91 protein-coding genes, 3 tRNA genes, 1 other RNA gene and 4 pseudogenes (2 of these 99 running past the window's edge) are annotated in these 115,343 nt (G+C 64.0%); 39 read left to right on the top strand and 60 right to left on the bottom strand.

The window, feature by feature from the left end; translation table 11 throughout:
• Positions 1-1,620 carry the 3' portion of an NAD(P)H-hydrate dehydratase gene (locus QYH69_RS09795; protein ID WP_308831673.1) on the top strand. The gene continues 30 nt to the left of window position 1, outside the view, so 1,620 of the gene's 1,650 nt are visible here — the last part of the coding sequence; its start codon lies beyond the left edge, outside the window; it ends in the stop codon at positions 1,618-1,620.
• Positions 1,621-1,649: 29 nt separating this feature from the next.
• Here QYH69_RS09795 and QYH69_RS09790 read toward each other — a convergent pair whose 3' ends face one another.
• Complete coding sequence (locus tag QYH69_RS09790; RefSeq protein WP_308831659.1) at positions 1,650-2,510, bottom strand: CPBP family intramembrane glutamic endopeptidase; 861 nt, start codon at positions 2,508-2,510, stop codon at positions 1,650-1,652.
• Positions 2,511-2,927: 417 nt separating this feature from the next.
• Between QYH69_RS09790 and pgi the strand changes: the two genes are divergently transcribed.
• The gene (gene pgi / locus QYH69_RS09785) at positions 2,928-4,550 is read left to right on the top strand and encodes a glucose-6-phosphate isomerase (RefSeq protein WP_308831658.1); all 1,623 of its coding nucleotides are present in this window, start codon (positions 2,928-2,930) and stop codon (positions 4,548-4,550) included.
• 82 nt (positions 4,551-4,632) lie between these two features.
• Here pgi and QYH69_RS09780 read toward each other — a convergent pair whose 3' ends face one another.
• Complete coding sequence (locus QYH69_RS09780; RefSeq protein WP_308831657.1) at positions 4,633-5,319, bottom strand: ABC transporter ATP-binding protein; 687 nt, start codon at positions 5,317-5,319, stop codon at positions 4,633-4,635.
• Between QYH69_RS09780 and QYH69_RS09775 the strand changes: the two genes are divergently transcribed.
• The gene (locus QYH69_RS09775) at positions 5,318-6,079 is read left to right on the top strand and encodes an arylesterase (protein ID WP_308831656.1); all 762 of its coding nucleotides are present in this window, start codon (positions 5,318-5,320) and stop codon (positions 6,077-6,079) included. The genes QYH69_RS09780 and QYH69_RS09775 overlap by 2 nt on opposite strands.
• Positions 6,080-6,196: 117 nt before the next feature.
• Positions 6,197-6,538, top strand: coding sequence for a hypothetical protein (locus QYH69_RS09770; RefSeq protein ID WP_308831655.1), 342 nt, complete (start codon positions 6,197-6,199; stop codon positions 6,536-6,538).
• Between the two features lie 138 nt (positions 6,539-6,676).
• Here QYH69_RS09770 and QYH69_RS09765 read toward each other — a convergent pair whose 3' ends face one another.
• The 8 genes and pseudogenes from QYH69_RS09765 to tig form a co-directional block, all read right to left on the bottom strand.
• The gene (locus tag QYH69_RS09765) at positions 6,677-8,614 is read right to left on the bottom strand and encodes a SurA N-terminal domain-containing protein (RefSeq protein ID WP_308831654.1); all 1,938 of its coding nucleotides are present in this window, start codon (positions 8,612-8,614) and stop codon (positions 6,677-6,679) included.
• A 149-nt stretch (positions 8,615-8,763) separates the two neighbouring features.
• Positions 8,764-8,840 (bottom strand) — tRNA-Asp (locus QYH69_RS09760).
• 54 nt (positions 8,841-8,894) lie between these two features.
• Positions 8,895-8,970: transfer RNA gene (locus tag QYH69_RS09755), tRNA-Val, on the bottom strand.
• Between the two features lie 186 nt (positions 8,971-9,156).
• The gene (locus tag QYH69_RS09750) at positions 9,157-9,429 is read right to left on the bottom strand and encodes an HU family DNA-binding protein (protein ID WP_075157262.1); all 273 of its coding nucleotides are present in this window, start codon (positions 9,427-9,429) and stop codon (positions 9,157-9,159) included.
• Positions 9,430-9,794: 365 nt separating this feature from the next.
• The gene (gene lon, locus QYH69_RS09745) at positions 9,795-12,218 is read right to left on the bottom strand and encodes an endopeptidase La (RefSeq protein WP_308831653.1); all 2,424 of its coding nucleotides are present in this window, start codon (positions 12,216-12,218) and stop codon (positions 9,795-9,797) included.
• 188 nt (positions 12,219-12,406) lie between these two features.
• A complete protein-coding gene (clpX, locus tag QYH69_RS09740; protein WP_219799963.1) occupies positions 12,407-13,678 on the bottom strand; it encodes an ATP-dependent Clp protease ATP-binding subunit ClpX in 1,272 nt (423 codons plus the stop codon).
• Positions 13,679-13,979: 301 nt separating this feature from the next.
• Positions 13,980-14,582, bottom strand: a pseudogene (gene clpP / locus QYH69_RS09735) (ATP-dependent Clp endopeptidase proteolytic subunit ClpP); the annotation flags it as partial.
• 146 nt (positions 14,583-14,728) lie between these two features.
• Positions 14,729-16,078, bottom strand: a complete 1,350-nt coding sequence (tig, locus tag QYH69_RS09730; RefSeq protein WP_308831652.1) for a trigger factor — start codon at positions 16,076-16,078, stop codon at positions 14,729-14,731.
• A gap of 649 nt (positions 16,079-16,727) precedes the next feature.
• Here tig and QYH69_RS09725 point away from each other — a divergent pair.
• Together QYH69_RS09725 and QYH69_RS09720 are read left to right on the top strand one after the other, a co-directional pair.
• On the top strand, positions 16,728-17,894 hold the full coding sequence (locus tag QYH69_RS09725; protein ID WP_308831651.1) for a glycerate kinase: 1,167 nt from the start codon (positions 16,728-16,730) through the stop codon (positions 17,892-17,894).
• Positions 17,895-17,958: 64 nt separating this feature from the next.
• Positions 17,959-18,414 carry a MarR family transcriptional regulator gene (locus tag QYH69_RS09720; protein WP_308831650.1) on the top strand — a complete coding sequence of 152 codons (456 nt, stop codon included), beginning with the start codon at positions 17,959-17,961 and terminating at the stop codon, positions 18,412-18,414.
• A 70-nt stretch (positions 18,415-18,484) separates the two neighbouring features.
• Here the strand turns inward: QYH69_RS09720 and QYH69_RS09715 are convergent, their stop codons facing one another.
• On the bottom strand, positions 18,485-19,525 hold the full coding sequence (locus tag QYH69_RS09715; RefSeq protein ID WP_308831649.1) for a 2-dehydropantoate 2-reductase: 1,041 nt from the start codon (positions 19,523-19,525) through the stop codon (positions 18,485-18,487).
• Positions 19,526-20,061: 536 nt separating this feature from the next.
• Between QYH69_RS09715 and QYH69_RS09710 the strand changes: the two genes are divergently transcribed.
• The gene (locus tag QYH69_RS09710) at positions 20,062-20,202 is read left to right on the top strand and encodes a hypothetical protein (protein WP_198039138.1); all 141 of its coding nucleotides are present in this window, start codon (positions 20,062-20,064) and stop codon (positions 20,200-20,202) included.
• 57 nt (positions 20,203-20,259) lie between these two features.
• Here the strand turns inward: QYH69_RS09710 and QYH69_RS09705 are convergent, their stop codons facing one another.
• Together QYH69_RS09705 and hpnD are read right to left on the bottom strand one after the other, a co-directional pair.
• A complete protein-coding gene (locus QYH69_RS09705) occupies positions 20,260-20,901 on the bottom strand; it encodes a hypothetical protein (protein WP_308831648.1) in 642 nt (213 codons plus the stop codon).
• Between the two features lie 163 nt (positions 20,902-21,064).
• Positions 21,065-21,898: a presqualene diphosphate synthase HpnD gene (hpnD, locus tag QYH69_RS09700; RefSeq protein WP_308831647.1), complete on the bottom strand. Its 834-nt coding sequence runs from the start codon at positions 21,896-21,898 to the stop codon at positions 21,065-21,067.
• A gap of 341 nt (positions 21,899-22,239) precedes the next feature.
• Here hpnD and QYH69_RS09695 point away from each other — a divergent pair.
• Positions 22,240-22,326, top strand: a tRNA-Leu gene (locus QYH69_RS09695).
• Between the two features lie 75 nt (positions 22,327-22,401).
• Here QYH69_RS09695 and QYH69_RS09690 read toward each other — a convergent pair.
• Entirely contained in the window at positions 22,402-23,457 is a 1,056-nt protein-coding gene (locus tag QYH69_RS09690; RefSeq protein ID WP_308831646.1) for a DUF1501 domain-containing protein, read from the bottom strand.
• A gap of 91 nt (positions 23,458-23,548) precedes the next feature.
• Positions 23,549-23,905, bottom strand: a complete 357-nt coding sequence (locus QYH69_RS09685) for a hypothetical protein (protein WP_308831672.1) — start codon at positions 23,903-23,905, stop codon at positions 23,549-23,551.
• Between the two features lie 228 nt (positions 23,906-24,133).
• Between QYH69_RS09685 and ompR the strand changes: the two genes are divergently transcribed.
• From ompR to QYH69_RS09665, 5 genes and pseudogenes are all read left to right on the top strand, one after another.
• Complete coding sequence (gene ompR, locus QYH69_RS09680; RefSeq protein WP_007585880.1) at positions 24,134-24,868, top strand: two-component system response regulator OmpR; 735 nt, start codon at positions 24,134-24,136, stop codon at positions 24,866-24,868.
• Positions 24,869-24,911: 43 nt separating this feature from the next.
• Complete coding sequence (locus QYH69_RS09675; RefSeq protein ID WP_308831645.1) at positions 24,912-26,261, top strand: ATP-binding protein; 1,350 nt, start codon at positions 24,912-24,914, stop codon at positions 26,259-26,261.
• A 390-nt stretch (positions 26,262-26,651) separates the two neighbouring features.
• Positions 26,652-26,795, top strand: a pseudogene (locus tag QYH69_RS36050) (peroxiredoxin); the annotation flags it as partial.
• Between the two features lie 84 nt (positions 26,796-26,879).
• Positions 26,880-27,209 (top strand): annotated as a pseudogene (locus QYH69_RS36045) (redoxin domain-containing protein); the annotation flags it as partial.
• Between the two features lie 76 nt (positions 27,210-27,285).
• On the top strand, positions 27,286-27,810 hold the full coding sequence (locus QYH69_RS09665) for a carboxymuconolactone decarboxylase family protein (protein ID WP_308831644.1): 525 nt from the start codon (positions 27,286-27,288) through the stop codon (positions 27,808-27,810).
• Positions 27,811-28,035: 225 nt separating this feature from the next.
• Here the strand turns inward: QYH69_RS09665 and ispF are convergent, their stop codons facing one another.
• The gene (gene ispF / locus QYH69_RS09660; protein WP_308831643.1) at positions 28,036-28,512 is read right to left on the bottom strand and encodes a 2-C-methyl-D-erythritol 2,4-cyclodiphosphate synthase; all 477 of its coding nucleotides are present in this window, start codon (positions 28,510-28,512) and stop codon (positions 28,036-28,038) included.
• A gap of 30 nt (positions 28,513-28,542) precedes the next feature.
• On the bottom strand, positions 28,543-29,271 hold the full coding sequence (gene ispD / locus QYH69_RS09655; RefSeq protein WP_308831642.1) for a 2-C-methyl-D-erythritol 4-phosphate cytidylyltransferase: 729 nt from the start codon (positions 29,269-29,271) through the stop codon (positions 28,543-28,545).
• A 198-nt stretch (positions 29,272-29,469) separates the two neighbouring features.
• Between ispD and mfd the strand changes: the two genes are divergently transcribed.
• From mfd to mscL, 5 genes are all read left to right on the top strand, one after another.
• Positions 29,470-33,012: a transcription-repair coupling factor gene (mfd, locus tag QYH69_RS09650; protein WP_308831640.1), complete on the top strand. Its 3,543-nt coding sequence runs from the start codon at positions 29,470-29,472 to the stop codon at positions 33,010-33,012.
• Positions 33,013-33,019: 7 nt separating this feature from the next.
• The gene (locus QYH69_RS09645) at positions 33,020-34,432 is read left to right on the top strand and encodes a M20/M25/M40 family metallo-hydrolase (protein WP_308831639.1); all 1,413 of its coding nucleotides are present in this window, start codon (positions 33,020-33,022) and stop codon (positions 34,430-34,432) included.
• A gap of 231 nt (positions 34,433-34,663) precedes the next feature.
• Positions 34,664-35,911, top strand: a complete 1,248-nt coding sequence (gene argE / locus QYH69_RS09640) for an acetylornithine deacetylase (protein WP_308831638.1) — start codon at positions 34,664-34,666, stop codon at positions 35,909-35,911.
• Positions 35,912-35,967: 56 nt separating this feature from the next.
• Positions 35,968-36,990: a threonine/serine dehydratase gene (locus QYH69_RS09635; protein ID WP_075157279.1), complete on the top strand. Its 1,023-nt coding sequence runs from the start codon at positions 35,968-35,970 to the stop codon at positions 36,988-36,990.
• A gap of 137 nt (positions 36,991-37,127) precedes the next feature.
• Entirely contained in the window at positions 37,128-37,568 is a 441-nt protein-coding gene (mscL, locus tag QYH69_RS09630; RefSeq protein ID WP_075157280.1) for a large conductance mechanosensitive channel protein MscL, read from the top strand.
• A gap of 59 nt (positions 37,569-37,627) precedes the next feature.
• On the opposite strand, the gene QYH69_RS09625 is transcribed toward mscL, so the two are convergent.
• From QYH69_RS09625 to QYH69_RS09615, 3 genes are all read right to left on the bottom strand, one after another.
• On the bottom strand, positions 37,628-39,622 hold the full coding sequence (locus tag QYH69_RS09625; protein WP_308831637.1) for a response regulator: 1,995 nt from the start codon (positions 39,620-39,622) through the stop codon (positions 37,628-37,630).
• 91 nt (positions 39,623-39,713) lie between these two features.
• Entirely contained in the window at positions 39,714-40,205 is a 492-nt protein-coding gene (locus tag QYH69_RS09620; RefSeq protein WP_308831636.1) for a response regulator, read from the bottom strand.
• A gap of 165 nt (positions 40,206-40,370) precedes the next feature.
• Positions 40,371-41,984, bottom strand: a complete 1,614-nt coding sequence (locus QYH69_RS09615) for an ATP-binding protein (protein ID WP_308831635.1) — start codon at positions 41,982-41,984, stop codon at positions 40,371-40,373.
• A 627-nt stretch (positions 41,985-42,611) separates the two neighbouring features.
• Between QYH69_RS09615 and QYH69_RS09610 the strand changes: the two genes are divergently transcribed.
• The gene (locus QYH69_RS09610; protein WP_075157283.1) at positions 42,612-43,103 is read left to right on the top strand and encodes a hypothetical protein; all 492 of its coding nucleotides are present in this window, start codon (positions 42,612-42,614) and stop codon (positions 43,101-43,103) included.
• A gap of 280 nt (positions 43,104-43,383) precedes the next feature.
• Here the strand turns inward: QYH69_RS09610 and QYH69_RS09605 are convergent, their stop codons facing one another.
• Positions 43,384-45,903 carry an AsmA family protein gene (locus tag QYH69_RS09605; RefSeq protein ID WP_308831634.1) on the bottom strand — a complete coding sequence of 840 codons (2,520 nt, stop codon included), beginning with the start codon at positions 45,901-45,903 and terminating at the stop codon, positions 43,384-43,386.
• A 200-nt stretch (positions 45,904-46,103) separates the two neighbouring features.
• Here QYH69_RS09605 and QYH69_RS09600 point away from each other — a divergent pair, with 200 nt between their 5' ends.
• Positions 46,104-46,946, top strand: a complete 843-nt coding sequence (locus tag QYH69_RS09600) for an ATP-binding cassette domain-containing protein (protein ID WP_308831633.1) — start codon at positions 46,104-46,106, stop codon at positions 46,944-46,946.
• The gene (fetB, locus tag QYH69_RS09595) at positions 46,943-47,740 is read left to right on the top strand and encodes an ABC transporter permease (protein WP_308831632.1); all 798 of its coding nucleotides are present in this window, start codon (positions 46,943-46,945) and stop codon (positions 47,738-47,740) included. Before QYH69_RS09600 ends, fetB begins: the two co-directional genes overlap by 4 nt.
• Before the next feature lie 11 nt (positions 47,741-47,751).
• On the opposite strand, the gene QYH69_RS09590 is transcribed toward fetB, so the two are convergent.
• On the bottom strand, positions 47,752-48,321 hold the full coding sequence (locus tag QYH69_RS09590) for a DUF6013 family protein (protein WP_308831631.1): 570 nt from the start codon (positions 48,319-48,321) through the stop codon (positions 47,752-47,754).
• A gap of 142 nt (positions 48,322-48,463) precedes the next feature.
• Positions 48,464-49,480 carry a zinc-binding alcohol dehydrogenase family protein gene (locus QYH69_RS09585; RefSeq protein WP_308831630.1) on the bottom strand — a complete coding sequence of 339 codons (1,017 nt, stop codon included), beginning with the start codon at positions 49,478-49,480 and terminating at the stop codon, positions 48,464-48,466.
• A gap of 123 nt (positions 49,481-49,603) precedes the next feature.
• On the opposite strand from QYH69_RS09585, the gene QYH69_RS09580 reads away from it, so the two are divergent.
• Positions 49,604-50,542, top strand: a complete 939-nt coding sequence (locus QYH69_RS09580; protein ID WP_308831629.1) for a LysR family transcriptional regulator — start codon at positions 49,604-49,606, stop codon at positions 50,540-50,542.
• A gap of 35 nt (positions 50,543-50,577) precedes the next feature.
• On the opposite strand, the gene QYH69_RS09575 is transcribed toward QYH69_RS09580, so the two are convergent.
• The 3 genes from QYH69_RS09575 to QYH69_RS09565 all read right to left on the bottom strand — a co-directional run bounded on the left by QYH69_RS09575 (position 50,578) and on the right by QYH69_RS09565 (position 54,882).
• Complete coding sequence (locus QYH69_RS09575) at positions 50,578-50,880, bottom strand: hypothetical protein (RefSeq protein WP_308831628.1); 303 nt, start codon at positions 50,878-50,880, stop codon at positions 50,578-50,580.
• A gap of 66 nt (positions 50,881-50,946) precedes the next feature.
• Positions 50,947-53,835 (bottom strand): DNA ligase D, encoded by a 2,889-nt coding sequence (ligD, locus tag QYH69_RS09570; protein ID WP_308831627.1) that lies wholly within the window; start codon positions 53,833-53,835, stop codon positions 50,947-50,949.
• Positions 53,836-53,871: 36 nt separating this feature from the next.
• Positions 53,872-54,882, bottom strand: coding sequence for a Ku protein (locus QYH69_RS09565; RefSeq protein ID WP_308831626.1), 1,011 nt, complete (start codon positions 54,880-54,882; stop codon positions 53,872-53,874).
• A gap of 297 nt (positions 54,883-55,179) precedes the next feature.
• On the opposite strand from QYH69_RS09565, the gene serB reads away from it, so the two are divergent.
• On the top strand, positions 55,180-56,025 hold the full coding sequence (serB, locus tag QYH69_RS09560; RefSeq protein WP_308831625.1) for a phosphoserine phosphatase SerB: 846 nt from the start codon (positions 55,180-55,182) through the stop codon (positions 56,023-56,025).
• Positions 56,026-56,031: 6 nt separating this feature from the next.
• Here the strand turns inward: serB and QYH69_RS09555 are convergent, their stop codons facing one another.
• From QYH69_RS09555 to rimO, 5 genes are all read right to left on the bottom strand, one after another.
• Positions 56,032-57,228, bottom strand: coding sequence for a cystathionine beta-lyase (locus tag QYH69_RS09555; protein ID WP_308831624.1), 1,197 nt, complete (start codon positions 57,226-57,228; stop codon positions 56,032-56,034).
• A gap of 80 nt (positions 57,229-57,308) precedes the next feature.
• Positions 57,309-57,953, bottom strand: a complete 645-nt coding sequence (locus QYH69_RS09550; RefSeq protein WP_374992375.1) for a hypothetical protein — start codon at positions 57,951-57,953, stop codon at positions 57,309-57,311.
• Positions 57,954-58,102: 149 nt separating this feature from the next.
• Positions 58,103-59,287 carry a beta-ketothiolase BktB gene (gene bktB, locus QYH69_RS09545; protein WP_308831623.1) on the bottom strand — a complete coding sequence of 395 codons (1,185 nt, stop codon included), beginning with the start codon at positions 59,285-59,287 and terminating at the stop codon, positions 58,103-58,105.
• A gap of 200 nt (positions 59,288-59,487) precedes the next feature.
• Positions 59,488-60,426: a sugar kinase gene (locus tag QYH69_RS09540; RefSeq protein WP_308831622.1), complete on the bottom strand. Its 939-nt coding sequence runs from the start codon at positions 60,424-60,426 to the stop codon at positions 59,488-59,490.
• 3 nt (positions 60,427-60,429) lie between these two features.
• On the bottom strand, positions 60,430-61,818 hold the full coding sequence (rimO, locus tag QYH69_RS09535; RefSeq protein ID WP_308831621.1) for a 30S ribosomal protein S12 methylthiotransferase RimO: 1,389 nt from the start codon (positions 61,816-61,818) through the stop codon (positions 60,430-60,432).
• Between the two features lie 211 nt (positions 61,819-62,029).
• Between rimO and QYH69_RS09530 the strand changes: the two genes are divergently transcribed.
• Positions 62,030-62,377: a type II toxin-antitoxin system RelE/ParE family toxin gene (locus QYH69_RS09530; protein ID WP_308831620.1), complete on the top strand. Its 348-nt coding sequence runs from the start codon at positions 62,030-62,032 to the stop codon at positions 62,375-62,377.
• Positions 62,370-62,705, top strand: coding sequence for a helix-turn-helix transcriptional regulator (locus QYH69_RS09525; RefSeq protein WP_075157298.1), 336 nt, complete (start codon positions 62,370-62,372; stop codon positions 62,703-62,705). The genes QYH69_RS09530 and QYH69_RS09525 overlap by 8 nt, the downstream gene beginning before the upstream one ends.
• 101 nt (positions 62,706-62,806) lie before the next feature.
• On the opposite strand, the gene phaR is transcribed toward QYH69_RS09525, so the two are convergent.
• The 6 genes from phaR to QYH69_RS09495 form a co-directional block, all read right to left on the bottom strand.
• Positions 62,807-63,379, bottom strand: coding sequence for a polyhydroxyalkanoate synthesis repressor PhaR (gene phaR, locus QYH69_RS09520; protein WP_308831619.1), 573 nt, complete (start codon positions 63,377-63,379; stop codon positions 62,807-62,809).
• Between the two features lie 140 nt (positions 63,380-63,519).
• Complete coding sequence (locus QYH69_RS09515; RefSeq protein ID WP_075157300.1) at positions 63,520-64,260, bottom strand: 3-ketoacyl-ACP reductase; 741 nt, start codon at positions 64,258-64,260, stop codon at positions 63,520-63,522.
• Positions 64,261-64,462: 202 nt separating this feature from the next.
• Entirely contained in the window at positions 64,463-65,644 is a 1,182-nt protein-coding gene (locus QYH69_RS09510) for an acetyl-CoA C-acetyltransferase (protein ID WP_075158825.1), read from the bottom strand.
• A gap of 170 nt (positions 65,645-65,814) precedes the next feature.
• Positions 65,815-67,890 carry a class I poly(R)-hydroxyalkanoic acid synthase gene (gene phaC, locus QYH69_RS09505; protein WP_308831618.1) on the bottom strand — a complete coding sequence of 692 codons (2,076 nt, stop codon included), beginning with the start codon at positions 67,888-67,890 and terminating at the stop codon, positions 65,815-65,817.
• Between the two features lie 543 nt (positions 67,891-68,433).
• On the bottom strand, positions 68,434-69,270 hold the full coding sequence (gene pgeF, locus QYH69_RS09500; RefSeq protein WP_308831617.1) for a peptidoglycan editing factor PgeF: 837 nt from the start codon (positions 69,268-69,270) through the stop codon (positions 68,434-68,436).
• Positions 69,267-70,673: an RluA family pseudouridine synthase gene (locus tag QYH69_RS09495; protein WP_308831616.1), complete on the bottom strand. Its 1,407-nt coding sequence runs from the start codon at positions 70,671-70,673 to the stop codon at positions 69,267-69,269. Before QYH69_RS09495 ends, pgeF begins: the two co-directional genes overlap by 4 nt.
• Before the next feature lie 76 nt (positions 70,674-70,749).
• On the opposite strand from QYH69_RS09495, the gene QYH69_RS09490 reads away from it, so the two are divergent.
• Positions 70,750-71,565: an outer membrane protein assembly factor BamD gene (locus QYH69_RS09490; RefSeq protein WP_308831670.1), complete on the top strand. Its 816-nt coding sequence runs from the start codon at positions 70,750-70,752 to the stop codon at positions 71,563-71,565.
• 111 nt (positions 71,566-71,676) lie between these two features.
• Here the strand turns inward: QYH69_RS09490 and rlmD are convergent, their stop codons facing one another.
• On the bottom strand, positions 71,677-73,011 hold the full coding sequence (gene rlmD / locus QYH69_RS09485) for a 23S rRNA (uracil(1939)-C(5))-methyltransferase RlmD (RefSeq protein ID WP_308831669.1): 1,335 nt from the start codon (positions 73,009-73,011) through the stop codon (positions 71,677-71,679).
• Between the two features lie 272 nt (positions 73,012-73,283).
• On the opposite strand from rlmD, the gene QYH69_RS09480 reads away from it, so the two are divergent.
• Positions 73,284-74,147, top strand: a complete 864-nt coding sequence (locus QYH69_RS09480) for an endonuclease/exonuclease/phosphatase family protein (RefSeq protein WP_308831615.1) — start codon at positions 73,284-73,286, stop codon at positions 74,145-74,147.
• A gap of 82 nt (positions 74,148-74,229) precedes the next feature.
• On the opposite strand, the gene QYH69_RS09475 is transcribed toward QYH69_RS09480, so the two are convergent.
• Genes QYH69_RS09475 through surE form a run of 5 tightly spaced genes read right to left on the bottom strand, consistent with a single transcriptional unit; the run spans position 74,230 to position 78,845 of the window.
• Positions 74,230-75,006 (bottom strand): 3'-5' exonuclease, encoded by a 777-nt coding sequence (locus QYH69_RS09475; RefSeq protein WP_308831614.1) that lies wholly within the window; start codon positions 75,004-75,006, stop codon positions 74,230-74,232.
• Positions 75,007-75,010: 4 nt separating this feature from the next.
• Positions 75,011-76,111 carry an RNA polymerase sigma factor RpoS gene (rpoS, locus tag QYH69_RS09470; protein WP_308831613.1) on the bottom strand — a complete coding sequence of 367 codons (1,101 nt, stop codon included), beginning with the start codon at positions 76,109-76,111 and terminating at the stop codon, positions 75,011-75,013.
• A 12-nt stretch (positions 76,112-76,123) separates the two neighbouring features.
• Positions 76,124-77,071, bottom strand: a complete 948-nt coding sequence (locus QYH69_RS09465) for a peptidoglycan DD-metalloendopeptidase family protein (protein WP_308831668.1) — start codon at positions 77,069-77,071, stop codon at positions 76,124-76,126.
• An 11-nt stretch (positions 77,072-77,082) separates the two neighbouring features.
• Complete coding sequence (locus QYH69_RS09460) at positions 77,083-78,090, bottom strand: protein-L-isoaspartate(D-aspartate) O-methyltransferase (protein ID WP_308831612.1); 1,008 nt, start codon at positions 78,088-78,090, stop codon at positions 77,083-77,085.
• The gene (gene surE / locus QYH69_RS09455; protein WP_308831611.1) at positions 78,087-78,845 is read right to left on the bottom strand and encodes a 5'/3'-nucleotidase SurE; all 759 of its coding nucleotides are present in this window, start codon (positions 78,843-78,845) and stop codon (positions 78,087-78,089) included. Before surE ends, QYH69_RS09460 begins: the two co-directional genes overlap by 4 nt.
• A gap of 275 nt (positions 78,846-79,120) precedes the next feature.
• Here surE and QYH69_RS09450 point away from each other — a divergent pair, with 275 nt between their 5' ends.
• Positions 79,121-80,095 carry an NADPH:quinone oxidoreductase family protein gene (locus QYH69_RS09450; protein WP_308831610.1) on the top strand — a complete coding sequence of 325 codons (975 nt, stop codon included), beginning with the start codon at positions 79,121-79,123 and terminating at the stop codon, positions 80,093-80,095.
• Positions 80,096-80,236: 141 nt separating this feature from the next.
• Here the strand turns inward: QYH69_RS09450 and QYH69_RS09445 are convergent, their stop codons facing one another.
• The 8 genes from QYH69_RS09445 to ffs all read right to left on the bottom strand — a co-directional run bounded on the left by QYH69_RS09445 (position 80,237) and on the right by ffs (position 88,565).
• Positions 80,237-81,061 carry an ABC transporter permease gene (locus tag QYH69_RS09445; RefSeq protein WP_308831609.1) on the bottom strand — a complete coding sequence of 275 codons (825 nt, stop codon included), beginning with the start codon at positions 81,059-81,061 and terminating at the stop codon, positions 80,237-80,239.
• A gap of 38 nt (positions 81,062-81,099) precedes the next feature.
• A complete protein-coding gene (locus tag QYH69_RS09440) occupies positions 81,100-81,912 on the bottom strand; it encodes an ABC transporter ATP-binding protein (protein ID WP_308831608.1) in 813 nt (270 codons plus the stop codon).
• 10 nt (positions 81,913-81,922) lie between these two features.
• Positions 81,923-82,963 (bottom strand): ABC transporter substrate-binding protein, encoded by a 1,041-nt coding sequence (locus QYH69_RS09435; RefSeq protein WP_308831607.1) that lies wholly within the window; start codon positions 82,961-82,963, stop codon positions 81,923-81,925.
• A 59-nt stretch (positions 82,964-83,022) separates the two neighbouring features.
• The gene (locus tag QYH69_RS09430; protein WP_308831606.1) at positions 83,023-84,252 is read right to left on the bottom strand and encodes a CaiB/BaiF CoA-transferase family protein; all 1,230 of its coding nucleotides are present in this window, start codon (positions 84,250-84,252) and stop codon (positions 83,023-83,025) included.
• Between the two features lie 57 nt (positions 84,253-84,309).
• Positions 84,310-84,906, bottom strand: a complete 597-nt coding sequence (gene recR, locus QYH69_RS09425; protein WP_075157313.1) for a recombination mediator RecR — start codon at positions 84,904-84,906, stop codon at positions 84,310-84,312.
• 45 nt (positions 84,907-84,951) lie between these two features.
• Entirely contained in the window at positions 84,952-85,278 is a 327-nt protein-coding gene (locus QYH69_RS09420; protein WP_308831605.1) for a YbaB/EbfC family nucleoid-associated protein, read from the bottom strand.
• Positions 85,279-85,483: 205 nt separating this feature from the next.
• Positions 85,484-88,141: a DNA polymerase III subunit gamma/tau gene (locus tag QYH69_RS09415; RefSeq protein WP_308831604.1), complete on the bottom strand. Its 2,658-nt coding sequence runs from the start codon at positions 88,139-88,141 to the stop codon at positions 85,484-85,486.
• Positions 88,142-88,466: 325 nt separating this feature from the next.
• Positions 88,467-88,565: signal recognition particle sRNA small type (gene ffs, locus QYH69_RS09410), an RNA gene on the bottom strand.
• 369 nt (positions 88,566-88,934) lie between these two features.
• Between ffs and trxA the strand changes: the two genes are divergently transcribed.
• From trxA to QYH69_RS09380, 6 genes are all read left to right on the top strand, one after another.
• A complete protein-coding gene (gene trxA / locus QYH69_RS09405; RefSeq protein WP_006048864.1) occupies positions 88,935-89,261 on the top strand; it encodes a thioredoxin TrxA in 327 nt (108 codons plus the stop codon).
• Between the two features lie 426 nt (positions 89,262-89,687).
• Positions 89,688-90,950, top strand: a complete 1,263-nt coding sequence (gene rho, locus QYH69_RS09400) for a transcription termination factor Rho (RefSeq protein WP_075157316.1) — start codon at positions 89,688-89,690, stop codon at positions 90,948-90,950.
• Between the two features lie 258 nt (positions 90,951-91,208).
• The gene (locus tag QYH69_RS09395) at positions 91,209-92,048 is read left to right on the top strand and encodes a zinc-dependent peptidase (RefSeq protein ID WP_308831603.1); all 840 of its coding nucleotides are present in this window, start codon (positions 91,209-91,211) and stop codon (positions 92,046-92,048) included.
• A gap of 213 nt (positions 92,049-92,261) precedes the next feature.
• A complete protein-coding gene (locus tag QYH69_RS09390) occupies positions 92,262-92,525 on the top strand; it encodes a type B 50S ribosomal protein L31 (protein WP_075158829.1) in 264 nt (87 codons plus the stop codon).
• Positions 92,526-93,096: 571 nt separating this feature from the next.
• Complete coding sequence (locus QYH69_RS09385; RefSeq protein WP_308831602.1) at positions 93,097-94,857, top strand: glycosyltransferase family 39 protein; 1,761 nt, start codon at positions 93,097-93,099, stop codon at positions 94,855-94,857.
• Complete coding sequence (locus QYH69_RS09380) at positions 94,854-96,263, top strand: MATE family efflux transporter (RefSeq protein ID WP_308831601.1); 1,410 nt, start codon at positions 94,854-94,856, stop codon at positions 96,261-96,263. Before QYH69_RS09385 ends, QYH69_RS09380 begins: the two co-directional genes overlap by 4 nt.
• Positions 96,264-96,300: 37 nt before the next feature.
• On the opposite strand, the gene QYH69_RS09375 is transcribed toward QYH69_RS09380, so the two are convergent.
• Together QYH69_RS09375 and QYH69_RS09370 are read right to left on the bottom strand one after the other, a co-directional pair.
• Positions 96,301-96,723, bottom strand: a complete 423-nt coding sequence (locus QYH69_RS09375; protein WP_308831600.1) for a carboxymuconolactone decarboxylase family protein — start codon at positions 96,721-96,723, stop codon at positions 96,301-96,303.
• A gap of 43 nt (positions 96,724-96,766) precedes the next feature.
• The gene (locus QYH69_RS09370) at positions 96,767-97,168 is read right to left on the bottom strand and encodes a MerR family transcriptional regulator (protein WP_308831599.1); all 402 of its coding nucleotides are present in this window, start codon (positions 97,166-97,168) and stop codon (positions 96,767-96,769) included.
• 254 nt (positions 97,169-97,422) lie between these two features.
• Here QYH69_RS09370 and QYH69_RS09365 point away from each other — a divergent pair, with 254 nt between their 5' ends.
• The 4 genes and pseudogenes from QYH69_RS09365 (at position 97,423) to QYH69_RS09350 (ending at position 107,525) form a co-directional block, all read left to right on the top strand.
• Entirely contained in the window at positions 97,423-103,707 is a 6,285-nt protein-coding gene (locus QYH69_RS09365) for an MG2 domain-containing protein (protein WP_308831667.1), read from the top strand.
• Positions 103,708-103,729: 22 nt separating this feature from the next.
• On the top strand, positions 103,730-106,186 hold the full coding sequence (gene pbpC / locus QYH69_RS09360) for a penicillin-binding protein 1C (RefSeq protein WP_308831598.1): 2,457 nt from the start codon (positions 103,730-103,732) through the stop codon (positions 106,184-106,186).
• Positions 106,187-106,385: 199 nt separating this feature from the next.
• Positions 106,386-106,844 (top strand): annotated as a pseudogene (locus tag QYH69_RS09355) (ComEA family DNA-binding protein); the annotation flags it as partial.
• Positions 106,845-107,084: 240 nt separating this feature from the next.
• On the top strand, positions 107,085-107,525 hold the full coding sequence (locus tag QYH69_RS09350) for a YidB family protein (protein ID WP_308831597.1): 441 nt from the start codon (positions 107,085-107,087) through the stop codon (positions 107,523-107,525).
• A gap of 70 nt (positions 107,526-107,595) precedes the next feature.
• Here QYH69_RS09350 and QYH69_RS09345 read toward each other — a convergent pair whose 3' ends face one another.
• The 3 genes from QYH69_RS09345 to QYH69_RS09335 all read right to left on the bottom strand — a co-directional run bounded on the left by QYH69_RS09345 (position 107,596) and on the right by QYH69_RS09335 (position 112,154).
• Positions 107,596-108,300, bottom strand: coding sequence for a hypothetical protein (locus QYH69_RS09345; protein ID WP_308831596.1), 705 nt, complete (start codon positions 108,298-108,300; stop codon positions 107,596-107,598).
• A 549-nt stretch (positions 108,301-108,849) separates the two neighbouring features.
• On the bottom strand, positions 108,850-111,447 hold the full coding sequence (clpB, locus tag QYH69_RS09340) for an ATP-dependent chaperone ClpB (protein ID WP_308831595.1): 2,598 nt from the start codon (positions 111,445-111,447) through the stop codon (positions 108,850-108,852).
• Between the two features lie 215 nt (positions 111,448-111,662).
• Positions 111,663-112,154: an Rrf2 family transcriptional regulator gene (locus QYH69_RS09335; RefSeq protein ID WP_308831594.1), complete on the bottom strand. Its 492-nt coding sequence runs from the start codon at positions 112,152-112,154 to the stop codon at positions 111,663-111,665.
• Between the two features lie 276 nt (positions 112,155-112,430).
• Between QYH69_RS09335 and QYH69_RS09330 the strand changes: the two genes are divergently transcribed.
• Positions 112,431-112,997 carry a group III truncated hemoglobin gene (locus QYH69_RS09330; RefSeq protein ID WP_308831593.1) on the top strand — a complete coding sequence of 189 codons (567 nt, stop codon included), beginning with the start codon at positions 112,431-112,433 and terminating at the stop codon, positions 112,995-112,997.
• Positions 112,998-113,105: 108 nt separating this feature from the next.
• Here the strand turns inward: QYH69_RS09330 and moaE are convergent, their stop codons facing one another.
• The 4 genes in view from moaE to thrC are tightly spaced (at most 50 nt apart) and all read right to left on the bottom strand, a layout consistent with a single transcriptional unit that may run on beyond the window.
• Positions 113,106-113,582 carry a molybdopterin synthase catalytic subunit MoaE gene (moaE, locus tag QYH69_RS09325; protein ID WP_308831592.1) on the bottom strand — a complete coding sequence of 159 codons (477 nt, stop codon included), beginning with the start codon at positions 113,580-113,582 and terminating at the stop codon, positions 113,106-113,108.
• Between the two features lie 10 nt (positions 113,583-113,592).
• Complete coding sequence (gene moaD / locus QYH69_RS09320; protein ID WP_075157330.1) at positions 113,593-113,850, bottom strand: molybdopterin converting factor subunit 1; 258 nt, start codon at positions 113,848-113,850, stop codon at positions 113,593-113,595.
• 37 nt (positions 113,851-113,887) lie between these two features.
• On the bottom strand, positions 113,888-115,201 hold the full coding sequence (gene glp / locus QYH69_RS09315; protein WP_308831591.1) for a gephyrin-like molybdotransferase Glp: 1,314 nt from the start codon (positions 115,199-115,201) through the stop codon (positions 113,888-113,890).
• Positions 115,202-115,251: 50 nt separating this feature from the next.
• On the bottom strand, positions 115,252-115,343 hold the 3' portion of the coding sequence (gene thrC, locus QYH69_RS09310) for a threonine synthase (RefSeq protein ID WP_308831590.1). The gene runs 1,372 nt beyond the window's last position; 92 of the gene's 1,464 nt are visible here — the last part of the coding sequence; the start codon falls outside the window, past its right edge — the gene reads right to left on this strand; the stop codon is at positions 115,252-115,254.

Below are 115,343 nucleotides of genomic sequence, written 5' to 3'. Positions count from 1 at the left end.
CCGCTTTACACCGTCGCCGAACTGCGCGCACTCGAAACGCAGGCCGCCGCGGCGTTGCCGCCGCATACGCTGATGGCGCGTGCCGGCGCCGCGGCCGCGCGCTTTCTGATGGAACAGATCGCGCACGACGGCTCCGTCGATGGTGCGCATCCGGTGTTGCTGATCGCGGGGCCCGGCAACAACGGCGGCGATGCGCTCGTCGTCGCGGCCGAATTGCAGCGCGCGGGCGTCGCCGTCGAGGTCTGCATGCCGGCGGAAGTGAAACCCGACGACGCGCGCTGGGCGCTTGGCGAAGCGCGTGCCGCAGGCGTGACGATCACCGCGACGCCGCCCGCGTCGCTCGACGGCTTCGGCTGGATCGTCGACGGCATGTTCGGCATCGGCCTTGCGCGGCCGCTCGAAGGCGTATTCGCCGAACTGGCGCAGCGGCTCGCGGCGCGCGCGTCGAGTACGCCGGCCGATGCGGCGCAGCGGCCGCATGGCGCCTCGCCCGCCTCGCCCGCCTCGCCTGTCATGCCGGCGTCGGCGTCGGCATCGCCAGCGGCGCATGGACGCGTGCTCGCGCTCGATGTGCCAAGCGGTCTCGATAGCGATACCGGCAATGTCGTCGAGGGCGGCGTCGCGGTCCGCGCGACATGCACGGTCACGTTCATCGGCGCGAAGCCGGGCCTCTTCATGGGCGCGGGGCGCGATCTCGCGGGCTCGGTCAGCGTCGCGCCGCTCGAACTCGACTCAAACCGCGCGCATCACCGGGCCGGCGCGCAACTGAACGCGCCGCCACTGTTCGCCGCGCATTTTCCGCCGCGCGATTTTGCAACCCACAAAGGCACGTTCGGCAGCCTCGCGGTGGTCGGCGGCGATACGGGCATGTGCGGTGCGCCGATTCTCGCGGCGCGCGCCGCGCTTTATACGGGTGCCGGCAAGGTCCATGTCGCGTTGCTCGGCAGCGGCGGTCCGGCCTACGATCCGCCTCATCCCGAACTGATGCTGCATGCGATCGACGACCTGCCGCTCGACAGCATGGATGCGCTATCGATCGGCTGCGGCATGGGCCATCGCGAGCGGGCGACGCGCGTGCTACACGACGTCTTGCCGCTCGATCTGCCGAAGCTCTTCGATGCCGATGCGCTGAATCTGCTCGCCCGCGATGCGTCGCTCGCGGCGGCGCTCGAGGCGCGTGGCTCGCGCGACAACGACCCGGCCATTCTGACGCCGCATCCGCTCGAAGCCGCGCGCCTGCTCGGCATCGACGCGCCGGCCGTACAGCGCGACCGGCTCGCCGCGGCGCGCGCGCTGACGCGCCGCTTTGCGAGCGTCGTGGTGCTGAAAGGGAATGGCACGGTCGTCGCGGCGCCGGACGGCCGCCTCGCGATCAATCCGACCGGCAATGCGGCGCTCGCGACGGGCGGCACCGGCGATGTGCTCGGCGGGATCATCGGCGCGCTGCTCGCGCAGGGCTTGCCGCGATACGAAGCGGCGCTCGCGGGCGTCTATCTGCATGGGCTCGCCGCGGATGCGCTCACAGCGCGCGGCGACGGTCCCGCCGGATGCACCGCCGGCGAACTCGCCCCGATGGTGCGCAAACTGCTGAACCGCCTGTTTTATCCCGCGCACGGCTAGACGGCCCTTGCCCACCCATGCATGCGGCATCACACAGCATGCATGCGCGGCTGCAGCATCGGATAGGTGAACAGCAGAAAGTGCGTCGCATTGAGCGCGAAGTGCGCGAGCACCGCCGCGCGCAGTCCGCCGAAGCGGTACGCAAGCCCATAGCCTAGCCCCGCGACCGCGCTGAACACGACCCACAGCCATCCGCCTCCCGGCAAATGCATGAGGCCGAACAGCACGGATGCGACGACGAGCGCGATCGTCCTGCCCAGCGGGCGGCCGTCGAAGAGCCGCATCATGCCGCCTTGCAGATAGCCGCGGAAGAACGCTTCCTCGACGACCGAAACGAGCAGCAGGTTATTGACGAGGAAAAGCAACGCATCGGCCGGCCACTTCGGCTCCCAGACGATGAGCCGCATCGCGAACGCGGTGCCGATGCAGACGAGCGCCGTCAACAGCCACCCGCCGAAGCCCGCGGCGAGCGCAAGCGTCGCATTCTGCGGCCCGCGTATCCAGCGAAACGTCAGCAGCAGCCAGAACGCCACGAGCGGCTTGTCGAGATTCAGATACATCGTGAACGGCACTGCGTCGGCCGTAAAGCGCTCGGCATGAATCACGCGCGGATTATGAAAGCCCGGCACCCAATGCACGATCAGCGCGACACCGATCACGATGAAGATTGCATGCGCAACGCGGCGCACGGCCGGCGGACGCGGCGGCAGCACCGCATAGGCAAGCGCGAGCAGCACGACGATGGCGGCGAGCGCCGCGGCGCCGAGCATGCCTGATGCGAACGCCGCACCGTAACCAATCACGAGCAGCGCCAAGCCGATCGCGCGCCGCTCGATCAGCCACGTCGCGGGCACCGCAAGGAAAATCGCGACCCAGCACAAGACGAACATCGAATCCCCGCAAAAAGAATGCGCTCGCGCGCGCGGCCGGCAAGCGCCTCGCATCGTTCCGGCGGATGGCCGGCGCATGGCGGACCGGATCGCTGCCAGCTCGTGGCACTGAGCGAATGGTATGAATAAAACGGTCAAGCGCGACGATACCGTATCGTTGCGTAACGCGCGCTGAACCCGGCATCCGGGCATCGGGGCGGCCAGGCCGGGCATTGGGCATTGGCCATTGGGTGTCGCGCTCCGGGTCGGGTGCGTCGGTGTCCCGTTATCTGGGGCTCCAGCGCCCACGCTGAACACCGCGATCGTGCACCGCTATACTGAGTGACTGCATGCGTCGACGGCGCGCTGCCGCGATCCCCGGAACGCACATGCCGGGCGCGCCGTCTCCCTTCGTGCCCCTTCGTATGACGGACGGTTATGACCAAGATCACTTTCCCCGCCTGGACCTCACTGCAAGCGCATTACGAACAGATTCGCGATGCACGGATGCGTGACTGGTTCAAACCCGAGAACGACCCTGCCCCGACCCGCGCTGAACGCTTCACGTACTCGGGCGGCGGCATCGCAGCCGATTTTTCGAAGAACCGCATCACGGACGACACGCTGAAGCTGCTGGTCCAGCTCGCACGCGAAGCAGGCGTCGAGAAGCGCCGCGACGCGATGTTCGCGGGCGAGATCGTCAATCCGACCGAGCACCGCGCGGTGCTGCACACGGCCTTGCGCGCAAGCGACCCGAACGCGCCGTTCAACGCGCAGGTCAAGGCGGAGCGCGCGAAGATGGCCGGGTTCGCGGCACAGGTGCGCGACGGCAAATGGACCGGTTACACCGGCAAGCGCATTCGCCATATCGTCAATATCGGCATCGGCGGCTCCGACCTCGGGCCGAAGATGGTCGTGCATGCGCTGAAGCACATCGCGTCGCCCGATATCTCCGCGCATTTCGTGTCGAACGTCGACGGTGCGGATCTGTACCGCGTAATCGAGAACATCGATCCCGAAGAAACGCTCGCGATCGTCGTATCGAAAACGTTTACGACGCTCGAAACGATGACGAATGCGCGCTCGATGCGCGACTGGTTCCTGCAAAATGGCTGTCCGGAAAACCAGCTCGCGAAGCATTTTGTCGGCGTGTCGGCGAACCCCGCCGAAGTCGTCAAGTTCGGCATCGCGAAAGAGAACGTGTTCGAGATGTGGGACTGGGTCGGCGGCCGCTACTCGCTGTGGTCCGCGGTGGGCCTGTCGATCATGATCGCGATCGGACCGAAGCATTTCGACGAACTGCTCGCCGGCGCGAATGAAATGGACCAGCATTTCCGCACCGCGCCGCTCGATCGCAACCTGCCCGTGCTGCTCGGCATGATCGGCATCTGGTATCGGAACTTCTTCGGTTCGCAGAGCTATCTCGTCGCGCCGTATTCGGAAGCGCTGCACTTCCTGCCGTCCTATCTGCAGCAGCTCGAGATGGAGAGCAACGGCAAACAGGCGCGGCTCGACGGCACGTTCGTCGACTATGCGACGTCGGCGGTGACATGGGGCGAGCCCGGTACGAACGGCCAGCATGCGTTCTTCCAGATGCTGCACCAGGGCCCGACGATCGTGCCGATCGATTTCATCGCGATTCTGACGCCCGAGCATCCGCTTGCCGACCATCATCCGAAGCTGCTCGCGAACTGCTTTGCGCAAAGCGAGGCCATGATGCTCGGCCGCACCGAGGAAGAAGCGAAAAAGGTCGCGGGCCCGGACAAATCGCAGCTCGTGCCGCACATCATGTTCCCCGGCAACCGGCCGACCACGACGATCCTCGTCGACGCGCTGACCGCGCATTCGCTCGGCTCGCTGATCGCACTCTACGAGCACAAGGTGCTTACGCAAGGGACGGTGTGGAACATCAACTCGTTCGATCAGTGGGGCGTCGAGCTCGGCAAGATTCTCGGCAAGGTCGTCGAAGCCGATCTGACGGCGGCGAGCACCGATGCAGGCAAGCATGATTCGTCGACGTCCGCATTGATTGCACGGGCGCGGGCGGCCATGAAGAAGTAATTTGCTGGTTTCGATGGAAGAAGCGGGCCTTCGATTCGAACGGCCCGCTTTTTGTTTTGCGCCTGCTTTCTCTGGCGTCTCGCTAGACGAGCCGCCCCGCTTCGATCGTCACCGTCGTATCGCAGCGGCGCGCCAGCTCGATGTCATGCGTGACGAGCACGAGCGTCGCGCCGTTCGCGCGGTTCATCTCGAACATCAGATCGATGACCGCGTGGCCGGTCGCCGCATCGAGGCTGCCGGTCGGTTCGTCGGCGAAGAGAATGGCCGGATGCGTGACGAATGCGCGCGCGAGCGCGACGCGCTGCTGTTCGCCGCCCGACAGCAGCTTCGGATAGTGGCGCATGCGCTCGCCGAGCCCGACCTGCGCGAGCAGCGCACGCGCCCTCGCGACGATGTCGCGCGCGGCCATGCCGCCTTGCAGTTCGAGCGGCAATGTGACGTTTTCGAGGGCTGTCAGATGCGGCATCAGCTGGAACGACTGAAACACGAAACCAACGGAGCCGCTGCGCAAGGCAGCACGCCCGTCTTCGTCGAGTTGGGATAACTCACGGCCAAGCAAACGAACCGACCCCGAGGTCGCGCTGTCCAATCCCGCGAGCAAGCCGAGCAACGTTGACTTGCCCGACCCCGATGCGCCCACAATCGCGACACGGCTGCTGGCTTCGATCGACAGATCGATGTTGTCGAGTATCGTCAGCTCGCCTGTTGCGTCCTTAACCTTCTTCGTCAAACCCCGCACTTCGATGACTGGATCGGATTTGTTTTGCATGTTGAAGCGTAGGTTGAAAGTGCATGCGCTTTGTCAGGCCGCGCTGATCGCCGCTCGTGTGACGCCTGCCGTGCTGGTCGCGAGCTTCGCGGCTCATGCCGATGCCGCTTCTGCTGCAACTCCCGCTGCATCGGCCACCGCATCTGCCAGATTTACGCAGACCAATGCGCCCGCGAACAAGCCGACGGTTGCGGCCAAGCCGGTCATCGTCGTGCTCGGCGACAGTCTCTCGGCCGAGTACGGCCTGCCGCGCGACACGGGCTGGGTGCAACTGATGCGGCAGCGTCTCGCCGATCAGCGGCTCGATTATAGCGTTGCGAACGCAAGCATCAGCGGCGATACCACGAGCGGCGGGCGGGCGCGGTTGCCGGTGCTGCTAGAGCGCTTGAAGCCTGCTATCGTGATTGTCGAACTGGGCGCCAACGACGCACTGCGCGGTGTGCCGCTTTCAACGACCAAAGACAATCTGCGTACGATCATCGAACAGTCGCAGCAGGCGCATGCGAAGGTCGTGCTGATCGGTATGTACGTTCCGCCTAATTACGGTCCCGACTACACACAAAAGTTCCACGGCATGTATGTCGCGTTGTCGAGCGAGTTTCATGTGCCGCTCGTGCCGTTTCTGCTCGCCGGCATCGAGAGCAAACCCGATATGTTTCAGGCCGATCAGATCCATCCGACTCAGCAGGCACAGCCCCTGCTACTCGACAACGTGTGGCCGGCCGTGAAACCGCTTCTTCGCACGATTTCGACGCGGTGATCAGCACGCTGACATCTTGTTTCCTAATATTGGGGAACGTGCCCGGATGATGTTTATCCGACACTATCGCCGGCTCCGCAAACCGGTTCTTTTTTAAGCGACTATGAAGGAGATGACGTGAAACACTTACCTCTTATCGCTTTGACAGTGGCGATCTCCGCTTGTGCAGCCCAGCCGCCTGCAGGTGTGCAGTCGGTCGGCACGAGCCAGCAACCTCCCGCAGCCGTCGGCAAGTGCATTGCGCAGAAATGGGCCGACAAGTCGCAACAACAGGTCGTGACGCAGAACACGCTCGCATGGGATCGGGCCATGGACGTCTATGCGCCTGGTCAGCAACCGCCGAGCGGCTCGGCCGCACTTGTGCGTCCGTCGTACCAGGGCTCGGGAACGTGGGTAGGTTTCCGCCCCGGTGCAAGCGGCGGCACGGCAGATACCGGCGATATCAGCGGCTGCCTGTAACGCGCGTCGCGCGTATCTCTCGACGATTCGTAGAAGTACCCGAGGAAAAGAAAAAGCCCCGCAAATGCGGGGCTTTTTCTTGGGCGATGCATGGACTCAGGAGACGCATGTGCGCATGTCTGTGTCCGACGTCGAGCGCTATTCGTCGCTCGACGACGTTGGCGCGCTATCGAGCGTACCGTACAACTTGATCTTCGAACGCGCACGCAGTGCATCGAAATACGCCTGCATTTGCGCTTGCGCATCGACCTGCGCAATCTGCTGCTGCGCGGCCGCCAGATGCTGCGGATCCACCGCCGCCGGCGGCACGATCGAGTTCACGCGATAGATCGCATAACCATCGCTGCCGAGATCGACCCCTACGTAGGCCGGCAATTTCTGCGCATCGACTTTGTAAATTGCGCTCAATGCGACCGGCGGCACGCCTTGCGGATCATTGCGCGATACCTTCAATGCGGACGAGAAACCCGCCGTCGATTTCGACTTCTGCAGATCGGCGAGCTTCGCTTCGCCGTCCTTCTGTGCGAGCTCAGCCGATTGTTGCGCAATCACCTTTTGTCGAACCGCGTCCTTGATCCTGTCGAGCGACGGCACTTCGGCCGGTTTGAAGTCGGTCACATGCGCGGAGATCAGCGTGCTGTTGCCCACGTCGATCGCCTGCGTGTTGTTGCGGTCCTTGACCGAGTCGCTCGCGAACACAGCGGCGAGGAACTTCGGATTGTTGAGCGGGCTGTCGGGCGGCAGCGCCGGATTCGGATGATCCGTGACGGTGGCCGTCTGAACCTGCAGCTTGTATTTATCGGCTGCGGGCTTCAGGCTCTTCGCCTGTTCATAGACGATCGACGTGAAACCCTCCGAATCGTCGCTGAACATCTTCGCGGCCTGCTGCGCCTGCACGTCCTTCTGAATGGCCTGTTTGACGTCGTCGAATGGCTTCGTGACGGCCGGCTTCTCGTCGGTCACCTTGATGATGTGATAGCCGAAGTCGGTTTGCACGATGCCGCTGATCTCGTCCTTCTTCAGGCTGAACACCGCATCGTCGAAGGCCTTGCCGCCCGCGATCATGCCGCGCGTGAAGTAGCCGAGGTCGCCGCCCTTCGATGCCGAGCCCGGGTCCTGCGATTCCTTCTGCGCGAACGCGGCGAACTGGTCGGGATGCGCCTTCACTTCGGCAAGAATCTGTTCGGCCTTCTGCTTCGCCTTGTCCTTGTCGGCTGCGCTCGCGTCCTTCGGCGCCGTGATCAGGATGTGGCTCGCGCGCACTTCGCCTTCGGTGCGGTAGTGCGCGATATTGTCTTCGTAGTACTTCCTGAGGTCCGCGTCGGTCGGCTGCGTAGCGGCCGCGAGCGCAGCCGGCGACATCACGACGTATTCGATCGTTGCTGTTGCAGGCGTCTGGAACTCGCTCTTATGCGCGTCGTAAAACGACTGCAATTGTGCGTCGGTCGGCTGTACTTTCGACGCGTAGTCCTGCGCGCGGAACGCGAGACCCTGTACTTCACGCTGCTGCTCGGCGAGTTCGGTGAGACGCTGCGCGAGCGCCTTCGGCACGAAGGCCGTGCTCTGGATCGCCGCCGGCAACTGCTGCATGGCCATGCCGTAGCGGACCTGCTCCTGATACTGATCTGGCGTCAAGCCCTGCATCGCGAGCAACTGCTTGTAGCGATCGAGATCGATCGTGCCGTCAGGTTTTTTCAGCGATGCGATGACAGGGTCGTTCATCAGCGCACGGCGCAGCGCATCGTCGGAAACCGTCAGATGCAAGCGCTGCGTCTCATCGGCGAGCACGCGCTGCTGGATCATGCCGTCGAGCATCTCCTTGCGGCGCTCCGGCGTGTCGAACGCCTTCGAGTCGAACTGGTTGCCGAGCATCTGACGCGCGCGATCCAGTTGCATGCGCATCGAGTTGTCGTATTCGGCGCGGGTGATCTTGTGTCCGTTGACGCTTGCGACGTTCGCGCTTTCGTCAAAGAACCCGCGGAAGCCCTGGATGCCGACGAAGCCCAAGCCCGGCAGGATGACCAGCACGAGCATGAACATCATCAGACGTTGGTGATTGCGGAAAAAATCGAGCATGCTTTCAAGCGCGGAAACAGTCCAAAGGAAATCCCGTGGACAGGGTTGCAAGAACGGGGTGGCCGAAAAACGGAACGCCCGATAGTACAACAGCGGACAACAAAAAAGGCGAACCGGAGTTCGCCTCGCAGTTCGCCTTGCTAGGATGCTGGCGGAGTGGACGGGACTCGAACCCGCGACCCCCGGCGTGACAGGCCGGTATTCTAACCGACTGAACTACCACTCCTTGTTACCGACTGATTGCTCAGTGGGACTGCTCAATGCCCGCGACGACTGGAACTGGTGGGTGCTGAGAGGCTCGAACTCCCGACCTACGCCTTGTAAGGGCGCCGCTCTACCAACTGAGCTAAGCACCCGTTCCGTGATACGTGCGACTCATGTGCCATGACTTATTTGCCATGTATGTGCCACGCGCCGCCGTATCGCCGTTCGCTGCTGGTTGCTTGCTGGTTGTGCTATTGGTTTTCACCAACCGGTGTTAGCACGGCACACTTGAAGGATTGCATCCTTCAGCAGCCTTTCATCCTCAACCAGAGAGCCAACTAGTTTAACGCATCCTTCAGAGCTTTACCAGGCCTAAATTTCGGCACCTTGGCCGCCTTGATCTTGATGGCAGCGCCCGTACGCGGATTGCGACCCGTGCGCGCGGTGCGCTTGCCGACCGCGAAAGTGCCGAAGCCGACCAGCGTGACCGAGCCACCCTTCTTCAACGTGCCCTTGACGCCACCGATCATGGCATCGAGCGCGCGTCCTGCCGCCGCTTTCGAAATATCTGCTTGTTCGGCGATGTGGTCGATCAATTCCGTTTTATTCATTCCAACCCCCGAGAATGTTGTTGGCAATCGTTAATGCGCCTGTAATGCGCTCGCTTTATAAAACGGCCCGGCAAAAACACCGGGCCGTTTATTAGAATGAGCCGAAACCGCCGTGTCAACCGGGATTGCGCCCAATTCCTGGCGGTTTTTTACAGGGTTTTCGTGACAGAATTTTGCGACCCGGTCAATACGATCACAACTGATCGCATCGGGCCTCGCGGTAGTGCAAACGTTTGACACCGATGACTATGAAAACCGCCGCGGCTGTAAGCAGAAAATAAAAAACCCGCGGCATGAGCCGCGGGTTTTGGCTTGAGGCTTTCGCTTACGTCAGCTTGCGTCAGCTTCCATCTGCTTTAGCCAGCTTAGTGCTTGACGACCTCACTCGCCGTGCCGGATTCCGTTGCCGCTTCACCCACAGGCGTAGCCGGCTTCGGTTCTTCCTCGGGCAGCGGCGCCGGCGTACGCTCGAGCGCGAGTTCGAGCACCTTGTCGATCCAGCGGACCGGCACGATTTCGATCGCGTTCTTCACGTTGTCCGGGATCTCGGTCAGATCCTTGACGTTCTCTTCCGGAATCAGCACGAGCTTGATGCCACCGCGATGCGCCGCGAGCAGCTTTTCCTTCAGCCCGCCGATCGGCAGCACTTCGCCACGCAGCGTGATTTCACCCGTCATCGCGACATCGGCGCGCACCGGAATACCGGTCAGCACCGACACGAGCGCCGTCGTCATTGCAATACCGGCGGACGGACCGTCCTTCGGCGTCGCGCCTTCGGGCACGTGGATGTGGATGTCCTGCTTGTCGAACGCCTCATCCTTGATGCCAAGGCGACGCGAACGCGAGCGCACCACCGAACGTGCCGCTTCGACCGACTCCTTCATCACGTCGCCGAGCGAACCCGTGCGGATCACGTTGCCCTTGCCCGGCATGACCGCCGCTTCGATCGTCAGCAGGTCGCCGCCCACTTCAGTCCATGCAAGACCCGTGACCTGGCCGATCTGGTTTTCCTTCGCGGCCAGACCGAAGTCGTACTTGCGCACGCCGAGGAACGTGTCGAGGTTGCCGCTATCGACGACGACCGCCCCGTCCGCTTTCTTCAGCAGCAACATCTTGACGACCTTGCGGCAGATCTTCGACACTTCGCGCTCGAGCGAACGCACGCCCGCTTCACGCGTGTAGTAGCGAATAATGTCGCGGATCGCGCCTTCGGTCACTTCGATCTCGCCAGTGCGCAAACCGTTGTTCTTCTTCTGCTTCGGCAGCAGGTAACGTTGCGCAATGCTGACCTTCTCGTCTTCCGTGTAACCCGACAGACGGATCACTTCCATCCGGTCGAGCAACGGCGGCGGGATGTTCAGCGAATTCGACGTCGCGACGAACATCACGTCCGACAGATCGAAGTCGACTTCGACGTAGTGATCGGCGAACGTGTGGTTCTGCTCGGGATCGAGCACTTCGAGCAGCGCCGACGACGGATCGCCGCGGAAATCCATGCCCATCTTGTCGACTTCGTCGAGCAGGAAGAGCGGATTGCGCACGCCGACCTTCGTCAGGCTCTGCAGGATCTTGCCCGGCATCGAGCCGATATACGTACGACGGTGACCGCGAATCTCGGCTTCATCGCGCACGCCACCAAGCGCCATACGCACGAACTTGCGATTCGTTGCGCGCGCAATCGACTGCCCGAGCGACGTCTTGCCGACGCCCGGCGGACCAACGAGGCACAGGATCGGCGCCTTCACCTTGTCCACGCGTTGCTGGACCGCGAGGTACTCGAGAATCCGTTCCTTCACCTTCTCGAGGCCAAAGTGGTCTTCGTCGAGCACGCGCTCCGCATTCGACAGGTCATTGTTGACCTTGCTCTTCTTGCGCCACGGCAAGCCGATCAGCGTGTCGATATAGTTGCGCACCACGGTCGCTTCAGCCGACATCGGCGACATCAGCTTGAGCTTCTTGAGCTCGGCGTCAGCCTTCTTCTTGGCTTCCTTCGGCATGCGCGCGGCGGTGATGCGTTTCTCGAGTTCTTCGAGATCCGCGCCCTCTTCGCCTTCGCCCAGCTCCTTCTGGATCGCCTTGACCTGCTCGTTCAGGTAGTACTCACGCTGGCTCTTTTCCATCTGACGCTTGACGCGCCCACGGATGCGCTTTTCGACCTGCAAGATGTCGATTTCAGCTTCGAGCTGTGCGAGCAGATGCTCAAGGCGTTCGATGACCGGGAACATCTCGAGGATGTGCTGCTTCTGGTCGAGCTTGAGCGGCAGGTGCGCGGCAATCGTATCGGCGAGACGGCCGGCTTCGTCGATGCCCGACAGCGATGTCAAGATTTCCGGCGGGATCTTCTTGTTCAGCTTCACGTACTGGTCGAACTGCGAGACGATCGCACGGCGCAGCGCTTCGGTCTCGGCGCTGTCCGCATGATCGGGCTCGAGCGGCATGACTTCGCACGAGAACTGCGTTTCCTGTTCTTCGATCGACAGCGTCTTGGCGCGCTGCAGACCTTCGACGAGCACCTTCACCGTGCCGTCGGGCAGCTTCAACATTTGCAGGATGTTCGCGACGCATCCTACTTCGTACATGTCCTTTTCGGTGGGTTCGTCCTTGGCCGCCGTTTTCTGGGCAACAAGCATGATGTGCTTGCCGCCTTCCATCGCCGCTTCGAGCGCTTTGATCGACTTAGGCCGCCCGACGAAGAGCGGAATCACCATGTGCGGAAAGACGACTACGTCTCGCAGCGGGAGCAGCGGGAGCGTGACGCGTTCCGGCGGGAGGAGTTGGGTTCCTGACATTTCATTTCCCCATGAGTGGAATCAGTTTCGTTCGGTAATTAAGGCCGCGAGAAAGGATTGCAAGCCTACGCGTGTGGAGAAAAGTTCAGTGACACCAAAAAAAACAGTCCAACCTGACCACAAGATAAACGAAAAAAGCCGTTCACGTCGCCATGAACGGCTTTTTCTCAAAAATCGGGAAGTGCCGATCAATTCGAACCTGCAACCTTCGGTGCGTCTTCATAGATCAACAGCGGCTTGCCGTCGCCGTCGATCACGTTGTCGTCGATGATGACCTTGCTGACGCCTTTCATGGCCGGCAATTCGTACATCACGTCGAGCAACGCCTGTTCCAGAATCGAACGCAGGCCGCGAGCGCCCGTCTTGCGGCGAATCGCCTTGCGGGCCACCGCCTGTAGCGCAGCCGGCCGGATTTCCAGTTCGACGCGTTCCATGTTGAAGAGCTTATGGTATTGCTTGACGAGAGCATTCTTCGGTTCAACGAGAATTTTCATCAATGCCGCTTCGTCGAGCTTGCCGAGCGTCGCCACCACCGGCAACCGGCCGATCAATTCGGGAATCAACCCGAATTTGATCAGATCCTCGGGCTCGACGTCGCGCAGCACTTCGCCCGCGTCGCGGTCCTGCTTGCTCTTCACGCTCGCGCCAAAGCCAATGCCAGTCTTTTCGGTGCGGTCGACGATCACCTTTTCGAGGCCGTCGAACGCGCCACCGCAAATAAACAGGATATTGGTCGTATCGACCTGGATGAAATCCTGGTTCGGATGCTTGCGACCGCCTTGCGGCGGCACCGACGCCATCGTGCCTTCGACAAGCTTCAGCAGCGCCTGCTGCACGCCCTCGCCCGACACGTCGCGCGTGATGGACGGGTTGTCCGACTTGCGGCTGATCTTGTCGATTTCGTCGATATAGACGATGCCGCGCTGCGCCTTGTCGACTTCGTAGTTGCAGTTTTGCAGCAGCTTCTGGATGATGTTTTCGACGTCTTCACCGACATAGCCCGCTTCGGTCAACGTCGTTGCGTCCGCAATCACGAACGGAACGTTGAGCAGGCGAGCAAGCGTCTGGGCAAGCAGCGTCTTGCCGGAACCGGTCGGGCCGATCAGCAGGATGTTGCTCTTCGACAGCTCGATTTCGTCCTTCTTGTCGAGATGCTTCAGACGCTTGTAGTGGTTGTAGACGGCGACCGCGAGAATTTTTTTCGCGCGTTCCTGGCCGATGACGTACTGATCGAGAATTTCGCGGATTTCTTGCGGACTCGGTAAATCTGACTTCGACATACCGGTTTCGAGTCCCGCGCCCGCTGCTTCGTCACGGATGATTTCGTTGCACAGGTCGATACATTCATCGCAGATGAATACCGACGGGCCAGCGATCAGCTTCTTGACCTCATGCTGACTCTTGCCGCAAAACGAGCAATACAACAGCTTCTCGCTGTTCGAACCTTTTTTGTCCGCCATAGATATGTAAGCCTCCGGACACTCCGAATAACATGATACGCCGTTTGCCCCACCCTCACTCCGAGGCGGACCAAGTGCAAATGCTGACGGCGTTTGCCGCAGGCGATCAGACGGGTCTTATTATTTCACAACGCTTTTACCCGGCGCTCTTTCCCCTATTTGCGGAAAAACGCGCCGGATCAGCGACGCCGATACCTGCTGACTCAAGGGCGCCGAAGTCGGATCGTAGCCATGTCGTTCTGTGAGCCAAGGAGTTGGTAGAATGTTTTGTCTTCCTAAGACCGCTTGGCCTCCGACTTTTGTCGCGGTCCGTATCGCGCTGAATGCGTTCGACCGGTTGACCCGTGTGATGGGACAGTAGTTGATTCAGCCGTTCCTTCAAATACAGGATTTCACGGGCCTGGATCTCGATGTCCGATGCCTGGCCACGCGCGCCGCCGAGCGGCTGGTGAATCATCACGCGCGCATTGGGCAGGGCAAAACGCTTGCCCTTGGCGCCGGCCGCGAGCAGAAACGCACCCATGCTGGCCGCAAGACCCATGCACAACGTCGACACATCGGGCTTGATGAACTGCATCGTGTCGTAGATGGCCATGCCGGCCGACACCGAACCACCGGGACTGTTGATGTAGAAGCTGATGTCCTTGTCCGGGTTTTCACTTTCGAGGAACAACAGCTGCGCGATCACGAGGTTCGCGGTTTGATCGTTCACTTCGCCCACGAGGAACACCACGCGCTCTTTCAGGAGACGCGAGTAGATGTCGTACGAGCGCTCGCCACGGCCGCTCGTTTCAACGACGATCGGCACGAGACCGAGCGCCTGCGCTTCGAGATCCCGATCCCTCGACTGCGAGGTCAGCGACTGGGAAGTCAACGTGTCCAGCATTTGAGCGCGGAAGGTCATGCAATGGATCCTTGTCTGGTAATAAGTACTGGACAGGTGAGCGCTGCGTAAGCGCTATTCAAGTATCAGGCGGACAACAAAAAACCAGAAAGCAAAAACGGCGTGCAGCTATCGCTCGGACAGCCGGCACGCCGTAGCAGCAACGCTCAAGCCTGTTGCGCCGTTGCGCTTGCCAGCTCTTCGAAGCTCACTTCCTTATCCGTCACCTTCGCCTTGCTGAGCACGAAATCGACGACGTTCGATTCGACGACGAACGCTTCCATCTCGGCGAGACGTTGCTGGTTCGAATAATACCAGCGGACGACTTCCTTCGGGTCTTCGTAGCTCTTCGCGAACTCGTCCACTTCGGCGCGAATCTGTTCGGGCTTCGCCTGCAGGTCGTTCGCCTTCACGAGCTCGGCGAGCACGAGGCCGAGCTTCACGCGACGCTCCGCCTGCTCCTTGAACATTTCACCCGGAATCGGTGCGTTCTGCGCGTTCGGCACGCCACGTTGCACGAGATCCTGGCGCGCCATTTCGACGAGACGCTGCTGATCCTGTTCGATGAGCGCGTTCGGCACGTCGAGTTCGGAAATCTTGAGCAGCGCGTCCATGACCTGATTCTTCACGACAGCCTGCGTACGGCGCTTCGCTTCGCGCTCGAGATTATCCTTGATCTCGCCGCGCATCTTCGTGAGATCGCCGTCTTCGATGCCGAGCGACTTTGCGAACTCGGCGTCGATCTCGGGCAGATGCGGCCACTCGATCTTCTTCATCGTGATCGTGAATTGCGCGGTCTTGCCGGCTACTTCCTTGCCGTGATAGTCGTCGGGGAACTTGAGATCGAATTCGCGCGATTCGCCGACTTTCAGACCGAGCGCGGCCTTTTCGAATTCCGGCAGCATCCGGCCTTCGCCGAGCACGAACGCGAAGTCTTCCGCGCTGCCGCCTTCGAATGCAGCGCCATCGAGCTTGCCGACGAAGTCGACCGTCACGCGGTCGCCGTCTTTCGCCGCCGTGTCCGCGCCGCCGTCGCCATGCGCGCCTGCTTCGCCGCGCGCGTGATAGTGCACGCGCTGCTTGCGCAGGATGTCGAGCGTACGGTCGATTTCAGCATCGCTGATCGTGGTCGTGGTGCGCTCGATTTCGGCGGTCGCCACGTCGCCGAGCCGCACTTCCGGATAAACCTCGAAGGTCGCGTCGAACGCGTACGCGCTCTCGTCTGCATCGGTCTTCGGGGCGAAGCTCGGCTGACCGGCCACGCGCAGATTCTCCGCACGGCTGATGTCGAAGAATTCCTTGCCGACCTTGTCGCTCAGCACTTCGGCTTCGACCTGGCCGGCATACTGCTGAGTGACCATCTTGAGCGGCACCTTGCCCGGACGGAAGCCGGGCATGCGCACGTTCTTCGCCAGTTGACGGATGCGCGAATCCACTTCTTTCTGCACGGCATCCTTCGGCAGGGAAATCGTCACGCGGCGTTCGAGCTTGCCGAGGTTCTCAACAACGTTAGCCATGGCTTCAATCGTCCTAAAATTATTCGAGCGAATCAGTTATCTTTTCTGCGCCTTCTGCCGACGTCCGAATTGCCGACACTCTTAAACATCGAGTACCGCCTCGGCGTCGCTCCTCGTTCTCGCCGCTTGCACACAGCCGCTGCCAGCCTGGTTCCAGCCCGGTGCCAGCCATCATGCCGGCCTGCCGACTGCATGCGGGCGGGACACCCGGGTGGCGAATCGGTTGCACGCCGCGGACTGCACGCCTCGCGCGGACGCAGTTTGGGTCAGAGAGCCAAATATTTTACCAAACTATTTGCGCGGTCCACCGCGAATCGACGTCGAGCGGGCAACGGCGGCGTTTGCCGGTCATTTTGCGGCCGGCTCGCAGACCGTTTGCGCAACCGGACTGCGACCGCCCGTGCTCGATGTTCTTCACGTGTTCCTGTCTGGGGCAGAAGAACTTCGCGAACCGATCGCGCGCTCCTGTGCAGCGTCTTTTATCGCTTCGCGCAACCTGCGTTCGCGCGACGATGCGCGCTATGCCGTCCGGCCTATTCAGTCGCAGGCGCCATGCTGCTAAGCTAGCGCACGCGGTCGGGCAAGCCGGCCTGTCAATCATCGTCCGTGCTGCACACTCCGGCCACAACTCAAATCACGAAGAGACATCATGCCTAATCCGTCGTCCGCGCCTCACGCCGCGCCCGTTGTTGTCGTCGCTCCCGATTCGTTCAAAGGCTCGCTGAACGCCGAAGCAGTCGCACAGGCGATCGCCGACGGCATCCGCCGCGCGCGCGCGGACGCGAACATCCGCATTTGCCCGATGGCCGACGGCGGCGAAGGCACGCTCGACGCGATGCTGTCGCGCGGCGGCGAGCGCCGCACGCTGACCGTGCGCGGCGCGGCGGGCGCCGCGCGAGATGCGGCGACGGGTCTCGTCGGCGACGGCAGCGCGATCATCGAAACGGCAGAAGTGGTGGGCATTACCGATCCGGTCGGCATGGGCGTGCCGGTCGAAGACCGCAGCACGCGCGGCATGGGCGAAGCGATACGCGCACTGCTCGACGAAGGTGTGCGCCGCTTCTATGTCGCACTCGGCGGAAGCAGCACGAACGACGGCGGCGCGGGTCTGCTAGTCGGCCTTGGCCTCAAGATTTTCGATGCACAGGGCAACGAACTCGAACCGACGCCGGAGCAGCTCGCGCGCGCCACGCACGTCGATGCATCGCAACTCGACGCGCGGCTTGCCGAAGCGACCTTCATCGGCATGTCCGACGTCGACAACCCGCTCACCGGCGACCATGGCGCAACCGCGGTGTTCGGTCCGCAGAAAGGCGTGAAGCCCGATCAGGTCATCGCGATCGACGCCGCCCTCGCCCGCTTCGCCGATCTGCTCGAGCCGGCGCTTGCGCGCAACGCGCGCAACCTGCCAGGCGCAGGCGCGGCCGGCGGCCTCGGCTTCGCGCTGCATATGCTCGGCGCGCAGTTCGAACCGGGCGCCGAAGTGGTCGCGCGGCAAATCGGTCTCGACGAAGCCTTGCAGGGCGCGGACTGGCTCATTACCGGCGAAGGCCGCTCGGATGTGCAAACGCTGCACGGCAAGGCGCCTTTCATCGCGTGCCGCCATGCGCGCGCGGCCGGCGTGCCCGCTACGCTGCTTTCGGGCGCGGTCGATCCGGCGGCGTTGCCGCGACTCACGGAACACTTCAGTGGATGCTTTTCGCCCGCGCCTGGACCGATCACACTCGAGACTGCGATACGCGACGCGGCGCGTTTGCTCGCGAACGAAGCCGAGCAATTGACGCGTCTGCGATACGACATGCGCGGCATGCGTTGACCCGCGCAGCGGATGCGGCAACAATCACAGCGCTACGACCGCATTCACTCCCAACAGGAAGACCATGAAGGCCTCCGATAAAGCCGGACTCGAGCAGTTTCTGACGTATCGTCTGCACATACTCAACAAACTCTCCGAGCGCGGCATCAGTGATCGTTATCTGGAGAAGCTGGGCGTGACGTTGCCTGAAGCGCGCGTGATTGCATCGGTTGGCTCGTTTGGCCCGTTTTCGATCATGGACCTCGCGCGCCATGCAAATCTCGACAAAAGTCAGGCGAGCCGGGCGGCTGAAGCGCTGATCAAGCAGGGGCTCGTGCAACGCGAAGCCAGCGACGACGACGGACGGGTCGTGCTCGTTTCGCTGACCAGCGAAGGACGCGCGCTCTATCGCAAGGTGATGCCGATCGCGCGCAAGTGGAACAGCGATCTGTTCGACTGCCTCGACGAACGCGAAAAGGCCGTGCTCGGCGCGACACTCGATAAGGTCATCGATGCAGCGCTCGAGCGCAACGAACAGTAGAAACGCGGCGAGGATCTTCGCTTCAGGTCCCGTCGTTCAGAGCCCGCTGTCGTTCAAAGCCCACTGTCGTTCAAAGCCCACTATTCGCCGCTCGTTGCCGCAGCAACCCGAGCACCGCATCGCAAAACGGCGTCGGCACATCGAGCTTGCGGCCTAGTTCCGGAAACACCCGGAGAATGGGCTCGACTTCGAGCGGCCGGCCTGCTTCGAAGTCCTGCAGCATCGACGTTCTGAACGCGCCGAGCTTGCGCGTGATCGCGAGACGTTCGGGCGGACTCATACCCGCCGACAGCCCGAGCCGCGCGCCGATCGCCGCGGCCTCTTCCATCATCCGCAGCACGAGCGCGTGCGTCAGCGGATCGTCGAGCAGACGGTCCGCGGTCGAGCCGGTCAGCGCGCTAAGCGGATTCATGTTCATGTTGCCCCACAGCTTGGTCCATATCTCGGTGCGAATCGCTTCGGACAGCACGACATCGAAACCGCCGATGCGCATCGCATCCGCGAACACGGCTGCCTGCTCGCTCATGGGGCCATTCGGGTTGCCATCCGGCGCACCGACGATCAACTGATTGCCACGTCCGCGGCGCACGACGCCCGGCCCGTCGGTCGATGAAGACAGATGCACGACGCAGCCGATCGAGCGTGTCGGCGGCAAAGCCGCCGACACGCTGCCGCCCGGATCGACGGCCTCGATGATCTGATTATCGAGCGGCCCGGCAAAGCCGTGAGTGAACCACCAGGGCAGTCCGTTCATCGCGGCAACGATCGCGGTGCGCGGCCCGATCATTGGCTGCAAACTCGCGGCAATGGCAGGCAGCGTCTGCGCCTTGAGCGCAATCACGACGTAGTCCTGCACATCGAACGCATCCGGCGCATCGCCGGCATTCACGCGCACGACGGACTCGCAGGAGCCGGCGATCACCCTGAGCCCGTCCGTGCGCAACGCATCGAGCGTCTTGCCGCGCGCGAGCACGCTGACCGAATGGCCGGCGCGCACCGCCGCCGCCGCGATCAGACCACCGATCGCGCCAGCGCCGACAACGGCCGTGCGAACGGGCTGTCGGACTGCTCGCTGCCCTGCCGGGTGGATGGATTGCGACTCGGAACTCATCGCGTTTCACTCCTCGTATGACGGATCGATACGATCGATCTGCCGCCGCAGCGCATGCGGCAGATCAGCGCACGCCATTGGCGCGAATCGGATTGCAGTGCATCGCACGTGTTGCGCGCGGCGATAAAGTCCAAGATCGCACGCGCCGTGCCCAGCCTTGCAACACCGGGCTGCACTTCGCAGTGCGCGATCGAGGGACTATGGCTGCACGCGATTCTGGACGCGATACTCACGAGATTTCACGCATTCGTTCGGTCTTCGATGTTCGGTGAAATGCAAGCCGACAGATCGATCAGAATATGTCCACCCAGGCCGAAGGACGCGCACTCCTCAAGGGACCATGCCCATCGCGAGCAGCAGACGGCTCGCGCGCGGCGAGCGTTGCGGTCGGCGCAGCATAGGCCAAACTGGTTGCACGCGCAACGAAAATGCGAACCGCACGCGACGTGTTCTTCAGCGTACTTTCAGCAAATCGTAATACGCGCTTGTTAGCATGTTCACCCCCTTCCCGTTAATTGATTTTCAGAGGACTCAGGATGAAGAAGGTTTTACTGGCGCTGGTTGCCGTCGCGGCCGGAATGGGCAGCATCTCGTCCGCATTCGCTTACGACCACCATCACGAAGTGTGTCATAAAGTGCGCGTCCATCATCATTGGGAGCGTCGCTGCCATCGCTGATCGTCGACGCGACTCATGCGATGTGATTCACGCGATGTGACCACATTTAGCCCCGCGTTACGCGGGGTTTTTTGTCGATGCGGATTCCGGCTCGGATGCCGTTCCCGGCAATGCCGACAGCCGCGTGACGCTGCCCGGCGAAACGGCAAAATCGCGCACCACCGCATTCGTGTGCGCGCTGTCCTGGGTCATGCCGAAATAGAAACCGAGCACCTGTTTCGCTTCGCTGAGCACGTAACCGATCAGCGTGCCGATGGTCAGCGCGGCAGTCGTGTCCTTGATTTCGTCATAAGCGTGTCCGCCGAGCACCGCCCACACGATGTAAGTCGTCAGCGCCATCAGCACGATGGCAAGCAGCGGCCGCATAAAGTCTTTCGGCTGCTGCGCGGCAAGCTTGCGCGCGCTGTCGCGGTCGGCCGCTTCGGCCTGATACGAGTTCAGCGAGAACTGCATGCGGTTCTGCTCCTGCTGCACGAGCAGTTGCTGGATCTGGGTCTTGTTCGCGAGTTCGGCTTCCTTGAGTTTTTCAAGCGATGCCGGGTCGGCCTCGAGCGCCTTGCTGACCGCATCGGGCGTGTTCTCGGTGCCGAGCGCGCTTGCAACGAGCGCGCCGGCCAGTCCGCCGATCGGGCCACCGAGCGCCGTGCCGAGAATCGGCGCCGCCTTGCCGACAGCGTTGGCAATGTCTTTCCAGTCCATCGAAGTCCCTCGGGTGCGATTGGGTAACGCGTCGCAGACGAACGCGTCATCCGTTAAGGACGTTGCGCGTGGATTCTGTGAACTGGATGGAGTCCGCGAACGGCCCGCACGCGATGCCGGGCAGTGCGGCCGAACAGTGCGGCCGAACCGCGCGCAGCGCCGCTCAGCCGCGCCGCGCGGCGCGCCACGCGACCCACAGCTTGCGGATCGGCGTCAACGCAATGCGCTGATGCAGCACCTGATACCCGTCGCGCTCGATCTCATCGAGCAGCGCGAGCGCAAGCGCGGCGAGCGCGCGCAGCGTGCGTTGCGAGCGACGTTCGGTGCCGGGCAGCGCTGCAAGCGCCGTATCGATCGCGTCGCGAGCGCGTGTGGTCTGAAAGCGCATCAGGTCGGTGAATGCTTCGCTATACCGGCGGTTGATCAGGTCAGCAGCCGTCACATTGAAGCGCTGCATCTCGTCGATCGGGATATAGATGCGGCCATGACGCGCATCGTTGCCCAACTCGACGACAAACTGCGCGAGCATCAATGCCTGCCCGAGCGGCGCCGCCCAGCTTGCCGCCGCCTGCGGATCTTTCGCGGTCGCGCGCGCGACCACCGACGCAAACGTGCCGCCGACGCTGTCGACATAGCGGCGCAGATTCGGATAGTCGAGGTAGCGGGCCTGATCGAGATCCATCTCGAAGCCGGCAAGCAGTGTCTGTAGCGCCGGGTACTCGGTGTGAACGCCAGGCCAGTGCGCGGCCAGCGCCTTCGACACCGGATGCGACGGCTCGCCGGCCGCAAGCGCGGCGGCTTCCTTGTGCCACCATGCAAGCTTCGTGCGGCCGACGGTCGGATCGCTCGTTTCCTTTACCGTTTCTTCGAACTCGCGACGCAGCGCGAAGAGCGCGGTGAGCAGCGGCTGCCGCGCAACCGGCGCTTGCCTGAGCGCGTAGTAGATGCTCGACCCGGGAGGCGCCGCTTTTTGCTGGCAATAGTCGTCGAAATTCACGGGATGGCAGTGTTGGTGCGGTTTGGGCGCGATGTTGCGTACGGGGTGACGACCGGGAAGCGTACCGAAGTGGACGCCGGCATAGGCAGGTGCCCCGATGCCGCCGCGTCGCACCTCCTGGCGAGTCGAAAATTGTAGCATTGCGCGCGGCCGCAAGTTGCAGACAAGCGCATGTCGATCGGGTAGAATCTCGCGCTCACGCTTTCGACCATGCCGTGTCGGTGCACGATGCAGTACAAGACTGGCAAAAAACCAGCAATCACGACGAGAACACGCACTGGCTTTGCGGCCCGGCATTTTTTGTCGGGGCGACAAAAACATCGGGCGCGATGCGCCCGGCGGCGAGGATGGCGAAATTGGTAGACGCACCAGGTTTAGGTCCTGACGCCCGCAAGGGTGTGCGGGTTCGAGTCCCGCTCCTCGCACCAGAAAGCGCATGAAAACCCGATGGGCTTCGCCCATCGGCTGCGGACGCGTTTAACCTCCTTGACGTCTGCAACCTCTCAGACACGCAGTAGAGGCAGCGGCTCGAAGTAGCGTTCGAGCACGGCGGCCGCATCGCATCCCCAGCACGACCGCAGCACGGTCGCATAAAGACATCTGAAGTCGACCGCCATCGGCAGATTGCCGTTCCCGTCCAGTTGCGACAGCGACGGCGGCGCGCCGTACAGACCGCCGCGCACCCGGCCGCCGAGCACGAAGTGAGGCGCGCTGCTGCCATGCTCGGTGCCGCCGTTATCGTTTTCACGAGGGCGCCGGCCGAACTCCGAACAGGTCATGACAAGCGTGTCATCCCAGAGGCCGAGTTCGAGCAGGGAAGCATGCAACGCGTCGATGCCTCGAGCGAGCTGCGCGAGCAGCGCTGCATGCCGCTCGCACTGATTGAAATGCGTGTCGAAGCCGTTCAACGTGATACGAATGACCGCGGCATCGAGCTTGCCTTGCGCACTCAGCACCAAACCTAGCGACGATGGCATCGGCGCCGTTGCGATACGTGAAGCACCGGCAAGCGGCCCGAACTCCGCACTACCGACGACGAGACCGCCGCCGCACATCGCGTGGTCCGCACCGGTTTGCTCAAACGCGCGCGCAACCCAGCCCTCGCGCAGATACCGATGCGCGTCGGACGCGGTGTCCCAGATCTCCGTCGCGCGAAAGTGCGACAGATTGAATTGCGGATAGCCGAGCCCTTGCACGATGGCAAGTTGACCGCTTTGCCAGAGCGGCATCAACCGATCGAGCGCCGGATGCAGCGCCGCGTGCTCGCTGATCGCCAGCACCGTGTCGCGACTCACCGCGACATGTGGACGCAGTTGATAATAGAGCGAGTCGGCATAGGGCACGACCGTGTTGAGCCCGTCGTTGCCGCCTTTGAGTTCGATCAGGAGAAGCAGTTTGCGGCCGCTGGTCGCAGACGTTGAAATAGCGTTCGTCGGGACGTCGACGCAGCCCGAATCAGAAATTCCCGCGCGCATCCGCGCAGCGCCGAACGACACGGGCGGCAACGCAAACGCTGCTGCCGCAGCGGCCGCAGTCGACAGGAACTCGCGTCGCTTCATGCCGTGTCTCGCTCCGTTATCGATAAGGTATTGCCCGTCAACCGGCAGACAACATACGCCCGGGGGGGCGAGCCCTGCTTGAGAAACACGCTCAGCGTTTATACAGTTCGCGTACCGCGTCTTCGATGTGCTGCCGCAATAGCCGTCGTTCCTCGGGTGTCATATGGCCATCTCGACGGCGTTGATCGAGATCCGGCGGCACTGCCGTGCGCACGATAGGGTCCGAAGCTGGTGTTTCTGCAGGCGGGATGCGCTGCGAATGGTAGGTCCGCGAACGCGGACGCGATTCGGGGCGTGCGGGACGTGGAGCGGGATGAGGAGGAACAGCGCGGTCGGCAACAGGCGGGGGATCGGCAAACACAGGTGGGCTCAAAACGGCCGCGAACGCGCTCGCTGCTGCCAGCGCAATCATGCTCAGGCGCACGTTCGGCCAAACCCCTCCCTTCATCTTGTTCCCTTCGTGACGCAGCAACCGGCTACCCCAGATGCGTATGGTGATTCCGGCAAAAACCGGGCGCGAAAGTTTTGGTCTTGTGAAGTATCTACCGAACAGGCGCAAACAGTAAAGGAGTGTAAGCGCGCCCGCTTTACGCCGTGCCACAGGCCGGGTAAATTTTGTAACTGACTGTTACTCGATAAATGCCTCAAACGCGTTCCCCTTTGTAATCGCGCTAAGATGCCGACCATGGAAACCAAAAACCCTTCGAAAATCCTCGTCGTCGACGACGACCCGCGCTTGCGCGATCTGCTGCGCCGCTACCTCGGCGAGCAGGGCTTTAACGTATATGTCGCGGAGAACGCGCCGTCGATGAACAAGCTCTGGGTTCGCGAGCGCTTCGATCTGCTGGTGCTCGACCTGATGCTGCCTGGCGAGGACGGGCTCTCCATCTGCCGCCGGCTGCGCGGCAGCAACGACCGCACGCCGATCATCATGCTGACGGCGAAGGGCGAGGACGTCGACCGCATCGTCGGCCTCGAGATGGGCGCGGACGATTATCTGCCCAAACCGTTCAACCCCCGCGAACTCGTCGCGCGCATTCATGCCGTGCTACGGCGCCAGTCGCCGTCCGAATTGCCGGGCGCGCCCTCCGAGACGTCCGAAGTATTCGAGTTCGGCGAGTTTGCGCTGAACCTCGCCACGCGAACGCTCACAAAAGCCGGCCAGGAAATCCCGCTCACCACCGGCGAGTTCTCGGTATTGAAGGTGTTCGCCCGCCATCCGCGCCAGCCGCTGTCGCGCGAAAAGCTCATGGAGCTCGCGCGCGGCCGTGAGTACGAAGTCTTCGATCGCAGTCTCGATGTGCAGATTTCACGCCTGCGCAAGCTGATCGAACCGGATCCGGGCAGCCCCCGCTTTATCCAGACCGTCTGGGGTCTCGGATACGTGTTCATTCCTGACGGCGCAGCCTGAATTTGCGCGCTGCGTGGAGTCTGTTCTTCGATAAGAAGGCCGCATGCGGATCGACCGGCGCCTCCTGACGCTCGCGTTCGGCGGCCTCTTCTGGCGGACGTTTCTGCTGATCGCGCTGTTGATCGCGGTCAGTCTCGCCGCATGGTTTCAGAGCTTTCGCGTGATCGAGCGCGAGCCGCGTGCACAGCGGGTCGCGCTGCAGCTCGTCGCGATCGTGAAGCTCACGCGCACCGCATTGCTCTACTCCGATCCCGATCTTCGCCGCGCGCTTCTGCAAGATCTCGAGAGTAACGAAGGCGTGCGCGTGTATCCGCGCGAAACGACCGATAAATACAAGCTGCAGCCGGACGAATCGCTAAACCGGCTGATCGAGCACGACATCCGCGGGCGGCTTGGCGACGATACGATCATCGCGCAGTCGGTAAACGACATCCCCGGTGTCTGGATCAGCTTCAAGATCGACGACGACGATTACTGGGTCGCGCTCGATCGCGATCAGCTCGATAACGTGACGGGCCTGCAATGGGCCGGCTGGGGCATATTCGCGCTCGCGCTATCGCTATTCGGCGCGGCGTTCATCACGAGCCTCGTGAACCGGCCATTCGCGCGTCTCGCAATGGCGGCACGCAGGGTCGGTTCCGGGCAGGCGCCGGAGCAACTCCCCGAACGCGGCCTCGGCGTGGCAGCCGAAACCAATCGAAGCTTCAACCAGATGGTGCGCGATCTCGATCAGCTCGAAGCCGACCGCGCGCTGATGCTCGCCGGCATCTCGCATGATCTGCGCACGCCGCTTGCTCGCTTAAGACTCGAGACGGAAATGAGCCCGTCCGATCAGACAACCAAAGACGCGATGATCGACGACATCGAGCAGATGGATATGATCATCGGGCGCTTCCTCGATTACGCGCGCCCGGTGCAGCGGATGCCCGAGCCCGTCGATCTGTCGGTAATCGCGGGGGAGCTTGCAGCGCGCATGTCGACCGAGGATGGAATCCGGCTGATTACGCGCCTTGCGCCCTCGGCGGTCATCGAAGCGGACGAAACCGATATCCGGCGCGTGGTCGGCAATCTGATCGAGAACGCGCGCAAGTACGGGTTGAGCGAAGAGGACGGCATTCCACACGTCATTCTCGAAACGCGCGTATCGCATTCGCGCGTCGAGCTGTCCGTCGTCGACGAAGGGCCCGGCATTCCGGAAGACCAACTCGCGCTTGTCACACGACCGTTCTACCGTGTCAATTCGGCGCGTACGCAGGCGAACGGAACCGGGCTTGGCATGGCGATCGTGCAGCGGCTCGTCGGCCGGTACCGCGGCGCACTGCGGCTGCGCAACCGTACGCCGGGGCCAGGCCTCGAGGTGACGATCGAATTTCCGCTCGCCAAGAGCAGTTGAAGCGGGCCGAAAACGGCATATGTTTCAACATTGGCAGCGCCGGACGCCAAATTAATCGGAATTTTCTGCTTTCTTCCGTTTTGCCCCCATATAAAAACAAGATTGCCTCGGAATGAATCCGAAAACAATCGCTCCGCTGCACACTATCGGTGCGTTGAAGAAAATCTATCCGGGTCGTTAGTGAAAAACTATTGACCACAAATAGCAATAGAGTTATAGTTTTGTCTGTGGGACGCAGCGCGTGGCTTGAGCGAGCCAGCGCGCGGCGCTACCCGATCCGTTTTATCTGGGTGGTTGCGGCTTTCCGGTAATCCCCATTTTTGAATCACCTCGCTTTTGACCGGCTTGACCCGCTTTTACCGTTTGCCACTTTCACATAGGAGTGTCTGCATGAAAACCATCGGCGATAAACTCGAAGCTTTCACCGTCACCGCTGCCAAGCCTGGCTTTAACCACCACGAAGAGAACGGCGTGTCGGCGTTCGAAGAAATCACCGAACAGTCGTTCCCGGGCAAGTGGAAGATCATCTATTTCTAAGTCGGAGGCCAAGCGGTCTTAGGAAGACAAAACATTCTACCAACTCCTTGGCTCACAGAACGACATGGCTACGATCCGACTTGTGACGCGGTTCTGCTCGGCGGCAGCACCGACAACGAATTCGTGAAGCTCGCATGGCGCCAGGCGCACAAGGACCTCGACAAGCTGAACCACTACTCGTTCGGCGACGTCAAGGGCGAACTGGTCGACCAGCTCGGCGTGCGCGACCGCGAAGCTGGCGTGGCACTGCGTGCTACGTTCATCGTCGATCCGGACAACACGATCCAGCACGTTTCGGTGAATAACCTGAACGTCGGCCGCAGCCCGGCGGAAATCCTGCGTATTCTGGACGGTCTGCAAACGGACGAACTGTGCCCGTGCAACCGCGCAGTCGGCGGCGCCACGCTGTAAGCCATTGCAGCTGAAAGCCCGCTAAGCTTGAAAAAGCCGGCGGGCTTTTTTATCGGCAACTCGATAGGAGATATCTATGGAATTCGTGTCCGCGATCAAAGAACTTGTCCCTGACTACGCGAAGGACATCCGCCTGAACCTCGACGGCACGATCGCGCGCTCGTCGCTCGAAGGCAATGACGCAGTCGGCGTCGCGCTTGCTGCAGCGTTTGCATCGAAGAGCCCGGCGCTCATCTCTGCGATCCGCAACGCGGGCGTGCTGTCGCCCGAAGAAACGAACGGTGCGCTGACGGCGGCCGCGTTGATGGGCATGAACAACGTCTGGTATCCGTACGTCGAGATGACGGATAACGCGGACCTGAAGGGGCAGCCCGCCGGTCTGCGGATGAACGCCTACGCGTCGCACGGCGGCGTCGACAAGCGCCGCTTCGAAATGTACGCGCTGGCTGCGTCGATCATCGGCAAGTGCCACTTCTGTGTGAAGTCGCACTTCGACACGCTGCTCAAGGAAGGCATGAGCTCGACACAACTGCGCGACGTGGGCCGGATTGCGGCCGTGGTCAATGCGGCGGCGCTCGTGATTGCTGCTGAAGGCAAATAAGCGAACCTGATACGCCGCACGAGCGAGCGACGCAAACCGGCAACGCGAACTCACTGCGGCAGCAACGTGCACTCTTGCGCGCGGCGGTACACGATACCGCCGCGCCTGAAGCGAAATCGCCACGCATGATCTGCGTGGCGTTCCCCTTTTCATGGACGCCGTTCGAGGCATCGGCGCGCCGTGCGCGCCCGGACCGGCGCGCGGATTCAGGCGCGCATCAACGCATCAGCACGTCAACAACACCGCGGCCTGCGCCTCGATCCCCTCGCCCCGCCCGAGGTAACCGAGTTTCTCGTTGGTCTTCGCCTTCACGTTGACGCGCTCGAGCGGCAGTTGCAGATCCGCCGCGATATTCGCGCGCATCGCGTCGATATGCGGCGCGAGCTTCGGCGCCTGCGCGATCACCGTGCTGTCGACATTCGCGATCGAGAAGCCCGCGCGCGCGATGCGCGCCGCGCATTCGCGCAGCAGCACGCGGCTGTCTGCGCCGGCAAATTCCTTGTCGGTGTCGGGAAAATGACGGCCGATGTCGCCGAGCGACGCGGCGCCGAACAGCGCATCGGTAATCGCATGCAGCAGCACGTCGGCGTCCGAATGGCCGAGCAGGCCGAGGTCGTAAGGCACGGTCACGCCGCCGATGATGAGCGGCCGGCCCGGCACGAGTGCATGCACGTCGTAACCTTGTCCGATTCTGAAATCCATAGTGGGTCCGTTGTAGCGAGTACGTTGTTTTTATGAAGAAGCCGCGTTGAGCGTGGCCGCCGGGCGGCTCAGGATCGCGTCCGCGAGATCGAAGTCTTCCGGATAGGTGACCTTGAAGTTACGCAGGCTCCCTTGCACGAGCCGCGGCGCGTGGCCGATCCACTCGATCGCGCTCGCCTCGTCGGTCAGATCGTGGCCGTCCTGCTGCGCACGCAGGATCGCCTCGCGCAACATGCCGATGCGGAACATCTGCGGCGTCTGCGCCTGCCAGAGCCCGTCGCGGCCTTCGGTGCGCGAGATGCGGGTATCGGTGTCGGGCGCGATGCGCTTGAGCGTATCGGCGACCGGCAGCGCCATGATGCCGCCGATCGCATCGTCCTTCAGCGCATCGACGAGCGAGCGGATCAACGCGGGCGTGATGCCGGGGCGCGCGGCGTCGTGCACGAGCACCCAGTCGCTGTCGTGCGCGCCGAACTCGGCGAGCGCATGCAGCCCGTTCAGCACCGACGCCTGCCGCGACGCGCCGCCGCAACGCCGCACCGCGAAGCGCAGACCGCTGAAGCGGCGCGCGTCGAAATGCTGGTCGTTCGGCGCGAGCACGACGAGCGTCTGCGAAAACTCGCTGCACGCATCGAATGCAGCCAGCGAGTAATGCAGCATGTCGCGTCCGGCGACGCTTCGGTATTGCTTGGGCATCGGCGCGCCGGAGCGGCTGCCGGTGCCCGCACCGGGAATCAGGGCAAAAAGGCGGGGAGTCACAGAACGGACGCTGCAAAGTCAAAGTGAAGGTCGGATTTTATAATAGGTCTTTCGCCCGCACGTTCCGACACGCGTAAACTTGCCGTTTCTGTCGCGCTGCAGTCGATGCCTGCTCAGAAAATCTGCTCAAAGTCCGCACGAAGCGAGCCCTGACGCTACCCCGACGCTACTTCATAAAACGGCCGTTCTTCCTTATTTATGTCCGACACCGCCGCATCCCCGTTGAATCCGCCGCAAGCCGCTTCTCCGCAGGGGAATGGCCCCGGGCGGCCCGCCGTCCACTGGAATCCCCCCGTCGCGCTCGTCAAAGCCGGCCAGCGTTTCGCGTTCGACGGCTCGCAAGGCTCCGCCGACGCGCTGCTGATCGCCCGTTATCACCTCGCGTACCACTCGCAGTTGCCGCTCCTCGCGGTCGTCTGCGCGAGCGCAGTCGACGCGCAGCGTCTGTCGCAGGAAATCCCGTACTTCGCGCCGAATGCGCGCGTGCGGCTGCTGCCCGACTGGGAGACGCTTCCGTACGACACCTTTTCACCGCATCAGGATCTGGTCTCCGAACGGCTCGCGACGCTGCACGACCTCGGCGAAGGCCGCTGCGACATCCTGCTGGTACCGGCCACCACGGCGCTCTACCGCATGCCGCCCGCGTCCTTCATGGCCGCTTACACGTTTGCGTTCGCCCAGGGCGAGCGCCTCGACGAAGCGAAACTGAAAGCGCAGCTCACGCTAGCCGGCTACGAGCACGTCAGCCAGGTCATGCGCCCCGGCGAATACTGCGTGCGCGGTTCGCTGATCGACCTGTTTCCGATGGGCTCGCCGTTGCCGTACCGGCTCGACCTGTTCGACGATCAGGTCGACTCGATCCGCGCATTCGATCCCGACACGCAGCGCAGCCTGTACCCCGTGCGCGACGTGCGTCTGCTGCCGGGCCGCGAGTTTCCGTTCGACGAAGCATCGCGCACGGCTTTTCGCAGCCGCTGGCGCGAAGTGTTCGAGGGCGATCCGAGCCGGGCGTCGATCTACAAGGACATCGGCAACGGCGTACCGTCGGCCGGTATCGAGTATTACCTGCCGCTCTTTTTCGAAGACACCGCCACCCTCTTCCACTATCTGCCCGACGGTTCGCATCTGGTGTTCACGGGCGACCTCGACGCCGCGATCAAACGCTTCACCGCCGACACCCGGCAACGCTTCAACTTCCTGTCGCACGATCGCGACCGGCCGATTCTCGAGCCGCAGCGGCTCTTTCTGTCCGATGAAGATTTCTTCACGCTCGCGAAGCCGTTCGCGCGCCTGACACTGCCCGCGAAAGCCGAGGGCGGCTGGGCCGCGCCGCTGCCGAACCTCGCGCTTGACCGTCACGCGGAAAATCCCATTACGGCATTGCGCGCGTATCTCGACACGACGCCGAATCGCGTGCTGTTCGCGGTGGAGTCGGCGGGGCGCCGCGAAACGATTGCGCAGTTGCTCGCGGAAAACGATCTGCGCGGCGGTTCGGCCGACAGCTTCGAAGCGTGGCTCGCCGCCGATGTGCGTTTCGCGCTCGGCGTCGCCCCGCTCGCGACCGGCTTTGCGTTGCCGGGCGAAGGCATCTCGATCATCACCGAAACCGAGCTTTACGGGCCGCTCGCGCGCCGTGCGGGACGCCGCCGCCAGGAACAGGCAAGCAATGTCGATTCGATGGTGCGCGACCTGTCCGAACTCAAGGTCGGCGATCCGGTCGTGCATGCGCAGCACGGCATCGGCCGCTATATGGGCCTCGTGACGATGGATCTCGGCGAAGGCGAAACCGAGTTTCTGCACCTCGAATACGCGGGCGAAAGCAAGCTATACGTCCCGGTCTCCCAGCTGCACGTGATTTCGCGCTATAGCGGCGCGGACCCGGAAAGCGCGCCGCTGCACGCGTTGGGCTCGGGCCAGTGGGAGAAGGCAAAACGCAAGGCCGCGCAGCAGATTCGCGATACGGCCGCCGAATTGCTGAATCTGTACGCACGCCGCGCGGCACGCGAAGGCCACGCGTTCAAGCTCGATCCGCGCGACTATGTGAAATTCGCCGAAAGCTTCGGCTTCGAGGAGACGCCGGACCAGGCCGCGGCGATCGCCGCCGTGATCGGCGATATGACGAGCGGCAAGCCGATGGACCGGCTTGTCTGCGGCGACGTCGGTTTCGGCAAGACCGAAGTCGCGCTGCGCGCCGCATTCATTGCGGTGATGGGCGGCAAACAGGTCGCGTTGCTGTCGCCGACCACGCTGCTCGCGGAGCAGCACACGCAGACATTCAGCGACCGCTTCTCCGACTGGCCCGTGCGCATCGCCGAACTGTCCCGCTTCAAGACCACGAAGGAAGTCAACGCGGCGATCCAGCAGATCAACGAAGGCAGCGTCGACATCGTGATCGGCACGCACAAGCTGCTTTCGTCGGAAGTGCAGTTCAAGCGGCTCGGGCTCGTGATCATCGATGAAGAGCATCGTTTCGGTGTACGTCAGAAGGAGGCGCTCAAAGCGCTGCGCGCCGAAGTGGACGTGCTCACGCTGACCGCGACGCCGATTCCGCGCACGCTCGGCATGGCGCTCGAAGGCTTGCGCGACTTCTCGGTGATCGCCACGGCGCCGCAAAAGCGGCTCGCGATCAAAACCTTCGTGCGCCGCGAGGAAGACAGCGTGATTCGCGAGGCGATGCTGCGCGAACTCAAGCGCGGCGGCCAGGTTTACTTTTTGCACAACGAAGTGGAGACGATCGAGAATCGCCGCGCGATGCTCGAGGCGCTCGTGCCCGAAGCGCGCATCGCCGTCGCACACGGACAGATGCACGAACGCGAACTCGAACGCGTGATGCGCGATTTCGTCGCGCAGCGCGCCAACGTGCTGTTGTGTACGACGATCATCGAGACCGGCATCGACGTGCCGACCGCGAACACCATTCTGATTCACCGTGCCGACAAGTTCGGCCTCGCGCAATTGCACCAGTTGCGCGGCCGTGTCGGCCGTTCGCATCACCAGGCTTACAGCTATCTGCTCGTGCACGATCCGCAGGGGCTCACGAAGCAGGCGCAGCGGCGCCTCGAAGCGATTCAGCAGATGGAAGAGCTCGGCGCAGGCTTCTATCTCGCGATGCACGACCTCGAAATTCGCGGCACCGGCGAAGTGCTCGGCGACAAGCAGTCGGGCGAAATTCACGAGATCGGTTTCCAGCTGTACACCGACATGCTCAACGATGCCGTCAAGGCGCTGAAGGACGGCAAGGAGCCCGACCTCACCTCGCCGCTCGCGGCGACGACCGAAATCAATCTGCACGCGCCCGCAATTCTGCCCGCCGATTACTGCGGCGACGTGCAGGAACGCCTGTCGCTCTACAAGCGGCTTGCCAATTGCGAGCACAACGACTCGATCGACGGCATCCAGGAAGAACTGATCGACCGCTTCGGCAAGATGCCGCCGCAAGCGCATGCGCTCGTCGAAACGCACCGGCTGCGGCTCGCGGCACGGCCGCTCGGCATTTCGAAGATCGATGCGGGGGAAGCCGTGATCGCGCTGCAATTCATCCCAAACCCGCCGGTCGACGCGATGCGCATCATCGAAATGGTCCAGAAGCACAAGCACATCAAGCTGGCGGGACAGGACAAGCTGCGCATCGAAACGCGCAGCCCCGATCTCGCGGTGCGCGTCGCGACCGTCAAGGAGACATTGCGTGCGCTCGGTGCGCCGGCGCGAGGCGCGGCCGGTCAGCGCGCGACAACGCAGTGAAGCTGCGATGAAGGACACAGCGGGGAGCGGCCACGACAAAACGCGCGCGAACGACGCGGATCGAACCGCGCTTACGCAAGACGCGCCCCGCGTGCTCGACACACTCGAAGCCCGCACGGCCTCGATCGTCGCTCTGCTTGCGCAGCTCGTGCGCATTCCGAGCCGCGGCGGAATCGATCCCACGACACCGATACTCGAGTGCATCGAGCAGTGGTTCGCGCAACATGCGCCGAACATGCCGCGCACACGTATCGTGTCGCGAGGCGGCGAGCCGCTCGGGTTGTACACGGAAGTTCGTGGAAGCGCTGCCACGCCGGTCCATGCTTCGTCCCATTCGTCGGACAAAGCTTGCGGCCATGCGCCCTACTACGTGCTCAACGCGACGCTCGACACGGCCGGCTTCGGCGACGAAGCGGCCTGGACCCAGCCGCCGCTTGGCGCGCGGATCGTCGACGGCTGGCTATACGGCCGCGGCGCCGCCGACAGCAAGGCAGGCGCAGCGCTGTTTGCGCATCTACTCGTCGCGCTTTCGCAACGCACCTCGGAGTTCGCCGGCCGTATCGGCCTGCTACTCGACCTCGACGAACACACGGGCCGGTTCGGCGGCGCACGTGCCTTCTTCGACGAGTTCGTCGACCACCAGACCGACCGTCTCGCCGACACGACCGTCAAATTTGACAGCGTTGCCAACCGAACCACGGGCGACGCTCCCGCATCGTGCCCCGACGGCGTATTGATCGGCTACCCGGGACACGAGCGCATCATGGTCGGCGCACGCGGCTGTCTGCGCGCGAAGCTCGTCGTGCACGGCGTTGCCGCGCATTCAGGCAGCGGCAGCTCGCGGGGCCTCAACGCGGCGGTACGCGGCGGCGCGCTGGCCATCGCGCTGCACGACATGCCGCTGCCCGATATCGACGACGCGACTTTTGACCGCCACGCACAATTGAGCGTGACCGGCATCGAGGCAGGCGACGGCGGCTTCGCTGCCGTACCCGATCGTTGCGAACTCAAGATCGATATCCGGCTCACGCCCCGCTTCGATGCAAAGCTCGCGCGCAGCCTGATTGCCGACGCAATTCGCGCGCACGACATCGCCTATGCCTCCAGTCCTGCAAATAAACTATTGACGGACGTCGAATGGATCGAAGGCTGGCCCGCTTACCGGGTGTCCGACAAGCATCCGATGTTGGGCGCATTGTGCAAAGCCGCACAGCGCACATTCGGCGCTGTGCCGCGACGTGAAGTGGCCGGGCCTTCGAATATCGGCAACTATCTCGCGTCGCTGGCCATTCCCGCGCTGTGCGGTTTCGGTCCGCGCGGCGAACAGCTGCACGCCAGCGATGAACGCGTGGAACTGGCGAGCATCGCTCCCGTCTATCGAATCTACGAAGACGCGATGCTCGAGTTATTGCGCCGATAGCTACTGCTAATGCGAGCCGAACGCAATTGCAAGCGCATATAAGCGATTTATGCTGCATCGCGCAAACGATTTAAGCGCGCTTTATCGGCGCTTTATCCGACCTTTATCGCTTTGGCTTATTAAGGGTTTTTCGGTATGATCGGGCAGACAATCAAGTGGAGTCCCGTCATGTCCCAGGTCGCTGAATCAGCAGCTCAGCCCTCACGAACGTCTTCTCCATCCGCATCCGCAGTGTCAAACGTTTCCGTCAACGCTTCTTCCAACGCTTCTTCCGGCACTGCTTCCGTGAATCATTCGAACACTGCTCTGGTCTCGCTACCGTGGATCGAGCGCCTCGTGTCGTTCGACACCGTCAGCCGCAATCCGAATCTCGGCCTCATCGAAACGGTGCGCGACGCATTGCGCACCCAGGGCATCGACGCCACGCTCACGCACGGCGACGGTGGCACATGGGCCAATCTCTTTGCGACAATTCCCGCGCACGACGGCGTAACGAATGGCGGCGTCGTATTGTCCGGACATACCGACGTCGTGCCCGTCGACGGCCAGAAGTGGGATAGCGATCCATTCAGGCCCGAAGTGCGCGACGGCAAACTGTATGGCCGCGGCACCTGCGACATGAAGGGTTTTATCGGCGCGGCGCTCACGCTCGTGCCTGACATGCAAAATACGAAACTCGCGCGGCCGATTCATCTCGCGCTGTCGTTCGGCGAAGAAGTCGGCTGTGTCGGCGCACCGCTGATGATCGAAGATCTGATCAGGCGCGGTATCAAACCCGACGGCTGCATCGTCGGTGAACCGACCAGCATGCGGCCCGTCATCGCGCACAAAGGCATCAACGTTTACCGGTGCTGCGTGCGCGGCCAGGCCGCGCATTCGTCGCTCACGCCCAAGGGCGTCAATGCGATCGAATATGCGGCACGCCTTATCTGCTACATCCGCGACATGGCCGATCAGTTCCGCGAGCAAGGGCCTTTCGACGAACTCTACGACGTACCGTTCACCACTGCGCAAACGAGCACGATCGAAGGCGGAAATGCGGTCAACACAGTACCGGCCGAATGCCGTTTCGCATTCGAGTTCCGCAATCTGCCGACGCTCGAGCCCGAGCCGATCTTCGCGCGCATCGAGCAGTACGCGCGCGAAACGCTGCTGCCGAAAATGAAGCGCGAGCACGAGGCGGCCGCGATCGAATTCACGAAGGTCGCCGCGGCGCCGGGTCTCGACGCGGCGGAACAAACGGCGATCACGCAACTCGTGCGCGCGCTCACCGCGAATCAGGACAAGCGCAAGGTCGCCTACGGCACCGAGGCGGGACTCTTCTCGCGTGCCGGCATTCCGAGCATCGTCTGCGGACCCGGCGATATCCAGCAGGCGCACAAGGCGAACGAATTCGTCGCGCTCGAACAACTCGTGCAATGCGAACGCTTTCTCGGCAAGTTCATTCACAGCATGTCGGTCGACGCACGTACAGCCTGAGTCTTCAGACCCGGCGCAAGCATCCCCCACAAACGCAACCCACGTACGATCACGCCATGTCCACCGCCATCCAGCAGCACACCGACCACACGATCGACGGCGAGCCGATTCCGACGCTCGATGCGATCGCCTCGCAGCATTTTGCGTTGACGCCCTGGGTCGTGCGAACGCCGGTGTTCGACCGGATGGACTTCCCGACGCTCGAAGGCACGCTCGTCAACTTCAAGTTCGAACTGCTGCAAGCGGGCGGCAGCTTCAAGGCACGCGGCGCGTTTACCAATCTGCTCGCGCTCGACGAGCCGCAGCGCAGTGCGGGGGTGACATGCGTGTCAGGCGGCAATCACGCCATCGCGGTCGCGTATGCGGCGATGCGGCTTGGCATCAGCGCGAAGGTTGTCGTGTTCCGTTCGGCGAACCCGGCGCGCATCGCGCTATGCCGTCAGTTCCGCGCGGAAGTCGTGATCGCCGAAAACGCGGTTGAAGCATTCGAGATCGTGCGCCGGATCGAAGCGGAAGAAGGCCGCTATTTTGTGCACCCGTTCAACGGCTACCGCACGGTGCTCGGCAGCGCGACGCTCGGTTACGAATGGGCGACGCAAACGCCCGATCTCGACGCGGTGATCGTGCCGGTCGGCGGCGGCGGCCTCGCGGCCGGCGTCTCCACGGCGCTGCGCCTCGCGAACCCGCGCGTGCATGTGTTCGGCGTCGAACCCGAAGGCGCCGACGTTATGAGCCGCAGTTTCGCCGCGAACCATACGGTGAAGATGGGCCATATGCATTCGATCGCCGATTCGCTGATGTCGCCGCATAGCGAGCAATACAGCTACGAGTTGTGCCGCCGGCATATCGACCGGCTCGTGACGGTCTCCGACGACCAGTTGCGCGCCGCGATGCTCACGTTGTTCTCGCAACTCAAACTCGCAGTCGAGCCTGCGTGCGCGGCAGCGACCGCGGCGCTGCTCGGCCCCTTGCGCGAAACGCTGCAGGGCAAACGCGTCGGCGTGCTGCTATGCGGAACCAATACCGATACGCTGACGTTCGCGACGCATATCGAGCGCGCGCGTTCGGCACAGACATAACGGGCGCAACCGGAGGCGCACCCGAGGCGCACCCGAGGCGCAATCAGGCTAGCAGCAAGCCGCGCGGCAAAGACGTCCTACCCGCCTCTCCGATCGTTCGCTATCATGCGTGCATTGACCACCAGGAGAAATGCCTCATGAGCATGATCAAGGAATTCAAGGAATTTGCCCTCAAGGGCAACGTGATGGATCTGGCAGTCGGCGTGATTATCGGCGGCGCATTTTCCACCATCGTCAATTCAGTCGTGAAAGACCTGATCATGCCGATCGTCGGCACCGCAACCGGCGGCCTCGATTTCTCGAACCTGTTCATTCTGCTCGGGCACATCCCCGACAACTTCAAAGGCAACCCGGGTTCATACAAAGACCTGCAAACTGCAGGCGTCGCCGTGTTCGGCTATGGCGCATTCATAACGGCCGTGATCAACTTCGCGATTCTCGCGTTCATCATCTTTTTGATGGTCAAGTTCATCAACAACCTGCGCAAACCCGCTGAAGCGGCGGCGCCGGCCGCACCGCCCGAAGACACGTTGCTGCTGCGCGAGATTCGCGACTCGCTGAAGAATTCACCGCGCTAACGGACTTCGGCGCGCACGCCACGCCCCACGCGACAGTGCGGCGCATGCCGAGGCGTCCTTCAGAGCGCGTTCGCGCCGTCGCCCGAAGCCTTCTGCGCCTTGGTATTCGCCGCGCTCTCAATGGCTTTTTCGAGTTGCATGAAGTTGACGGGTTTCGTCAGATGCGCGTTGAAGCCCGCATCGAGACAGCGCCGGATATCCTCGTCGGTGCCGAAACCGGTTAGCGCGACGGCCGGCACGTCGGAGCGCTCGCGCAACGTCCGGATAAAGTCGATGCCCGTGCCGTCGGGCAGACCGACGTCGCTGACGATCAGGTCGAACGACGCGCTCGAGGTTGCCGCAAGCGCATCCGCGACACGCCCAACCACGGTTACTTCGTGGCCGAGCATGCGAATCAGCTGCGCCATGACCTCAGCGGTGTCTTCATGGTCTTCGACCATCAGGATCGAAAGCGCGCCAGCCGGATGACGCGTCGATGCGTCCGCCACGACCGGCTTTTTTGCCGGCGCTTCGGCAGTCGGCAAGGTAATCGTAAAGGTGGCGCCGCAATGCGCACCGGGGCTATACGCGGTGACCGTGCCGCCATGCGCATCGGTCAGCGCCTTTGTGATTGCCAGCCCGAGCCCGAGGCCGCCGAATTGCCGCGACATGTTCTGGCTACCCTGCTCGAATGCATTGAAGAGCTTGCCGATCTGCTCGGGCTCGATTCCAACGCCCGTATCTTCCACCGAGATCTGCACATGCATGCGCTCGTCGCGCGTGCGCACATAAATATGCCCGCCATCGGGCGTGAACTTCGCCGCGTTGCGGATCAGATTCCATAGCATCTGCTGCAGCCGTGCGCGGTCGCCCAGCACATAGTGATGGTGGGCCGCCTTGTCGACATGCACGTCCTGCTGCTTGACCTGGATCTCGCTGCGAAAGAGCTCGAGCACGCTGTCTATCACTTCGTGCACATCGACCGTTTCATGCGACAGACGCAGCTTGCCGTTCGCCACGCGCGTGAGGTCGAGCAGATCGTCGATGAGCCGCGCTTCGAGTTCGACGTTGCGGCGAATCATCGCGATGCCCGAGCGCGCCGCTTCGGGCAGTCCCGGAATCATCTCGACCATGCGCGCGCCGGCCAGCACCGGCGTAAGCGGCGTGCGCAGCTCGTGCGACAGCATCGCGAGAAAACGATCCTTGGCGCGGTTCGCTTCTTCGGCTGCCTGGCGCGCGGTCTGTTCCGACTCGAGCAGCCGCTCGCGCTCCTCGATCGCCTCGCGTTGGGAATGGATGTCCGTGCAACTGCCGAACCATTTGCTGACGGTGCCGTCGGCGTCGCGCATCGCGACGATGCGCGTGTCGAACCAGTGATAGATGCCGTCGTTGCGGCGAATGCGCAGTTCGTGCCGATACTCGGACGTGCCGCTGCGCACGGTCTTCAACCACGTGCGGCGCACTTCTTCGCGATCGTCGGGATGCACCGCGTCGAGCCACGCGAGGCCGAGCGAGGCCGCACTTTCGAGCCCCGTGTAATCGACCCATTGCTTCGACACGAAATCGCACGCGCCGCTCGCGTTGCACGTGAGCACGAGGTGCGGCAGCGCTTCGGAAAGCGTGCGGTAATGCTGTTCGCGGTCGCGCAGCATCAGCGCTTCGGCCGATGCGCGCTGCAGCCGCACCTGCGACAGCACCCGTTCGACCGCTTCGGGCAAATAGTCGAGATAGTCGCCGGCTTTCGGTACGACGTCGGATACGCCCGAGCGCAGCGCCTCGATCACGCGCGATTCGTCGGTGAAGCCGGTCACGAGAATGGCGGGCACGCGCACGCCTTCGCTGCGCAACCGCCGGAAGAAATCGAGCCCCGTCTCCGCGCCGGTCAGCTGATAGTCGAGCACGAGCAGGTCCGGCTCGCTCTCGGCAATCCGCGCGCGCGCCGCGCCGACGCCCGCGCACAGCGCGACCTTGCAGCCCGCGCGTTCGAGCGATTTGCGCGCAAGCCGCAGGATGCCCTCGTCGTCGTCGACGACGAGCACATGAGCCGCGGGCAACGTGGATCCTTCTGGTGTCATGCTGTTTCTTCGTTGTCTCTGCTGTCAATGACCAATGACCGCGCCCTCGCACATCACGTACGCATCGCCGCGCGCCGCGGCGCGCGTGCCGTCACGCGACGATCATCCGGTGGCCGGGCGGCAGTTTAACCACTTGCAGGAAGAACCCGAGCCGGCGGACCGCCTCGATAAACGCGTCGTACTCGACCGGCTTCGTGATGTACACGTTACAGCCGAGTTCGTAGCACCGTTCGATTTCGCGCGGATCGTCGGTCGTCGTCAGCACGATGACCGGCATCGCTGCCGTCGTGGGCGACTCCTTCAGCCGCCGCAACACCTCGAAGCCGTCGACGCGCGGCATCTTGAGGTCGAGCAGCACGACGTAGTTCGCGAGATCGTCGCGCGGCGGATACTTGCCCGCATGCTCGCCAGGCGGCCGATCGCCAAAGAAGTAATCGAGCGCCTGCTGGCCGTCCGCGAATCTTACGAAACCATTCGATATGCCCGCCCGGCGCAGGTTGCGCTCGACGAGCGTAGCGTGCCCATCGTCATCCTCGACGAGCACGATGCCCACGGCCCTGCCCATTGCTGCTGAAGCCGTCATGTTTTCTCCGTCCGCTGCGTGCATTAACTGCTGCCCCCGTCGCTGTATTTGATCATCCCCTTGCCCGTCGGGCCGGCGATCGCCGTTCAGACGCTACTGCAGATTGCACCGGCCGCCTGATCCCGGCAGGCTTCGCCAGCAGGCCGGTCCGCTTCGCCCGCAGGATCACGCCGTGCGCACCGGCTGATCCGGCAGCACGACGAAGAACGTCGACCCCGCACCTTCCGCCGATTCGACCCAGACCCGGCCGCCGTGCCGTTCCACCGTGCGACGCACGAGCGCGAGGCCGATGCCGTCGCCCTTCGATACATCGCCATGCAGCCGCTGGAACGCGCGGAACATCTTCGGCATGTAGGCCGCCGGAATTCCGAGGCCATTGTCGCGCACATAGAAGGTTCGCGTCGTCGGCGCTTGCGGGTCTGCTTCGTCCTCGGGTTCGGCGGGAAGCGCGCCCACTTCGATCCGGCCCGGGCGACCCGGATCGAGGAAGTTCAATGCGTTGCTGATCAGGTTGCTGAACACCTGCTCGATCGCGGCCGGGTCGCCCCACGCAGTCGGCAGGTCGCGCACGGTGACAATCGCGAACCGTTCGCGAATCTGCGTCTGCAGCGAATCGACCGCGCGCGCGACCACGCGGCCGACGCTGACGCGCTGCCACTGATACTCGAGGCGCCCCGCGCGCGAAATGCGCAACAGCGCATCGATGATCGCCGCCGCGCGCGTGACCGACGAGCGCAGGAACTGCAGCGACTCGCGCATATCGCCATCGAGCACGCGATCGAGGCGCCTTCCTTCGACGTCGGGCAGGTTCGCCGCATCGATCGTGGCGCGCAGATCGTCGCACGACACCTGCAGCTCCTTCGAAAAACCCTGCAGGTTCACGAGCGGCGAACGCAGGTCGTGCGACACGCTGTAGATAAACATCTCGTTGTCCTGCGTCTCCTGGCGCAGTGCCTCGTTGACGCCGGCGAGTTCCGCCGCGCGCGCCTCGAGCCGCTTTTGCAGCGTGGCCTGCTCCTGCTCCGCCACGCGCAGACGGGCACTCGTCTGGTGCAGCGCGCGATCGAGCGCCGCGATTTCGTCGTTACCGGCAAGCGGTGCGGAAAGCGGCTGACCGTTGCCGAGGCGTTCGGCGTTATCGGTCAGCACTTCGAGACGGCGGCCGATGTTGCGCGCGAACACGAACGCCGTGACCGCCCAGATCAGCATCGAGCCGACCACCGCGGCGATCAGCGCATACTGCTGGCGCGCACGCGTTCGCATCACCGATGCGCTGTGTTTTGCATCGAGACGCGAAGCTTCGGCGACAAAAGCGTCGAGCTCGTTGCGCACGATGCCGATCTGCGCGGGCATCGTGTTCGCTTCGAGCGAAATATAGGCCTTCGTGCTGCGGCCATCGCGCAGCGCGTCGGCGGCATCGACGGCCTGCGCGTGGTACCGGTCGATCGCATCGCGCATCGTGCGCACGCGCGCCGCCTGCTGCGGCGTATCGGTCACGAGCTGATCGAGATGCATGAGCCGGTCCGACAGGTCGACCCAGGCCGCATGACGCTCGATAAACGCCGGGTCGCCGACGATCAGCCCCGTGCGCACGCGCGCCGCCTGGCGCAACAGCGGGTCTTCGAGCGCGGACGCCTGATAGAGAATCTGCTTGCTGTTCGCGGCCGACTGCACGGCAAGCGCGGTCTGCTCCTGCGTATCGAACACCAGCGCGAGCAGTGCGAGCTCGACGACGCTCGGCAATGCGATCAGCAACAAACCCTTTGTGAATAGTTTCATATCCGGCTGGCAAACGTTCCGACCGCAAACAGTCGTGCCGGCCGCAAGGACAGACAGCGCGATCGATGTACGGTAACGAGCGCGAAGCGAGCGGACAGGACGACAGGCGGCACAATGAGCAGCGAACTGAGTAGCAAACCAGGCAATATCGAGGCGACCGCCAGGCAACCGCCAGACAGCGAACAATGCGCGAAGGCGAGGCATCAGGACATGCACGGGTAGGCAACCACGACGACCTCAGGTAGCCTGAAAACCGGGCAGCACCGGCGCGACGCGCGCTGCGCGGCTGGAACCGAGCCATTATCGACGTGAATGGTCGAGATTTCAACGCGGCCAGGAGGTGCGGCATGGCGCATGCGAAGCGATGCGCGATACCGCGCGGCAAATTATGTTGGAGAAGTGCTGGCGCACACAAAATTGCCTTTTTTATCGGTGACGGAATCAATCGCGCAGCCCATGCGTCTATGATGGAGACAGATGCACAGAACGCGAAAGCGCACGGCGACACGATTGGGCATGTTCCGCACGGGCCGGTGTGAGACGGAACAATGTCGAATCACCGTGAATCCGGCATTTTCGTATGCTATAAAAGATCGACGTGCGGCGCGCGAAGCCGGGAGTGGTCGCATGAGGACGCTGCGTTTCTTGCAATTCTTTTTCAGGCGAATTTTTATGTCCTTCCCGAAAAAGCGTAGACGCGCGAAGGTGGACGGCGACGAGTCGTTCCTCGCGGTACTACGTCATTTCAAGGCGTTCGGCCAGCTCGATACCAAAATCGCGCGCGCCCGTGCGCAGGACGAACCGGTGCTGTATGCCCACGTGCTGCCGGGTCTCGACGTGCTGCTATGCTGCGTGCGCGGCGCTCAGCCGCCGTATCCGGCCACGGCCGAACTGCGCCGCCGCTGCATCGAGTCGATCGCAAACGCGCTCGAGCAGCCGCTCGATGGGCTCGAGAACGGCGGCTACTGGTACGAAGCCGATGGCTTTGGCTTCCTCGTGTTCGCAAGCCGCGCGCGTGCGCGGATTCTCCCGGAGTTCGGCGCGACACGCGCAGCCGCCGGTGCACGGCGCATGCGGCGTCAGGATGCCGGCGACGCAACGCCGCGTTCGCTGCGCTAGCGCTTGTCCACGCCGTTCAGGTTTCGCGCGTAACGAAACGATCGTTCTCACGCCCGCCACCGCGTCGAACCCGTCGTCATTCGTTCAGGTACAGAAAGAAGGCCGCGCATATGCGCGGCTTTCTCCGTTTTGCGCGAACGCACTGCACGCGATGGCACCGCGACTGCATCGCAGTGTCCATCGACCGGATATTTCGCGGCCCGTATCATTCGACGCTCCGCAGCGCGTCGAATACTCATCGAGATTTGATCTTTGTGCGTGACCGAAACGCGACAGCCGGTCAGCTTCCCTTGTATTCGGCCGCCTTGTCCGGCGTAGACGTCTTCGGAGTCTGTCTTGCCGGTGCGTTCGCCGGCGCATGAGCGGGGGCGTCTTGACGCGTCGGTTGCGCGCCCGACGCCGCCGTATTGTCCGGCGTCAGCAATGGCGCCTTCGGCTTTTGCTTTTGGCCCGGCGGCGGCGCGACCGGCTTCGTGCCTACCTTTGAAAGTAGCTCCTGGCAGGGCAACGGCTTGTTGTTGCTCGGTGCGATCAACGGGATCAGCGCGGCGAACGGATTGATGAGACCGAGTCCGACGGCCGCGCCGCCGCGCAGCGCGAGCGCCGCCGCATTCACGCCGACATGCGGATTCTTGAACGTCCCCTTCGCATAGAGCGGCGAGCGCAGCGAAAAAATGCGGAAGCCCTTCGTGTGCGGATGCACGCCGAGATCGAGCGTCTCGTCGCGCAGATTGATGTTGCCGTCGATGTTGATCACGGCGTCGGTCGTGTCGAGGGCGAAAACGCGTGAATCGAGCACGCCGTCGGTCACGACGAAGTCCGCCGCGGCGCAGTTGATTTTCACATCGTTTTTGCCGAAGAGCTTTTCGTAGATCACGTTCGCGACATTGAGACCGGCCGCTTCCATCAGCAGGCGGCTCACGGTGCCGTCCGTCACGAGCAGTTTCACTTCGCCGTTCGACGTAGCGGCAAGCGCGGCCGGCGAATTGCCCGTTGCCGACAGGGCCGCGTCGCCATTGATCTCGCCCAGTGCGCTTTGCATCGTCCCGACTTTCGGGAACAGCTGTTTGAGCTTGATATGACGCGCCGATGTCGAGAAACGTCCCTTCAGCGGCGCGTCGCTGCCGTCCAGAGCGATATTCGACGCGAGCGACCCGCCGGCGACGCCGAACTTCAGCGGCTCGAGCGTCAGCACGCCGTCTTTCATGACGAGATGCGTGTAAAGGTCCGTGATCGGCAGGCTCGGATCCTTGATGATGCGCCGGCCGGTGAACTTGACGTCCGCATCGATCGCTTTCCAGCGATCCGTCTTGAACGGCTCGACCGGCAGCACCTTGTCTGACGGCTGCCGGGCCGTATCGCCGCGTTTGGCTTTGCTCGCATTGCTGTCTGCGCCGATGATCGGCGCGAGGTCCGCGAAGCGCAACTCGTGCGAAACGAGCTCGCCCTGCAGCGACGGACGCGGCTTGCGGCCGACATAGGTCAACGTGCCGTTCAGGTCGCTGCCGCCGACGCGACCTGTAAAATTTTCATATCTGAATACGTTTCCGCTGTCCTTGAACTGGCCGATCAGGTGGCCTTCGGTCGCATACGGCGGTGTCTCCGGCAAGGTGATGCTGGTGAATCCGTAGAGACGGTCGAGGCTCGTGCCGCGTAGCCACAGGCGCAAATCGACCGCGGCCAGATGCACCGGATCGGTAATCGTGCCGACCAGTGCGACGTGCAGATCGCCGGCGCGCACATCGGCCTGGATCGGAAACGGACGATCGGCGTCCTGCAGCGCAAGCACGCCGCCGACCTTGCCGCTGCCCGATACCGGTTGGCGGTTGTACGTGCCTTTGACGGTCCAGCCGATCGCGTACGGCGCGATGACCTGGCGTCGCGGCCCCGCAGCCGCAGGCGCGCTCGCGCCGCTCGCCGGCACGGCCGCGATACCCGAAGCGCCGGATGCATCGGACGCACTCGCCGTCTCCCCCGCGCCCGGCGCGGCAACGACGGTCGAGGCGCCCGACGCGACGGCGTCCGACGCCCCATGCGCGGGCGGCTCGATCGCCGCCGTCGCGCCGGAAGCGGTCGACGCGGCCGCCGCCTCCGCTGCCTTCGCCTGCTTCTCGAGCCGGTTCGCGCCGGCCCGTCCCACCTGCTGCGCCGATTCGGCGCGCGACTTCTCCTGCTGCTGCTCGAGCGCCTCGCCAATCGGAATCGGCTTGCCCAAGGTATCGACGACCACCTGCATGTCGACCTTCTTCTGCTGGTCGCTGACGGCGATATGACCTTTATCGAACTCGATGTCGTGCAGATCGAGCTTCCATTCCGATGGGCTTGCCGACTGCTTGAACTTGAAGGTCCAGTTGTTGCGCCCGTCGATGAGCCGTTCGACATCGACCGACGGGTTCACGAGACGGATCGCCGGAATCACGATGTCATGCGCAATCAGCGGCAGCACCTTCACCTCGAAGTCGATTTCATCGAGCGTCGCGAAGTGCGGCTGCTTCGTCCAGTCTGGATTTGCAATCGTGATGTTGGCGGCCGAGAAACGCGGCCAGGGCACCCAGGCGCGCCACCCGGTCTCGCCGACCGGATGGCGCCATCCGACCTTCAGGTCGCCCTCGATCGCAAACTGTCGCCCGATGGCTTCGCTAACTTTTTCATTGACCCATGGGCGTGCCCGATTCCAGTCGAACGTCAAAACGAAGACGACCAGCACTGCGATCAGTATCGCGAGCACGGCGATACACCACGCGACGATCTTGCCGATGCGGCGTGCGAGCGACGGGTGGCTCTTCTGCGAGACATTCATGAGGCCTTGGCTCCGGTCTTTTCCCTGCGCCGACTCGTCAGCAGATGGCGTGCCCGGTTTGCCCGAAGGCGCGCCGCGGCTTAACATGACAGCCGCGCCAGCCTCACGTTGTGCAATGCACCGCACCGCATCGCGACGCATTGCGACGCGGTGCGGTGCGGTGCAAGCAAAGCGGCGCGATCTCCCCACATACGAACATGATGACCGCTACTCCCCTCGTACAGGCCGACGGCATCGTGCGCCGCGACGCCGTGCACGGCACGATCCTGTTGCAGCCGACCGATTTCGCGCTCGCCGGCGGCGATCGCGTCGCGGTCACCGGTCCTTCGGGCTCGGGCAAGAGCGTGCTGCTGCGTGCGCTCGCGCTGCTCGACCCGCTTTCGGCCGGGCACGTGCGCTGGCGCGGCAAGGCCGTGTCTCGCGCCGCGATTCCGCGCTACCGCCGCGCGGTCGCTTATATCCGGCAGCGGCCCGCGCTGCTCGACGGCAGCGTCGAAGACAATCTGCGCTATCCGTTCTCGCTCTCCGTCTATCGCGATGCGCGCTTCGAGCGCGGCTACGCCGAAGCACTCGCGACGCGCGCGGGCCGCGGCACGGGCTTTCTCGAACGTCAGGCGAGCGAACTATCGGGCGGCGAAGCGCAGATCGTCGCGTTGATCCGCGTGTTGCAACTCGTGCCCGATGTGTTGCTGCTCGACGAACCGACCGCGTCGCTCGATCCCGAATCGACGGTTGCGTGCGAGGCGCTGATCAATGCATGGTTCGACGATGCCGCGACGCCGCGCGCATGGATCTGGGTTTCGCACGACACGGCTCAGGCGGCGCGCGTCGGCAAGCGGCAATTGATCATGCGCGCGGGCGTGCTGAGCGAAAAAGTGGAAGAAGCGGAGGAAAAAGCGGCTGGCACGCCTTGCGCGCATCGCGACAGCGCCGAAAGCACCACACGAAACACCGCACAGAACAGCGCACAGAACAGCGCACAAAACGGCGCACAAAACGGCGCAAAACCCGACATCGCAGCCGGCAAGGAATCGACACGATGACATTGCAAGACTTAAGCCTTTGGCAAGTCGGCATCGCCGCGCTGCTGATCGTCGTCAACGGCGCGCTGTCGCTGCTGCTCAAGCTCGATCTCGAGCGCAAGCTCGCGTGGGCCGCAGCGCGCACGATCGTCCAGTTGCTTGCGGTCGGTTATGTGCTCGGCTGGGTCTTCAGCCACGCGCGCTGGTATTTCGTGCTGCCGCTCATGATCGTGATGACGCTGATCGCCGGCTTTGCGGGCGCGGGACGCAGCAAACGAACCTACGCCGGCCAGCGCGCGGACAGCATTCTGTCGATCTGGGCCGGTTCGTGGCTCGTCGCGGCGGTTGGGCTGTTTGTCGTGATCGGCATCCACCCGTGGTACGAGCCGCAGTATGCGATTCCGATTCTCGGCATGATCCTCGGCAATGCGCTAACGGGCGTCTCGCTCGGCATCGAGCGGATGACCGAGGAACTGACCGCGCGGCGCGACCGCGTCGAAATGGCGCTCGCGCTCGGCGCGACGCGTTGGGAAGCCGCGCAAGGACCGGCACGCGATGCGGTGCGCGCCGGCATGATACCGACGCTCAATCAGATGACGGTAGTCGGCGTGGTCAGCCTGCCCGGCATGATGACGGGTCAGGTGCTGGCGGGCCAGTCGCCGCTGCAGGCCGTGCGCTATCAGATCGTCATCATGTTCCTGATCGCGGCCGCATCGGCGCTTGCCACGGTCGGCGCGGTGTTGCTCACGTATCGCAAGCTGTTCTCGGCCGAGCACCGGTTTCTCGCGTCGCGGCTCGTCGAGCGCACCCGCTAGCGGCGTCGCGCTTACCGCTTCGCCGTCACCGCGATCCGCGACCCATCGCTGAGCGTCAAGGTCTTCGTGCTGCCATTGGTCGGCATCGTAAAGCGCAGCACCTGGCTCACGGCCGTGTAGTCAGGACATTTGAGCGTCTTGCCATTGCTCGTGACGTCTTTCGTGCCGTGCGGCGTTTGCGCCTGGAAGTTCAGTTGGACCGTTGCCGTACCGTCCTTCGCGACGACCGGTGCGAAACGGATCTGCGTCTGGCGGATCATCGCGCCGTTCGAATCGAGCGCTAACGACGCATAGTTCGGGCATTCGCCCGGCGCGGGCACCGGGCCCCCGGGCGGCACGGTCTTCCACGTGAAGTCGTCGGATTCGCCCGAGCGGATCGTGCGGGTTTCCTGCGAATTGCCGAACTGCTTCGACGTGACCTTCACCGTGTAGCGGATCGGTCCATCGGTGGACGCTTTCGACGTGACGGTGATCGGCGTCGCGGCAAGACTGCCCGCAGGCAACACGGCCAGCATGCAGGCGAAGAAGGCAGCAACAGAAACGGCGGAGAAGCTCGAGCCGATACGCATGCTTTTGCTCATATGTCACCTCGTTGTTGTGCTGGCGGGCGGTCTCCATGCAAACGCCCTGCCAGCCAGTCTAACGCGGTGCGCCGCGCGTGCGTGCATCGTTCGGATCGGGTATTACCCCGCTTGCCGTACGCGATGAACGCGCGCGCCTCGTTCAAAAGCCTGTCAGCACGAGCTTGCCGATCGCGCGCCCCTCCTCGAGCATCCGGTGCGCGCGGCGCAGATTCCCGGCGTTGATGCGCCCGAGATCCTCGCCAACCGTCGTGCGCAAAGTGCCCGCGTCGACGAGCCGCGCGACCTCGGTCAGCAGCTTGTGCTGCTCGATCATGTCGGGCGTGCCGAACATCGCGCGCGTGAACATGAATTCCCAGTGAAACGCCGCGCTCTTCGATTTCAACAGCTCGACAGGCACCGGCCGTTCGTTCTCGACAATCGTGCAGATCGCACCTTGCGGTTTGATCATTTCGGCGGCCGCCGGAAAATGCCGATCGGTATCGTTGAACATCAGCACATAGTCGACTTGCGGGATGCCAAGCGCTTTCAGTTGCGCCGGCATATCGCCGAAATGGTCGACGATATGATCGGCGCCGAGTTCTTTCGCCCACTTCGCCGACGCCGGCCGCGACGCGGTCGCAATGACCGTGAGCTTCGCCAGCTGCTTCGCGAGCTGGATGCCGATCGAACCGACCCCGCCCGCCCCGCCGATGATCAGCACCGTGCGGCCTGCATCAGCGCCTTGCGGCGACACGTGCAGGCGCGCGAACAGCGCTTCCCACGCGGTAATCGCCGTGAGCGGCAACGCAGCGGCCTGCGTGAAGTCGAGCGAGGCCGGCTTGCGTCCGACGATCCGCTCGTCGACAAGATGAAATTCGCTGTTCGCGCCCGGACGTGTAATGCTGCCCGCATAGAACACCGGATCGCCGACCTTGAACAGCGTGACCTCCGGGCCGACCGCCGCGACGGTGCCCGCGGCATCCCAACCGAGCACGCGCGGCGTCTTCTCGACGGTATCTTTCGGCGCGCGCACCTTGTAGTCGACGGGGTTCACCGAAATCGCCTCGACCTTCACGAGCAGATCGCGGCCGGTCGGCGTCGGCTTGTCGATGTCGAGATCGAGCAGCGCTTCGGGCTCGCTGATCGGCAGGTAGCGATAAAGTCCTACGGCTTTCATGACGGTTCCTTTTCAAAGATCTTCGGTTGATGGGTTGTCCGCTGCATGAAGCACATCGTAGTTGCCCGCTGCTTCGCCGAAAACAGCCATAATTACTGAAACATTTTCAGGAATTTCAGAAAAATGGCATTCGTCGCTCCTCTCCCCGACCCGCGCGACAGGCTCGATCTGCTCGACGTCGCGCTGTTCGTGCGTGCGGCGCTGCTCGCGAACGTGTCGGCCGCCGGCCGCGAGTTCGGGCTCTCGCCGGCAGTGGCGAGCGCCCGTATCGCGAACCTCGAGCACGAACTCGGCGCACGCCTGCTGCATCGAACCACGCGCCGGATCAGCCTTACACAGGAAGGCGAAGTTTTTATGAGCCGCGCGCAGACGCTGCTCGAAGCGGCCGCCGCCGCGCGCGCGTCGGTCGGACGCGCGCAGGCGGAACCGCAAGGGCGGTTGCGCGTATCGATGCCGTCGTCGTTCGGCAGGCAGCATGTCTCCCCGGCGATCGCGGCGTTCCTGCGGCGCTTTCCCGGCGTCAGCGTCGATCTGAGGTTGACCGATCACATCGTCGATCTCGTCGACGGCGGCGTCGATGTCGCGATCCGGGTCGGTGCGCTCAAAGATTCGTCGCTCGTCGCGCGGCGGCTCGCAGTGAACCGGCGCATGCTGTGCTGCGCGCCCGCCTACCTCGCTGCGCGCGGCACGCCGCATCATCCGTCGGACCTCGCCGCGCACGAGTGCATCGTGCTGTCGAACCAGCGCGACTGGTCGTTCATTACGCCCGCCGGTCCGGTCAGCGTGCGCGTCGAAGGACGGCTCGCCACCGACAACGGCGAGGTGATTCGCGACGCGCTGCTCGACGGCTTCGGCATCGCACTGAAATCGACGTGGGACGTCGCGCCGTATCTGAAGAGCGGCGCGCTGGTCACCGTACTCGACAGTTACCCGCTTGCCGAAACCGTCGCGATCTGGGCCGTCTATCCGAGCCGCGCATTCGTGCCGCCGAAGACGCTCGCTTTTATCGATTTTCTTGCCGAGCGCTTCGGCGACCCGCCGTACTGGGACGACCCGTCATAGCACGGCCTGCGTCAGCACGGCCCGCATCGGGACGGCTAGTGTCTGCCCGTCCCCTTTCCTTGCGAATTGCGATTCGTATGCGCGTCGTTCTGCGTGCGCTGCTGGTAGTCGCCGCCGCCGCGCCGGTCCGTGTCTTCGAGTCCCTGCTCGACATCGCGATGTGCCTGCTTGCCGATCCGGCGCGCCTCGTCTTCATGCTGCGAGTCGGGGCTCTGATCGGTCTCGTGCGGCAACGGCGCCGACGCTTCGTGCGACGCGTGCTGTTGCCCTGCGTTCTGCTTGTCGCGCTCGGTGGACGACTTCTGGTCGCCGGTCGCGCGTTGAGTCGATGTTTTCATCGTTGATTCCTCCGTCTGGTTTGGGGTGCAGTCCATAACGGATAGCGAGTCGCGCAACGGACGCCGCTACCCGCGTTCGCCCGCGAGGCGTTTTCTCATCGCCGCCGTGATGCGCTGGCGCGTTTTCGCATAGTCGGCCCAGGGATTCTCGCGCAGCGACTGCAGGCGCTCGTGCAGATTCGCGATGTTCCACTGGTCGCCAGCCCTGGTGTCCGGCACTTCGTCCCAACTGAGCGGCACCGAGACGCCGAGACCCGGCCGCGCGCGCGCCGAATAAGCGGCGACCGTGCTCGAGCCGCGGTTGTTGCGCAGGTAGTCGACGAATATCTTGCCCTTGCGGTTCTGCGCGCCCATCTTCGCGGCGAAGTTCCTCGGCAGCGTTGTCGCCATGTGCTGCGCGACGGCCTGAGAAAACGCCTTTACGTCGTCCCAGCCCTCGTGTTTGGTCAGCGGCACCACGACATGCAGGCCCTTGCCGCCGCTCGTTTTGCAGAACGATACGAGTCCGAGTTCGGCGAGCAGCGTATGCGTCAGTTGCGCCGCTTCGATCATCCGTTCCCAGCCAAGCGCGGGATCGGGGTCGAGATCGAACACCACGCGGTCGGGTTTCTCGATGTTCGAGGCCACCGCATTCCACGTGTGCAACTCGATCGTGCCCATCTGCGCCGCGCCGACGAGCGCTTTCGCGCTGTCGATCGTGATCAGCGACGGATGGCCGGGATCGAGCCCCGGATGCTGCGTGATGTTCGGGATCGACAGTTTTTCAGCGTGCTTCTGGAAAAACAGTTCGCCGCCGATATCCTCGGGCGCGCGTACGAGCGACACGGGGCGATCGCGCAGATGCGGCAGCATCCAGTCGGCCACTAACTCGTAATAGCGCACGAGATCGATCTTGCGTGTGTCCGTGTGCTTGTCGATCACGCGGTCCGGATGCGAGATCCGCACGCCCGCGACCGTCTGCGTCGCGGCGCTCCGCGCTTTCGATGTGCCGCGCGACGCAGCCGTTGCCGCGCGCGTGTCGCCGTCTTCGGCTTGCGCAGTCTTGCGCGACGAAGACGCCTTACCTGCGCGTTTCGTTGCCGCCGTGCCGTCGCCGTCACGCGTTGCGGCCCGTGCTTTCGCCGCGCGTGCCTTCGCGCGCGGCGCGTCCCTCGAGGCTGTGCTTTCGTCTTCACTCGTCTGTTGCACGTCAGCTCCTTGGCGCGGCGCTTCGATGACGATCTGCCGCGCGGGTTTGTCGCTGCGCAGGCTGATAAACGACGCCTGGCGGACGATGCCTTCATCGGTCAATTCGGCGAAATTGCATTCGGCGACCAGCTCGGGCTTGACCCAGTGCACGGGTGTGCGGCTGCGTTCGCTGGGCACGCTCGCGAAGGGCATCTTCGTCGTTTCGCGCGCGTCGAGCTCTCTTTTCACGGCGCGCAGCCGCTTCGCATCGAAGCCCGTGCCGACGCGGCCTGCATAGCGCAGCTTGCCCTCTTCGTCGTAGACGCCGAGCAGCAACGCGCCGAAGTCCGAACGGCTGCCGCCCGGTTCCGTATAACCGCCGATCACGAATTCCTGGCGCCGCCGGCATTTGAGCTTGATCCATGCCGACGATCGGCCCGACGTATAGCGACTGTCGCGCCGCTTGCCGATGATCCCTTCGAGCGACATCTCGCACGCGCTTCTGATCAAGGCATCAGCGTCAGTGCCGAAGTCGGCCGAATAGCGCAACGCATCATCGTCGAGCGACTCGAGCAGCGCACGCAGCAATGCGCGGCGCTGTTCGAGCGGCACGTTACGCAGATCGTAGCCGTTCAGATACGGCAGGTCGAACAGGTACAGCGTGATGTCGCATTCGCGATGCGTATCGAACGCGTTTTGCAGCGCCTGAAAGCTCGGTACGCCATGCTCGTCGAGCACCACGGCTTCGCCGTCCAGCCATGCGGTGTCGACTCCGATCTTCGCGAGCGCTTGCGCCTGTTTGCCGAACTTTTCGGTCCAGTCGTTGCCCGCGCGCGTGAAAATGCGCACCGGATCTTTCTCGTTGCGCTGATCGATGCGCGCGAGCACGCGGTAGCCGTCGAACTTGATCTCGTAGGTCCATGCGTCGCCGGCAGGCGGGGTGTCGACGAGCGTAGCGAGTTCCGGCTTCATCGTGGCGGGCAGCGCGGCCTTTTGCGCTCCTTCGATCGCAGGCGTTTGCGCGAGCTCGCGCAGCGACTCGCTGTTGCGCGTCGCGACGATGTCGGGGTGCCCGCTATGCTTTGCCGCGCTGGTGCGAGCCGGGCGAGCGCGCGCGCGGGCAGTCGATTGCGGCTTCGTCTGCGGGCTGGCGGCGCGCCCGCCCTTGCCCGCACCGTGCCCGCCATGCGCGCCCGGCGCATTGGACAACACACTGCCCGGATACGCGTCGAGCACATCGAATTCGCTCTCGCTATGGGCTTCGCGGTCGCGCTCCTTGATCAGCAGCCACTGCTCCTTGTCGCCGCTGCCGCGCATATGACTGCGCACGAGCGTCCAGCCGCCGTGCAGCTTGTCGCCGTGCAACTGGAACTTGAGCTTGCCGGCCGCGTATGCGGCGCGCGCCTCGCCCTCGCCGCCGGCCGGTTCCCAGGTGCCACGGTCCCAGACGATAACGTCGCCTGCGCCATAGTGGCCTTCCGGAATCGTGCCCTCGAACGACCCATAGTCGAGCGGATGGTCTTCGACGTGCACGGCGAGCCGCTTCACCGACGGATCGAGGCTCGGCCCTTTCGGTATCGCCCACGATTTCAGCGTGCCGTCGAGTTCGAGCCGGAAGTCGTAGTGCAGACGCCGCGCGTCGTGTTCCTGAATGACGAAGGCGAGCGCATGCGTCGCCTTGCGCGCCGCGCCGCGGCCGGCGGCCTTGCGCGGCGCCTCCTTCCCGGACGGCTCGGGCGTTTCATCGAAGCGTCGTTTGCGGTGATAGGTCTCGAGTTTGTCGGCCATGATTCATCGTGACGGTCGGCTTCGCTATCTGCATGCCTAGGCGGCGCGGCGTTTGCGCGCGGCGGTGCCGCTCGCGCCGCCTGAGCTTCGCCGCGTCGTTGCCTTGCTCTTTGCGGTGCGGCGCGGTGCGCGCCGCGTGTTGGCGCCGGTTTCCTGTTCGGCGTCCTCGTCACGGTTGGCGCGCGCACGCGCCGGCTTCGCCGTGGCTTTCCCATCTGCTTTCGCCGCCGGCTTTCGCGCGCCCGCGGCTTTGCCCTTACCGAGGCTGCGCTTGAGCAGTTCCGACAGATCGAGAATATCGGCGCTCGGCCGCGTGTCGGCCGGCTCCTCGACCTCGCCGATTTCCTCGGTCCGGCCCTCGCTGACCTTGCGGTCGACCAAGGCCATGATGTCGTCGTGGAACGTGTCGTGATACGCGGATGGGTCCCACGTGTCGCTCATATCGTCGATGAGCTTCTTCGCCATCTCGAGCTCGCGCGGCGTGACGCCGGCCTTCTTGCGGTTTTCGTCCGGCAATTTCAGTTCGTCGTACGATCGGACTTCGCCGGCCCAGCGCAGCGTGTTCAGCGCGAGCACCGGGCCGATCGGAATCAGCGCCGCGAGATGCTGCTTGTTGTGCATTACGACGTTCGCAATGCCGACCTTGCCGCTCTCCTTGAGCGCCTCGCGCAGTAGCGCATAGACCTTTTCGCCCTTGCGATCGGGCGTCAGATAGTAGGGCGTATCGAGGTACAGGAACGAGATTTCCGGCGCTTCGACGAACGCGAGAATATCGACCGTCTGCGTCGATTCGGGATTTGCAGAGCGAATCTCCGCATCGGACATCACGACATATTTACCCTTCTCGTACTCGAAGCCGCGCACGATGTTCTCGCGCGTGACTTCCTTGCCCGTGCGCTTGTTGATCTGCTTGTAGCCGATCGGATCGATCGACCGCTTGTCGAGCAGATTGAAGCCCACTTTCTCCGACTGCGTCGCCGGATACAACTGCACCGGCACATGCACGAGACCGAAGCTGATTGCGCCTTTCCAGATCATATGTGCCATCGCGCACTCCCCGAGGTTCAGACTTCGGTGAAAGCAGCAAGCATGCCACGCGGTTTTCCACCCTGCGCACGCGGTATACGGCTTAAGCGCGCGCATTCGTATGCGTACCGCGCCGCGAGCAGGCTGTAAGAGTTGCGTGCCGGGCGGCAAAAGATGCGGGCGGCGAGCGCGCAGGTCGGACCCGTTACAATAGCCGGATTTCCGGCGGCCGCCCTGCAGTGAACTGCAGTGAACCTCGCGGTCCGCCTTTGCGCGCCTGTTTCCAGCCCTATTGCTTCCAGCCTGTTTCGCGTCGACATGAACCTCGTCATTCAAAGCCCTGTGCCGCTTTCCGCCGATCATCGCAATCCGCTCGCCGCGCTCGCGCACGGCTCTCGCGCGATCGTCATCGATGAGCACGCGATTCGCGTCGAAAACGTGAACCCGGCGCAGCGCGCGGATCTCGACGTGTATTGCGGCACGCATCGGCTCGATTACGCGTTCGTCGAGCCGCGCCTGCGCCTCACGCATTTCGGCCTCGTCGCGATGGATATGGATTCGACGCTGATCACGATCGAATGCATCGACGAAATCGCCGATTTTTGCGGCCTCAAGGCCGAAGTGGCGGCGATTACCGACGCGTCGATGCGCGGCGAGATCAAGGACTTCAACGAGAGCCTCACACGGCGCGTCGCATTGCTCGAAGGGCTCGACGCAAGTGCGCTCGAACGCGTCTACGAAGAGCGGCTGCAGCTGTCGCCGGGCGCGGAACGGATGCTCGCGGGCGCGAAGGCCGCAGGACTCAGAACGCTGCTCGTGTCGGGCGGTTTTACGTTTTTCACCGAAAAGCTGCAGGCGCGCCTGAATCTCGATTTCACGCGCGCGAACACGCTGGAAATCATCGACGGCAAGCTGACCGGGCGCGTGCTCGGAGAAATCGTCAATGCCGATGTGAAAGCGCGCACGCTGCGCGAGACGTGCGCGACGCTCGGTATCGAACCGAGCCGCGCGATCGCGCTCGGCGACGGTTCGAACGATCTGAAGATGATGGCCGACGCCGGACTCTCGGTCGCGTTTCGCGCGAAGCCCGTGGTGCGCGAAGCAGCGAGCGTCGCGTTCAATTACGTCGGGCTCGATGGATTGCTGCGGCTTTTTCCGGCCTAGGTCCGTTCAGCCCGCCGGCACGGCGAGCGCATCGAGGCAGCGCTCGAGATCGGCGCGCAAGTCCGCCTCTTCCTCGAGCCCCATAAAAAAACGTACCAGCGTGCCGCGATACGGCCATGCGGACGCGCTGCGCATCGACGCGACGTCGTACGGCATCACGAGACTCGCCACGCCGCCCCAGCTCCAGCCGATCGCGAACAGTTCGAGCGACTCGCAGAATGTATCGATTTGCGCGGCGCTGTAGCGGTCGTCGAATACGACCGAGAACAGGCCGCCCGCACCGGTGAAATCGCGCTGATAGTGCTCATGGCCCGGGCAATCGGACAGCGCGGGATGCAGCACCGCGGCGATCTCGGGCCGTGTCTTCAGCCAGTTCGCGAGCGAGAGTGCGGTGCGGTCGTGCTGCTGGAAGCGCACCTGCATCGTCGGCAGGCTACGCAGGATCAGCGAGCAGTCGTCCGAGGAGACGCCAAGGCCCATGTGCATGCGCGCGAGTTTGAGCTTGTGATGCAGCGCCTTGTCTGCCGTGATAGTCGCGCCCATCAGCACGTCGCCGCCGCCCGATTGGTACTTCGTCAACGCCTGCACCGAGATATCGACACCGTGATCGAACGGACGGAAAGCGATGCCCGCGGACCACGTGTTGTCGATGGCCGTCACGATGCCGTGCGCGCGTGCCACCGCGGTCATCGCGGGAATATCGGGCACTTCCATCGTGACCGAGCCCGGCGCTTCGAGCCAGATCAGCCGCGTATTCGGCTGGATCAGGTCGGCGATGCGCGCGCCGATCATCGGGTCGTAATAGCGCACGCTCACGCCGAAGTCGCGCGCGAGCCATTCGCCGTGATCGCGGTTCGGCGAATACACATTATCGGGAATGAGCACGTCATCGCCGGACTTGACGAACGCGAAGTACACATTCGAAATAGACGACAGTCCCGACGGCTGCAACAGCGTGTGTTGGCCGCCTTCGAGCGCCGCAAGCCGCTGCGCGAGCACGATCGAGGTCGGCGTCGCGTGCAGGCCGTAGCGCCACTGCGCATCGTTGCGCCAGTCGAGCGCGCGCATCGTCGCGAGATCGGGAAAAATCACCGTCGACGCGCGCGCGACCGGCACCGATAACGATTCGAAACCCGGCGTCAGGTCATCCTTAGGGTGGACGATACGCGTCTGCAAACCATGTTTCGGAGGAGATGAGTTCATGTTCGTGGTCCGCTGGGGTTTTACCGATCGGGCATTGCCGATCAAACTCGACGGGTTTGGTCTTGTCGGGCTCGTTGAAACTACTCGGCGGTGCGCAGGTTACTCACGCCGTTGACGGCCTGGCCGCCGGGCTGCGCACCGCTTCGCTGGTCCGACGGGGTCGTTGCAGTGGGCGTAGCAGGCGCGGCGGCAGCAGGTGCGGTCGCCGCGGCAGGCGCGGCGGGCGGCGGTATCGCCGCTCCCGCGGCCAGCGGGCGCAAATCGAATTCCTGCGGATTCGAATCGTCGACGTTCATCCGCTCGCCCGTCAATGTGCCGTCGGCGGCGAACTTGCCGACCCAGTTGCCGGTGATGTGCGTGCCGTCGTTCGATTCTTCCACCTCGAGCGTGTCGTCCGTGCGGTCGCCCGCGATCAGGATCACTTCGCCGTTGTCGGTGAACTGATATTCGCCGTGCACGCCGGATGGATCGTCGGTTTTCGGCCCGAGCCGCAGCACGATCTGCCGCGAGCCGAGCATGCCCGCGTAACGCGGAAACTTCGCGTACCCGGCGCTCGGCTTCAGCGGCAACTGAATCGGCGGCGGCGCGGCCAGTTCCTTCACCGCATTGCTTTGCGCACGCGCCATGGGCGCTATCGTTGCGCCCGCAACGATCAGCGCAGCGGCGATCATCCTGAGCGTGCCGCGCATCGTTGCGCGCATCTGGATCGGCTTCGTATGCTGCATTCGGGGTTCCTGTCGTTCGTTCTTTCGTCGTGCTTGCGTATTCCTGCAACTGCGTTGCAACCGCGGTACCCGCATGTCGAGCGTTGCTCCGCAGTGCCGCGCGTGATGCGGCAACGCCGCGCAAACGCGCGGCGCGCCTGCTCGGTGCTCTAGACGCGCTCGAAGATCGCAGCGATACCCTGCCCGCCGCCGATACACATCGTAACGAGCGCATAGCGGCCGCCGGTGCGCCGCAATTCATATAGCGCCTTGACTGTCAGCAACGCGCCCGTCGCTCCGATCGGATGGCCGAGCGAAATGCCCGAGCCGTTGGGATTGACCTTCGCGGGGTCGAGCGCGAGCTCGTTGCTGACCGCGCATGCCTGCGCCGCGAACGCTTCGTTCGCTTCGATCACGTCGAGGTCCGCCACCGTGAGGCCCGCGCGTTCGAGCACCTTGCGCGTGGCCGGCACCGGACCGATACCCATATACGCGGGATCGACGCCCGCATGCGCATAGGCGACGAGACGCCCGAGCGGCTCGATGCCGCGCGCGTCGGCAACGCCACGCTCCATCAGCACGAGGGCAGCGGCCGCATCGTTGAGTCCCGACGCGTTACCGGCCGTGACCGTGCCGTTCTCCTTCGCGAATACGGGTTTGAGCTTCGCGAAATCTTCGGCTTTTGCGTCGGTACGCACATGTTCGTCGCTATCGAACACGGTTTCGCCTTTCTTCGATGCGATCGTCAGCGGCAGGATCTGGTCCCTGAAATAGCCGGCCGCGAGCGCATGCGCCGCGCGCCGATGCGATTCGAGTGCGAGCGCGTCCTGCGCGTCGCGCGTGATGCCGTACTTTTGCGCGACGTTCTCCGCGGTGATGCCCATGTGGACGGTCTGGAACGGATCGTTGAGCGCGCCGAGCATCATGTCGACGACGCGCGCGTCGCCCATGCGCTGGCCGAACCGCGCCGACGGCATCACGTAGGGCGCGCGGCTCATGCTTTCGGCTCCGCCCGCAATCGCAATGTCCGCATCGCCGAGCAGCACGCTTTGCGCGGCGGACACCACCGCCTGCAGCCCCGAACCGCACAGGCGGTTCACCGTCAGCGCGGCTGCATGTTGCGCCACGCCGCCGTCGATCGCCGCGACGCGCGCGAGATACATGTCCTTCGGCTCGGTGTGGATCACGTTGCCGAATACGACGTGACCGACTTCGTCGCCGGCCACGCCCGCACGCGACATTGCCTCGCGCACGACGCGCGCCGCGAGGTCGGTCGGCGCAAAATCCTTGAGGCCGCCGCCGAAGTCGCCGATCGCGGTACGCACGCCGCTTGCCACGATTACTTCACGTTGCATCGCTCGCTCCTCCTGATGTCGCTCGTGTATGTGCGGGCCGGCAATCGCGAGCCGGCACGGATCGCTTCGCTGCCCCGACCGGTTGCACGGGTGCGTTGCGCGAATCGGCCGCATCGCTGCCGTGCAGCATCGCGCTGCGCCGCGTGGCTGCACGAATTGTCGCGCAAATTGGCTGCGCAACGTACGGCGATGCCGCGCGACTACGCCGCCAGCAACCGCTCGACGGTGGCGCGATCGGGAATTGGCGCGACCGCGCCATAGCCTTGCGTCGACAGCGCGGCCGCTGCGTTTGCATAGCGCGCAGCAGCAAATGCGTCGTCGCCGGCGACGAGGCGCGCGACGAACGCACCGCCGAAGCAATCGCCCGCGCCCGTCGCATCGACTGCGTTGACGAGCAGTGCGGGCACCACGCGGCGTTCGTCGCGCGTCGCGATGTACGCGCCGTCCCGGCCGAGCTTCATCGCAACGATATGCGGCCCCTGCGCGAGAAGAAAGTCGACGATCCCGTCGCGGTCTGTCAGGCCCGTGAGCACGGTGACATCATCCCAGCTCGGCAGACAGATGTCGCACTGCCGTATCGCTTCGAGCATTACCGCGCGCGCCCGCGCGAGCGGCCACAGTTTGAGCCGCAGATTCGTATCGAAGCTGATGCGCACCCCGTGTGCGCGCGCATGTGCGATAGCGGCGAATGCGGCATCGCAGGCGCTGACGCCGATCGCGAGACTGATGCCCGACAGATGCACGACTTTGGCCGCGGCAATCGTATCGAGCGGCAGATCGTGCGGCGCGTAGCGGCTCGCGGCGGACCCCGCGCGCAGATAGTCGAAGTGATGACCGGCCGAACCGTGCGAAACGAAGTACACGCCGGTCGGCGCGCTTTCGTCGACGCGTACGCACGACGTATCGACGCGTTCGTTGCGCCACAGCTCGAGCAGCAGCTCGCCGAACCGGTCGCGCCCCACGGCCGAGACGAAACCCGCCGACGCATCCTGGCGCGCGGCCGCAATGCAGAAATTCGACGTGTCGCCGCCGAACCCTTGCAGCCAGGTCGGCAGGCCCGGCTGCGCCTGGTTGAATTCGATCATCGCTTCGCCGAGGGCAAGAATGTCGGGCGCCGCGGCGCGTGTTTCATGACTCATCGCCTAGACTTCACCCCACAGGTCGTGGCCGTCCGCGCCCGTTATCTTCACCGCGACGAAATCGCCGACCTTGTAGCGCTTCGACGCCTTCGTCGACGGCGCAATGTAGACGACACCGTCGATTTCCGGCGCATCCGCCGCAGTGCGGCCGATACCGCCGTCGGCATTGATTTCGTCGACGAGCACCTTCAGCGTCTTGCCGACCTTGCGCGCAATGCGCTTCGCCGACACCTGCTCGGCCACTTCCATAAAGCGCGCGCGGCGTTCCTCGCGCACGTCGTCGGGCAGCGCCCCGTCGAGTTCGTTCGCGCTCGCCCCTTCGACCGGCGAATACGCGAAGCAGCCGACGCGGTCGAGTTCCGCCTCGCGGATAAAGTCGAGCAGCGTGTCGAACTGCGCTTCGGTTTCGCCGGGAAAGCCGGCGATAAACGTGCTGCGGATCGTCAGATCGGGGCAGATCGCGCGCCATGCGCGCACGCGCTCGAGCACCTTTTCCGCATTGGCCGGCCGCTTCATGCGCTTGAGCACCTCGGGGTGCGCGTGCTGGAACGGCACGTCGAGATACGGAAGTACATGGCCCTTGAATGGCCCCTCGGCCATCATCGGAATCACTTCGTCGACGCTCGGATACGGGTAGACGTAGTGCAGCCGTACCCATGCGCCGTATTGCGCGGCGAGCTCGCCGAGCGCGGCAACGAGGTCCGTCATGCGCGTCTTGATCGGCTTGCCGTTCCAGAAGCCCGTGCGATATTTGACGTCGACGCCGTAAGCGCTCGTGTCCTGCGAGATGACGAGCAGTTCCTTGACGCCGGACTTGAACAGATTCTCCGCTTCGAGCATCACCTCGGCGACCGGCCGCGACACGAGATCGCCGCGCATCGACGGGATGATGCAGAAGGTGCAGCGATGATTGCACCCTTCGGAGATCTTCAGATACGCATAATGACGCGGCGTCAGCTTCACGCCGGCTGCGGGCACGAGATCGACGAACGGGTCGTGCGGTTTCGGCAAGTGGCTGTGCACCGCCTGCATGACTTCGCCGACCGCATGCGGACCGGTTACCGCAAGCACCTTCGGGTGCACCTCCTCGATAAGGCCCGTGCCGCTCGCGCTCTTCTTTGCGCCGAGACAGCCGGTGACGATCACCTTGCCGTTTTCGGTCAGCGCTTCGCCGATTGCATCGAGACTCTCCTGCACCGCTTCGTCGATAAAGCCGCACGTGTTGACGACGACGAGATCGGCACCGTCGTATGTGCCCGAGATTTCGTAACCTTCGGCGCGCAGTTGCGTGATGATCTGTTCGGAATCGACGAGGGCTTTCGGGCAGCCGAGTGAGACGAATCCCACCTTCGGTGTGGCCGACGGCTTATTCCTAAGTCGGATCGTAGCCATGTCGTTCTGTGAGCCAAGGAGTTGGTAGAATGTTTTGTCTTCCTAAGACCGCTTGGCCTCCCGACTTCATTTTACCCGCAGCAGCCGTTGCGAAAGGACAGAGTTCAATGAGTCAGCCCGTTTTCCTCACCGTTTTGCTCGCCGGTTGCCCTGTTTCGCTGTTCCACGCGGGTAACTTGTGCGCCAATAGCAAATTTGCTAATATCTGCCTATGACCTGGAACGTCGTTTATTTCAATGACCAGGTCAAACGCGAAGTGTTCGAACTACCCGATGGAATCCTCGCCAGCTATTTGCGGCTAGTCGACATCATGGAAGAATTTGGCGCCGATTTGCGTATGCCGCACTCGCGCGCGATGGGCGACGGATTGTTCGAGTTACGTCCGCGTGGCGAGGAAGGCGTCGGGCGCGTGTTCTACTGCATGCACGTCAACCGGCAGGTCGTCGTTCTGCATTCCTTCGTCAAGAAGACGCAGGAAACGCCGCGCAACGAATTGCGCAAGGCTCGCAAGCGCTTGAAAGAAGTACAACGTTCGAAGGAGGTAGTACGCAATGGCTAAAGTAACTGCGCAGCGCGGCGGCAATCCCAAGGGGTTCGAGCCCGTCGCTCATACGAAGGCCGACACGGAACGGCTGCTCGCAAAACCGGATGTGCGCGCCGCCTACGACGCGCTCGAAGACGAATACTCGGCGCTGCGCGTGCTGCTTTCGGCGCGCCGCGAAGCCGGGCTCACGCAAGCGGAGATCGCCGAGCGCATGGGAACGACCGCATCGGCCGTATCGCGCCTCGAAGCGTCGCTCTCGAGCGAAAAGCATTCTCCGTCGTTCGCCACATTGCGCAAGTACGCCGCCGCATGCGGCAAGCGGCTCGTCATCTCGTTTGCGTAGCGGGCGCGTCGTCGTGCGTAAGCCGCCGTTGGCGGCCCCGGCACACACGCGCAAGCCCGCCCGCGCCAACGTCTATCAGCGCGGCGCCGGTGCAGGTCCGCTTACTTCTTCTCCGGTTCCGCGTTCGGCGTAGCCGGCGTGAACGGGAACGAACTGAACATCGTCTTCGCCTGGTTCTGCATCTGCTCCTGCATCTGCACGAACATATTCTTCGACTGCTCGATGTAGCTCGTCATCATCCCCTGCATCATCGGCGCCTGCATGTTCATGAACTGCGACCAGACCTCGGGGTTCATCGTCTTGCCTTCGTAGAGACCCTTCGACTGATCCGCGAGCTTGTTCTGGATGTCGATGAACGCCTGGATGTTCTTTTCCAGGTACGTGCCCATCATGCCCTGCATCGCGTGACCGTAGAAACGGATGATCTGCGACAGCATCGGCGATGAGAACATCGGCAAGCCGCCGCTCTCTTCTTCGAGAATGATCTGCAGCAGGATGCTGCGCGTCAGGTCCTCGTTGCTCTTGGCATCGATGACCTTGAATTCCTCCTGATCCAGCACCAGCTGCTTGACGTCGGTCAGCGTGATGTAGGTGCTGGTCTCCGTATCGTACAGTCGACGGTTCGGATATTTCTTGATGAGTCGTTCGGCTGTTTTCTTTGTAGTAGTGGTCATGTAACGCCTTTGAGCGCCAATGCAGCGCGGAAACGGCGCCTCTCGCACACAACGCAGCACAATACGGCTATTGCCTGCGCGAGACGCCGCCAGACACACCTGAAACCACGGTCCCTGCTCCTGCGAGCGGAACGCATGGATCAGCCCATATGCAGGCCGCCGTTCAACGAGAAGTCGGCGCCTGTTGCGAAGCCGGATTCCTCGGAGGCCAGCCACGCGACGATCGACGCGATTTCTTCCGGTGCGCCGAGGCGGCGTACCGGGATCGTCGCAACGATCTTCTCCAGCACATCGGGGCGAATCGACTTCACCATGTCCGTGCCGATGTAGCCCGGCGAAACGGTGTTGACCGTCACGCCCTTCGTGGCCACTTCCTGCGCGAGCGACATCGTGAAGCCGTGAATGCCGGCCTTCGCGGTCGAATAGTTCGTTTGACCAAACTGACCCTTCTGGCCATTCACCGACGAAATATTGATGATGCGGCCCCACCCTCGCTCGACCATCCCGTCGATCACCTGCTTCGTGACATTGAAGAGGCTCGTGAGGTTCGTATCGATGACCGCGGTCCAGTCTTCGTGCGTCATCTTGCGGAACACGACGTCGCGCGTGATGCCCGCATTGTTGACGAGCACGTCGATCTCGCCGCATTCAGCCTTGACCTTGTCGAACGCGGCCTTCGTCGAATCCCAGTCGCCCACATTGCCTTCCGAGGCGACGAAATCGAAGCCGAGCGCCTTCTGGTCTTCGAGCCACTTCGTGCGGCGCGGCGAGTTCGGGCCACAGCCGGCGATAACCTTGAAGCCCTGTTTGTGCAGACGCTGGCAGATGCCCGTGCCGATGCCGCCCATGCCGCCTGTTACGTACGCAATTCGCTTTGACATAAACCTGACTCCATTATCGTTTGCGGAAGCGCCGGCCGGCGGCCTCCTGCTTGCGTGGCTACTCCCTGCCCGTCACCGCGTCACCTTCGGGCTACCTTCGGTCTTCCATCGACCTGCCGGCGGCGTGACCCGAATCGGGTGGCGACCCGCGCCGGCGGCCACGCATCGATGATCTCGCGTGCCGCCGCCGGCGCTCACGGCATCAGGGGCGCTCGACGGCGAGCGCCACCCCCATCCCGCCGCCGATACACAGCGACGCAAGACCGCGCTTAGCATCGCGCTTTTGCATTTCGTGCAGCAGCGTGACGAGCACGCGGCAGCCCGATGCGCCGATCGGATGGCCGATCGCGATCGCGCCGCCGTTCACGTTGATCTTCGACGTGTCCCAGCCCATCTGCTTGTGCACCGCCAGCGCCTGTGCGGCAAAGGCTTCGTTGATTTCGGCGAGGTCGAGGTCGTTGATGCTCCAGCCCGCGCGTTCGAGACAGCGGCGCGATGCGGGCACCGGGCCCATGCCCATCACCTTCGGGTCGACACCGGCATTCGCGTACGCCTTGATGCGAGCAAGCGGCGTGAGGCCCAGCGCTTCGGCCTTCTTCGCCGACATCACGACCACCGCCGCGGCGCCGTCGTTGATACCCGACGCGTTCGCAGCCGTCACGCTGCCTTCCTTCGAAAACGCGGGCTTGAGCCCCGCAAGCGCCTCGGCCGTCACGCCATGGCGCACGAACTCGTCGGTGGCGAACGTAAGCGGGTCGCCCTTCTTTTGCGGAATCTGGATCGGCACGATTTCATCGTCGAAACGGCCGGATTTCTGCGCCGCTTCCGCCTTGTTCTGCGACAGCGCAGCGAACGCGTCCTGCTGTTCGCGCGTAATGCCGTATTCCTTCGCGACGTTTTCCGCAGTCATGCCCATGTGGTACTGGTTGTACACGTCCCACAAGCCGTCGTAGATCATGGTGTCGATGAGCTTCGCGTCGCCCATGCGGAATCCGTCGCGCGAATTCGGCAGCACATGCGGCGCCGCGCTCATGTTTTCCTGGCCCCCCGCGACCACGATCTCCGCGTCGCCCGCGATGATCGCGTTGGCCGCGAGCATCACGGCCTTCAGGCCCGAGCCACATACCTTGTTGATCGTCATGCCGGGCACGGCCGTCGGCAGGCCGGCCTTGATCAGCGACTGACGCGCCGGGTTCTGGCCGGAGCCGGCCGCCAGCACCTGGCCCATGATTACTTCGCTGACCTGCTCGGGCTTCACGCCCGCGCGTTCGAGTACCGCGCGAATCACCGTCGCGCCGAGTTCAGGCGCAGGGATTTTCGCGAGCGAACCGCCGAATTTGCCGACGCCCGTGCGGGCCGCCGATACGATCACTACGTCAGTCATTTCGATTTCCTCCGGTACCAGAGCCGCCGCTTGCGCCATAGGCTGCCGCAAACTGCCGCAAAGTGCCGTCAAGTTAAAGATTCGCTCAGTCGTCTACTGCTTCCACTGCCTGACGTTGCGACGGCAACCTGCACGTCGCGTCGGGCATACACGCACATACCGCTCACGCGCTACTCGCGTTGCTGCACATAACGCCCCGGCGCCGGTTCGATAACCGGAAACTCGGCCGAACCGGCCTCGGCGCGCGGCTTCACTTTCTTGCCTGCGTATTGGTCAAGCCATGCGGTCCATTCGGGCCACCAGCTGCCCGGCGTTTCGGTCGAACGCTCGAACCAGTCGTCGGCGCTGCGCGGCAAGGTCTTGTCATCGCCGCCCATCACCCAGTAACTGCGCTTTTTCTTTGCCGGCGGATTGATCACGCCGGCGATATGCCCCGACGCGCCGAGCACGAACTTGAGCGGGCCCGTCAGCAGCGGCACCGACGCATACGCGGTTTGCCACGGCACGATATGGTCTTCACGCGAGCCATAGATGAACGTCGGCACATCGATGCGCGACAGGTCGACCGGCTCGCCGCATACCTTGAGCCGGTTCGGCTCGCGCAGGCTGTTCTCGAGATACGTGTTGCGCAGATACCAGACGTACATCGGGCCCGGCAGGCTCGTCGAATCGCTGTTCCAGTACAGCAGATCGAACGGCATCGGCGTGCGGCCCTTCAGGTAGTTGTCGACCACGTAGTTCCACACGAGGTCGTTTGGCCGCAGGAACGAGAACGTGTTCGCGAACTCGAGACCACGCATGAGTCCGGGCGGCGTGCCGTTCTTGCCGCCGATGGTCTGCTCGCGCATCTGCACGTGCGCCTCGTCGACGAATACGTCGAGCACGCCCGTATCGCAGAAATCGAGCATCGCGGTAAGCAGCGTCATCGACGATGCCGGATGCTCGCCGCGTGCGGCCGCAACCGCGAGCGCCGTGGCGAGCATCGTGCCGCCGACGCAGAAGCCGAGCGTATTGATCTGCTCACGCCCGCTGATCTGCTGCACGGTGTCGATCGCGGTCAGGACGCCTTCTTCGACGTAGTCATCCCATGTCTTATGCGCAATCGATGCATCGGCATTGCGCCACGAAATCAGGAACACCTGATGACCCGCGTCGAGCGCATGCGCAACGAGCGAGTTCTCAGGCTGCAGGTCGAGAATGTAGAACTTGTTGATACACGGCGGCACGATGAGGAGCGGCCGCTCGCGCACCGTCGCGGTATGCGGCTTGTACTGAATGAGCTGGAACAGATCGTTTTCGAATACGACCGAACCTTCGCTCATCGCGAGATTCTTGCCCACGACGAAACGCGACTCGTCCGTCTGCGAGATCTTGCCGCGCTGCATGTCGGCCAGCAGATTCATGACGCCCTGACGCAGACTTTCGCCGTGGCTTTCGAGCAGCGTCTTTTGCGCTTCCGGATTCAGCGCGAGAAAGTTGCTCGGCGATGCGGCCGCCGTCCATTGCTGAACCGCAAAGCGAATGCGTTCGCGCGTTTTCGCATCGGTCTCGAGCGCGTCGACGAGCTCCTGCAGATAGCGCGCGTTAAGCAGATACCACGCGGCCATGTACGCGTAGATCGGCGTCGCCTTCCATGCTTCCGCGCTGAAACGGCGGTCCTTCAATTCGGGCGCGCTCGACGAAGCCTGCGTGGCCTGCTGGAACAACTGCATGGCGTCGCGCGAATAATCGCTCTGCAATTTCTGCAGCCGTTCGGGCGGGATGGCCGCGGTGGGCAGCTTCATGCCCGGCAGCGCGGTAAAGGACTGCATGAAGGACTGCATGAAGGGTTGCATGAGCGGCTTGACCGTCTCCGGGCCAAGCCCGGCACCGGGCATGGCACCAGACGCGGTCCTCACCGGCTGTTGCGCGGCTTTGGCGAATGGCTCGGCCCACTGCCGGGCGAATTGTTCTGCGAATTGCGGCATGCCGGCGGCCGCCAGCATGAAATCGGGCATCCCGGCGGGCATCCCCGCGGGCAGCGCCGCAGGCCACCCTGCCGGCATCGCTGCCATCCCGGCAGGCAAACCCGGTACCGCGAACGGATTGCCGTTTGCAGCGGCCGGTGCACCGATTGAACGCCATGCGTTCAACCATGCGTCGAATAACTGTTGAACTCCGGCGGCATTCGCGCTCGGCTGCTGTTGCGTGCGATCCGATGAAGTTTGAGTGCGTGAGGAAGTCGAGGAGTGTTGAGCTGCCACCATACCTGCTTTTACCGGTGAGTCCTCGCGGACGGTTGAGAGGCAGGTGCCTTCGTGCATAGGCGGCGAAACGCTTGCGGCCGCTTACGCCCTGTCCCGTTGTTGGAGAACATTCTTGCGCCCCACTGCAAGGCATGTCAATGCTTGATCCCGATTTTGCCGCACTGCGATATTTTTTTCATTATCGTTTTCCCCATGTAAGGGAACGTGCGTTCGCAAGCGCCCTACACATGACGTTCGAATCAGACAGCGCGCCCGACAAATCAGGGTTTTCCGGGAGGTGGCGGCGCCTCGCTGCCACGTCGAAGGCGCCGTGGTCTGTTAAACGCGCGTTCATGCCTGAAGGTTTCCGCAGCGCAGCAAAGATACCGGAATTTCGCACAGTCTTCGGGCTTTTGCTGCAGCAGCAACCGGCTCCTTGTCCAACGGTATCGGGCGTCGGCCGCCGGTCATCGGCCCCTTCAGCATGCTTCGTGCGATGCGGCTTTGCAGGTCGAGGAAACGTCGCCGTGAGCAGCAGCACGCGCCGCGCGGCACAGCACATGTTCAGCGCGCCAGCCAGATCAATGCGGCCATGCGGCCCGTCACGCGATCGCGTCGATATGAGTAGTAACGCTCGCGCTGCGTGAACGTGCACTGGTCGCCGCCCGTTACTTCAACAATGCCGAGTTGCGCGAGCCGCTCGCGCGCAAGCGCCGGCAAGTCTGCCAGGTATTTACCGGCTGCCTCGCTACGCGGCACGAACGCACGCGCAATCGCATCGCGGCGCGCCGCGGGCGCCGCGTCGACGAATGCGTGCAGCACGTCCTCTCCGACTTCGAACGCGGACGGCCCGATGCACGGCCCGAGGTACGCATGCAATGCGGACGGTTCGACGCCCGCCAATGCCGCGACGCGTTGCGCGGTGTTTTCGACGACACCGGCGGCGAGGCCGCGCCAGCCCGCATGCGCGGCCCCGACCGCGCCGCCTGCCGGGTCGCACAGCAGAACCGGCATGCAGTCCGCGATCATCACGATCGACACGGTGCCTGGCTCGCCGGTCACGCTCGCGTCGGCGCTGATCGCCGCGCCGCCCGCGCGGGCGTTCTCGAGTACGTCGTCGGCACTCACGACTTGCGCGCCGTGCACCTGCTGGAGCCACGCCGGTTCGTCGATGCCGGCGAGCGCGCGCAGCCGCGCGCGGTTCTGTTCGACATGCGCGGGCGCGTCGTCGGCGCGCCCGCCGAGATTGAGACCGCCGGGCTCATCGGCGCCGTCGCGCCATCTGCCGTACGGCGGCAGACTCACGCCGCCGTTGCGCGTCGTGACGAGCGCCCGCACTTGCGGCGCGACGCGCCAGCCCGGTTGCAGCACATCGGCGAAGGTCAGGTCAGGGACGTTCATCGGCGGTGATCCTTGTTCTTGTGGCGCGGATTGCCGCGCGCTTCGCGCGTGGCGCCGTCCGAGGCTTCGCCATCGGGCCCTCGACTGCCTTCGTCAAGAGCGTTGTCCGCTGCGACAGCATCGCTCTCGTCTTCGTCATCAAAACCGTCTTCGGCTTCCAACACCTCGATGTCGTGATCGGCTTCATTGGCATCGAGCGTCGCATCGTAAGCGGCTTCGCCGTCGAGATACGCGTCTTCGTCGAAATCGTCCGCTTCTTCGCGGTCGAAACCGAGCGCGGCGCACAACGCCGCGAGGTCGTCGGGCACGTCCGCGCGCCACTGCATCGTGCGGCGCGTGTCGGGGTGAACGAGCCCCAGACGCCACGCATGCAGCGCCTGCCGCGCGAAGCCGCCCGGCAGCGGCGTCACGGAACGCTTGCCGCGCGCGCGTCCGTACACGGGATCGCCAAGCAGCGGATGGCCTGTGTGCGCGCAATGCACGCGAATCTGATGCGTGCGCCCGGTTTCGAGATCGCAGTGAATCGCGGTCACGGGCTGCCGCTCCCACACCACCGTCGCAACGCGCCGGAAGTGCGTGCGCGCCGGTTTGCCCGACGCGCCGGTCACGACCGCCATGCGCGTACGTTCGCGCGGGTCGCGGCCGATCGGCGCGTCGATCGTGCCTGCTTCGGGCATCCCGCCCCAGACAAGCGCGACATAGCGACGCTTGACCGTGCGCGCCTGCAACTGGCGCACGAGATCGGTCTGCGCAGCCAGCGTGCGCGCGACCACCATGAGCCCCGAGGTTTCCTTGTCGAGCCGATGCACGATGCCCGCGCGCGGCAGGCCCGCCGCCGCGTCGCCATAGCGATGCAGCAGGCCGTTGAGCACGGTGCCGCTCCAGTTGCCGGCCGCCGGATGCACGACGAGCCCCGCAGGCTTGTTGATCACGACGATCGCCTCGTCTTCGTAGACGATATCGAGCGGCACGGCCTCGGGCGTAAAAGCCAGCTGCTCGGGCAGCAGATCGGGCACGAGCTCGATCGTCGCATTGAGCGGCACAGGCTGACGCACCTTCGCCGGCTTGCCCTCGACATGCACGCGCTGCGCTTCGATCCAGCTTTGCAGCCGGCTGCGCGAGAACTCGGGGAAGACTTTCGCAAGCACCTTGTCGAGCCGTTCGCCCGCGAGTTCGGCCGGCACGGTCACGACACGCGGCGCTTCTTGCGCGGCCGCGCCGCGTCCGCAAGCGCGGGAAACCGGGGTGTGCGCCAGTTCGTCCGCGGCGAATTCGTCGTCGGGCATGCCGCAACTATTGGAACTGTCGGGGGGCGCCTCGTCGGAGCGTCCTTCGCATCGGCTATAATCTTTGTCGCTATTCCGTGTGCCGGCTGCGGCGCGCGGAGTATGAGAACGGGTCATCGAGACTGGTTACCTGACGTAAAGCGCTTGACGTGAAGCTGGACTGAGAATGCGAGCCTTGAACATGATTACCCAAATGGCCCAATACGCGACGGGAAAAGCGGCCCGAACCATCGCGTGCCTGTGCGCTGTCGCGCTCGTCGCAGCGTGCCACGGCCTGCCCGAGAAGACCGACGAAACAGCCACGTGGACCAACAACAAATTATATAACGAGGCACAAGACGCCTTGAGCGGCAGCGACTGGGGCAAGTGCGCCAAGTATTTCGAGGCGCTCGAGGGTCGCGACCCATTCGGCCATTTCGCCCAGCAGGCGCAGATCAATGTCGCGTATTGCAACTGGAAAGACAGCGAAACGGCCGCAGCCGACCAGGCCATCGACCGCTTTATCCAGCTTCACCCGGATCACCCCGACATCGCGTATGCGTATTACCTGAAGGGCATGATCCACTTCAACGACGACCTTGGCCTGTTTGGCCGGTTCTCGGGTCAGGACATGAGCGAGCGCGATCCGAAATCGCTGCGCGAGTCATATGACGCGTTCAAGGTCGTCGTCGACAAGTATCCGAAAAGCAAATATGCGCCCGATGCCGCGCAGCGCATGCGATATATCGTGAATGCGCTGGCGTCGCACGAAGTGCATGCGGCCGACTACTACTATCGTCGCGGTGCGTACGTGGCCGCGATCAATCGCGCGCAACTGGCGATCAAGGAATACAAGAACGCGCCGGCCATCGAAGATGCGCTGCATATCATGTGGCTGTCGTACGAGAAGCTCGACCAGCCGCAACTCGCGGACGACACGAAGCGCGTGCTCGCGGGCACATTCCCGGACAGCCCGTACATCACGGGTCATGCTCGTCCGGGCAAGGAAAAGTCGTGGTGGCAGTTCTGATGCACCCACATTGACGCCAACGCTGTTGCGTCGATAATAAAAAACGCCACGGCATGCCGTGGCGTTTTTGTTTGCAGCCTTCGCACGGGCTGCGCGACGTATCGGCGGCGATCAATCGCGCTCGAAAAGCGCAATCGATTCGACGTGCGATGTATGCGGAAACATGTTCACCACGCCCGCGCCCTTGAGCCGATACCCGGCTTCATGCACGAGCAGCCCCGCATCGCGCGCGAGCGTCGCCGGATTGCACGACACATAGACGATGCGCTGCGGCAGCGGCCCGTCGCCGCTTTGCGCGATATCGGCCAGCGCCTTCGATACCGCCAGCGCGCCTTCGCGCGGCGGGTCGATCAGAAACTTGTCGAAGTGCCCTAAAGCGCGTAAATCGTCGGCACTGACTTCGAACAGATTGCGGCATGCAAACGATGTATGACCGTCGACACCGTTTTCCTTCGCATTGGCGAGTGCGCGCGCGGTCAAGGTTTCGCTACCTTCGATGCCGACCGCTTCGCGCGCGAGTCTCGCGAGCGGCAACGTGAAGTTGCCGATCCCGCAGAAGAGATCGAGCACGCGGTCGGTTTTCGACGGCGCAAGCAGCCGCAACGCCCGCCCCACGAGCACGCGGTTGATCTGGTGATTGACCTGCGTGAAGTCCGTCGGCAGAAACGGCATGCGGATGCCGAACTCGGGCAGCGTGTAGTCGAGCTGTACGCCGAGCGGATAGAACGGCACGACCGAATCGGGGCCCTTCGGCTGCAGCCAGAACTGCACGTTGTGCGCATCGGCGAATTCGCGCAACAACTGTTCGTCGGCGGCATTGACCGGTTCGAGCACGCGCAGCACGAGCGCCGTGACGGTCGCGCCGACCGCGAGTTCGATCTGCGGCATGCGATCGCGAATCGACAGTCCCTCAACGAGCCTGCGCAATGGCACGAGCAGATCCGACACATGGGGCGGCAGCACTTCGCAGCTCGTCATGTCGGCAACGTAACTGCTTTTGCGTTCGTGAAAGCCGACGAGCACGCCGCCTTTTTTCACGACGTTACGCACCGTCAGACGCGCACGGTAGCGATAGCCCCACGAGGGCCCGTGGATCGGGCGGAAAATCGTTTCGGCACGCAGCTTCGCGAGATGCGCTAGGTTGTCTTCGAGAACGCGCTGCTTGACGGCGATTTGCGCGCGCACGTCGAGATGCTGCATCGAGCAGCCGCCGCAGGTGCCGAAGAAGCGGCACTGCGGCCTGGTACGAATCACGCTTTCGCGCAGGATATCGACTGCAACGGCCTGTTCGAAACTCGGCTTCCTTCTATAACTCGAATAGGTAACGCGCTCGCCGGGCAGCGCACCTTCGACGAAGATGACCTTGCCCGGCGTGCCGTCATCGGTGACGGTACGCCCGACGCCGCGCGCTTCCATGTCGAGCGACTCGATGTCGAGTTCGGGCAACGCGGCGGGCGGCGTCGCGGTGCCGCCCGCGCGGGCGGCTTTGCGTTTTGCCGCTTTGCCCGGCGCCGGCTTGGGCGCGGAATTCGACGCGAAATTCGGCGCATGGGGCGTCGCGTTGTTCGCCGCGGAGTTCGGCGCCGCGCCTGCGGGCGGGCTCGCTTCGGCAGTTAAGGCTTCGCGGGGGACGGTTTCAGACACCAGCAACTTCCTGACAGACGGTGAAGTAAAGGCGAGATTGTAGACGAACGGGAACCTCGAACGGAGATTTGACGATGCGACTGATTAGCTGGAATGTCCAGTGGGGACGCAGCGCGAGCGGCGACGTCAGCCTGCCGCGCATGGTGAACGAGGCGAAGCGCCTCGCCGACTTCGACGTGCTGTGCATGCAGGAAGTGACGCGCGGCTTCAACGTGCTCGCGGGCCATCCGGGCGACGACCAGTTTGCCGAACTCGCCGACGAGTTGCCCGGTTACACGGTGCTCGACGCGATCGGCGCCGATCTCGCGCCACTGAAGCTCGACGGACCCAGCGCGCCGCGCAGGCAGTTCGGCAATGCGCTCGCCACGCGTCTGCCCGTGGAACGCGTGATTCGCCACTCGCTGCCATGGCCGGCCGACGCCGACGCGCCATCGATGCAGCGTGTCGCACTCGAAGCCGTGCTGCGCGCGCCCGGTGGACCGCTGCGCGTCATCGTCACGCATCTCGAGTTCTATTCGCTGCCGCAGCGGCTCGCGCAGGTCGATGCGCTGCGCCATATGCAACAGGAAGCGGCTCAGCATGCGGCCCATCCGGCGCCCGCGGAAAACGCGATCGGGCCGTTTGTCGACACGAGCCGGCCCGTCAGCGCAATCGTCTGCGGCGATTTCAACAGTGCGTACGACAGCGACGCCTATCGGCGCATGATCGCGCCGCTCGACGGCAGCGCTTCATTTATCGACGCATGGACGACGCTGCATCCGGGCGCAACGCCGCCGCCGACGGCGGGCGTGTACGACACCGAGCAATGGAAGGACGGGCCGCTCACATGCGACTTCGTGTTCGTCACGGAGGATCTGCGCGGCAGGCTGCGCAGCTGCGAGATCGACGGTGCAACGCGCGCGTCCGATCATCAGCCGATCGTGGTGGAGATTGATTGAACCTGATCGAGCGATTGCGCCGCGCGAGCGGCATCGACGGCGTCTTCCGCGCTGCTGCAATGCGGGAGCGCCGCGCGGACATCTAGCCGTCGAACGCGGCGAGATATTCGGCCCAGTGCGCAGCCGGTTCCTGCGCGAGCGAGTTTTTCACGAACGCGATTTCGTCGGCGTATTCGTCGGCCGAAAAACCGCCACGCATCAGCTGGAACCGGCAATACAGCAGATAGGTATTGACCACGTCGGTTTCGCAATAATTGCGAATTTCCTCGACGCGCCCCTGCTGGAACGCCTGCCACACCTGGCCGCCGTCCATGCCGAGCTTGCCCGGAAAACCGCACAGCCTGGCAAGCGCATCGAGCGGCGCATTCGCGCGCGCCTGATACATGGCGAGCACGTCCATCAGGTCCGTATGACGCGCGTGATAGCGGCTGATGTAGTTATTCCATTTGAACTCGCGGTCGTCTTCGCCGAGGTCCCAGTAACGGCTCGCGGTTACGCCGTTGACCAGCGCGCGATAGTGCAGCACGGGCAAGTCGAAGCCGCCGCCGTTCCACGACACGAGCTGCGGCGTGTACTTTTCGATCACACGAAAAAACGACTGGACGAGCGTCGCTTCGCCGTCGGCAAGCGTGCCTAGAGAACGCACGCGAAAGCCGTTGTCGTCACGGAACACGCATGAAATCGCCGCGATCCGCTGCAGATGATGCGGCAGGAAATCGCCGCCCGTCTTTTCGCGGCGCGCGGCGAAGGCAAAATCCGCGACTTCGGCATCGGATAACGTGGCGGGCAAATCTTCGAGCCGGCGAATGCCGGCGACATCGGGAATCGTCTCGATGTCGAATACGAGAATCGGAGTCATCAGGTTAGAGAACGGCGTCCTTGCGTACGCCATTGGACGCGAAGAAGCGCTTGAGCCGCACTAGCGCTTCCTGCTGGATCTGCCGCACGCGTTCGCGTGTCAGGCCCATTTCGTCGGCCAGCTCCTCGAGCGTGGCCGGCTCGATGTGGTTCAGGCCAAAACGGCGCTCGATCACATGGCGGTGCTTGTCGGACAAGCGCGCAAGCCATGCGCGTGTAAGCGTTTCCAGTTCGCGATGCTGGACCTCGGCATCGGGAGACTGGCTCTGGTCGTCGGACAACAGATCGAGCAGACTGCTGGCCGGGTCGAGATCGAGCGGCGCATCGAGCGACGCCGTGTGCTCGTTCAGCGCGAGGATGTCGGTCACTTCGTCGCTGGTTTTACCGGTCAGATACGCGATGTCGTCGATGCTCGCGTCGCGGCGGTCCGCCGCTTCGCCCGAATTCATCGAGTTCTTTTCCAGATGGCGCTTGGCACGCAGCACCTGGTTCAGTTCGCGGATCACGTGCACAGGCAGCCGCACCGTGCGCGCCTGATTCATGATCGCGCGCTCAATGCTCTGGCGAATCCACCAGGTGGCGTATGTCGAGAAACGGAAGCCGCGCGTCGGGTCGAACTTCTCGATCGCGTGCATCAGGCCGAGATTGCCCTCTTCGATCAGATCGAGCAGCGGCACGCCCCGGTTCAGATAGCCCTTCGCGATACTGACGACGAGCCGCAGATTGCGCTCGATCATGACCTGGCGAGCCTCGAACTCGCCGGCCTTCGCGAGGCGCGAAAACCGCTGCTCTTCCTCGACCGTCAGCAGCGGCTTGACGCTGATCCGGTTCAGATAGTGCTGGATCGTATCGGCGGTCAGTTCGGCCTGCAGCAGTGCGCGAAAGTCGTCGGCGTCCGACGGGGCATCGTTTGCGCCTTCGCGCCCTTCCGAGCCTTCGCCGTCGTCGCCCGAACGGCTGTCCTCGGAATCGGAGGCCCCGTTGTCGAGGTCGTCGATGCTGTCGTCGTCCTGGTCCGAAGCGCCCGTGTCTTCCACCGATACATGCGTGGCACGGCTGATCGTCTCAGTCTCGGCTTGCGGTGGTTGGCGCTTCGATTTCGGCATGGTCGTAATCGCTTATTGCGGCGGCAAATACTTCAGTGGGTCGACAGGCTTGCCCTGCCGGCGAACTTCGAAATGCAACATCACACGGTCCGAATCGCTATTGCCCATCTGGGCAATTGTCTGCCCCTTCGTCACCGCGTCCCCCTCTTTTACCATCAAAGCGCTGTTATGTGCATAGGCGGTAAGGTACGTTGCATCATGCTTGATGATAATGAGATTGCCGTAACCGCGCAGCCCATTTCCGGCATAAACGACCCGGCCGTCCGCCGAAGCCTTGACCGGTTCCCCGACGGTTCCGCCAATATTCAAACCTTTGTTTTTCGAATCGTCAAACGTGTTGAGCAGCGGTCCGCGCACGGGCCACGCGAATGTCACATTGCCCGCGGCCGCGGCCGCGTCGCTCGTGGCAGCCGGCGGCTGCGGCGGAATGGTTGTGGCCGTCGCGCCGGGCGCGTTGCTGGTTGCGCCGTAGAGCGGCGGCTGCGCGACGCCCGCGGCAGCCGGCGCGCCACCGGCGGGCGCGCCGGCGATCGGAGCGCTTTGCACCGCACCACCGGCAATCGGCGCCGTCGCGACGCCCGGCGTGGCCGCCGTCGGCGTCGTGCCGGGCGGCGCCACACGCAGCAGCTGGTCGACTTCGATCTGATTCGGGTTGGTCAGATTGTTCCACGTCGCGATATCGCGATAATTCTGGCCGTTTTCGAGCGCGATCCGATACAGCGTGTCGCCCGGCTTGACCCGGTAATAACCCGGAGGCGGCGGGCCGAGCGGCGCCGGAGGCTGGGCCGCCTGTTGCGAGGCTTCGGTGCCGAGCGCGCCGGAGCGATCGACGACCGGCGCATTGTCCAGGCGCGTCGCGCAGGCCGCGAGCAGCGATAGCGCGAATACGCACACACCACGTTGAGCCACGGTCAGACGGACATTCGTGCTGGTTCTTTGCATCGTGCGCAGCTTACTGATAGTCATCGGATTTAAATCACTCCGGATTTTAAGGGTACAAAGAAAACGCGATCAAGCCGCGACTCCCGCCACTGCGCGGGCCCCGTGCGTTCGACGAGCGTGAGCACCTGCGTCTGACCGTCCGGCGTGCCGACCGGCGCGACGAGACGCGCACCGATCGCCAGTTGTTCGAGCAAGGCCTGCGGCACGTCGAGACCGGCCGCCGCGATCACGATCGCGTCGAACGGCGCCGCCGCCGGCAAACCGATGCGGCCGTCGCCGTAATGCAAGCGAATATTCGGAATACGCAGTGGCCGAAGATTCGTCTTCGCTCGCTCGTATAACGGCTTGATGCGCTCGATCGAATACACGTCGCGCGCGACCTGGCTTAGCACCGCCGCCTGATAGCCGCAGCCGGTGCCGATTTCGAGCACGTTGGTGAGTTCGCGCCCTGCGGCAGCCAGTTCGATCATCCGCGCGACCACCGACGGCTTGGAGATGGTCTGGTGATGGCCGATCGGCAGCGCCGCGTCTTCGTAAGCCTGTGTGGCAAGGCCTGGATCGACGAACATGTGACGCGGCACCGTCGCCATCGCGTCCAGCACGCGCGGGTCCGCCACCCCGTTGGCTCGCAGCCGTTCGACCATGCGTTCGCGGACCCGTTCCGACGTCAGCGCATGCGCACGATTCAACGGGACATTCGGCGCGCCGGCGCGCTCGGGCGAAGCCGGCAGCCTTAGCGCCGGTTGCTGACGCGCGCTCGCGGTGCCGCCCGCGATGCCGCTCGTGATGCGTTTGGCGGAGCTATTCGCAGGCTCGTTGCGTTTGGCGGTCACTGCCGCGCGTGCGCCTCGCGCGCCGGCGCCGATAGACGAAGCCGCGCCGGAACTGCCGGCCCCCCCGGAGCCGCCCGATAAACGGCCATCCAGGACCGCGGTTTTCGCCGGGCGCGCGTCACCCGAACGCGCTTCGCTCCGGCGCGGTTCGCGCACCAGATCCTCGAGGCCTAGCGGGAAGCGCTTCGCGCGCTCGCCCGTCATGAAGCGCTGCTCCCGGCGCGCGCCCAGTCGCGCGTGGCGGGCAACATCTCGGTATGCGTGAGATCGAGCTGCAGCGGCGTGATCGACACGTAACCTTGCGAGACCGCGTGAAAGTCCGTGCCTTCGCTTGCGTCGCGCGCGCTGCCGGACGGGCCGATCCAGTAGATCGGCTCGCCGCGCGGGTTGGTCTGCCGGATCACCGGTTGCGACGGATGCCGCTTGCCGAGCCGCGTGATGCGCCACTCGCGCAACTGTTCGTACGGCAAGTTCGGGATATTGACGTTAAGAAGCGGATGGCCCGGCAACGGCGCGTCGAGATAATGTTTGACGATTTCGGCAGCGACACGCGCCGCCGATTCGAGATGCACCCAGTCTTTATCGACGAGCGAGAACGCGATGGCGGGCACGTTGAACATCACGCCTTCGGTCGCGGCGGCGACAGTGCCGGAGTACAGCGTATCTTCGCCCATGTTCTGACCGTTGTTGATGCCCGACACCACGAGGTCCGGCGTATGGTCGAGCATGCCGGTCAGTGCGATGTGAACCGAGTCGGTCGGCGTGCCGTTCACGTAATAGAAGCCGTTCGCGGAACGCAGCACCGACAACGGCCGCCACAGCGTCAACGAATTCGATGCGCCACTGCAGTTCTGCTCGGGCGCCATCACGGTGACGTCGGCAAGCGGCTTCAGCGCTTCGTAAAGCGCCGCGAGACCCGGCGCCAGATAACCATCGTCGTTGCTGAGTAGGATTCGCATCCGGCGATTGTAACCGAGGAAACAAGGCACGCGAACGACATGGCATGGTGCGATTGCCGATCGCGCAGCACCCGCGCGACATGCGCGCAACAGGCATGTGCCGCGCGACGGGAAGCACATCGGCAAGCACATCGGCAAGCGCGTCGCGACACGCGGCATGGCACTGCGCGACACGAACGCAGGCGGGACGACGCGCACGGTCGTTCGAGCATGCTTTACACTCGCTGCGTCCGCCCACCTGTGCCCGTCTGCGAACGCCGCTCAAAGGAGACGTCATGCGCGCCATCCGCTGTCATCGATACGGGCCGCCCGATATGCTCACGCTCGACGAACTGCCGGATTTGCAACCGCAGGCCGGCGAGGTCGTCATCGACGTGAAGGCGGCCACGGTCAACTTCGCGGACGTGCTGATCATCGAGAACCGGTATCAGTTGAAGCCGCCGCTGCCCTTCTCGCCCGGCGCCGAAGTCGCGGGCGTCGTGCGCGCGACCGGCGAAGGCGTGACACGCCTGAAACCGGGCATGCGCGTGGTCGCCTATATCGCGCATGGCGGCTATGCGGAGCAGGCGCGCGCGGCCGCCAACGCCTGCGTGCCGTTGCCCGACGATGCGCCGTTCGACATCGCCGCTGCGTTTTCGCTGACCTACGGCACGTCGTACCATGCGCTCGCCGACCGCGCAGCGCTGAAGGCCGGCGAAACCTTGCTCGTGCTCGGTGCGGCGGGCGGCGTCGGCCTCGCAGCGGTCGAAATCGGCAAGGCGCTCGGCGCGCGCGTCATCGCGGCGGCATCGAGCGAGGCAAAGCTCGCCGTATGCGTCGAGCACGGCGCCGATGCGACGATCGACTATGCGACCGACGACCTGCGCGAGCGCATCGCGGCGCTGACCGACGCGCGCGGCCCCGACGTGATCTACGATCCGGTCGGCGGCGTCTACACCGAGCCCGCGTTTCGCAGCATCGGCTGGCGCGGCCGCTATCTGGTGGTCGGTTTCGCGAACGGAGAGATCCCGAAGTTGCCGCTCAATCTCGCACTGCTCAAGGGCGCGAGTATTGTCGGCGTGTTCTGGGGGGAGTTTACGAAGCGCGAGCCCGAGCGCGAGGCCGCCGCTTTCGTCGAGATGACCGGATGGATCAGAAGCGGCAAGCTGCGGCCGTTCGTATCGGCGCACTATGCGCTAGAAGAAGCGGCGCAGGCGCTCAACGATATTGCGGCGCGGCGCGTGGTGGGGAAAGTGGTGATCACGCCCTGAGGGCGCCCAGCGCGAATTGCATACGCATCGTTTGAGGCGCTGAGGGAGCACTAAGATGCCCCGCGCCCGCACCGGGGCCGCACCGGGCGCTCACTGATTGCGCGTTAACGGCACGCGCTGTGATCGTAGATCACCTCACGCTCACAGCTTGTCCGTTTCGCCGCTCGCCGGCTGCCACTTCATGAAACGCCGCTCGATCACGCCGACAATGCCGTCGAGAATCAGCGCAAACGCGGTCAGCACGAGAATGCCGGCGAACACGGTGTTGATATCGAACGTGCCCTCGGCCTGCAGAATCAGATAACCGACGCCACGCGCGGAGCCCAGATATTCGCCTACCACCGAGCCGACGAACGCGAGCCCGACCGACGTGTGCAAACTCGAAAACACCCAGCTCATCGCGCTAGGCAGATATACATTGCGCAGCAGCTGCTGACGATTCGCACCGAGCATCCGCGCATTCGCGAGCACGACGGGGCTCACTTCCTTGACGCCCTGATAGACGTTGAAGAACACGATAAAAAACACGAGTGTCACGCCAAGCGCGACCTTCGATCCGATCCCAAGACCGAACCATACGCCGAAGATCGGCGCCAGAATCACGCGCGGCATCGAATTCGCGGCTTTGATGTACGGGTCGAACAACGCGCTCGCAACGGGCGCCAGCGCGAGCCACAAGCCGACCGCGAGCCCGAGCACGGTGCCGATCACGAATGCGAGCACGGTCTCGACGAGCGTGATCCACAAGTGAATATAGATTTCGCCCGACGTGAACCACTGCCAGATTCGCACGATGACTTTCTGCGGCTCGCCGAACAGGAACGCAGCCTTGTTCGGGTTGTCGAAATAGAAAGCGGGTAAAAGCGTCGGGCTCGTCAGCACGTACCAGAGCACGAAGCACAGCACGAGCAGCAGCCACTGCCAGATCACGAGGTTCGCCCGGTTCGGACGCAGCATCTTCCACATCGGTCGTCAGGTCCTTTCGCTGTTCGCGCGTGCGCCGCTCATACCGCTTTCAGTTGTTGCCGATAGCCCTTCAGTACCTCATCGCGCAGCACGCTCCAGATCCGCGCATGCAGTTCGACGAAGCGCGCATCCGAGCGGATCTCGGCGACGTCGCGCGGGCGTTGCAAATCGATGGCGAATTCGCCGATCGGCCGCGTCGCCGGACCCGCCGACAGCACGACGACGCGATCGGACATCGCGATCGCTTCGTCGAGATCGTGCGTGATGAAGAGCACGGCTTTGCGCTTCGCGGCCCACAGGTCGAGCAGTTCGTTTTCCATGAGCTGGCGCGTCTGGATATCGAGCGCCGAGAACGGCTCGTCCATCAGCACGATGTCGGGATCGAGAATCAGCGTCTGCGCCATCGCGACGCGCTTGCGCATGCCACCCGACAACTGATGCGGATAGCGGTCGCCGAAACCGCCCAGACCGACGCGCTTCAGCCACGCTTGCGCGCGTTCGCGCGCTTCGGCGCGCGGCACGTTATGGAACGACAGCCCGGCCATCACGTTTTCGAGCGCGGAACGCCACGGCATCAGCGCGTCGGCCTGAAACATATAGCCCGCGCGACGGTTGATGCCGCTCAACGGTTCGCCGAACACGCTGACCGAACCCGCCGACGGCGCAAGCAGACCGGCGCCGACGTTCAGCAGGGTCGACTTGCCGCAGCCGGTCGGGCCGACCACCGAGACGAACTCGCCGGGCGCGATATGCAGCGTTGCATCTTTGACAGCGGTGTAACGCGCGCCGCGTTCGTCGCGCGAAGCGAAGGTGCAGGTGATACCGTCGAGCGCGAGTGCCGGGACCGTCATCGTCTCGCACCTAGGCCTTGACCGTCGCGAGCGCCTTCTTCACGAAGTCGTTGGTCCACGCTTTCGACAGATCGATCGGCTTGCCTTGCACGGTCGCATCGAACGCCTGCAGCGTTTTCAGCGACGTTGCGGGTCCATCGGCGGCCATCAGTCCATCGGGCGAAATGGCCGGCTTCACGTGCTGCCAGGCCGCGATATACAACGCGCGGTCGCCGAGCAGATACGACTCGGGCACGGCATTGGCGACGTCGTTGTCGCTCGCCGTTTGCAGCCATTTGAGTGCGCGCACCATCGCATTGGTTAGCGCCTGCGTCGTATTCGGATGCTTGTCGATAAAGCTTTGCGACGCATACAGGCAACCGGCCGGCATATCGCCACCGAACACCGCATGCGTATCGGCTAGCGTGCGCGTATCGGAAATCACGCGAATATCGCCCGCGCGCTCGAGTTTCGTCATCACCGGATCGAGATTTGCAAGCGCGTCGATCTGTCCGGCCTGCAGTGCGGCGACCGCGCCGGCGCCCGCGCCGACTCCGATAAACGACACGTCCTTCGCAGTCAGCCCCGCTTTCGCGATCACGAAGCTCGCCATGATCGCCGTCGACGAACCGGGCGCGGTCACGCCGATCTTCTTGCCTTTCAGATCGGCGATCGTTTTATAGTTCGGCATCGTCTTCTTCGACACGGCCAGCACGATCTGCGGTGCACGTCCTTGCAGCACGAATTCACGGAACGTCTGATGCTGCGCCTGCAGCAGCAGCGTGTGTTCGAACGCGCCCGACACGACATCGGCACTGCCGCCGACGGCCGCCTTCAATGCCTGCGAACCGCCCGCGAAATCCGAGATTTCGACGTCGAGCCCTTCGTCCTTGAAGTAGTTGCGCCGCTCCGCGATAGTCAGCGGCAAGTAATAGAAAAGGTTCTTGCCGCCGACCGCGATCGCGACCTTGCGCGTCTCGAGTTTCGCTTGCCCGAATGCGAACGGCGAATGGGCTGCGATCGCCGTGCCCGCGAGCGCCGCGGTGCCGGCCAGAAAGGTTCTGCGTTGCATCGTTGCAATCTCCGTTTCTTTTCTACTTGTGCTTGTGGTGTGCGCTTGCAGCGCTCGAGTCAGACGACCTGTTGCGCATGCAACCTTGCGATGTGGTCCGCATCATAACCCAGCGATTGCAGGATCTCGTCGGTATGCTCGCCGAGTTGCGGACCGAGCCAGCGCGTGTCGCCGGGCGTGTCCGAAAACTTCGGCGTCACCGCGGGCAGCGCAATCTCCTCGCCGTCCTGCCACTTGAAGGTCTGGATCATCTGACGCGCGAGGTACTGCGGATCGGTGAACATATCCGCGACGCTGTAGATGCGGCCGGCCGGCACGTCGGCCGCGTTCAGCACGGCGAGCGCCTCGTCGATCGCGCGCGTCGAGAGCCACGCGGCGATCGCGCCGTCGATTTCCTGCGTGCGCGGCACACGCCCATCGTTATGCGCAAGCTCGGGGTCGTTGGCCAGATCGTCGCGGCCGATCGCAAGCATCAGGCGCCTGAAGATCGGATCGCTGTTGCCGCCGATCACGATACTGCCATCGCGGCACGGATATGTATTGGACGGCACGATACCGGGCAGCGACGCGCCCGTACGTTCGCGCACCATGCCATAGACGCCGTACTCGGGCACGACGCTCTCCATCATGTTGAAGACCGCCTCGTACAGCGCGACATCGACGACCTGGCCTTTGCCGCCGTTCACCTGCCGGTGATGCATCGCCATCAGCGCACCGATCACGCCGTGCAGCGCCGCGATCGAATCGCCGATCGAAATGCCGATGCGCGGCGGCGGCAGATCGGGGTAACCGGTAATGTGCCGCAAGCCGCCCATCGCTTCGGCAATCGCCCCGAATCCGGGACGATCGCGATACGGGCCGCTCTGACCGTAACCGGAGAGCCGCACCATGACGAGACCGGGGTTCCCGGCCGACAATACGTCGTAGCCGAGCTCGAGCTTCTCGAGCAGCCCCGGGCGAAAATTTTCGATGACGATGTCCGCTTCCTTCGCGAGACGCCGCACGATTTCCTTGCCCTCTTCGGCCTTCAGGTTGACCGTCACCGATTTTTTATTGCGCGCCTGCACGGCCCACCACAGCGATGTGCCGCCTGCCTCGGGATACAGCTTGCGCCATTTGCGCAGCGGATCGCCGCCCTTCGGGTCTTCGATCTTGATCACTTCCGCGCCGAATTCGCCGAGAAAGCGCGCGGCGAACGGACCGGCAATCAGGGTGCCGAGCTCGAGCACCTTCACGCCTGCGAGCGGGCCGCCTGCGTGAGCGGTGTGAGTGGCGTTCGTCGCGTTCATGGGTGTCCTTCGATCATGGGTTACATCGGACTGCGTCGAACTTCGAACCGCCTCGACCTACATCGAGCGCCGGTCGAGCATCGCCCGCGCGATCGTGCCCGCGTCGACGTATTCGAGTTCGCCGCCGACCGGCACGCCGCGCGCGAGACGCGTGACCGACAGGCCGCGTGCTTTCAGCGTCTGCCCGAGGTAATGCGCGGTCGCTTCGCCTTCGTTCGTGAAGTTGGTCGCGAGCACGACTTCCTTGACGACGCCGTCGGCAGCGCGCCTGACGAGGCGATCGAAGTGGATCTCCTTCGGACCGATGCCGTCGAGCGGACTCAGACGCCCCATCAGCACGAAGTAAAGGCCGCGGTAGGTCATGGTCTGCTCGAGCATGATCTGGTCGGCCGGCGTTTCGACGACGCACAGCAGCGTCGGATCGCGCTCCGGATCGCTGCAGACTTCGCAGATCTGCGCTTCGGTGAACGTATTGCACTTCTCGCAGTGCTGCAGATGCTCGGTCGCATAGAGCAGCGACCGGCCGAGCTTCTGCGCGCCGTCGCGATCATGCTGCATCAGGTGATAGGCGATGCGCTGCGCGGACTTCGGCCCGACGCCGGGCAGTGCGCGCAGCGCTTCGACGAGCGCCGACAAGGCGGACGGTTGTTTCATGCGGATTTCTGGCGCAAATGCCGGGCCCGGATTGAAAACCGTAATTTAGAAAGGCAGCTTGAAGCCCGGCGGCAACGGCATACCCGCGGTCATGCCGCCCATCTTCTCCTGTGCGGTCGTCTCGGCCTTGCGCACCGCATCGTTGAACGCGGCCGCGACGAGATCCTCGAGCATGTCCTTGTCGTCTGCAAGCAAGGACGGATCGATCGACACGCGACGCACGTCGTTCTTGCAGGTCATCGTCACCTTCACGAGACCGGCGCCCGACTGGCCCTCGACCTCGATCTGCGCGAGCTCCTCCTGCATCTTCTTCATGTTTTCCTGCATCTGCTGGGCCTGCTTCATCAGTCCCGCGAGTTGGCCTTTCATCATGGACGTGCTCCTTCTTGATCGTATGGGATGCGCGGAACGCTTCAGTGTCGCTCAAGCGCCGCAAGTTCGCTTTGGGTTTGCGCTTTATGCTCGCGCTTCGGGTTTCTAATACTGTCCCGGTTCGGGCCGGTGTGGTTTGTTTCGATTGGTTTGGTTTGTTTCGAGCCGTTTGCTTCGGGTTGTCCAGTTCTGTCTATGGCGTGGGTCAGTGCGCGGCGCTCGCGCCGCCCGCGCCACCCTGCGCCGCCGGCATCAACGGGCGAATCGAGCCCGGCACGATGCTCGCGCCGAACTCGCGGATCAGCGACTGCACGAACGGGTCTGCGCCGATCTCCCGCTCCGCTTCCTGCTGGCGTTGCGCGCGCGCCGCGGCATCGAGCGCGGCCGCCGTGCGGCGCGCCGGGCCGACTTCCACGACGACCTCGACCGAACGGCCCAACCGCTCGGCCAGCGCGGCCTTCAGCTTTGCGACTTGCGCCGCATCCGCGTACTGCGGAACCGGCACGTTGAGCTTCAGCGTCGTGCCGTCGAGCGCCATCAACTCGCTGTTGAACGCGAGCTGATACGAAATACCCTTGAGCGGCAGGCCGGCGGCAAGCGCCGGCCAATCGCCGTGAAAGCCCAGTGTGTCGAGCGGCACGGCCGGCGGCAACGGACGCGTGTCGACGGCCGGCGCCGGCGCGGCGGCCGGGCTCACGCGGAGATCGTTGGCACCGCTGTCGAAGACCGGCGCGAAACCGTCGTCCGGCGGCGCGAAAAACGCGTCGTCCGCGGACATCGGGACGTAGTCGTCGAGTGCGCCCGCGGCGTCGGGCGGGATGTCCTCCCAGGGCGGCACCGTGGCGCTGCTGCCCGCACCGGCCTTTGCGCCCGCGCGCGACGAAGCGGCGCGAGATGACGCGTTGTCCTGCTGCTGGGCCTGTGCCTGGGCACGGCGCGCGGGCTCGGGCGTCGGTACCGCGACGCGCGGCGCGGCGGGCTTCGGCGGCACCGGTGCCGCTTTTGCAGGCACCGCTGACGCTGACGCATTCGGCCTGCTGCCGCCGCCCGCCAGCTTCATGCCCGCATTGCGCAATACGTCGAGTGCCGCACTCGCGCCGCCGCCGCGACGCGGCGCACCGTCGGCCGGTTGCGTTGACGGTTGTGTCGAAGATGACGTGGGTGCCGGCTCCGGGTCCTGCGCTTGCGCCGCCGCGTCGATGAAACGCTGTTGCACGGCCGCGGCAGACGCGGCTGGGACCGGCACTGGCTCGACTGCGGCGGATGCGCCAGCGCTCGGTGTCGCACCGGCATCCGCATCGACGCCGGCCGTCCGCGCACCGCTTTCGGCACCCTCGGAATTTTCGGAGCCCGAAACCGATGGTGTCGGCGCTTCGGCTCGTGCGGGTGTCGAAGCCCCTGTGGCATGCGCGGCCAGCGTGCCTCGCCGAACGGCGGTTTCCGCTGAATCGGCGTTGCCGCCCGACAATGCATTGCTTGCGCCCGCCGGAACCGATACCGCTTGCTGTCCGCGCGCTTCATGCGCTGGCTCTCGCATCGCGGCCGTCTGGTCAGCAGCAGCGGACCCGACGTCCACATTCGCCGCATCGAACGCGACATCCGCTTCCTGCGCGTCGGCCGATGCCGTACGGCGCGGCGTCGGCGCCTGCGGCACAACAGTTTGCTGCGCGGTCACCGCGGGCGCGCCCGCGCGCCGGCCGCCGCCCGCCCCGCTTTGCTGGCCACCGGGCCGCGCCGCGGATGCCGGCCCACCGCCCGCCGCGCCCCCGCCGCCGTTGGCTGCCGGTTCGAAGGCGAGCATGCGCAGCAGGGTCATCGTAAAGCCCGCGTATTCGTCAGGCGCGAGACCGAGTTCGCTTCGGCCGATCGTCGCGATCTGATAGAACAGTTGCACCTGCTCCGGACTCAACGCATCGGCAAAACGCCGCACATCGCCGGCCTCGGGCCATTCGTCGAGCACCGACGACGGCGCAAACTGCGCCCAACCGATCCGGTGCAGCAAGCTCGCGAGGTCTTGCAGCGCCGTCGAAAACGACAGGCTGCGCAGCGCCATTTCATCGGCCACCGCGAGCACTGCGGGGCCGTCGTTCGCCGCGAGCGCGTCGAGCAGCCGGATCAGGTAGCTTTGATCGAGTGCGCCCAGCATGCCGCGCACGGCTTCTTCGGTCACCTGGTTTGCCGAATACGCAATCGCCTGGTCGGTCAGCGACAACGCATCGCGCATCGAACCGTCCGCTGCGCGCGAGAGCAATCGCAACGCCTGCGCTTCGAATGCGATCTGCTCCTCGCCGAGAATCCGCTCGAGATGCGACACGATATGGCCGGCCGGCATCTGCTTCAGATTGAACTGCAGACAGCGCGAGAGCACCGTGACGGGAATTTTCTGCGGGTCGGTGGTCGCCAGAATGAACTTGACGTGCGGCGGCGGTTCTTCCAGCGTTTTCAGCATCGCGTTGAACGCATGGTTCGTCAGCATGTGCACTTCGTCGATCATATAGACCTTGAAGCGCGCATCGACGGGCGCATAGACCGCGCGCTCGAGCAGCGCCGCCATTTCGTCGACCCCGCGATTGCTCGCCGCATCCATCTCGACATAATCGACGAAGCGGCCTTCGTCGATCTCGCGGCATGCGCGGCACACGCCGCATGGCGTGGCGGTTACGCCGGTTTCGCAGTTGAGCGCCTTGGCGAAGATGCGCGACAGCGTCGTCTTGCCGACGCCGCGTGTGCCGGTGAACAGATAAGCGTGATGCAGGCGGCCGCCATCGAGCGCATGCGTGAGCGCGCGCACCACGTGCTCCTGTCCGACGAGCGACGCGAAATCTTTCGGCCGCCACTTGCGTGCGAGAACTTGATAGGTCATCGGGAAATTGTATCAGCAACGCATCAGCACAAAGCCGGCTCGACCGTCGGCAGCAAAGCGAATGGGAGAAACAGGTTTGAGCGCTCTATTGTATTTGGCTAATGGCCCGATAGAAAACGGCCATTAGCGTGAGGCGTCTCGCGCGTGCCCGCACGCAAAAGCGTGCCAAGGCGAAAACCGCGCGCAAAATTAAAAGGAAAGCGGGTCGGCGAAAGCGAGGCGGACGCAAACTCGTCAACGGACACGCGTGGAACGAGATGGAACCAGCGACGCAGAACGCGACGCGCAAAAGGCAGAGGAAGTGGGAAACACGGGAAAACAGGAAGGTGACGAGCCCGACCCTCGGCACTGGTGGAAAACGGCTGTGGCTGCTTCGTTCCCGACCTGACCAGGTTGACCGCACCTCCATGCGAGGAGGCCCGTCACGTCGCATTCTATCATCGCGGCGGCAAATCTCCTAACCCTTGTGTTCGCCGCCGCCACCTCCAGATAGGTGCGGAAAGGAACGGCAGAGGGTTGCGGCAAACCCGCCGCAGCGCGCCGCTCCTGCTGTCCGGGATGGGTACTATCACCACGGGCAGCACATAGCGAATTAGGCTAAACTGCGTGCAAGTGACCCGTAAAGCCAAGCGCCGAGCGCCTTCGCAGGTTCTTAGCAGTCAGTCCCCACAGACCCTCGAACGTCATTCGGTTGAGCCTTTCTTTGCGGTAAAGCGAACGGAGATTTTCTTCAGTTTTGATGTATCGTGGCGAGCATTCAGGCAGGCCTCGAACCGGATGAGGTATTCAGACAATGAGCGAACAAATCAAGCACATCAGCGACGCATCGTTCGAACAGGACGTTGTGAAATCGGATAAACCCGTACTGCTCGATTTCTGGGCGGAATGGTGCGGTCCGTGCAAAATGATTGCACCGATCCTCGACGAAGTCGCAAAGGACTACGCAGACCGCCTGCAGATCGCGAAGATCAACGTCGATGAGCATCAGTCCACGCCGGTCAAGTTCGGCGTGCGCGGTATCCCGACGCTGATTCTCTTCAAGAACGGCGCAGTCGCCGCACAGAAGGTCGGTGCGCTGTCGAAGTCGCAGCTCACCGCGTTCCTCGACGGTAACCTTTAAACAGCTTTAATTGAACGATTTGCCGGCGCGTTTTATTGCGACTCTTTTATTGTCGTGTTTTGCGACCGGTTAATTCCGCGAGTGCGGCGTCGCCGACACCCGCTCCTCCATCCGGTTTGCCGCGCGACGCACGCGTGCATACCGGGGGAGATCGCGCCGGGTCGGACCGACGGTCAGGGTGCCCGGATGAATTGCCGGGTTAAAAAGCTTTCACCGTCCCTCCAGGTTCTGTGCTGAATGGCCTGTTGTTGTGGGTTCACAACACGGGCAAAACAAAGCGGCCGGTCCGCCACGCAAGCCGTAGCACGCGTGTGCTATGCTAGAATTCACAAAACGTCGAAAAGACGAATAAGTCCCTGAGCGGTTCCGCTCAACTCTCCTCCCAGATTTCTTTTCAGGTCGCACCTTCTCCTGCGGGTTCTCCGTATGCATTTATCCGAGCTTAAGACTCTGCACGTGTCACAGTTGATCGAAATGGCCAATGGCCTCGAGATCGAAAGTGCGAACCGCCTGCGCAAGCAGGAATTGATGTTCGCCATTCTCAAAAAGCGCGCGAAGACGGGCGAAACGATCTTCGGTGACGGCACGCTCGAAGTGCTGCCGGACGGTTTCGGTTTCCTGCGCTCGCCGGAAACGTCGTATCTCGCGAGTACGGACGACATTTACATCAGTCCGTCACAAATCCGCCGTTTCAATCTGCATACGGGCGATACGATCGAAGGCGAAGTGCGCACGCCGAAAGACGGCGAACGCTATTTCGCGCTGGTGAAAGTCGACAAGGTCAACGGCCAACCGCCGGAGGCGTCGAAGCACAAGATCATGTTCGAGAATCTGACGCCGCTGCACCCGAACAAGGTGCTGCTGCTCGAACGTGAAATGCGCGGCGAAGAAAACGTCACGGGCCGCATCATCGACATGATCGCGCCGATCGGCAAAGGCCAGCGCGGCCTGCTCGTCGCGTCGCCGAAGTCCGGCAAGACCGTGATGCTTCAGCATATTGCGCACGCGATCAAGCAGAACCATCCGGACGTCGTGCTGTTCGTGCTGCTGATCGACGAACGTCCTGAAGAAGTGACGGAAATGCAACGCTCGGTGGCGGGCGAAGTGATCGCGTCGACGTTCGACGAACCGGCCGCGCGTCACGTGCAGGTTGCCGAAATGGTGATCGAAAAAGCGAAGCGCCTCGTTGAAATGAAGAACGACGTCGTGATTCTGCTCGATTCGATCACGCGTCTCGCACGCGCGTACAACACGGTCGTGCCGGCATCGGGCAAAGTGCTCACGGGCGGTGTCGATGCCAATGCGCTGCAGCGTCCGAAGCGCTTCTTCGGTGCGGCTCGCAATATCGAGGAAGGCGGCTCGCTGACAATTATCGGCACCGCGCTCATCGAAACCGGTAGCCGCATGGACGACGTGATCTATGAAGAGTTCAAGGGCACCGGCAATATGGAAGTGCACCTCGAGCGTCGTCTCGCGGAAAAGCGTGTCTATCCGTCGATCAACCTGAACAAGTCGGGCACGCGCCGCGAAGAGCTGCTGATCAAGCCCGAGATCCTGCAAAAGATCTGGGTGCTGCGCAAGTTCATTCACGACATGGACGAAGTCGAAGCAATGGAATTCCTGCTCGACAAGATCCGCCAGACGAAGAACAACTCCGAGTTCTTCGACATGATGCGCCGCGGCGGTTGACGCACTGGCCTGCTTCGAACCAGCGCTGCAAATCAGCGCTGCAATCAGCGCGTTAGAGTTAGTTGAATACGCCCGCATTCGCGGGCTTATTCTCATCGAGCATGGAGTCAGGCCGGCGCCGCGAATCATCGCGCGTCGCGTCGAGTCGCACAATGCGCAGGGCCGAGCCCGGCGCGATTAAAATCATCGCTGTCCGGAAAAACCACGGCCACGAAAATCGTCATTGCGTCATTGCGCGTGACGTCGCCGCCTTCAGCAATGCTCTCGAAACTGACTCAGTGGATCGACACACGCCGCCGCAAACGTGCGCTGCGCACCCACGCGGTGTCCGACGCGCTATGGCAAAAAACGCTTGGCGCCCTGCCGTTTCTCGCGTGTCTCGACGTCGAAGATCAGCGGCGTCTGCGCGAGCTGACGAGCCTCTTTCTCGCGCAGAAAGAATTCTCGACCGCGCATGAACTCGAACTGACCGACGAGATTTGCGTCGCGATCGCGGTCCAGGCGTGTCTGCCGGTGCTCAATCTCGGCCTCGAACTGTATCGCGGCTGGGTCGGCATCATCGTCTATCCGGGCGAGTTCGTGATCCGCAAGACCGTCGAGGACGAAGACGGCGTCGTCCACGAAGTCGAACACGATGCGAGCGGCGAAGCATGGGAAGGGGGCCCCGTCGTGCTTTCGTGGGAAGACGCACAAATGACGGACGGCAGCGACGCGTACAACGTCGTGATCCACGAATTCGCGCACAAGATCGACATGGTGACGGGCGACGCGGACGGTCACCCGCCGCTTTTTCGCAGGCTGCACGCGCCACTCGACAGCACCGCCTGGGCCAACGTGTTCGATCGTGCATACGACCATTTCTGCGCGCGGGTAGATGCGGTGCCCGATCGCCGCTGGGCGCGTTTCGAGCGCGAGTCGCTGATCGATCCCTACGCGGCCGATCATCCGTCGGAATTTTTCGCTGTCTGCAGCGAAGCGCTGTTCGTCAAGCCGCGCGAGTTCGAAGCCGGGTATCCGGAGCTTTACCGGCTGCTGGCCCGCTATTACCGGCAGGATCCGGCGAAAACAGGCGTGCTGCGCACAGCCGCAGCTGATTAGAAATATCTGACGAAATTCTCGCCAAGCGCCTGATTTTCTGGCATAATCGCGGTTTTTCGACCTTAGGCAAGTGGCTTACGGATCCGCGCACTGAGTTCGTTCACTGAGTTGACTACTGCCTCGCCTACCGAGGCGCTCACCGGGCACTCGCTGCACCAGGCTGAGGCACATCAGGATTCGCAGGCTGGCTACCGCCCGATCAGAGGAAAGACCATGAAAGAAGGCATTCACCCCAATTACCGCGAAGTGCTGTTCGAAGACATGTCGAACGGCTTCAAGTTCGTGACGCGTTCGACCATCCAGACGCGCGACACCGCTGAATTCGAAGGCAAGAGCTACCCGCACGCGAAGATCGAAGTGTCGTCGGAATCGCATCCGTTCTACACGGGCCAGCAGAAGATCATGGACACGGCCGGCCGCGTCGAGAAGTTCAACAAGAAGTTCGGTGCCCGCGCAACGGGCAAGGCCACGAAGTAAGCGCGCGTCGCGAACTTCGCGGCGCCGGGACGACACGCAATGCTCGACCCGCGCAGCACAACACCAGAAAGGGCAGCATACGCTGCCCTTTTTTATCGGCCGGACCAAACCGGCCCTCACTCGACCTGTCACGATATCGATCGCCGCGCCAGCGCCGCCTGCGCGTCCATACAGACAAAGCGGAAAAAGCAGGCCGAGCTTCACGCCGATTTCACGTCGATGCAAGCCGCGCGTGCGGCGACGGCCCGCCATGCGGGCCCAAACATCGGATACCGAACCGGCGGCGACCGCAGCAAAATCGCCATTAGCAATGCGCCGTTGTCAACACCTGGTTGTCGGCACGCCATGCTGCCTGTTACACGTTCATGACGTGCAGCGCCGCGCGCGTCTACAATGCCGGATGCTCAAAACCGGCCGGGGCGCCGCGCTGCACGCCGGGACAAAACCAGTGGCAAACCCCGTGTTCGATACCGGGGTTGCCTTGCTGTCCAACCGCTTGCTGTTCGACCGCTTGCTCCCAGAACGTCCATCGCGTCCCGAAAAAACGCTTCATCACGATCAATAACACCGCATGAGACCCGTTGTCCGACTCACCGCCTCCGCGACCAGCGCTTTGCCGCGCTCCCTGCTGCTCGCCATCTGCGTGATCTACGCGTCGTTCGGCCTGTTCGGCCGCGACCCGTGGAAAAACGAGGACGCGGCCGGCTTCGGCGTGATGTGGACGATGGCGAACGGCAATCTGCACGACTGGCTGCTGCCGAACCTCGTCGGGAAATTCATCACATCCGATGGACCGCTCGGCTACTGGCTCGGCGCCGCCGCAATCCGCGCGCTCGCGCCATGGGTCGACGCGAGCAACGCATCGCGCGTTTTCACGGGCCTGCTCTTCTGCGCGGCCTGTGCGTTCGTCTGGTACGGCGCCTATCTGCTCGGCCGGCGCCCCGAGGTGCAGCCGTTCAAATACGCATTCGGCGGCGAACCGGAACCGCGCGACTACGGCCGCACGCTCGGCGACGGCGCGCTACTGATCCTGCTCGCGTGCTTCGGCCTCGCCGAGCGCGGTCACGAGACCACGCCCGCGCTCGCGCAGTTCTTCTGTATCTCGATGCTCGTCTACGGTCTCGTGCGCATGCTCGACAAGCCGATACAGGGTACGCTGATCTGGGGCGGCGGCCTCGGCCTCGTCATGTTGACGGGCAGCCCCGTGCTGGTCGGCGCGCTGCTCGTCGGCACCTTCGTCATGACGCTGATCGTGCGCGAAGCGCGCACGCGCTGGCTGCTGATCGCGGGCCTGCCCGTCGCGCTCGCGCTGTCGATATCCTGGCCGATTGCCGTGCTCGCCGCGTTTCCGGCCGACGGCGTCTGGTTCCTGAATCAGTGGATGCGCGGCAGCCTCAATTCGTTCATGGGCCCGTTCGGACCGGTGCTGCTGTATGCGCTGAAGAATCTGCCGCTTTTCACATGGCCGGCGTGGCCGCTCGCGATCTGGGCATGGATCAGCTGGTCGGGCTTGCGCCGCGCGCCGCATATCGCGATTCCGCTCGCGGTGATCGGCCCGCTTTTCGCGCTCGTCGTGCTGCAAAGCTCGGAGACGAACCGCCTGTATATGCTGCCGCTGCCCGCGCTGTCGGTGCTCGCCGCCTTCGCGCTGCCGACGCTGAAGCGCGGCGCGATCAATGCATTCGACTGGTTCGCAGTGTTGAGCTTCACCGTGCTCGGCTCGTTCGTCTGGCTCGTCTGGCTCGCATCGATGACGGGCTTCCCGTTCTTCCTCGCGCGCAACCTGTCGCGGCTCGTGCCCGGCTATGTGCCTCAATTCAAGATCGTGTCGCTGATCTGCGCAATGGCGGTGACCGTCTGCTGGATGGCGCTCGTGCAATGGCGCGTCGCGCGACACCCGAAGGTGTTGTGGCGCAGCGTCGTCCTGTCGAGCGCGGGCACGACGCTGATGTGGGTGCTGCTCATGACGCTGTGGCTGCCGATCGTCAACTACAGCCGGACCTACAAGGACGTCGCGCAGCAGATCGCCGCACATTTGCCCGAAGACTACTCGTGCATATCGCCGGTGCGCCTCGGCAACGCACAGATCGCCACCTTCGCCTATTTCGGCGGCATGCACTTCTCGTTCGCCGACGACGATTGCGACGTGATCCTGCGCCAGGACACGCAGGACTTCGGCGAACCGAGTTCGATGTCGAACTTCGTCTGGAAGCTCGTCTGGGAAGGCCGCCGCGCGGCCGACCGCGACGAGCGTTTCCGGCTGTACGTGCGAATCGACCGTCCGAAGCCGCCGGTCAAGCGGCGCAACGTGCGGCCTAAAACGCCGCAGTGAATCCGACAGTGCGCGAATCGCCGCTCGGCGCGCCCTTTCTCGCGAACCTCCGCAAGATCGCGGTGCTCGCGTGGCCGGTACTGATCGGCCAGCTCGCGATCATTGCGTTCGGCGTGATGGACACCGCGATGGTCGGACGCTATTCGTCGACGGATCTGGCGGCGCTCGGACTCGGCGCGTCGATCTATATCTCGGTCTACATCGCGCTGACCGGCATTCTGACCGCCCTGCAGCCGATCGTCGGACTCTCGTACGGCGCCGGGCGTCATGAGGAAATCGGCGAAGACGTGCGGCAGGCGCTATGGCTCGCCGCGGCGCTGACGGCAATCGGCTTTCTGATCCTGTACTTCCCCACCCCGCTGCTGCAGCTCGCGCACGCGCCCGATGCGCTGCGCGAGCGCACCGTCGCCTATCTGCAGATTCTCGCGTTCGGGTTGCCGGCAGCGCTCGTATTTCGCGTCTATTCCGCGCTCGCGACTGCTGTCGGCCACCCACGACTCGTGATGTTCCTGCAGGTCGGCGCGCTCGCGCTAAAAATCCCGCTGAACCTGTGGCTGATTTTCGGCGGCCTTGGCGTGCCTGCCGCCGGCGGTCCCGGCTGCGCGCTCGCAAGCACGCTGCTGAACTGGCTGCTCGGCGCGACCGCCTTGCTGCTGCTCGTGAAGCTCGAGGTCTTCAGGCCATTCGCGATTTTCGCGCGCTTCTGCTGGCCGGTCCGCGAGCGCCAGTTCGCGCTGTTGAAACTCGGCATTCCGATGGGCGCGTCGTATCTGATCGAAGTGACGTCATACACGTTCATGGCGCTGTTTATCGCGCGCTTCGGCACGACCACGCTCGCGGGGCACCAGATTGCCGCGAACCTCGGCGCCGTGCTGTATATGACGCCGCTGTCGATCGGCATCGCGACCTCGACGCTCGTCGCGCGTGCGCTCGGAGCGCGGCACGATGCGGCGGCGCGCACCCTCGCGCGGCACGGCATCGTCATGGCATGCGCGATTGCATGCTGCTTCTGCGCGATCGTGCTCGCGCTGCGTCCATTGATCGTGGCAGGCTACACGACCAACGAGCACGTGACGGCCGCCGCGCTGCCGCTCGTGTTGATCGTCGCGATCTATCACATCTGCGACGCGTTGCAGGTCACGTCCGCATTCGTGCTGCGCGCCTACCGGATCGTGATCGTGCCGACTGCGATCTATGCCGTCGCGCTGTGGGGCGTCGGGCTCGGCGGCGGCTATCTGCTCGGGTTCAACGTGGGCGGCGTCGTGCCGCCGTGGTTGACCGGCGCGCGCGGTTTCTGGGTGGCGAATACCTTGAGTCTCGCGGTGGCGGGCGTCGCGTTGCTGTTCTACTGGCACAACGTCAGCCTCCGCCCTGTACAGGCCGACGACGCGCGCGACGCGTCGTAGCACGCGGCGCCGCACCGCGTTTTCGGGCGCGCCGGGTTCAGGCCGCGGCGCCCTCTGCCGCGTCGATATGCCCGAACACGTCCCGCGCCGCGAAGAGCGCATTCAGCGCAGCCGGAAATCCCGCATACACGGCCATCTGCATAAAGACTTCGACGATCTCGTCGCGCGTGCATCCGACATTGAGCGCCGCTTCGATATGCACCTTCAGTTGCGGCTGTGCGTTACCGAGCGCGGCTAGCGCGGCGATCGTCGCGATCTCGCGCGAGCGCAGATCGAGCTGCGCACGGCTATAGATATCGCCGAACGGAAATTCGATCAGAAGACGCGCAAAATCCGGCGCAACTGGCGCCAGCGATGCGAGCACTTTTTCTCCGGCCGCGCCGTCGATTTCCTTCAGCTTGTCCCAGCCCCGCGCATAGCGCTCGTCTTGCGCATCGAGTTCATGGTGAGTGTGTTGCATCGTGATCTTTCGCTCCGCTCAAGTTTGATTGACATGTCATGTCTCACTGCGTGTCGCCCCGCTTGCCGCCCGATTTGCTACCGCGTTCGATCGCTTCGTAGTGGTCGATCTTGTCGCTGATCGCCGCAAGGTTCGCCTGTAATTGCGCGATGCGCGCGAGGACCGCCTCGCGATGCGCAACGAGCATTTCGCGGCGCGCACCGACGCTGACGTCGCCCTGCGCACGCAAGGCGGCGAACGCCTGCATGCCGGCGATCGGCATGCCGGTCGCCTTGAGCCGCATCACGAACTGCAGCCAGTCGAGGTCGGCCGGCGAATACAGGCGATGCCCCGCCTCGCTGCGTCCGACGGCGCGCAGCAGGCCCGACTGCTCGTAGTAACGCAGCGTGTGGGTGGAAACGCCGCTCGAAGCGGCAACCTGACCGATCGTGAGTGGTATGGACATGACAGAACCAAGGTTAGGAGTTCGAGTGCACTCTAAGTCAAGCGCGCCGATTCGTGAACCGTCGGTACGCAAAAACGTCGTCGTTTTCTCGCGGCGCGTAGGCTTGCGCCCACACCGTTTGACGGTTGGGAGCCGCCTCGTCCTCAGTTAGAATCGCCAGCGTTCTGTAAGCAATTGGAGCGCGCTCGATGCGATTGGCGAAGCAATGCGGGACCCGTCGGCGGACGTTGCGGTCGGCATGTTTGACGTTCGCCATGCTGTGCGGCTTCGCCGCGCTTGCATGGAAGGCCGATGCAGCCCGCATCACGCAGGTGTCGCCGCAAGGCAAAGTCGCGCAGGTGCGCCAGGTCGTCGTCAAGTTCGATCAGGCGATGACCGCGTTCGGCGCCGCGCACGCAGCAGCGCCGGCGCGCGTGCAATGCGACGACGCATCGGCGAGCGCCGGCAGCGGCCGCTGGATCGACGCAAAGACATGGGCGTGGGACTTCAAGGCCGATTTGCCGCCGGGCATGCGTTGTTCGGTCGACCTTAACGACGCATTGAAATCGTCGTCCGGAGAGCCGCTGACCGGCCCGCGCCGATTTGCATTCGAAACCGGCGGACCATTCGTACAGAGCGTGATGCCCGGCGGCGGCGAAATCGAAGAAGACCAGGCGTTTATCGTGCGTCTGAACGGCCCGGCCACCGATGCTTCGGTACGCGAACATATCTGGTGCGAATCGAGCGGCCTCGGCAATCGCATCCCCGTCAAAGCGGTCGAGCCCTCCGTGCGTACCGCCCTGCTCTCGCGCTTTCGCTTGCAGAAAGACGCCGCACGCATCCTGACGCTGCAATGCCAGCAGACGCTGCCCTCGGGCACGAAGATGCAGCTCGTCTATGGCGCCGGCGTCGCGGGCCCGAGCGGCCTCGCCAACGATGTCGAGCGGCGCTTCGATTACATGGTGCGCGAGCCTTTCGCCGCGAGTTTCTCGTGCGAGCGCGAAAACGCAAAAGCGCCATGCACGCCATTGCGTCCGTTGCGCGTGAAGTTCAACGCACCGATCGCGCGTGCCGACGCCGTGAAGATCCGGCTGCAGGCGTCTAAAGAACGCGCTAAGGAAAGCACTGAGGGAAGCACCGACGAAAGCACCGGGCGGAACATCGCCCCGACCTTCCCGCGCGACGACAGAAGCGCCGAAGTCGACACGGTCGAATTCGCCGCGCCCTTGCCCGAACACGCCGAACTGACGATCGACGTGCCGGCGCATCTGAAAGACGTCAGTGGCCGCGCGCTATCGAATGCCGACCTCTTTCCGCTGAAGACGACGACCGCGCCGCTGCCGCCGCTCGCGAAGTTCTCATCGGGCACCTTCGGCATTATCGAGCGCTATGCGCAGTCCGATAAGCCGGCGCTCGTGCCCGTCACGCTGCGCAATGTCGAAGCGGATCTGCACGTCGAAGGGCTCAACGCAGGCAACACACAGTTCAGCGAAATGCGCGTCGATGCGGACACCGACATCCGCCGCTGGATGCGTGTCGTCGATCGTTTCGATCAGTATGGAATGACGCGCGAATCGATCGCGAAGCTGATGCCGGATCTGCTCGAGCGCAACCCGCATCCGGTGTTCGTGCCGCGCGCGCCCGATGAAACGCCAGACAACGCACAAAATAACAGCGAGCGCGAGCGGCTGATCGATGTGCGCTCGCTGTCGCTGCTCGCCGGCCAGCGCGGCGTGGCAACGCTCACCTTGCCGAAGGCGGACCCGAAAACGCTAAGGCCATTCGAAGTGATCGGCGTGCCGATCGCGAAGCCAGGCTTCTATGTGATCGAACTCGCCTCGCCGGCGCTCGGCGCATCGCTGCTCGCGAAGCCCGCGCCGATGTACGTGCGCACGGCCGTGCTCGTGACGAACCTCGGCGTGCACTTCAAACAGGGACGCGAAAACAGCGTCGTCTGGGTGACGACGCTCGACAAGGGCCGGCCGGTGCCGAATGCTGCCATCCGCGTCAGCGACTGCAACGGCAGCGAACTCGCCTCAGGCAACACCGACGCGCGCGGCCTGCTCACGATCGGCAAGCCGCTGCCAACACCCGCGCGCTGCAACGACGGCAACTACGAAGGCCTGTTCGTCTCGGCCCGCATCGACGATCCGAAGACCGGCGCGGACATGGCGTTCGTGCGCACCGAATGGAATCGCGGTATCGAGTCGTGGCGCTTCAATGTGCCGACCGATATGAGCCGCGAAGAGACGGTGCGCGCGCATACGATTTTCGATCGCACGTTGTTGCGCGCGGGGGAAACGGTATCGATGAAGCACATGCTGCGCGTCGAGACCTTAAGCGGCTTCGCGTTGCCGAAGCGGTATCCGGCGCGCGTGACGATCCGGCATCTCGGCAGCGGCCAGACCTACCGTTTGCCGTTGAAGTGGACCGCCGATCACACGGCGGATTCCACCTTCGCCATTCCGGCCGCGGCGAAGCTCGGCGAATACAGTGTATCGCTCGACGATGGCGACCCGAACGCGGCGGCCGGTAACGGCAACGACGATGCTGAAAACAACGATGGCAACGAAGCCGATGCGGACGGCGGCCCTGCGCCGCACATGAGCTACGAGTCGGGCAGCTTTCGCGTCGAAGCGTTCCGTCTGCCTGTCTTCAAAGGCTCGATCGCAGTACGCGACGAAAAATCGCATCCGCTGATCGCGGCGCGCGAAGCGCCGCTCGCATTGCAGATCGACTACGTATCGGGCGGCGCGGCGTCGGGCTTGCCGGTGCAGGTCTCGGCGCTGACCAGAAGCACATCGCCCGCATTCGCCCACATGTATCCCGACTTCAGCTTCATGGCATATCGCAAGCCGTCCGACGACGATGCCGCGTCATCCGCGAACGAAGACGGCGGCGACGACGGCGACGGCGACGGCGACGGCGGCGGCGGCACGTCATCGCCGTCGAACGAAGACAGCACGAAGCTCGTGGCCGACAAGGAACCGGTCACGCTCGAGCGCAACGGGTCCGGCACGCTGACGCTGAAGAACCTGCCGCCGCTCGACGCGCCGAGGCGCCTCGTGCTCGAAGCGAGCTTCGCCGATCCCAATGGCGAAGTCCAGACGATCAGCGGCGGCACGACGCTGTGGCCCGCCGCAATCGTCGCGGGCGTGAAGTCGGGGCAATGGGTGTCGGTTGGCCGCACCGTTCCGGTCAAGGCGCTGGCCGTCGATCTGCAAGGCAAACCGCGCGCCGGCGTGGCGCTCGACGTGCGCGGCATCGCGCGCATCACGAGCAGTTCGCGCAAGCGCATGGTCGGCGGCTTCTATGCATACGACAACCACACCGAAACGCACGACCTCGGCTCGCTTTGCAGCGGCACGAGCGACGCGCACGGCTTGCTGTCGTGCGACGCGACGCTGCGCGAAGCGGGCAATATCGACCTCGTCGTGACCGCGAAAGACGGCGAGGGCCGCCAGTCGACCGCGACCACATCGGTGTGGGTCACGCGTGCCGACGAATTATGGTTCGGCGGCGACAACACGGACCGTATCGACGTCTTGCCCGAAAAGACCAGCTACGAGCCCGGCGAAACCGCGCGCTTTCAGGTGCGCATGCCGTTCCGCTTCGCGACCGCGCTCGTCGCAGTCGAACGCGAAGGCATTATCGACACGCGCGTCGTGCAACTGAACGGCACCGACCCGACGATCGAACTCAGGGTGGACGAAGCGTGGGGCCCCAACGTCTACGTTTCGGTGCTCGCGCTGCGCGGGCGGATTCGCGACGTGCCGTGGTATTCGTTCTTCACATGGGGCTGGAAAGCGCCGCTCGAATGGGCGCGCGCGTTCTGGTATGAAGGCCGGCACTACGAGCCGCCGACGGCGCTCGTCGATCTGTCGAAACCGGCATTCCGCTACGGCCTCGCGCAAATCAAGGTCGGCACCGCCGCGCACCGGCTCGCGGTCGACGTGACGCCCGATGCGCAAACCTACACGGTACGCGGCAAGGCGCACGTGAAGCTGCGTGTGCGGATGCCTGGCGGCGCGCCCGCGCCGGCCGGCACGCAGATCGCGGTGGCCGCCGTCGACGAAGCCTTGCTCGAACTGATGCCGAACCGCAGCTGGGATCTGCTCGACGCGATGCTGCAACAGCGCGCCTACGGCGTCGAGACCTCGACTGCGCAGATGGAGATCGTCGGACGCCGGCACTTCGGCCGCAAGGCCGTGCCCGCCGGCGGCGGCGGCGGACATGCGGCCACGCGCGAACTGTTCGACACGCTGCTGCTGTGGAACCCGCGCGTCACGCTCGACGCGCAGGGCGCCGCCTCGCTCGACGTACCGCTCAACGATTCGCTGACGCGCTTCAGGATCGTCGCGATCGCCGCAGTCGGCACCGGCACGTTCGGCACCGGCAGCGCAACGATTCGCAGCACGCAGGATTTGCAGCTGATTTCGGGACTGCCGCCGCTCGTGCGCGAAGGCGATCGGTTCCGCGCGCAATTCACGGTGCGCAATACGACGGCGCGCGCGATGAAGGTGGTCGTCAGCGCGAATGTGCCGGGGCTTGCATTGCCGCCGCAAACGGTCGATGTCGGGCCGGACGCCGCGCGCGAAGTCGCGTGGGATGTCACGACGCCCGACGGGCTCGCCGATGCGGCATCCCCCGCGCTGGCGTGGAATGTGAGCGCGTCTGAGCAGGCAGGACCGCGCGCGGCCGACTCGCTGAAGATCACCGAGCGCGTCGCCGCGGCGATTCCGGTCACGGTCCAGCAGGCGACGCTCGCGCAAGTCGACGCAACGCTGTCGCTGCCCGTCGCCGCGCCGCCCGATGCGAGCGCGGCCAGCAACGGCGCATTGCGCGGCGGCATTGCGGTGTCGCTGCAGCCGAAGCTCGCGGACGGTCTACCCGGCGTCCGGCGCTGGCTCGAACGCTATCCGTATACGTGCCTCGAACAGCAAAGCTCGCGCGCAATCGGCCTGCGTGACGCGCAGCTGTGGCAGTCGGTGGTCGCGAAGATGCCCGTCTATCTCGATCGCGACGGCCTCGCAAACTACTTCCCGCCCGGCGACGGCAGCCGCGACACAGGCAGCACGGTGCTGACCGCGTATCTGCTGTCGGCAAGCGACGAAGCCGCCAGGCTCGATACGCGCTTCGCGCTGCCCGACGAGTTGCGCGGCAAGCTCGAGGCGGGTCTCGCCGCTTTCGTCGAAGGCCGCATCGAGCGCAATGCGTGGGCGCCGCGCAAGGATCTCGATTTGCGCAAGCTCGGTGCGCTCGAAGCATTGTCGCGCTTCGGCGCGGTTGAGCCGCGCATGCTCGATTCCATCGAAATCGCGCCGAACCAGTGGCCGACCTCGGCGGTGCTCGACTATTACGCGGTGCTGTCGCGCGTCAAAGGCATTGCGCAGCGCGACGAGAAGCTCGCTCAACTCGAACAGATACTGCGCGCGCGCCTCACGTATCAGGGCACGCGGCTCACGTTTTCGACCGGATCCGGCGATGACCTCTGGTGGCTCATGACCGGTCCGGAAACGAATGCGGCACGTCTCGCGCTGACGTTCGCCGATGCACCGGGCTGGAAAGACGAGATGCCACGGCTCGTCGGCGGGCTACTCGCGTTGCAGCGAAACGGCGCATGGCAAACGACGACGTCGAATGTCTGGGGCTCGCTTGCCGTCGAGCGCTTTTCGCGTGCGTTCGAAAGCGAGCCGGTGAGCGGGCGCACGATGGTGCGGCTCGGCGCGCTCGATAGAACGATTGCGTGGAAAGCGCCGGCGGCTTCGGTATCCGGTGCTGCCAATGTGACTGCGGCTTCCGGTTCTGCTGCTGCCTCGGCTTCCGCTGCTTCCGCTGCATCGCCGGCGAGCGGCACGGCCACGAAAACCACCGCCGCCGGCAACGCCACGCGCAGCGTATTGCTGCCGTGGCCGCCCGCCGCGCAGGGCACGCAGCCGCTTACGCTCACGCAGGAAGGCGCAGGCAAGCCGTGGGCGACGATCGAAAGCCTCGCGGCGGTGGCGCTGAAAGCGCCATTCGCCTCGGGCTACCGGATTACGAAGACCGTCACGCCGCTCGATCCGGCCGTCAAAGGCGTTCTCACGCGCGGCGACGTCGTGCGCGTCCATCTCGACATCGATGCGCAAAGCGATATGACATGGGTCGTCGTCGACGATCCGGTGCCCGCCGGGGCGACGATTCTGGGTTCGGGGCTCGGCCGCGATTCGCAGACAGCCGTGCTCGGCGAAAACCGGAACGATCGGAACGACGAAGACGCGCCGCGTACCGCGTGGCCCACGTTCGTCGAACGCGGCTTCGACGCGTATCGCGCGTACTACGAGTACGTGCCGAAGGGCCGCTTCTCGATCGAGTACACGGTGCGGCTCAATAACGCCGGCACCTTCGGCCTGCCGCCGACGCGCGTCGAAGCGCTCTACGCGCCGTCGGCTTACGGAGCATGGCCGAATGCGCCGGTCGCCGTGCGCCAGGCGGCGGCACCGGGCGCGGCTCAGGCGGTCACGACGTCGGCATCGTCTTCCGACGCCTCCGCCGCTACGTCCGCGTCGGCCCCGAAGTAGCCGCGAACGGGACGGAACCATCATGCGCCGCGCGCCCAGCTCGCTACGAACCCGACCCGCGCAGGCACGCGCACTCGCGCGCGCGGCGGTTGCATGCGCAACCTTATTCGCGACGCTGACGCCGCTCGCCGCTTACGCCTTGCCGGCATTCGACGATGTGCGCGCGCAATGGCGCAGCTCCGACTGGCTGCTGTTGTCGCGCGACGGCGAACCGCTGCAGCGCACGCGCATCGATCTGAGCGAGCGGCGCGGCGAATGGGTCGCGCTCGCCGATGTTTCGCCGGCGCTGCGCGAAGCGATCGTCGTATCCGAAGACAAACGCTTCTACGCGCACAGCGGTGTCGACTGGCGCGGCGCGGCCGCAGCGGCCTGGGGCAACTTGTGGAATACGCGCACGCGCGGCGCCTCGACGGTGACGATGCAATTGTCAGGGCTCCTCGACGACGACCCGCGACGCTCGGGTCAACGCTCGCTCATGCAGAAGGCCGGCCAGGCCTTCGACGCATTGCGTCTCGAACGCAGCTGGCGCAAGGATCAGATCCTCGAGGCCTATCTGAATCTCGTGCCGCTGCGCGGCGAGACGATCGGATTGTCCGCGCTCTCGCTCACGCTGTTCGGCAAGGCGCCCTCGGGCCTCGACGATCGCGAGGCCGCTGTGGCCGCGGCGCTCGTGCGCGCGCCGAATGCACCGTATCCGAAGGTTGCAGCGCGCGCGTGCCGGATCCTGCGCGACATGCACGCGGCCGCGCACTGCGCGAATCTCGATAGCTTCGTGCAGCTCGCGTTCGCACGCCCCGCCCCGGCGTTGCTGAGCACGTCGCCAGCCGCCGAATCGCTTGCGCCGCATTTCGCGCGCCGCGTCGCAAATGAAGTGCATCCGGCCGCCGGTGCGCGCGTGCGCTCGACGCTCGACGCGAACCTGCAGCGCTTCGCGCGCGATACGCTCACGCGTACGCTCGCGGAGCTGAATGCGCGCGCACACGCGCGCAACGTGCACGACGGTGCGGTCGTCGTGCTCGATAACGTGAGCGGCCACGTACTGGCGTGGGTCGGCTCGTCCGGCAATCTGTCGGCCGCATCGGACGTCGATGCGGTGCTTGCGCGCCGCCAGGCCGGCTCGACGTTGAAACCGTTTCTGTACGCCGAGGCCATCGACGAGCGCCGCGTGACGACCGCGACGCTGCTCGACGATGCGCCGCTCGATCTGCCGGCGGGCGGCGGCCTCTACATTCCGCAAAACTACGATAAGGGCTTCAAGGGCTGGGTCAGCGTGCGCACCGCGCTCGGGTCGTCGCTGAATGTGCCCGCGGTACGCACGCTCGTGATGGTCACGCCGCATCGCTTCGCCGATACGCTCGTCGCACTCGGGCTGCCGCTCGAGCAAAGCGGCGACTACTACGGTTACAGCCTCGCGCTCGGCAGCGCGGACGTCACGCTGCTGTCGCTGACCAATGCGTATCGCGCGCTCGCCAACGGCGGCATGGTGTCGCCAACCGTGGATCTCGCGATGCGGTCAGGCGCGGCGCGCCGCAACGGCACCGCGTTCGCAATGCGGCGCGTATTCAGCGCCGACGCGAGCTTTATCGTAACGTCGGTGCTGTCCGACAACAATGCGCGCACGCGCACGTTCGGCTTCGACAGTCCGCTCGCGACACGCTTCTTCTCCGCCGTCAAAACCGGCACGAGCAAAGACATGCGCGACAACTGGACGATCGGTTTTACGTCGTGCTATACGATCGGCGTCTGGGTCGGCAATGCCGACGGCACGCCGATGTGGGACGTATCGGGCGTAACGGGTGCAGCGCCCGTCTGGGCCGCCGTCGCCGGTTATCTGCATCGGCGCGTGGCCAGTACGCCGCCCGCGGCCCCCGCGGGCGTGATCCGCACCCATGTGACGTTCGAGCGGGCGCTCGAACCCGCGCGTGACGAATGGTTTCTGCGCGGCACACAAATGCCGACGGTCGCGCTGTCGGCGGGCGCGCGCGGCGACGAAGCCGCGAACCCGCTCATGGCGCCGCTTATGCAGCGAGGCACAGCGGCCGGTGCGACGAGAACGGCGATGACCGCGACAACGCCATCGACCGCCGCGATTGTCGCCACCGCCTCGCCCGCTGCCGCGCCCCGCATCGGCGCACCGGCCGACGGCACGCTGTTCGCACTCGACCCCGACATTCCGCCCGCGAATCAGCGCATTGCGTTCGAACGCGCGAACGGCACGTCGGCGCATAGCGTATGGCAGCTCGACGGCAAGCGGCTCGGCAATGCGCAGCGCGTAATGTGGCCGCCGTGGCCAGGGCATCACACGCTCGAACTCGTCGACGCAAACGGACGCATCGCCGACAGCGTGCGCTTCGAAGTGCGCGGCGCGACCGCGCGCGCAGCGAGCGCGCGCGACGCCTCGGGCCGTCCACGGACATCGACCGCCGCATCGGGCCATCCATCTTCCGCTACGCCTGCCGCAGAACCATTGCGCAGATGATTCGAACGGCATGGTCCGTGCGAAGCGAAACCTGACGGCGCGAAGCAGCCGTCGACACACTGACCCGCACCCAATGGCACGACGAATCAACGGTTTTCGCAATAGTGCCGCACAAAGTGTCCTATGCTTGAGTCGCAGTGCTTGCTGACTGCATGCGCGGTCCGTTCCCGGCCTTGTTGCCCTCAATGGAGTGCTTGCCATGTTGAAGAAGCTCTGGATGCTGTGCGTTGCGCTGGTGTTCGTGCTGTGTGCGGGCATCGCCGCCGCGGTCGAGGTCAACACGGCCGATCAGGCCGCGCTCGAATCGGTGAAGGGTATCGGGCCCGTCCATGCGAAGGCGATCATCGACGAGCGCACGAAAAACGGCCCGTTCAAGGATGCCGACGATCTCGCGGCTCGCGTCAAGGGCATCGGCGCAAAGTCGGTGAAGAATCTCGAAGCAGCGGGTCTGACGATCAACGGATCGGGCGCGCCGCCGACAGGCGCGGCACGGTCCTCATCGAAGCCGGCATCGAAGTCGACGAAGTCCGCACCGCCCTCCGCCGCGACCACGGCCCAGGCGCCCGCCGCCGAAGCGCCCGCGGCCGCATCGGCTGGCAAAGCATCGAAATCGAAGAAGAACAAGGCCGCCGCATCGGCGCCTGCGGCGTCGGGCGCCTGACCCAAACCCGTGTTTCGGCTCGCAATCGTCTTTTACGATTGACGTGACGCGCACGTGTACGCTGTCGTTTCCCGGTGGCAAGCGTCGTTGTCCTGACGTTGCCCGTGGGTCCACCGCCGCTGCACCGGTTGTTGCCCGTACAACGACCTTTGCCGGCGCTTTCCGTGCCGCGCAATGCTCGCGGCGTTATCCCCCAACCGGTCGCATGGCGCGCACCGGCCCTCAGGAGAGACAGTCATGAGCCTACTCGATACGATCGGTTCGATGTTCGGCAATTCGCCGCAAGGCGGCGGAAGTCAGCAGGCGCTCGTTGCAAGCGTGCTCGAATTCATCAACAACCAGCCTGGCGGTCTGAACGGCCTGATCCAGCGCTTCCGGGAGAATGGCGCCGGAGAAATCATCGGTTCATGGATCAGCACCGGCGAAAACCAGGCGATCAGCGCCGACACGCTGCACAACGTGCTCGGTTCGGAAACCGTCACGAATCTCGCGGCAAAAACGGGCGTCGAGCCCGAGCAGGTCACGGGACTGCTGTCGCAAATCCTGCCGCATGTCGTCAATGCCGCGACGCCGAACGGCGAAGTACCCGCCGACGGCAAGATCGAACCGGCGAACCTGTCGGGCGCGCTCGGCGCGTTGAGCGCGTTGTCGGGATTGTTCGGCAACAAAAACGCCTGACGTGTCCCGTTGCGCCATCGTGCGTGGCCAGGGCGGCAGCGCTTAAACCACGCACCGCCCGGCCACGCGCTCATCTCGGCGCTTGCCATTGTCGCCAGCGTTCCAACGCGTCCAGCTCAAGATCGACTTTCAAGCGTTCCGCTACCAGTTGCTGAATCCGCTCGGCGTTCTGATCCTGTTCCTGTAGCAAGACCCTGCGGTCCTCGCTCAATCGCATTGCGTCGTTCCGGGCGACCATCCAACGTTGCTGCAGCATCGGCCGCACCGCTTCCACCGCGGGCAAATGGCGCATCGCGATAAGATCGCCTGCGTTTGCGGCACGCCTCAACTGCTCGATGTCGCGTCCCGTGGTCCTGCCGGCCTCCGCGAACGCCCGCGCAATCCGGTTCCAGACAAAGCCGTGCTGCTTGACCGCGTACTGACGGCCATGTATGTCGGCATCGAGCGCGCGGCCATGCTCGATCTGCTGATCAAGCCATCGCCGCCGCTCCCACAGCATGGGCTCGCGGTCAGGCCGCGCCATGGCGACCGGTTCGCGGCCATAGGCCGGCGCGAGATCCACCCGCCATTGGGTCGTATAGGGCTCGAAACGCTGCCGTGGCGTCGGCAATAATCCTTGCCCCGTGTTCCGTCGTTGAGGCATCGACTGCGCCTGCGCTGCGAATGCGGCGGCGAAATCGCGGCTATCGATCGCCCGCGATCGAGGATACGGATGGAAGTGCACCCCCGCAGACGCTGCGTCATAGCCTTGGCCAACGAGATCGGATCCGGGCATCGAACCCGGCGCGCGCGCATTGTTGCGGTCTGCCGATATCGGCCTGTCGCCACGGTCTGCGGCCGGTCCCGACGAAACCGGAAACGCTCGCCCGTCCTCGATGAAAAACCTCATCCCGTTGCTACGATCGATGAAAATTCCCGGCGTTTCCGACGACTCGTATTCGGATGGAGGCGCGGACAAAGCGCGAGCGGCGGGCGGCCTTGACTGCCCGGCGAACGGCGGCTGCGCCCGCGGAAAAGGCACATAAGGCGTCGAAACACGCGGACGCGCGCCGCCGCGCACGTTTGTGCCCGGCGCACGCGCGACAGCGGGCGGGCGCGTATCGACCGGCACATTCGCGGGGCGCGCTTCGGGCGCCCGGATCGTGTTCGGATGCATCGGCAACGGGTACATAGCGCATCTCCATCGGTCGCATGCATAGATGCTAGGGACGCGCTACCGCACGTGTGCAATGCTTATTCACGAGCGGCAAAAAAAAGCGGACAACGAATTGCTTCGTTGTCCGCTTGACCTCCGCGCGGCGAGTACCGCTCGCCGAACGTGCGATCAGTGTACGACGCGCTCGAACACGAGCTTGCCGTTAAGCACGTCGACCGGAATCACATCCTTCGGTCCGAACTTGCCCGCGAGAATCAGCTTCGCGACCGGGTTCTCGATCTCCTGCTGGATTGCACGCTTCAGTGGCCGCGCCCCGAACAGCGGATCGTAGCCGACCTTGCCGATCAGCTCGACCGCCTCGTCGGAGACGACGAGCTGCATATCGAGCTTCGCGAGCCGGTCATGCACACGCTCGAGCTGGATCTTCGCGATCGACTCGATGTTCGAGCGGTCGAGCGCATGGAACACGACCACGTCGTCGATCCGGTTCAGGAACTCGGGCCTGAAGTGCAGCTTCACCTCTTCCCAGACCGCGTCCTTCACCGCATCCTGCGGCTCGCCGACCATCGATTGAATGACCTGCGAACCGAGGTTCGATGTCATCACGATCACCGTGTTCTTGAAGTCGACGGTGCGGCCCTGGCCATCGGTCATGCGGCCGTCGTCGAGCACCTGCAGCAGCACGTTGAACACGTCCGGATGCGCCTTCTCGATCTCGTCGAGCAGGATCACGCTGTACGGCTTGCGCCGCACTGCTTCGGTCAGGTAACCGCCTTCCTCGTAGCCGACATAACCGGGCGGCGCGCCAATGAGCCGCGCGACGCTGTGCTTCTCCATGAATTCGCTCATGTCGATCCGGATCAGATGCTCTTCCGAATCGAACAGGAACGAAGCGAGCGCCTTGCACACCTCGGTCTTGCCGACGCCCGTCGGCCCGAGAAACAGGAACGAGCCGTACGGACGGTTCGGATCCGACAGGCCCGCGCGCGACCGGCGGATTGCATCGGCGACCGCGCTGATCGCTTCGTCCTGACCCACGACGCGCTGATGCAGCTTCTCTTCGATCTGCAGCAGCTTTTCGCGCTCGCCCTGCATCATTCGCGCGACCGGGATACCCGTTGCACGCGACACGACTTCCGCGATTTCCTCCGCGCCGACCTGCGTGCGCAACAGGCGCGGACGCGTCGGGTTGTTCTGCTCCTGCGCTTCGGCCTGCGTAACCTGCTTCAGGCGCTGCTCGAGCTGCGGCAGCTTGCCGTACTGCAGCTCGGCAACCTTCTCGAGCTTGCCTTCGCGTTGCAGCCGCGCGATTTCGGCACGCGTTTTCTCGATCTCTTCCTTAAGCTGAGCGCCGCCCTGCACCGCAGCCTTTTCAGCGGTCCAGATTTCTTCGAGATCCGAATATTTGCGGTCGAGCTGCTCGATTTCTTCCTCGATCAGCTGCAAGCGTTTCTGCGACGCTTCGTCCTTCTCCTTCTTCACCGCTTCGCGTTCGATTTTCAGCTGGATGCGGCGGCGATCGAGCCGGTCCATTTCTTCGGGCTTCGAATCGATCTCCATCTTGATCTTCGACGCAGCTTCGTCGATCAGGTCGATCGCCTTGTCCGGCAGGAAACGGTCGGTGATGTAGCGATGCGACAGCTCCGCGGCCGCGACGATTGCCGGGTCGGTGATATCGACGCCGTGGTGCAGCTCATAACGCTCCTGCAAGCCGCGCAGAATCGCGATGGTCGCCTCGACGCTCGGCTCGTCGACGAGCACCTTCTGGAAGCGCCGCTCGAGCGCCGCATCCTTCTCGATGTACTTGCGGTATTCGTCGAGCGTCGTCGCGCCGACACAATGCAGTTCGCCGCGAGACAGCGCCGGCTTCAGCATGTTGCCCGCGTCCATTGCGCCTTCGGCTTTGCCCGCGCCGACCATCGTGTGGATTTCGTCGATAAAGACGATGGTCTGGCCTTCGTCCTTCGCGATGTCGTTGAGCACGGCCTTCAGGCGCTCCTCGAATTCGCCGCGATACTTGGCGCCCGCGAGCAGCGCTGCCATGTCGAGCGACAGCACGCGCTTGCCCTTCAACGTCTCCGGCACTTCGCCGTTGACGATGCGCTGCGCGAGTCCTTCGACGATCGCCGTCTTGCCGACGCCCGGTTCGCCGATCAGCACCGGATTGTTCTTCGTGCGGCGCTGCAGGATCTGGATCGAGCGGCGGATTTCATCGTCGCGGCCGATCACGGGGTCGAGCTTGCCGGCGCGCGCGCGCTCGGTCAGATCGATCGTGTATTTCTTCAACGCTTCGCGCTGGCTCTCGGCGTCCTGGCTGTGCACCTGCGAGCCACCGCGCACCGCGACGATCGCCGCTTCGAGCGATTTGCGCGTCAGCCCATGTTCGCGCGCGAGACGGCCGGCCTCGCCTTTATCGTCGGCGACGGCAAGCAGGAACATTTCGCTCGCGATGTACGTGTCGTTGAGCTTTTGCGCTTCCTTGTCGGCCTGGTTCAGCAGGCCCGTCAGTTCGCGGCCGATCTGCACGTTGCCGTCGGTGCCCTGCACCTGCGGCAAGCGCGCGATCGCGTCATTCAGCGCGCTTTGCAGCGCCTGCGCATGCACACCCGCCCGCGACAGCAGCGAGCGCGCCGAACCATCGGGCTGCGCGACGAGGGCCGCGAGCAGGTGGACGGGCTCGATGTACTGATTGTCATGGCCGACCGCAAGGCTTTGCGCGTCCGCCAGCGCTTCCTGGAATTTGGTGGTGAGTTTGTCGATTCTCACAAGAGACCTCCAATTTCGAATGTCACCAAAGTGAGGGAGGTTATTCGCGTTTCAAGCGTTTTTTGCGCCGGGAGATAACAATTCGCCCGATTGGGCGGGCCGACGGCGCTAATCCGCCGCCGACCGCGTGCGCTCGGGCTTCGCGCCGCCGCGGGCGCCGTACGGACAGCATGCGGCCTGAAGCCGCGTCGGTGCGGCGAGGCGCCGCACGGCACTTACACGTCGGGAGAGACCGGGACGATCGACGCGACCGGCACCGCGGCAGGCATCAGACCCAGCAATCTTAGCAACGGGTCGCTCGGCTGGGCGATATCGCGGATCGTGTGGCGGTCGAGTTCGGCGAAAAACGCGTCGCGCGCGCTTTCGAACACGCTTTTCAGGCGGCAATGAGAGCGGATCGTACAGTTGCGATGCGCGCCTTCGCCGTCGGGCAGGCAGGCGACGAACGCGAAGTCGTTCTCGGCCGCGCGCACCACCTCGCCAACCGTCAGCGCCGACGAGTGCTCGTACAGCCGCAGCCCGCCGTTGCGTCCGCGCACCGTCTCGACCCAGCCGAGTTCAGCGAGTCGCTGGACGACTTTCATCAGATGATTTTTAGAGATTCCGTACGAGTCGGAAATATCCTGGATCGTTGCAAGTCCCTCAGGACGTACGGCGAGGTACAGCAGCACACGCAACGAGTAGTCGGTATAGTCTGTCAGTCTCATGTATGCCAAGTCGCGATCGGCGAAGGCGGGGCCGCACAAAAGTCGGGTCTCGTCCTTTCCAAGGTTGCCGTGAACGCTGTTCATCGCATGCTGTATCGCACGTCTGATTGCGATAAGATGCTTGCTATACGCATCTTATTGCTGCGTTTGTCGTGTTATTTCGCGTAACTATAAACGCTATGGTTTCTTTGCATAGGGACTTTTTTATAAGTTTGATGATGTCTTTTTGCATTTGACCGCCAGCCGTTTGTCGACTGGCTTACTCGTGAACATCGAATGAATCCGTCTTTCGAGCCTGCCGCGGCCGTCGTGCGGCAATCCGAAGCAACTGAAGCGAACATCCGCGAGCTCGTCTACGCGTTCTATGATCGCGTGCGCGCCGATGCGTTGCTCGGTCCCGTCTTCGAACAGAAGATCGCGGGCCGCTGGGACGAGCATCTGCCGAAGATGTGCCTGTTCTGGGGTAGCCTTGTGCTCGGCTCGAAGCGGTACCGGGGCAATGTGCAGCAGACGCACGAGCCGCTCGAAGGCATCGAGCCGCGGCACTTCAGCCGGTGGCTCTACCTGTTTCTCGATACGGTCGAAGCGCGTTACGCGCCTGCGGCGGCCGTGCGCTTCATGGAACCGGCGCTGCGTATCGCGCAGAGCCTGCAGTTGAGCAGGTTCGGGTGGGACTACGAAATTCCCGCCGAGCAAAAGGCGTTGCTCGAGCGCGTGGCGCCGAGGCGGCCGAAGAACGACGGCGATGCACCGCACGCGCATGATGCGGACGCTTTGCCAGCGAGGCGGCGCGGCGAGCCGTTTCCGGCGAAGTTCGTCGGACGCGGACGGGACGACCAGTAAGGGCGCAGCCGGCGCCGCGTCCGCGCGAGGCGCCGCTCAACTGTTCAGCCGCTCAACTGTTCAGCCGCTCAAGCAGCGCCGCGGCAACAAAGCGCGCCGCCAGACGCGTCATTCCGGTTTCGCGTTACCCGAGTCCAAACCCCATCGCTCGAGCGCCTTATCGTCGGTGACCCGCGCATCGACCCAGCGCTCGCCGTGTTCGGTCTTTTCTTTCTTCCAGAACGGCGCGTGGGTCTTCAGATAATCCATCACGAACTCGCACGATGCGAACGCGTTGCCGCGATGCGCGGACGTCGTTGCAACGAGCACGATCTGATCGAGCGGATAAAGCTTGCCGACGCGATGCACGATCAGCACGTCGGTGCCGGGCCAGCGTTCGCGCGCGGCGTCGACGATGCCTTCGAGCGACTTCTCGGTCATGCCCGGATAGTGTTCGAGTTCCATCGTCTCGACCGTGCTGCCTTCGTTCAGATCGCGCACCGTGCCGATAAAGCATGCGACGGCGCCGACTTTCGGATTTTGCGCGCGCAGCGCGGCCAGCTCGGTCGAGACGTCGAAGTCTTCGGTCTGAACACGCACCGTCATGGTTCGACCCCTAACCGCCGGTAACCGGCGGAAAAAATGCGACTTCGCAGCCGTCGGTGATGCGCGTGCCCGCATCGGTCATCACATGATTGCAGGCCATGCGCAACGCGCGCCCTTCGGCAAGCGTATCGGCCCAGATGCCGCCGCGCACGCGCAGCCATGCGCGCACGTCGCCGACGGTCGCGACCTCGGCCGGCACGTCGACCGCCTCGTCGGACAGGCCAAGCGCTTCGCGTACGCTTGCGAAATATTTGAGCTGGATTTTCATCGGCGGCTTCGTTTGAGTCGTGACAGGCTTCGCGGCGCTAGTTCAACAGTTCGGAAAACGGAATGAAGCGCACGGTCTCGCCGGCGCTGATCGCATGATTCGGCGGATTGTCGATGAGCCCGTCGCCCCATACCGTCGACGTCAGTACCGCCGAACTCTGGTTCGGGAACAGGTCGAGACCGCCGGCCGCGTTGACGCGCGCACGCAGAAACTCGTTGCGGCGATCGGCCTTCTGCTGCGTGAAATCGGCGCGCAGCGACAGCGCACGCGGCGCGACCGTGCGCACACCGGCCAGACGCAGCACGAACGGCCGCACGAATAGCAGAAACGTCGCGAAGCTCGAGACCGGGTTTCCGGGCAGACCGATAAAGAACGTTTCGGCGCGTGCGGTGGACGTGCTTGCCGTGCTGGCCGCGTCGCCGGCGCTGCTGCCGGCATGATCGGCGCCGCCAGCGGCGGTACGCCGCACAGCGCCGAATGCGAGCGGCTTGCCCGGCTTCATCGCGATCTGCCACATCGACAACCGCCCTTCCGCCTCGACGGCCGGTTTCACATGATCTTCCTCGCCGACCGACACGCCGCCGCAGGTCAGGATCAGATCGTGCTCGCGCGCCGCATCGCGCAGCGTCGCGCGCGTCGCATCGAGCCGGTCGGCCACGATGCCGTAGTCGGTCACGTCGCAACCGAGTTTCTCGAGCAGCCCGCGCAGCGTGAAGCGGTTCGAGTTATAGATCGCGCCCGGCTTCAACGGCTCGCCGGGCATGGTCAGTTCGTCGCCCGTGAAGAACACCGCGACTTTCACGCGGCGCTTCACGCGCAGTTCCGCGCAACCCACCGAGGCAGCGAGGCCGAGCGCTTGCGGCGTGAGGCGCGTGCCGGCCGGCAGGATCACCGAGCCGCGCCGGATATCGGCGCCTTGCTGCGTGATCCATTCGCCGGCCTTCGGCGTATGCAGCAGCGTGACGGCGTCGCCGGCGGCCTCGGTCTGCTCCTGCATGACGATCGCGTCGGCGCCGGGCGGCACGGTCGCGCCGGTGAAGATGCGCGCCGCCGTGCCCGCCGCCAGCGGCTGCGGCGCATGGCCGGCTGGAATGCGCTGCGATACAGGCAGGCGCCGGTCGCCATGCGCCAGGTCGGCCATGCGCACCGCGTAGCCATCCATCGAACTCGTGTGCATCGGCGGGACGTCGAGCGGCGAGATCACGTCGGCCGCGAGCACGCGGTTCAATGCGTCGAGCGTGGGCAAGGTTTCTTCGCCGTCGATCTGCACGGCGGCGCCGAGCAAAGTGGCGAGCGCATCGGCAGTCGACAGCAGCGGGGCGCGAGGTGCGGCGGGCGTGGGTGTGGACATCGGTAGCGGGCGCGGGCGGGACGAAAGGTTATTTATTGTAGTGCGCGCCTCTATGACGCGACAGACCCGGCGACACGCTTCGCGACATACGCCTTCACACGTTCGGCATCGGCCGGCAGCACATCGAAGCGCTGCGGCAGCG

The sequence above is a fragment of the Paraburkholderia sp. SARCC-3016 genome (genome assembly GCF_031119615.1).
In the GTDB taxonomy this organism is placed as follows: domain Bacteria; phylum Pseudomonadota; class Gammaproteobacteria; order Burkholderiales; family Burkholderiaceae; genus Paraburkholderia.
Note: the sequence above shows the minus strand (reverse complement) of the source record. Positions and strands in the feature narration are given on the sequence as shown.

Excerpts from the sequence above, each read along its gene's own strand:
- QYH69_RS09790 (WP_308831659.1), bottom strand. The coding sequence starts at position 2,510 with ATGTTCGTCTTGTGCTGGGTCGCGATTTTCCTTGCGGTGCCCGCGACG.
- pgi (WP_308831658.1), top strand. The coding sequence starts at position 2,928 with ATGACCAAGATCACTTTCCCCGCCTGGACCTCACTGCAAGCGCATTAC.
- QYH69_RS09775 (WP_308831656.1), top strand. The coding sequence starts at position 5,318 with ATGTTGAAGCGTAGGTTGAAAGTGCATGCGCTTTGTCAGGCCGCGCTG.
- QYH69_RS09780 (WP_308831657.1), bottom strand. The coding sequence starts at position 5,319 with ATGCAAAACAAATCCGATCCAGTCATCGAAGTGCGGGGTTTGACGAAG.
- QYH69_RS09765 (WP_308831654.1), bottom strand. The coding sequence starts at position 8,614 with ATGCTCGATTTTTTCCGCAATCACCAACGTCTGATGATGTTCATGCTC.
- QYH69_RS09750 (WP_075157262.1), bottom strand. The coding sequence starts at position 9,429 with ATGAATAAAACGGAATTGATCGACCACATCGCCGAACAAGCAGATATT.
- lon (WP_308831653.1), bottom strand. The coding sequence starts at position 12,218 with ATGTCAGGAACCCAACTCCTCCCGCCGGAACGCGTCACGCTCCCGCTG.
- clpX (WP_219799963.1), bottom strand. The coding sequence starts at position 13,678 with ATGGCGGACAAAAAAGGTTCGAACAGCGAGAAGCTGTTGTATTGCTCG.
- tig (WP_308831652.1), bottom strand. The coding sequence starts at position 16,078 with ATGGCTAACGTTGTTGAGAACCTCGGCAAGCTCGAACGCCGCGTGACG.
- QYH69_RS09725 (WP_308831651.1), top strand. The coding sequence starts at position 16,728 with ATGCCTAATCCGTCGTCCGCGCCTCACGCCGCGCCCGTTGTTGTCGTC.
- QYH69_RS09720 (WP_308831650.1), top strand. The coding sequence starts at position 17,959 with ATGAAGGCCTCCGATAAAGCCGGACTCGAGCAGTTTCTGACGTATCGT.
- QYH69_RS09715 (WP_308831649.1), bottom strand. The coding sequence starts at position 19,525 with ATGAGTTCCGAGTCGCAATCCATCCACCCGGCAGGGCAGCGAGCAGTC.
- QYH69_RS09710 (WP_198039138.1), top strand. The coding sequence starts at position 20,062 with ATGAAGAAGGTTTTACTGGCGCTGGTTGCCGTCGCGGCCGGAATGGGC.
- QYH69_RS09705 (WP_308831648.1), bottom strand. The coding sequence starts at position 20,901 with ATGGACTGGAAAGACATTGCCAACGCTGTCGGCAAGGCGGCGCCGATT.
- QYH69_RS09690 (WP_308831646.1), bottom strand. The coding sequence starts at position 23,457 with ATGAAGCGACGCGAGTTCCTGTCGACTGCGGCCGCTGCGGCAGCAGCG.
- QYH69_RS09685 (WP_308831672.1), bottom strand. The coding sequence starts at position 23,905 with ATGAAGGGAGGGGTTTGGCCGAACGTGCGCCTGAGCATGATTGCGCTG.
- ompR (WP_007585880.1), top strand. The coding sequence starts at position 24,134 with ATGCCGACCATGGAAACCAAAAACCCTTCGAAAATCCTCGTCGTCGAC.
- QYH69_RS09675 (WP_308831645.1), top strand. The coding sequence starts at position 24,912 with ATGCGGATCGACCGGCGCCTCCTGACGCTCGCGTTCGGCGGCCTCTTC.
- QYH69_RS09665 (WP_308831644.1), top strand. The coding sequence starts at position 27,286 with ATGGAATTCGTGTCCGCGATCAAAGAACTTGTCCCTGACTACGCGAAG.
- ispF (WP_308831643.1), bottom strand. The coding sequence starts at position 28,512 with ATGGATTTCAGAATCGGACAAGGTTACGACGTGCATGCACTCGTGCCG.
- mfd (WP_308831640.1), top strand. The coding sequence starts at position 29,470 with ATGTCCGACACCGCCGCATCCCCGTTGAATCCGCCGCAAGCCGCTTCT.
- QYH69_RS09645 (WP_308831639.1), top strand. The coding sequence starts at position 33,020 with ATGAAGGACACAGCGGGGAGCGGCCACGACAAAACGCGCGCGAACGAC.
- QYH69_RS09635 (WP_075157279.1), top strand. The coding sequence starts at position 35,968 with ATGTCCACCGCCATCCAGCAGCACACCGACCACACGATCGACGGCGAG.
- mscL (WP_075157280.1), top strand. The coding sequence starts at position 37,128 with ATGAGCATGATCAAGGAATTCAAGGAATTTGCCCTCAAGGGCAACGTG.
- QYH69_RS09625 (WP_308831637.1), bottom strand. The coding sequence starts at position 39,622 with ATGACACCAGAAGGATCCACGTTGCCCGCGGCTCATGTGCTCGTCGTC.
- QYH69_RS09620 (WP_308831636.1), bottom strand. The coding sequence starts at position 40,205 with ATGACGGCTTCAGCAGCAATGGGCAGGGCCGTGGGCATCGTGCTCGTC.
- QYH69_RS09615 (WP_308831635.1), bottom strand. The coding sequence starts at position 41,984 with ATGAAACTATTCACAAAGGGTTTGTTGCTGATCGCATTGCCGAGCGTC.
- QYH69_RS09610 (WP_075157283.1), top strand. The coding sequence starts at position 42,612 with ATGAGGACGCTGCGTTTCTTGCAATTCTTTTTCAGGCGAATTTTTATG.
- QYH69_RS09605 (WP_308831634.1), bottom strand. The coding sequence starts at position 45,903 with ATGAATGTCTCGCAGAAGAGCCACCCGTCGCTCGCACGCCGCATCGGC.
- QYH69_RS09600 (WP_308831633.1), top strand. The coding sequence starts at position 46,104 with ATGACCGCTACTCCCCTCGTACAGGCCGACGGCATCGTGCGCCGCGAC.
- fetB (WP_308831632.1), top strand. The coding sequence starts at position 46,943 with ATGACATTGCAAGACTTAAGCCTTTGGCAAGTCGGCATCGCCGCGCTG.
- QYH69_RS09590 (WP_308831631.1), bottom strand. The coding sequence starts at position 48,321 with ATGAGCAAAAGCATGCGTATCGGCTCGAGCTTCTCCGCCGTTTCTGTT.
- QYH69_RS09585 (WP_308831630.1), bottom strand. The coding sequence starts at position 49,480 with ATGAAAGCCGTAGGACTTTATCGCTACCTGCCGATCAGCGAGCCCGAA.
- QYH69_RS09580 (WP_308831629.1), top strand. The coding sequence starts at position 49,604 with ATGGCATTCGTCGCTCCTCTCCCCGACCCGCGCGACAGGCTCGATCTG.
- QYH69_RS09575 (WP_308831628.1), bottom strand. The coding sequence starts at position 50,880 with ATGAAAACATCGACTCAACGCGCGACCGGCGACCAGAAGTCGTCCACC.
- ligD (WP_308831627.1), bottom strand. The coding sequence starts at position 53,835 with ATGGCCGACAAACTCGAGACCTATCACCGCAAACGACGCTTCGATGAA.
- QYH69_RS09565 (WP_308831626.1), bottom strand. The coding sequence starts at position 54,882 with ATGGCACATATGATCTGGAAAGGCGCAATCAGCTTCGGTCTCGTGCAT.
- serB (WP_308831625.1), top strand. The coding sequence starts at position 55,180 with ATGAACCTCGTCATTCAAAGCCCTGTGCCGCTTTCCGCCGATCATCGC.
- QYH69_RS09555 (WP_308831624.1), bottom strand. The coding sequence starts at position 57,228 with ATGAACTCATCTCCTCCGAAACATGGTTTGCAGACGCGTATCGTCCAC.
- QYH69_RS09550 (WP_374992375.1), bottom strand. The coding sequence starts at position 57,953 with ATGCAGCATACGAAGCCGATCCAGATGCGCGCAACGATGCGCGGCACG.
- bktB (WP_308831623.1), bottom strand. The coding sequence starts at position 59,287 with ATGCAACGTGAAGTAATCGTGGCAAGCGGCGTGCGTACCGCGATCGGC.
- QYH69_RS09540 (WP_308831622.1), bottom strand. The coding sequence starts at position 60,426 with ATGAGTCATGAAACACGCGCCGCGGCGCCCGACATTCTTGCCCTCGGC.
- rimO (WP_308831621.1), bottom strand. The coding sequence starts at position 61,818 with ATGGCTACGATCCGACTTAGGAATAAGCCGTCGGCCACACCGAAGGTG.
- QYH69_RS09530 (WP_308831620.1), top strand. The coding sequence starts at position 62,030 with ATGACCTGGAACGTCGTTTATTTCAATGACCAGGTCAAACGCGAAGTG.
- QYH69_RS09525 (WP_075157298.1), top strand. The coding sequence starts at position 62,370 with ATGGCTAAAGTAACTGCGCAGCGCGGCGGCAATCCCAAGGGGTTCGAG.
- phaR (WP_308831619.1), bottom strand. The coding sequence starts at position 63,379 with ATGACCACTACTACAAAGAAAACAGCCGAACGACTCATCAAGAAATAT.
- QYH69_RS09515 (WP_075157300.1), bottom strand. The coding sequence starts at position 64,260 with ATGTCAAAGCGAATTGCGTACGTAACAGGCGGCATGGGCGGCATCGGC.
- QYH69_RS09510 (WP_075158825.1), bottom strand. The coding sequence starts at position 65,644 with ATGACTGACGTAGTGATCGTATCGGCGGCCCGCACGGGCGTCGGCAAA.
- phaC (WP_308831618.1), bottom strand. The coding sequence starts at position 67,890 with ATGGTGGCAGCTCAACACTCCTCGACTTCCTCACGCACTCAAACTTCA.
- pgeF (WP_308831617.1), bottom strand. The coding sequence starts at position 69,270 with ATGAACGTCCCTGACCTGACCTTCGCCGATGTGCTGCAACCGGGCTGG.
- QYH69_RS09495 (WP_308831616.1), bottom strand. The coding sequence starts at position 70,673 with ATGACCCGTTCTCATACTCCGCGCGCCGCAGCCGGCACACGGAATAGC.
- QYH69_RS09490 (WP_308831670.1), top strand. The coding sequence starts at position 70,750 with ATGGCCCAATACGCGACGGGAAAAGCGGCCCGAACCATCGCGTGCCTG.
- QYH69_RS09480 (WP_308831615.1), top strand. The coding sequence starts at position 73,284 with ATGCGACTGATTAGCTGGAATGTCCAGTGGGGACGCAGCGCGAGCGGC.
- QYH69_RS09475 (WP_308831614.1), bottom strand. The coding sequence starts at position 75,006 with ATGACTCCGATTCTCGTATTCGACATCGAGACGATTCCCGATGTCGCC.
- rpoS (WP_308831613.1), bottom strand. The coding sequence starts at position 76,111 with ATGCCGAAATCGAAGCGCCAACCACCGCAAGCCGAGACTGAGACGATC.
- QYH69_RS09460 (WP_308831612.1), bottom strand. The coding sequence starts at position 78,090 with ATGACGGGCGAGCGCGCGAAGCGCTTCCCGCTAGGCCTCGAGGATCTG.
- surE (WP_308831611.1), bottom strand. The coding sequence starts at position 78,845 with ATGCGAATCCTACTCAGCAACGACGATGGTTATCTGGCGCCGGGTCTC.
- QYH69_RS09450 (WP_308831610.1), top strand. The coding sequence starts at position 79,121 with ATGCGCGCCATCCGCTGTCATCGATACGGGCCGCCCGATATGCTCACG.
- QYH69_RS09445 (WP_308831609.1), bottom strand. The coding sequence starts at position 81,061 with ATGTGGAAGATGCTGCGTCCGAACCGGGCGAACCTCGTGATCTGGCAG.
- QYH69_RS09440 (WP_308831608.1), bottom strand. The coding sequence starts at position 81,912 with ATGACGGTCCCGGCACTCGCGCTCGACGGTATCACCTGCACCTTCGCT.
- QYH69_RS09435 (WP_308831607.1), bottom strand. The coding sequence starts at position 82,963 with ATGCAACGCAGAACCTTTCTGGCCGGCACCGCGGCGCTCGCGGGCACG.
- QYH69_RS09430 (WP_308831606.1), bottom strand. The coding sequence starts at position 84,252 with ATGAACGCGACGAACGCCACTCACACCGCTCACGCAGGCGGCCCGCTC.
- recR (WP_075157313.1), bottom strand. The coding sequence starts at position 84,906 with ATGAAACAACCGTCCGCCTTGTCGGCGCTCGTCGAAGCGCTGCGCGCA.
- QYH69_RS09420 (WP_308831605.1), bottom strand. The coding sequence starts at position 85,278 with ATGATGAAAGGCCAACTCGCGGGACTGATGAAGCAGGCCCAGCAGATG.
- QYH69_RS09415 (WP_308831604.1), bottom strand. The coding sequence starts at position 88,141 with ATGACCTATCAAGTTCTCGCACGCAAGTGGCGGCCGAAAGATTTCGCG.
- trxA (WP_006048864.1), top strand. The coding sequence starts at position 88,935 with ATGAGCGAACAAATCAAGCACATCAGCGACGCATCGTTCGAACAGGAC.
- rho (WP_075157316.1), top strand. The coding sequence starts at position 89,688 with ATGCATTTATCCGAGCTTAAGACTCTGCACGTGTCACAGTTGATCGAA.
- QYH69_RS09395 (WP_308831603.1), top strand. The coding sequence starts at position 91,209 with ATGCTCTCGAAACTGACTCAGTGGATCGACACACGCCGCCGCAAACGT.
- QYH69_RS09390 (WP_075158829.1), top strand. The coding sequence starts at position 92,262 with ATGAAAGAAGGCATTCACCCCAATTACCGCGAAGTGCTGTTCGAAGAC.
- QYH69_RS09385 (WP_308831602.1), top strand. The coding sequence starts at position 93,097 with ATGAGACCCGTTGTCCGACTCACCGCCTCCGCGACCAGCGCTTTGCCG.
- QYH69_RS09375 (WP_308831600.1), bottom strand. The coding sequence starts at position 96,723 with ATGCAACACACTCACCATGAACTCGATGCGCAAGACGAGCGCTATGCG.
- QYH69_RS09370 (WP_308831599.1), bottom strand. The coding sequence starts at position 97,168 with ATGTCCATACCACTCACGATCGGTCAGGTTGCCGCTTCGAGCGGCGTT.
- QYH69_RS09365 (WP_308831667.1), top strand. The coding sequence starts at position 97,423 with ATGCTGTGCGGCTTCGCCGCGCTTGCATGGAAGGCCGATGCAGCCCGC.
- pbpC (WP_308831598.1), top strand. The coding sequence starts at position 103,730 with ATGCGCCGCGCGCCCAGCTCGCTACGAACCCGACCCGCGCAGGCACGC.
- QYH69_RS09350 (WP_308831597.1), top strand. The coding sequence starts at position 107,085 with ATGAGCCTACTCGATACGATCGGTTCGATGTTCGGCAATTCGCCGCAA.
- QYH69_RS09345 (WP_308831596.1), bottom strand. The coding sequence starts at position 108,300 with ATGCCCGGATCCGATCTCGTTGGCCAAGGCTATGACGCAGCGTCTGCG.
- QYH69_RS09335 (WP_308831594.1), bottom strand. The coding sequence starts at position 112,154 with ATGAGACTGACAGACTATACCGACTACTCGTTGCGTGTGCTGCTGTAC.
- QYH69_RS09330 (WP_308831593.1), top strand. The coding sequence starts at position 112,431 with ATGAATCCGTCTTTCGAGCCTGCCGCGGCCGTCGTGCGGCAATCCGAA.
- moaE (WP_308831592.1), bottom strand. The coding sequence starts at position 113,582 with ATGACGGTGCGTGTTCAGACCGAAGACTTCGACGTCTCGACCGAGCTG.
- moaD (WP_075157330.1), bottom strand. The coding sequence starts at position 113,850 with ATGAAAATCCAGCTCAAATATTTCGCAAGCGTACGCGAAGCGCTTGGC.
- glp (WP_308831591.1), bottom strand. The coding sequence starts at position 115,201 with ATGTCCACACCCACGCCCGCCGCACCTCGCGCCCCGCTGCTGTCGACT.